The organism is Streptomyces sp. NPDC057249 (assembly GCF_042669245.1).
Classification (GTDB): domain Bacteria; phylum Actinomycetota; class Actinomycetes; order Streptomycetales; family Streptomycetaceae; genus Streptomyces.
The window spans coordinates 620,879-733,012 of the sequence record NZ_JBHUXS010000001.1; the positions used below are offsets into that span (position 1 = coordinate 620,879).

The 112,134-nt window shown below is 71.4% G+C and carries 102 protein-coding genes, 9 tRNA genes, 1 other RNA gene and 2 pseudogenes (2 of these 114 only partly in view); 47 read left to right on the forward strand and 67 right to left on the reverse strand.

Going from position 1 to position 112,134, the window contains the following annotated elements:
* The 5 genes from ACFUJY_RS02945 to ACFUJY_RS02965 all read left to right on the forward strand — a co-directional run.
* Positions 1–194, forward strand: partial view of an ABC transporter ATP-binding protein gene (locus ACFUJY_RS02945; protein ID WP_383293503.1) — the 3' end only. It extends 775 nt beyond the left edge of the window; 194 of the gene's 969 nt are visible here — the last part of the coding sequence; its start codon lies beyond the left edge, outside the window; it ends in the stop codon at positions 192–194.
* A complete protein-coding gene (locus ACFUJY_RS02950) occupies positions 184–1,092 on the forward strand; it encodes an ABC transporter permease (protein ID WP_383293506.1) in 909 nt (302 codons plus the stop codon). Before ACFUJY_RS02945 ends, ACFUJY_RS02950 begins: the two co-directional genes overlap by 11 nt.
* The gene (locus ACFUJY_RS02955) at positions 1,089–2,000 is read left to right on the forward strand and encodes an ABC transporter ATP-binding protein (RefSeq protein ID WP_383293509.1); all 912 of its coding nucleotides are present in this window, start codon (positions 1,089–1,091) and stop codon (positions 1,998–2,000) included. Before ACFUJY_RS02950 ends, ACFUJY_RS02955 begins: the two co-directional genes overlap by 4 nt.
* A gap of 23 nt (positions 2,001–2,023) precedes the next feature.
* Positions 2,024–2,743 (forward strand): ABC transporter permease, encoded by a 720-nt coding sequence (locus tag ACFUJY_RS02960; protein WP_383293512.1) that lies wholly within the window; start codon positions 2,024–2,026, stop codon positions 2,741–2,743.
* 294 nt (positions 2,744–3,037) lie between these two features.
* Positions 3,038–3,730 (forward strand): hypothetical protein, encoded by a 693-nt coding sequence (locus tag ACFUJY_RS02965; RefSeq protein ID WP_383293515.1) that lies wholly within the window; start codon positions 3,038–3,040, stop codon positions 3,728–3,730.
* An 80-nt stretch (positions 3,731–3,810) separates the two neighbouring features.
* Here ACFUJY_RS02965 and ACFUJY_RS02970 read toward each other — a convergent pair whose 3' ends face one another.
* From ACFUJY_RS02970 to ACFUJY_RS03010, 9 genes are all read right to left on the reverse strand, one after another.
* Complete coding sequence (locus ACFUJY_RS02970; protein WP_383293517.1) at positions 3,811–4,617, reverse strand: HAD family hydrolase; 807 nt, start codon at positions 4,615–4,617, stop codon at positions 3,811–3,813.
* Entirely contained in the window at positions 4,614–5,903 is a 1,290-nt protein-coding gene (serS, locus tag ACFUJY_RS02975) for a serine--tRNA ligase (RefSeq protein WP_383293521.1), read from the reverse strand. The genes ACFUJY_RS02970 and serS (ACFUJY_RS02975) overlap by 4 nt, the downstream gene beginning before the upstream one ends.
* A gap of 517 nt (positions 5,904–6,420) precedes the next feature.
* Positions 6,421–7,356, reverse strand: coding sequence for a prephenate dehydratase (gene pheA, locus ACFUJY_RS02980; RefSeq protein WP_383293523.1), 936 nt, complete (start codon positions 7,354–7,356; stop codon positions 6,421–6,423).
* Positions 7,357–7,417: 61 nt separating this feature from the next.
* Complete coding sequence (gene efeB / locus ACFUJY_RS02985) at positions 7,418–8,704, reverse strand: iron uptake transporter deferrochelatase/peroxidase subunit (RefSeq protein ID WP_383293526.1); 1,287 nt, start codon at positions 8,702–8,704, stop codon at positions 7,418–7,420.
* 8 nt (positions 8,705–8,712) lie between these two features.
* Positions 8,713–10,668 carry a copper resistance protein CopC gene (locus ACFUJY_RS02990; RefSeq protein ID WP_383293529.1) on the reverse strand — a complete coding sequence of 652 codons (1,956 nt, stop codon included), beginning with the start codon at positions 10,666–10,668 and terminating at the stop codon, positions 8,713–8,715.
* Between the two features lie 14 nt (positions 10,669–10,682).
* Positions 10,683–11,132 carry a copper chaperone PCu(A)C gene (locus tag ACFUJY_RS02995; protein WP_383293532.1) on the reverse strand — a complete coding sequence of 150 codons (450 nt, stop codon included), beginning with the start codon at positions 11,130–11,132 and terminating at the stop codon, positions 10,683–10,685.
* Entirely contained in the window at positions 11,129–11,782 is a 654-nt protein-coding gene (locus ACFUJY_RS03000; RefSeq protein WP_383293534.1) for an SCO family protein, read from the reverse strand. The genes ACFUJY_RS02995 and ACFUJY_RS03000 overlap by 4 nt, the downstream gene beginning before the upstream one ends.
* A 69-nt stretch (positions 11,783–11,851) precedes the next feature.
* On the reverse strand, positions 11,852–12,592 hold the full coding sequence (locus tag ACFUJY_RS03005; protein ID WP_383293536.1) for a YcnI family protein: 741 nt from the start codon (positions 12,590–12,592) through the stop codon (positions 11,852–11,854).
* A gap of 141 nt (positions 12,593–12,733) precedes the next feature.
* Positions 12,734–13,546 carry a hypothetical protein gene (locus ACFUJY_RS03010; protein ID WP_383293539.1) on the reverse strand — a complete coding sequence of 271 codons (813 nt, stop codon included), beginning with the start codon at positions 13,544–13,546 and terminating at the stop codon, positions 12,734–12,736.
* Positions 13,547–13,816: 270 nt separating this feature from the next.
* Here ACFUJY_RS03010 and ACFUJY_RS03015 point away from each other — a divergent pair, with 270 nt between their 5' ends.
* Complete coding sequence (locus tag ACFUJY_RS03015) at positions 13,817–14,362, forward strand: ATP-binding protein (RefSeq protein ID WP_383293541.1); 546 nt, start codon at positions 13,817–13,819, stop codon at positions 14,360–14,362.
* Positions 14,363–14,398: 36 nt separating this feature from the next.
* Here ACFUJY_RS03015 and ACFUJY_RS03020 read toward each other — a convergent pair whose 3' ends face one another.
* Positions 14,399–15,859, reverse strand: coding sequence for an aminopeptidase P family protein (locus ACFUJY_RS03020; RefSeq protein ID WP_383293544.1), 1,461 nt, complete (start codon positions 15,857–15,859; stop codon positions 14,399–14,401).
* 98 nt (positions 15,860–15,957) lie between these two features.
* Positions 15,958–17,445 carry a PP2C family protein-serine/threonine phosphatase gene (locus ACFUJY_RS03025; RefSeq protein ID WP_383293547.1) on the reverse strand — a complete coding sequence of 496 codons (1,488 nt, stop codon included), beginning with the start codon at positions 17,443–17,445 and terminating at the stop codon, positions 15,958–15,960.
* 478 nt (positions 17,446–17,923) lie between these two features.
* Between ACFUJY_RS03025 and ACFUJY_RS03030 the strand changes: the two genes are divergently transcribed.
* Entirely contained in the window at positions 17,924–18,625 is a 702-nt protein-coding gene (locus ACFUJY_RS03030) for a bifunctional DNA primase/polymerase (protein WP_383293550.1), read from the forward strand.
* A gap of 628 nt (positions 18,626–19,253) precedes the next feature.
* Here the strand turns inward: ACFUJY_RS03030 and ACFUJY_RS03035 are convergent.
* From ACFUJY_RS03035 to ACFUJY_RS03045, 3 genes are all read right to left on the reverse strand, one after another.
* The gene (locus tag ACFUJY_RS03035; protein ID WP_383293553.1) at positions 19,254–20,219 is read right to left on the reverse strand and encodes a DUF5926 family protein; all 966 of its coding nucleotides are present in this window, start codon (positions 20,217–20,219) and stop codon (positions 19,254–19,256) included.
* 132 nt (positions 20,220–20,351) lie between these two features.
* Positions 20,352–20,903 carry an ATP-binding protein gene (locus tag ACFUJY_RS03040; protein WP_383293556.1) on the reverse strand — a complete coding sequence of 184 codons (552 nt, stop codon included), beginning with the start codon at positions 20,901–20,903 and terminating at the stop codon, positions 20,352–20,354.
* Between the two features lie 248 nt (positions 20,904–21,151).
* The gene (locus tag ACFUJY_RS03045; RefSeq protein WP_383293559.1) at positions 21,152–22,000 is read right to left on the reverse strand and encodes a glycerophosphodiester phosphodiesterase family protein; all 849 of its coding nucleotides are present in this window, start codon (positions 21,998–22,000) and stop codon (positions 21,152–21,154) included.
* 190 nt (positions 22,001–22,190) lie between these two features.
* On the opposite strand from ACFUJY_RS03045, the gene ACFUJY_RS03050 reads away from it, so the two are divergent.
* The 3 genes from ACFUJY_RS03050 to ACFUJY_RS03060 all read left to right on the forward strand — a co-directional run bounded on the left by ACFUJY_RS03050 (position 22,191) and on the right by ACFUJY_RS03060 (position 24,886).
* Positions 22,191–23,696, forward strand: coding sequence for a trypsin-like peptidase domain-containing protein (locus ACFUJY_RS03050; RefSeq protein ID WP_383293562.1), 1,506 nt, complete (start codon positions 22,191–22,193; stop codon positions 23,694–23,696).
* Positions 23,697–23,749: 53 nt separating this feature from the next.
* Positions 23,750–23,834: transfer RNA gene (locus ACFUJY_RS03055), tRNA-Ser, on the forward strand.
* A gap of 296 nt (positions 23,835–24,130) precedes the next feature.
* Positions 24,131–24,886, forward strand: a complete 756-nt coding sequence (locus ACFUJY_RS03060) for a DUF6602 domain-containing protein (RefSeq protein ID WP_383293564.1) — start codon at positions 24,131–24,133, stop codon at positions 24,884–24,886.
* Positions 24,887–24,989: 103 nt separating this feature from the next.
* Here ACFUJY_RS03060 and ACFUJY_RS03065 read toward each other — a convergent pair whose 3' ends face one another.
* The 11 genes and pseudogenes from ACFUJY_RS03065 to ACFUJY_RS03115 form a co-directional block, all read right to left on the reverse strand.
* Positions 24,990–25,478, reverse strand: coding sequence for a DUF4411 family protein (locus tag ACFUJY_RS03065; RefSeq protein WP_383293566.1), 489 nt, complete (start codon positions 25,476–25,478; stop codon positions 24,990–24,992).
* Positions 25,478–26,614: an ImmA/IrrE family metallo-endopeptidase gene (locus ACFUJY_RS03070; RefSeq protein ID WP_383293568.1), complete on the reverse strand. Its 1,137-nt coding sequence runs from the start codon at positions 26,612–26,614 to the stop codon at positions 25,478–25,480. Before ACFUJY_RS03070 ends, ACFUJY_RS03065 begins: the two co-directional genes overlap by 1 nt.
* A 34-nt stretch (positions 26,615–26,648) precedes the next feature.
* Entirely contained in the window at positions 26,649–28,151 is a 1,503-nt protein-coding gene (locus ACFUJY_RS03075; protein WP_383293571.1) for a tyrosine-type recombinase/integrase, read from the reverse strand.
* Positions 28,145–28,348, reverse strand: a complete 204-nt coding sequence (locus tag ACFUJY_RS03080) for a helix-turn-helix transcriptional regulator (protein WP_383293573.1) — start codon at positions 28,346–28,348, stop codon at positions 28,145–28,147. The genes ACFUJY_RS03075 and ACFUJY_RS03080 overlap by 7 nt, the downstream gene beginning before the upstream one ends.
* Positions 28,339–28,932 (reverse strand): annotated as a pseudogene (locus ACFUJY_RS03085) (replication initiator); the annotation flags it as partial. The gene ACFUJY_RS03080 and the pseudogene ACFUJY_RS03085, both read right to left, overlap by 10 nt.
* A gap of 378 nt (positions 28,933–29,310) precedes the next feature.
* Complete coding sequence (locus ACFUJY_RS03090; protein ID WP_383293576.1) at positions 29,311–30,177, reverse strand: GNAT family N-acetyltransferase; 867 nt, start codon at positions 30,175–30,177, stop codon at positions 29,311–29,313.
* An 88-nt stretch (positions 30,178–30,265) separates the two neighbouring features.
* On the reverse strand, positions 30,266–30,430 hold the full coding sequence (locus ACFUJY_RS03095; RefSeq protein WP_383293578.1) for a hypothetical protein: 165 nt from the start codon (positions 30,428–30,430) through the stop codon (positions 30,266–30,268).
* The gene (locus ACFUJY_RS03100; protein WP_383293581.1) at positions 30,427–31,551 is read right to left on the reverse strand and encodes a radical SAM protein; all 1,125 of its coding nucleotides are present in this window, start codon (positions 31,549–31,551) and stop codon (positions 30,427–30,429) included. Before ACFUJY_RS03100 ends, ACFUJY_RS03095 begins: the two co-directional genes overlap by 4 nt.
* Complete coding sequence (locus tag ACFUJY_RS03105; RefSeq protein ID WP_383293584.1) at positions 31,536–31,757, reverse strand: hypothetical protein; 222 nt, start codon at positions 31,755–31,757, stop codon at positions 31,536–31,538. The genes ACFUJY_RS03100 and ACFUJY_RS03105 overlap by 16 nt, the downstream gene beginning before the upstream one ends.
* On the reverse strand, positions 31,745–32,074 hold the full coding sequence (locus tag ACFUJY_RS03110; RefSeq protein WP_383293587.1) for a hypothetical protein: 330 nt from the start codon (positions 32,072–32,074) through the stop codon (positions 31,745–31,747). The genes ACFUJY_RS03105 and ACFUJY_RS03110 overlap by 13 nt, the downstream gene beginning before the upstream one ends.
* Complete coding sequence (locus ACFUJY_RS03115; RefSeq protein WP_383293590.1) at positions 32,074–32,274, reverse strand: hypothetical protein; 201 nt, start codon at positions 32,272–32,274, stop codon at positions 32,074–32,076. Before ACFUJY_RS03115 ends, ACFUJY_RS03110 begins: the two co-directional genes overlap by 1 nt.
* 123 nt (positions 32,275–32,397) lie before the next feature.
* Here ACFUJY_RS03115 and ACFUJY_RS03120 point away from each other — a divergent pair, with 123 nt between their 5' ends.
* Positions 32,398–33,744, forward strand: a complete 1,347-nt coding sequence (locus ACFUJY_RS03120; protein ID WP_383293593.1) for a hypothetical protein — start codon at positions 32,398–32,400, stop codon at positions 33,742–33,744.
* Here the strand turns inward: ACFUJY_RS03120 and ACFUJY_RS03125 are convergent.
* Complete coding sequence (locus ACFUJY_RS03125) at positions 33,722–34,255, reverse strand: NUDIX hydrolase (RefSeq protein WP_383293596.1); 534 nt, start codon at positions 34,253–34,255, stop codon at positions 33,722–33,724. The genes ACFUJY_RS03120 and ACFUJY_RS03125 overlap by 23 nt on opposite strands.
* A gap of 979 nt (positions 34,256–35,234) precedes the next feature.
* Here ACFUJY_RS03125 and ACFUJY_RS03130 point away from each other — a divergent pair.
* The 4 genes from ACFUJY_RS03130 (at position 35,235) to ACFUJY_RS03145 (ending at position 39,420) form a co-directional block, all read left to right on the forward strand.
* Positions 35,235–35,804, forward strand: a complete 570-nt coding sequence (locus ACFUJY_RS03130) for a DUF4145 domain-containing protein (protein ID WP_383293599.1) — start codon at positions 35,235–35,237, stop codon at positions 35,802–35,804.
* Positions 35,805–36,365: 561 nt separating this feature from the next.
* Positions 36,366–36,677 carry a hypothetical protein gene (locus tag ACFUJY_RS03135; protein WP_383293602.1) on the forward strand — a complete coding sequence of 104 codons (312 nt, stop codon included), beginning with the start codon at positions 36,366–36,368 and terminating at the stop codon, positions 36,675–36,677.
* Positions 36,678–36,946: 269 nt separating this feature from the next.
* Entirely contained in the window at positions 36,947–37,603 is a 657-nt protein-coding gene (locus tag ACFUJY_RS03140) for a SigE family RNA polymerase sigma factor (protein ID WP_383293605.1), read from the forward strand.
* A 167-nt stretch (positions 37,604–37,770) separates the two neighbouring features.
* Positions 37,771–39,420 (forward strand): long-chain fatty acid--CoA ligase, encoded by a 1,650-nt coding sequence (locus tag ACFUJY_RS03145; protein WP_383293607.1) that lies wholly within the window; start codon positions 37,771–37,773, stop codon positions 39,418–39,420.
* A 123-nt stretch (positions 39,421–39,543) separates the two neighbouring features.
* Here the strand turns inward: ACFUJY_RS03145 and ACFUJY_RS03150 are convergent, their stop codons facing one another.
* Together ACFUJY_RS03150 and ACFUJY_RS03155 are read right to left on the reverse strand one after the other, a co-directional pair.
* Positions 39,544–44,229 carry a PAS domain-containing protein gene (locus tag ACFUJY_RS03150; protein WP_383293610.1) on the reverse strand — a complete coding sequence of 1,562 codons (4,686 nt, stop codon included), beginning with the start codon at positions 44,227–44,229 and terminating at the stop codon, positions 39,544–39,546.
* Positions 44,230–44,440: 211 nt separating this feature from the next.
* Positions 44,441–44,899: an SSI family serine proteinase inhibitor gene (locus tag ACFUJY_RS03155; protein WP_383293613.1), complete on the reverse strand. Its 459-nt coding sequence runs from the start codon at positions 44,897–44,899 to the stop codon at positions 44,441–44,443.
* Between the two features lie 197 nt (positions 44,900–45,096).
* On the opposite strand from ACFUJY_RS03155, the gene ACFUJY_RS03160 reads away from it, so the two are divergent.
* The 5 genes from ACFUJY_RS03160 (at position 45,097) to ACFUJY_RS03180 (ending at position 47,439) form a co-directional block, all read left to right on the forward strand.
* Positions 45,097–45,187: transfer RNA gene (locus tag ACFUJY_RS03160), tRNA-Ser, on the forward strand.
* A 160-nt stretch (positions 45,188–45,347) separates the two neighbouring features.
* Positions 45,348–45,420: transfer RNA gene (locus tag ACFUJY_RS03165), tRNA-Arg, on the forward strand.
* Positions 45,421–45,536: 116 nt separating this feature from the next.
* On the forward strand, positions 45,537–46,751 hold the full coding sequence (locus ACFUJY_RS03170; RefSeq protein WP_383293616.1) for a helix-turn-helix domain-containing protein: 1,215 nt from the start codon (positions 45,537–45,539) through the stop codon (positions 46,749–46,751).
* 125 nt (positions 46,752–46,876) lie between these two features.
* On the forward strand, positions 46,877–47,293 hold the full coding sequence (locus tag ACFUJY_RS03175; protein ID WP_383293619.1) for an ATP-binding protein: 417 nt from the start codon (positions 46,877–46,879) through the stop codon (positions 47,291–47,293).
* Entirely contained in the window at positions 47,290–47,439 is a 150-nt protein-coding gene (locus ACFUJY_RS03180) for a hypothetical protein (RefSeq protein WP_383293622.1), read from the forward strand. The genes ACFUJY_RS03175 and ACFUJY_RS03180 overlap by 4 nt, the downstream gene beginning before the upstream one ends.
* Before the next feature lie 38 nt (positions 47,440–47,477).
* Here the strand turns inward: ACFUJY_RS03180 and ACFUJY_RS03185 are convergent, their stop codons facing one another.
* Together ACFUJY_RS03185 and sigJ are read right to left on the reverse strand one after the other, a co-directional pair.
* Positions 47,478–48,674, reverse strand: a complete 1,197-nt coding sequence (locus ACFUJY_RS03185; RefSeq protein ID WP_383293624.1) for an NAD(P)/FAD-dependent oxidoreductase — start codon at positions 48,672–48,674, stop codon at positions 47,478–47,480.
* Between the two features lie 114 nt (positions 48,675–48,788).
* The gene (sigJ, locus tag ACFUJY_RS03190; protein WP_383293627.1) at positions 48,789–49,730 is read right to left on the reverse strand and encodes an RNA polymerase sigma factor SigJ; all 942 of its coding nucleotides are present in this window, start codon (positions 49,728–49,730) and stop codon (positions 48,789–48,791) included.
* 54 nt (positions 49,731–49,784) lie between these two features.
* Between sigJ and ACFUJY_RS03195 the strand changes: the two genes are divergently transcribed.
* The 6 genes from ACFUJY_RS03195 to ACFUJY_RS03220 all read left to right on the forward strand — a co-directional run bounded on the left by ACFUJY_RS03195 (position 49,785) and on the right by ACFUJY_RS03220 (position 57,648).
* Entirely contained in the window at positions 49,785–50,705 is a 921-nt protein-coding gene (locus ACFUJY_RS03195; protein ID WP_383293630.1) for a DUF2797 domain-containing protein, read from the forward strand.
* A 13-nt stretch (positions 50,706–50,718) separates the two neighbouring features.
* A complete protein-coding gene (locus tag ACFUJY_RS03200; RefSeq protein WP_383293633.1) occupies positions 50,719–51,594 on the forward strand; it encodes an amidohydrolase family protein in 876 nt (291 codons plus the stop codon).
* A gap of 78 nt (positions 51,595–51,672) precedes the next feature.
* Entirely contained in the window at positions 51,673–52,413 is a 741-nt protein-coding gene (locus ACFUJY_RS03205) for a response regulator transcription factor (RefSeq protein WP_383293636.1), read from the forward strand.
* A 4-nt stretch (positions 52,414–52,417) separates the two neighbouring features.
* A complete protein-coding gene (locus tag ACFUJY_RS03210; RefSeq protein ID WP_383293902.1) occupies positions 52,418–53,977 on the forward strand; it encodes an ATP-binding protein in 1,560 nt (519 codons plus the stop codon).
* Between the two features lie 156 nt (positions 53,978–54,133).
* A complete protein-coding gene (locus ACFUJY_RS03215) occupies positions 54,134–55,516 on the forward strand; it encodes a glycosyltransferase (RefSeq protein WP_383293639.1) in 1,383 nt (460 codons plus the stop codon).
* Positions 55,513–57,648, forward strand: a complete 2,136-nt coding sequence (locus ACFUJY_RS03220) for an ArnT family glycosyltransferase (RefSeq protein WP_383293642.1) — start codon at positions 55,513–55,515, stop codon at positions 57,646–57,648. Before ACFUJY_RS03215 ends, ACFUJY_RS03220 begins: the two co-directional genes overlap by 4 nt.
* A 12-nt stretch (positions 57,649–57,660) precedes the next feature.
* Here the strand turns inward: ACFUJY_RS03220 and ACFUJY_RS03225 are convergent, their stop codons facing one another.
* A complete protein-coding gene (locus tag ACFUJY_RS03225) occupies positions 57,661–58,533 on the reverse strand; it encodes an endonuclease/exonuclease/phosphatase family protein (RefSeq protein ID WP_383293645.1) in 873 nt (290 codons plus the stop codon).
* Positions 58,534–58,753: 220 nt separating this feature from the next.
* On the opposite strand from ACFUJY_RS03225, the gene ACFUJY_RS03230 reads away from it, so the two are divergent.
* The gene (locus ACFUJY_RS03230) at positions 58,754–59,518 is read left to right on the forward strand and encodes a TetR/AcrR family transcriptional regulator (RefSeq protein ID WP_383293648.1); all 765 of its coding nucleotides are present in this window, start codon (positions 58,754–58,756) and stop codon (positions 59,516–59,518) included.
* Positions 59,519–59,540: 22 nt separating this feature from the next.
* Here the strand turns inward: ACFUJY_RS03230 and ACFUJY_RS03235 are convergent, their stop codons facing one another.
* The 5 genes from ACFUJY_RS03235 to ACFUJY_RS03255 all read right to left on the reverse strand — a co-directional run bounded on the left by ACFUJY_RS03235 (position 59,541) and on the right by ACFUJY_RS03255 (position 65,028).
* Positions 59,541–60,455, reverse strand: a complete 915-nt coding sequence (locus tag ACFUJY_RS03235; RefSeq protein WP_383293650.1) for an NAD(P)-dependent oxidoreductase — start codon at positions 60,453–60,455, stop codon at positions 59,541–59,543.
* Complete coding sequence (locus tag ACFUJY_RS03240) at positions 60,452–60,916, reverse strand: PPOX class F420-dependent oxidoreductase (RefSeq protein ID WP_383293653.1); 465 nt, start codon at positions 60,914–60,916, stop codon at positions 60,452–60,454. The genes ACFUJY_RS03235 and ACFUJY_RS03240 overlap by 4 nt, the downstream gene beginning before the upstream one ends.
* A 26-nt stretch (positions 60,917–60,942) precedes the next feature.
* Entirely contained in the window at positions 60,943–61,761 is an 819-nt protein-coding gene (locus ACFUJY_RS03245) for a YceI family protein (protein WP_383293656.1), read from the reverse strand.
* A 214-nt stretch (positions 61,762–61,975) separates the two neighbouring features.
* Positions 61,976–64,483: an MFS transporter gene (locus ACFUJY_RS03250; protein ID WP_383293658.1), complete on the reverse strand. Its 2,508-nt coding sequence runs from the start codon at positions 64,481–64,483 to the stop codon at positions 61,976–61,978.
* Between the two features lie 23 nt (positions 64,484–64,506).
* Positions 64,507–65,028, reverse strand: coding sequence for a MarR family winged helix-turn-helix transcriptional regulator (locus tag ACFUJY_RS03255; protein ID WP_383293661.1), 522 nt, complete (start codon positions 65,026–65,028; stop codon positions 64,507–64,509).
* Between the two features lie 248 nt (positions 65,029–65,276).
* On the opposite strand from ACFUJY_RS03255, the gene ACFUJY_RS03260 reads away from it, so the two are divergent.
* Positions 65,277–65,489, forward strand: a complete 213-nt coding sequence (locus ACFUJY_RS03260) for a hypothetical protein (protein ID WP_383293664.1) — start codon at positions 65,277–65,279, stop codon at positions 65,487–65,489.
* A gap of 169 nt (positions 65,490–65,658) precedes the next feature.
* Here the strand turns inward: ACFUJY_RS03260 and ACFUJY_RS03265 are convergent, their stop codons facing one another.
* The 5 genes from ACFUJY_RS03265 to ACFUJY_RS03285 all read right to left on the reverse strand — a co-directional run bounded on the left by ACFUJY_RS03265 (position 65,659) and on the right by ACFUJY_RS03285 (position 69,855).
* On the reverse strand, positions 65,659–66,525 hold the full coding sequence (locus ACFUJY_RS03265; protein WP_383293667.1) for an RNA polymerase sigma factor SigF: 867 nt from the start codon (positions 66,523–66,525) through the stop codon (positions 65,659–65,661).
* Between the two features lie 234 nt (positions 66,526–66,759).
* Entirely contained in the window at positions 66,760–67,647 is an 888-nt protein-coding gene (locus ACFUJY_RS03270) for an RNA polymerase sigma factor SigF (RefSeq protein WP_383293670.1), read from the reverse strand.
* Positions 67,648–67,898: 251 nt separating this feature from the next.
* Positions 67,899–68,192: a Dabb family protein gene (locus ACFUJY_RS03275; protein WP_164400049.1), complete on the reverse strand. Its 294-nt coding sequence runs from the start codon at positions 68,190–68,192 to the stop codon at positions 67,899–67,901.
* A 9-nt stretch (positions 68,193–68,201) separates the two neighbouring features.
* Positions 68,202–68,366 (reverse strand): hypothetical protein, encoded by a 165-nt coding sequence (locus tag ACFUJY_RS03280; RefSeq protein WP_383293673.1) that lies wholly within the window; start codon positions 68,364–68,366, stop codon positions 68,202–68,204.
* Positions 68,367–68,694: 328 nt separating this feature from the next.
* Entirely contained in the window at positions 68,695–69,855 is a 1,161-nt protein-coding gene (locus tag ACFUJY_RS03285) for a DUF371 domain-containing protein (protein WP_383293677.1), read from the reverse strand.
* 100 nt (positions 69,856–69,955) lie between these two features.
* Between ACFUJY_RS03285 and ACFUJY_RS03290 the strand changes: the two genes are divergently transcribed.
* A complete protein-coding gene (locus ACFUJY_RS03290) occupies positions 69,956–70,450 on the forward strand; it encodes a TrmH family RNA methyltransferase (RefSeq protein WP_383293679.1) in 495 nt (164 codons plus the stop codon).
* A gap of 10 nt (positions 70,451–70,460) precedes the next feature.
* On the opposite strand, the gene ACFUJY_RS03295 is transcribed toward ACFUJY_RS03290, so the two are convergent.
* From ACFUJY_RS03295 to ACFUJY_RS03315, 5 genes are all read right to left on the reverse strand, one after another.
* Positions 70,461–71,123 (reverse strand): rRNA methyltransferase, encoded by a 663-nt coding sequence (locus ACFUJY_RS03295; protein WP_383293682.1) that lies wholly within the window; start codon positions 71,121–71,123, stop codon positions 70,461–70,463.
* A 175-nt stretch (positions 71,124–71,298) separates the two neighbouring features.
* Positions 71,299–71,386: transfer RNA gene (locus ACFUJY_RS03300), tRNA-Ser, on the reverse strand.
* Positions 71,387–71,463: 77 nt separating this feature from the next.
* The gene (gene tadA, locus ACFUJY_RS03305; RefSeq protein WP_383293685.1) at positions 71,464–71,967 is read right to left on the reverse strand and encodes a tRNA adenosine(34) deaminase TadA; all 504 of its coding nucleotides are present in this window, start codon (positions 71,965–71,967) and stop codon (positions 71,464–71,466) included.
* A 10-nt stretch (positions 71,968–71,977) separates the two neighbouring features.
* Positions 71,978–72,523, reverse strand: a complete 546-nt coding sequence (locus ACFUJY_RS03310; RefSeq protein WP_383293687.1) for a hypothetical protein — start codon at positions 72,521–72,523, stop codon at positions 71,978–71,980.
* Positions 72,524–72,715: 192 nt separating this feature from the next.
* Positions 72,716–72,961 carry a hypothetical protein gene (locus tag ACFUJY_RS03315; RefSeq protein WP_383293689.1) on the reverse strand — a complete coding sequence of 82 codons (246 nt, stop codon included), beginning with the start codon at positions 72,959–72,961 and terminating at the stop codon, positions 72,716–72,718.
* A gap of 116 nt (positions 72,962–73,077) precedes the next feature.
* On the opposite strand from ACFUJY_RS03315, the gene upp reads away from it, so the two are divergent.
* The gene (gene upp / locus ACFUJY_RS03320; protein ID WP_383293692.1) at positions 73,078–73,713 is read left to right on the forward strand and encodes a uracil phosphoribosyltransferase; all 636 of its coding nucleotides are present in this window, start codon (positions 73,078–73,080) and stop codon (positions 73,711–73,713) included.
* Between the two features lie 44 nt (positions 73,714–73,757).
* Here the strand turns inward: upp and ACFUJY_RS03325 are convergent, their stop codons facing one another.
* The 4 genes from ACFUJY_RS03325 to ACFUJY_RS03340 form a co-directional block, all read right to left on the reverse strand.
* Positions 73,758–74,354 carry a LytR C-terminal domain-containing protein gene (locus tag ACFUJY_RS03325; RefSeq protein ID WP_383293905.1) on the reverse strand — a complete coding sequence of 199 codons (597 nt, stop codon included), beginning with the start codon at positions 74,352–74,354 and terminating at the stop codon, positions 73,758–73,760.
* A 131-nt stretch (positions 74,355–74,485) separates the two neighbouring features.
* On the reverse strand, positions 74,486–74,782 hold the full coding sequence (locus tag ACFUJY_RS03330; RefSeq protein ID WP_003955420.1) for a type II toxin-antitoxin system VapB family antitoxin: 297 nt from the start codon (positions 74,780–74,782) through the stop codon (positions 74,486–74,488).
* Between the two features lie 69 nt (positions 74,783–74,851).
* On the reverse strand, positions 74,852–75,472 hold the full coding sequence (locus ACFUJY_RS03335; protein WP_383293695.1) for an HhH-GPD-type base excision DNA repair protein: 621 nt from the start codon (positions 75,470–75,472) through the stop codon (positions 74,852–74,854).
* Between the two features lie 93 nt (positions 75,473–75,565).
* Entirely contained in the window at positions 75,566–77,656 is a 2,091-nt protein-coding gene (locus ACFUJY_RS03340; RefSeq protein WP_383293698.1) for a TerD family protein, read from the reverse strand.
* Positions 77,657–77,975: 319 nt separating this feature from the next.
* Here ACFUJY_RS03340 and serS (ACFUJY_RS03345) point away from each other — a divergent pair, with 319 nt between their 5' ends.
* On the forward strand, positions 77,976–79,268 hold the full coding sequence (serS, locus tag ACFUJY_RS03345) for a serine--tRNA ligase (RefSeq protein ID WP_383293701.1): 1,293 nt from the start codon (positions 77,976–77,978) through the stop codon (positions 79,266–79,268).
* A 6-nt stretch (positions 79,269–79,274) separates the two neighbouring features.
* Here serS (ACFUJY_RS03345) and ACFUJY_RS03350 read toward each other — a convergent pair whose 3' ends face one another.
* From ACFUJY_RS03350 to ACFUJY_RS03360, 3 genes and pseudogenes are all read right to left on the reverse strand, one after another.
* Complete coding sequence (locus ACFUJY_RS03350; protein WP_383293704.1) at positions 79,275–80,168, reverse strand: phosphorothioated DNA-binding restriction endonuclease; 894 nt, start codon at positions 80,166–80,168, stop codon at positions 79,275–79,277.
* Positions 80,169–80,287: 119 nt separating this feature from the next.
* Positions 80,288–80,410: pseudogene (locus ACFUJY_RS03355) on the reverse strand (VapC toxin family PIN domain ribonuclease); the annotation flags it as partial.
* An 8-nt stretch (positions 80,411–80,418) separates the two neighbouring features.
* Complete coding sequence (locus tag ACFUJY_RS03360; protein WP_383293707.1) at positions 80,419–82,503, reverse strand: helicase-associated domain-containing protein; 2,085 nt, start codon at positions 82,501–82,503, stop codon at positions 80,419–80,421.
* Between the two features lie 565 nt (positions 82,504–83,068).
* Here ACFUJY_RS03360 and ACFUJY_RS03365 point away from each other — a divergent pair.
* Positions 83,069–83,983, forward strand: a complete 915-nt coding sequence (locus ACFUJY_RS03365; protein ID WP_383293709.1) for an FAD-dependent oxidoreductase — start codon at positions 83,069–83,071, stop codon at positions 83,981–83,983.
* A gap of 173 nt (positions 83,984–84,156) precedes the next feature.
* On the opposite strand, the gene ACFUJY_RS03370 is transcribed toward ACFUJY_RS03365, so the two are convergent.
* Positions 84,157–84,244, reverse strand: a tRNA-Ser gene (locus ACFUJY_RS03370).
* A 110-nt stretch (positions 84,245–84,354) separates the two neighbouring features.
* Here ACFUJY_RS03370 and ffs point away from each other — a divergent pair.
* From ffs to ACFUJY_RS03400, 6 genes are all read left to right on the forward strand, one after another.
* An RNA gene (gene ffs / locus ACFUJY_RS03375) (signal recognition particle sRNA small type) lies at positions 84,355–84,451 on the forward strand.
* A 63-nt stretch (positions 84,452–84,514) separates the two neighbouring features.
* The gene (locus ACFUJY_RS03380) at positions 84,515–86,701 is read left to right on the forward strand and encodes a DNA polymerase III subunit gamma and tau (RefSeq protein ID WP_383293712.1); all 2,187 of its coding nucleotides are present in this window, start codon (positions 84,515–84,517) and stop codon (positions 86,699–86,701) included.
* Positions 86,702–86,781: 80 nt separating this feature from the next.
* Complete coding sequence (gene purD, locus ACFUJY_RS03385; RefSeq protein WP_383293715.1) at positions 86,782–88,050, forward strand: phosphoribosylamine--glycine ligase; 1,269 nt, start codon at positions 86,782–86,784, stop codon at positions 88,048–88,050.
* 240 nt (positions 88,051–88,290) lie between these two features.
* Positions 88,291–90,141, forward strand: a complete 1,851-nt coding sequence (locus ACFUJY_RS03390; protein WP_383293718.1) for a hypothetical protein — start codon at positions 88,291–88,293, stop codon at positions 90,139–90,141.
* Between the two features lie 194 nt (positions 90,142–90,335).
* On the forward strand, positions 90,336–91,799 hold the full coding sequence (locus ACFUJY_RS03395; RefSeq protein ID WP_383293908.1) for a N,N-dimethylformamidase beta subunit family domain-containing protein: 1,464 nt from the start codon (positions 90,336–90,338) through the stop codon (positions 91,797–91,799).
* Positions 91,800–91,915: 116 nt separating this feature from the next.
* Positions 91,916–92,830: a phosphoribosylaminoimidazolesuccinocarboxamide synthase gene (locus tag ACFUJY_RS03400; RefSeq protein ID WP_383293721.1), complete on the forward strand. Its 915-nt coding sequence runs from the start codon at positions 91,916–91,918 to the stop codon at positions 92,828–92,830.
* A 60-nt stretch (positions 92,831–92,890) separates the two neighbouring features.
* Here ACFUJY_RS03400 and ACFUJY_RS03405 read toward each other — a convergent pair.
* The 8 genes from ACFUJY_RS03405 to ACFUJY_RS03440 form a co-directional block, all read right to left on the reverse strand.
* A tRNA-Gly gene (locus ACFUJY_RS03405) sits at positions 92,891–92,963 on the reverse strand.
* A 22-nt stretch (positions 92,964–92,985) separates the two neighbouring features.
* Positions 92,986–93,597: a response regulator gene (locus ACFUJY_RS03410; protein WP_383293723.1), complete on the reverse strand. Its 612-nt coding sequence runs from the start codon at positions 93,595–93,597 to the stop codon at positions 92,986–92,988.
* Between the two features lie 2 nt (positions 93,598–93,599).
* Positions 93,600–95,033: a sensor histidine kinase gene (locus ACFUJY_RS03415; protein ID WP_383293726.1), complete on the reverse strand. Its 1,434-nt coding sequence runs from the start codon at positions 95,031–95,033 to the stop codon at positions 93,600–93,602.
* A gap of 18 nt (positions 95,034–95,051) precedes the next feature.
* Positions 95,052–95,852, reverse strand: a complete 801-nt coding sequence (locus ACFUJY_RS03420) for an ABC transporter permease (RefSeq protein WP_383293729.1) — start codon at positions 95,850–95,852, stop codon at positions 95,052–95,054.
* Positions 95,849–96,793 carry an ABC transporter ATP-binding protein gene (locus ACFUJY_RS03425; RefSeq protein WP_383293732.1) on the reverse strand — a complete coding sequence of 315 codons (945 nt, stop codon included), beginning with the start codon at positions 96,791–96,793 and terminating at the stop codon, positions 95,849–95,851. Before ACFUJY_RS03425 ends, ACFUJY_RS03420 begins: the two co-directional genes overlap by 4 nt.
* A 170-nt stretch (positions 96,794–96,963) precedes the next feature.
* Positions 96,964–97,036: transfer RNA gene (locus ACFUJY_RS03430), tRNA-Gly, on the reverse strand.
* A gap of 79 nt (positions 97,037–97,115) precedes the next feature.
* Positions 97,116–97,187: transfer RNA gene (locus ACFUJY_RS03435), tRNA-Gly, on the reverse strand.
* Between the two features lie 133 nt (positions 97,188–97,320).
* Entirely contained in the window at positions 97,321–97,656 is a 336-nt protein-coding gene (locus tag ACFUJY_RS03440; protein ID WP_383293734.1) for an Lsr2 family protein, read from the reverse strand.
* Between the two features lie 386 nt (positions 97,657–98,042).
* On the opposite strand from ACFUJY_RS03440, the gene purS reads away from it, so the two are divergent.
* Genes purS through purL form a run of 3 tightly spaced genes read left to right on the forward strand, consistent with a single transcriptional unit; the run spans position 98,043 to position 101,226 of the window.
* Positions 98,043–98,303, forward strand: a complete 261-nt coding sequence (purS, locus tag ACFUJY_RS03445) for a phosphoribosylformylglycinamidine synthase subunit PurS (RefSeq protein ID WP_018101738.1) — start codon at positions 98,043–98,045, stop codon at positions 98,301–98,303.
* Positions 98,300–98,980, forward strand: coding sequence for a phosphoribosylformylglycinamidine synthase subunit PurQ (purQ, locus tag ACFUJY_RS03450; RefSeq protein WP_164402307.1), 681 nt, complete (start codon positions 98,300–98,302; stop codon positions 98,978–98,980). The genes purS and purQ overlap by 4 nt, the downstream gene beginning before the upstream one ends.
* On the forward strand, positions 98,977–101,226 hold the full coding sequence (gene purL / locus ACFUJY_RS03455; protein WP_265542848.1) for a phosphoribosylformylglycinamidine synthase subunit PurL: 2,250 nt from the start codon (positions 98,977–98,979) through the stop codon (positions 101,224–101,226). Before purQ ends, purL begins: the two co-directional genes overlap by 4 nt.
* A 66-nt stretch (positions 101,227–101,292) precedes the next feature.
* Here purL and ACFUJY_RS03460 read toward each other — a convergent pair whose 3' ends face one another.
* Positions 101,293–102,825, reverse strand: coding sequence for an MFS transporter (locus tag ACFUJY_RS03460; protein ID WP_383293739.1), 1,533 nt, complete (start codon positions 102,823–102,825; stop codon positions 101,293–101,295).
* A gap of 124 nt (positions 102,826–102,949) precedes the next feature.
* On the opposite strand from ACFUJY_RS03460, the gene ACFUJY_RS03465 reads away from it, so the two are divergent.
* From ACFUJY_RS03465 to purM, 4 genes are all read left to right on the forward strand, one after another.
* Positions 102,950–103,588, forward strand: coding sequence for a TetR/AcrR family transcriptional regulator (locus ACFUJY_RS03465; protein WP_383293742.1), 639 nt, complete (start codon positions 102,950–102,952; stop codon positions 103,586–103,588).
* Positions 103,589–103,704: 116 nt separating this feature from the next.
* Positions 103,705–104,505 carry a sterol carrier family protein gene (locus ACFUJY_RS03470; RefSeq protein ID WP_383293744.1) on the forward strand — a complete coding sequence of 267 codons (801 nt, stop codon included), beginning with the start codon at positions 103,705–103,707 and terminating at the stop codon, positions 104,503–104,505.
* A 362-nt stretch (positions 104,506–104,867) separates the two neighbouring features.
* A complete protein-coding gene (gene purF / locus ACFUJY_RS03475; protein ID WP_383293747.1) occupies positions 104,868–106,394 on the forward strand; it encodes an amidophosphoribosyltransferase in 1,527 nt (508 codons plus the stop codon).
* Positions 106,395–106,454: 60 nt separating this feature from the next.
* The gene (gene purM, locus ACFUJY_RS03480; protein WP_383293750.1) at positions 106,455–107,528 is read left to right on the forward strand and encodes a phosphoribosylformylglycinamidine cyclo-ligase; all 1,074 of its coding nucleotides are present in this window, start codon (positions 106,455–106,457) and stop codon (positions 107,526–107,528) included.
* Positions 107,529–107,651: 123 nt separating this feature from the next.
* Here the strand turns inward: purM and ACFUJY_RS03485 are convergent, their stop codons facing one another.
* Positions 107,652–107,909 carry a DUF3073 domain-containing protein gene (locus ACFUJY_RS03485; RefSeq protein ID WP_073966783.1) on the reverse strand — a complete coding sequence of 86 codons (258 nt, stop codon included), beginning with the start codon at positions 107,907–107,909 and terminating at the stop codon, positions 107,652–107,654.
* Between the two features lie 290 nt (positions 107,910–108,199).
* Positions 108,200–109,291, reverse strand: a complete 1,092-nt coding sequence (locus ACFUJY_RS03490) for a Leu/Phe/Val dehydrogenase (RefSeq protein WP_383293753.1) — start codon at positions 109,289–109,291, stop codon at positions 108,200–108,202.
* Between the two features lie 177 nt (positions 109,292–109,468).
* On the opposite strand from ACFUJY_RS03490, the gene ACFUJY_RS03495 reads away from it, so the two are divergent.
* Positions 109,469–110,314: a hypothetical protein gene (locus ACFUJY_RS03495; protein WP_383293756.1), complete on the forward strand. Its 846-nt coding sequence runs from the start codon at positions 109,469–109,471 to the stop codon at positions 110,312–110,314.
* A gap of 534 nt (positions 110,315–110,848) precedes the next feature.
* Positions 110,849–111,055 carry a developmental transcriptional regulator BldC gene (bldC, locus tag ACFUJY_RS03500; RefSeq protein ID WP_003949541.1) on the forward strand — a complete coding sequence of 69 codons (207 nt, stop codon included), beginning with the start codon at positions 110,849–110,851 and terminating at the stop codon, positions 111,053–111,055.
* Between the two features lie 786 nt (positions 111,056–111,841).
* Here bldC and ACFUJY_RS03505 read toward each other — a convergent pair.
* Together ACFUJY_RS03505 and hrpA are read right to left on the reverse strand one after the other, a co-directional pair.
* Positions 111,842–111,916, reverse strand: a tRNA-Asp gene (locus ACFUJY_RS03505).
* A 105-nt stretch (positions 111,917–112,021) separates the two neighbouring features.
* On the reverse strand, positions 112,022–112,134 hold the 3' end of the coding sequence (gene hrpA / locus ACFUJY_RS03510; RefSeq protein WP_383293758.1) for an ATP-dependent RNA helicase HrpA. Its footprint extends 3,808 nt past the window's final position; the window shows 113 of its 3,921 coding nt (coding positions 3,809–3,921); its start codon lies beyond the right edge, outside the window; the stop codon is at positions 112,022–112,024.

Below are 112,134 nucleotides of genomic sequence, written 5' to 3' on the forward strand. Positions count from 1 at the left end.
TGCTGGTCGAGGCGACCGGCGAGGAGACGTACGACCTCGTGCGCGACAGCGTCGCGGGGCTCGGACTCGGCCTGGTCAGGATGGAACAGCGCCGTCACCACATCGCCGAGGTGTTCCGCAGCGACGAGGAGCGGCCCGCGGCCGTGCCGGCCGGAGCCGTACTGCAGAAGGGGAGCGGACGCGATGAGCACTGAGACCGGCGCCGCGACCGGGAACGAGACCTCCCGGATCCACAACATCGGCTACCGCGCCTACGACGGCCCGCGGCTCGGGCGCGCGTACGCCCGCCGCTCGCTGTACTCTCAGACCCTGCGCGGCTCCTTCGGGCTCGGCCGGTCGGCCAAGTCCAAGGTGCTGCCCATGCTGCTGTTCGGCGTGATGTGCATGGTGGCGGCGATCATCGTCGCCGTCGCCATCGCCACCCCGGGGACGACGAAGCTCCCCATCAAGTACACGTCGTTCGCGATCTACCTGCAGCCCGTGATCAGCCTGTTCATCGCCGCGCAGGCTCCGCAGGCGGTCTCCAGGGACCTGCGGTTCAAGACCGTGCCGCTGTACTTCTCACGGCCGATCGAGCACGGCGACTACGTCCTCGCCAAGTTCGCCGCCATGGCCTCCGCGGTCTTCGTGCTCACCGGGGCGCCGGTCGTGATCCTCTACATCGGCGCGCTGCTGGGGAAGTTCGACTTCGGCGACCAGACCGCGTGGTTCGCCCAGGGGATGGTTTCCGTGCTTCTGCTCTCCGTGCTGTTCGCCGGACTCGGCCTCGTGATGGCCGCGCTGACCCCGCGCCGCGGCTTCGGCGTGGCGGCCGTCATCGCGCTGCTGATGATTACCTACGGGGCGGTCTCGACCATCCAGGAGATCGCCTGGTCGACGGGTTCGGACGGCGCGGTGCCGTGGCTGGGGCTGTTCTCCCCGATCACGCTGGTCGACGGGGTGCAGACCGCGTTCCTCGGTGCGACTTCGGCCTTCCCCGGCGGGAACGGTCCGGGCGCCGGCACCGGCGTCCTCTACCTGCTCGTTGTCCTCGCGCTCGTCGCCGGCTCGTACGCCGTACTGATGCGCCGCTACCGGAAGGTCGGCCTGTGACCACCATCGAGATCGACCACACCTCCCGCTGGTTCGGCAACGTGGTCGCCGTCAACGACGTCAGCATGACCGTGGGTCCCGGTGTCACCGGTCTGCTGGGCCCCAACGGCGCGGGCAAGTCGACGCTGATCAACATGATGGCCGGGTTTCTCGCACCGTCCACGGGCACGGTCACGCTGGACGGGAAGGCGATCTGGCGCAACGAGGCCGTGTACCGGGAGATCGGTATCGTCCCGGAGCGCGAGGCGATGTACGACTTCCTGACCGGCCGCGAGTTCGTGGTGGCCAACGCCGAACTGCACGGACTGGGCGCCGCCGAGGCGGCCGCGGCCCTGGCCACGGTCGAGATGGAGTACGCGCAGGACCGCAAGATCGCGACGTACAGCAAGGGCATGCGCCAGCGCGTGAAGATGGCGTCCGCGCTGGTCCACAACCCGTCCGTACTGCTGCTGGACGAGCCGTTCAACGGGATGGACCCGCGCCAGCGGATGCAGCTGATGGACCTGCTGCGGCGGATGGGCGCCGAGGGCCGGACAGTCCTCTTCTCCTCGCACATCCTCGAAGAGGTCGAACAGCTCGCCTCGCACATCGAGGTCGTCGTCGCGGGCCGGCACGCGGCGTCCGGTGACTTCCGCCGCATCCGGCGCCTGATGACGGACCGCCCGCACCGCTATCTCGTACGGTCGAGCGACGACCGGGCCCTGGCCGCCGCGCTCATCGCCGACCCGTCGACGGCAGGGATCGAAGTGGACCTGAGCGAGAACGCCTTGCGTATCCAAGCGATCGATTTCGGTCGCTTCACCACGCTGTTGCCCAAGGTCGCGCGCGAGCAGGGCATCCGTCTGCTGACCGTTTCACCGTCCGACGAGTCCCTCGAATCGGTCTTTTCCTATCTCGTAGCGGCCTGAGGCCGACAAGGAGCTGTGACGTCATGTACGACCCCACAGTCGCCCGGCTCACCTACCGGGCGCTGCTCGGCCGGCGCCGGGCCGCCATCCTCTTCGTACTGCCCGCACTGCTGATCGTCATCGCGGTGGCGGTACGGATGTTCGCGGGGGCCGACGACCAGGTGGCCTCGGACGTTCTGGGCGGGTTCGCCATCGCGACCATGGTGCCGCTGATCGGCGTGATCGCCGGTACGGGCGCCATCGGGCCGGAGATCGACGACGGTTCGATCGTCTACCTGCTGTCCAAGCCGGTGAGCCGGCCGACGATCATCTTCACCAAGCTGATCGTCGCGATCGCGGTGACCATGGTCTTCTCGGCGGTGCCGACGCTGATCGCGGGCCTGATCCTCAACGGCAACGGGCAGCAGATCGCGGTGGCGTACACCATCGCCGCCCTGGTCGCCTCGATCGCCTACAGCGCGCTGTTCCTGCTGCTGGGCACGGTCAGCCGGCACGCGGTCGTGCTGGGACTCGTCTACGCGCTGGTGTGGGAGGCCCTGTTCGGCAGCCTGGTGCCGGGCGCGCGCACGCTCAGCGTGCAGCAGTGGTCGCTGGCGCTGGCGGAGAAGACCGGCGGCGACGGTGCGATCACCTCGGACGTGGGTCTGCCGCTCGCCACGGTCCTGCTGGCCGTGGTCACCGTCGCGGCGACCTGGTACGCGGGGCAGAAGCTGCGCACGCTGAAGCTGGCCGGCGAGGAGTGAGTGGACGGCCGTCCGACATGTGACAACCCCCGGCCCCCGGCCGGGGGTTGTCACATGTCGGACAGTCTTACGCGTAACTGTACGTTTATCGGCGCGTTGTCCTCGGTGCGTGGAGGCAACTGGAATCCGTGGCGTCGTAGCGTTCGTGAAAGTGCAGATGGCCGATGCGGCGGGGGGGAGCGCCCTCGTCGGTCGGTTCCTTGAGTGAGTGGCAACCGTGAGCGTCCTCCGCCCCTGAAGCCCGGGGAGAGGGCTGTCCATTTCCGCGAAGCTTTCATGAACGGAAGGCAGCTCATGCCGACGGAAGTCGCTCTACTTGAATCGCGCGCGCTGCGCGTCGAACAGATGGGGCGTGTCGACGCCCTGGACAAGGTGAAGTGCCTTGTCATGCTCCCGGACGGGATTCACGTTCGCACAGGGGATGTGGCTCGTTACTTCGAAGTATCCACAAGGGCGGTCCGGAGGCTGACCGACCGCCATCAGGGCGAGCTCTCCGAGAACGGGATGCGAGTGCTGCGCGGCTCTGACCTGCGTGACTTCCATAGCGACATGCTGTCGCTATGGGGTGGCCAAGAGGGAGAAAGTTATCCACAGGCGGCCACTCAGCTCCGCCTCTACACCCGTCGGACGGTGCTCAACGTCGCCATGCTTCTTCGCGACAGCGACGTCGCCCGATGCGTGCGTACGTATCTGCTCGACGCCGAGCGGGACCTGCGCGCGGGGTACGCGTCGCTCGAACACCGCGTCACCCGGGTCGAGAGCCACCTGGCCGGCGTGGGCACCGCGCTCCAGGAGCTGGGCCCCGTCCTCAGCCGGATGTCGCACCGGCTGGACAGCCTCGACCGGAGGCTGGAGGCCACGCACCAGGTCGTCGGCGCCATGAGTGTGCGGCTCAGCGGGGTGTCCGAGGACGTCGTCCGGCTCGACGACCGCATGGACGCACTCGCGCGCAATCTGAAGGAGCTGAACCGGCGCAACCAGCGCTGATTCCGCCCCGCAGGCATGGAAAAGGCTCAGGGACCGAGGCGGTGCCCCGGTCCCTGAGCCGCGCGAAGAGGGCGGGAGGTCTACGGCTGCCGCAGCAGCCGCTCCAGCACCACCGCGATCCCGTCGTCCTCGTTCGACGCGGTCGTCTCCTGAGCGACGGCCTTCAGATCGGCGTGGGCGTTGGCCATGGCCACGCCGTGCCGGGCCCACGCGAACATGGGGATGTCGTTGGGCATGTCACCGAAGGCGATCGTGTCCGCGGCCTTCACGCCCAGTCGGCGGGCGGCGAGCGAGAGGCCGGTGGCCTTGCTCAGTCCCAGCGGCAGGATCTCCACGACCCCCGGACCCGCCATGACCACGTCCACCAGATTCCCGACCGCCGCCCGCGCGGCCTTGGCCAGTGCGTCGTCGTCCAGATCCGGGTGCTGTATGTACACCTTGTTCAGCGGCGCGGCCCACATCTCGGCCGGGTCCTGGACGAAGACGGCCGGCCGCGGCCCCTCCTGCACGCGGTAGCCCGGCCCGACCAGCACCTCGCCGTCGAGCCCGTCGCGGCTCGCGGCCAGCGCCAGCGGACCGACCTCGGCCTCGACCTTGGAGAGGGCGAGCCCGGCGAGCTGCCGGTCCAGGGTGAGCGACGTGAACAGCCTGCGCTCACCCGCGTGGTAGACCTGGGCGCCCTGCGCGCAGACGGCCAGCCCCTCGTAGCCGAGGTCGTCCAGGATGTGCCGGGTCCACGGGACGGCGCGGCCGGTGACGACGATGTGCGCCGCGCCGGCATCGGCGGCGGCCTTCAGCGCCTCGCGGGTCCGGGGGGAGACGGTTTCGTCGTCGCGCAGCAGGGTGCCGTCGAGATCGGTCGCGACGAGCTTGTAGGGGAAGGTCACTTGGCGACCGGCTCCAGAATCTCGCGCCCGCCCAGGTAGGGGCGGAGCATCTCGGGCACCCGCACCGAACCGTCCGCCAGCTGGTGGTTCTCCAGGATCGCCACGATGGTGCGGGGGACGGCGCAGAGCGTGCCGTTCAGCGTGGCCAGGGGCCGCATGGCCTTCTTGCCGTCGCGGGTCTCCCGCATCCGGACCGAGAGCCTTCGCGCCTGGAACTCGCCGCAGTTGGACGCCGACGTGAGCTCGCGGTACTTGCCCTGGGTCGGGATCCACGCCTCGCAGTCGTACTTCCTGGTGGCCGAGGCCCCCAGGTCGCCGCTGGCGACGTCGATGACCTGGAAGGGCAGTTCCAGGCCGGTGAGCCACTGCTTCTCCCAGTCCAGGAGGCGCAGGTGCTCGGCCTCCGCGTCCGCCGGGTCGACGTACGAGAACATCTCGACCTTGGTGAACTGGTGCACCCGGAAGATGCCGCGGGTGTCCTTGCCGTACGTCCCCGCCTCGCGGCGGTAGCAGGAGGAGTAGCCGGCGTAACGCAGCGGCAGCTGCTCCGCGTCGATGATCTCGTCCATGTGGTACGCGGCGAGCGGTACCTCGGAGGTGCCGACCAGATACTGGTCGTCCTTGTCCAGGTGGTAGACGTCCTCCGCGGCCTGGCCGAGGAAGCCGGTGCCCTCCATGGCGCGGGGGCGGACCAGGGTGGGGGTCAGCATCGGCGTGAAGCCGGCCTCGGTGGCCTGGGCGATCGCCGCGTTGACGAGGGCGAGCTCCAGCAGCGCGCCGATGCCCGTCAGGTAGTAGAAGCGTGAGCCGGACACCTTGGCGCCGCGCTCCATGTCGATCGCGCCGAGCGCCTCGCCGAGCGCCAAGTGGTCCTTGGGCTCGAATCCCTCGGCTCCGAAGTCGCGGATCGTTCCGTGCGTCTCCAGGACGACGAAGTCCTCCTCGCCGCCGACCGGCACGTCCGGGTGGACGATGTTGCCGAGCCTCAGGAGCAGATTTCTGGTCTCCGCTTCGGCCTCGTCCTGGGCGGCGTCGGCCGCCTTGACGTCGGCCTTGAGCTGCTCGGCGCGGGTCAGGAGTGCGGCGCGCTCCTCGGGCGAGGCCTTGGGAATGAGTTTGCCGAGCGATTTCTGCTCGGAGCGGAGTTCGTCGAAAGCGGTCCCGGACGACCTGCGCCGTTCGTCGGCGGAGAGCAGGGCATCGACGAGTGCGACGTCCTCTCCCCGGTTGCGCTGGGAGGCGCGAACACGGTCGGGGTCCTCACGAATCAGGCGAAGGTCAATCACTCCTCCAGGCTACCGGTGTCGGCTTCGCCCACTTGAACCGATAGGGACAAGCGTGGCGCTTTGCCCGAATTGGCAGTATTTGGCATTGTGAGGCGGGTTGGCCACCGGGCTTGTGCGGCGGGGTAGTTGGGCAGGGCTTTTCCACAGGAGTGGCCGACTCGTCAAAGTTATCCACAGGCTGTGGGGGAAGTCTGTGGACGTGGAAGAGATCATTCCGGGGGCCCGGTGAAAACGCGCGGATTCAAGGTTCAAACCCGTTTCACGCGCTCGTTCGAGTGGGAATTGCTAGCCCTAAAGAGTTGATCGACGGAATTGGGCTGACACGGGGTGAACGAGTGCCCTGTGGATGGGTGCGAGTGACCCGTGTCGGTTTGTCGACCATGTCGGATTGCGGTGTCGACTTGTCCCCAGGTGCAAGCCCTCGCCTGTGGATAACTTTTTCCGGCGCAGACAATCCGCTGATCACACCGACCCTGTGGACAGACGGCGGCCCTGGGCCGGGCGGCCCAGGGCTCGGTCAGGCTCGTCCGTCCTGGTTGCGTGCCAGCCAGTCGGACGCCTCGGTGAACTCCCTGTCGGACGTGCCCGCGCGCAGCGGGCGCACGTCCTCCGGGCTCACACCGGCCCGCGGATAGGAGCCGAGGAAGCGCACCTTGGGGCAGATGCGCTTGAGCCCCATCAGGGCTTCCCCCACGCGGCGATCGGAGATGTGGCCCTCCGCGTCCACCGCGAAGCAGTAGTTGCCGATGCCGGCCCCGGTCGGCCGTGACTGGATCAGCATCAGGTTCACCCCGCGCACCGCGAACTCCTGGAGCAGTTCGAGCAGGGCACCGGGGTGGTCGTCGCCCAGCCAGATCACCACGGAGGTCTTGTCCGCACCCGTCGGCGCGGAGGGCCGGGCCGGCCGGCCCACGAGCACGAAGCGGGTCTGCGCGTTCTCCGCGTCGTGGATCTCGGTGACCAGCGGTTCGAGCCCGTACCTCTCCGCCGCGAACTCCCCCGCGAAGGCCGCGTCACAGCGGCCCTCCTGCACGAGCCGCGCGCCGTCCGCGTTGGACGCCGCCGACTCCCATACGGCCTGCGGGAGATGGGCGGCCATCCAGTTGCGCACCTGCGGCTGCGCGGCCGGGTGAGCGGTGACCGTCTTGATGTCGGACAACTCGGTGCCGGGCCGTACGAGCAGCGCGAAGGTGATGGAGAGCAGCACCTCGCGGTAGATCATCAGCGGCTCGCCGCTGGTGAGCTGGTCGAGGGTGGTGGTGATGCCGCCCTCGACGGAGTTCTCGATCGGTACGAGTGCCGCGGCGGCCGTTCCGTTGCGCACCGCGTCCAGAGCCGCCGGTACGGAGACCATCGGAACGAGTTCGCGGGTGGCAGCTTCCGGAAGCGTACGGAGGGCGACCTCGGTGAAGGTGCCTTCGGGGCCAAGGTAGGCGTAGCGCGTGGCGGACATACCGTCACCCTAATGCGCGGTGCGGGCGTGGAAGGCCCGGAACGGGCGGGCCTTCCACGGCTCAGGACTCCAGAAGCCGCTGCCCCACGTACTCCCCGGCCGCCGCCCCGCCCGGCACCGCGAACAGGCCGCTCGCCTCGTGGCGGATGAAGGGGGAGAGCGCGTCCCCCCGGTCCAGCTTGCGCTGCACCGGGACGAAGCCGCGCAGCGGGTCGGCCTGCCAGCAGATGAACAGCAGCCCGGCGTCCGGGGTGCCGTCCGGGGCGATGCCGTCGTGGTACGAGAACGGCCGGCGCAGCATCGCCGCACCGCTGTTGCGCTCGGGCGACGAGATCCGGGCGTGCGCGTTGTCCGGGATCAGCAGCTTGCCGTCCGGGCCCGCCTTGTCGAGGTCCATCGCGGTGGTCTCGGTGCCGCCGCTGAGTGGGGCGCCGTCCGCCTTGCGGCGGCCGATGACCCGCTCCTGACGCTCCACCGGAAGCTTCTCCCAGTCGTCCAGGAGCATCCGGATGCGCCGGACCACCGCGTAGGAGCCGCCCGCGAGCCAGTCGTACGCCGGGTCCTGGCCGCCGGGGACGAACAGGCGCTTGTCGAAGTCGTCGTCCGTGGGCTTCGGGTTGCCGGTGCCGTCGACCTGGCCCATCAGATTGCGGGCCGTCATCGGCTTGGCGGTCGCTCCGGGCGCGCGGTTGAAGCCGTTCATCTGCCAGCGCACGGTGGCCGTCGAGGCGGCCTCCTTCTGTACGGCCCGCAGCGCGTGGAAGGCGACGAGGGCGTCGTCGGCGCCGATCTGGACCCACAGGTCCCCGTTGGACCGGCCGGCGTCGAGGTGGTCGGAGGAGAACGGCGGCAGCGGGTCGAGCCCCGGCGGGCGGTGCGCGGTGAGGCCCGTGCGTTCGAAGAAGGTGGCGCCGAAGCCGAAGGTGACGGTGAGCGAGGACGGGCCCGCGTCCAGGGCGACACCGGTGTCGTGCGCGGGGCCGTCCGCCGCGCCCGCCACGGGTTCGCCGGCCATCAGCCGCTGCGCCACTGAGGACCACCGGCGCATCAGGGCGGCGGCCTGCTTGCGCCCGGCCCCGGGGGCGAGGTCGAAGGCGATCAGATGGCCGGACGCCTGAAGCGGAGTGGTGATCCCCGGTTGATGTTTCCCGTGAAACATCACCTCGGTGGAGCCGACCGTGGTCAGCGCGGCCGGTGCCTCGTCACGGGTCGCGGCATAGCCGGTGGCGCCGCCGGCCGCTCCGAGGACCAGTCCGGTCGCCCCGGCGGCGCCTGCGGTGCCGAGAAGCCGCCGCCGGGAGAGGGCATGGGCGTTACTGGTGCCGCTGTTCGTGCTTTTTCCGCTCACGGTCCTGCTCAGCCGATCTTCACGTTCTTGTCGACCGTCGTCTGGTCGATGTCGGAGGTACGTACCGTCACCGCGACCTTCCAGTCTCCCGCGATCGGGAGCTGGAGGCCGGTGGCGGTCCAGTGCCCTTCGGTCAGCCGGACCGGGGTGGCCGGCAGGGGGCCGATGTCCTTGGACTCCAGGGTGAAGGCGACCTTCACCTCGGGGACGTCCATGGGCTTCTTGGCGGGGTTCTCGATCCACAGGTGGATCACGTTGGCGCCGGTATGTCCCGGGTCGATGTCCACCCGTACCGTGCCCTTGCCGTTCGCCCCGCCCGTGTCGAAGGGGAGCGTGAGGTTGACGGGACCGCTGTCCACAGGTCCGGCCGCAGCCGAGGAGGAGGGGGAGGAAGAGGAGCGTGCCGCTTCTTCCTGCGTACGGCCCGGCTCGGTCGACGTAAGGATCGTGGTCACCGCCAGCAGGGCCACGGCGACGCCGACCTCGGCCAGCACGGAGCGGCGCAGGCCCGAGCGGCCGGGGTCGGCGTCGCGTATCCGCTTCTTCTCGGCGGTGGCCACGGCGGCCCGCTGCCGGGCGAGCTGCGCGGCCCGGGCGGGGTCCCCGGCGCTCTCCGCTGAGGCCTCAGGCTCCGCCTCCGCCTCGGGCTCCGCCTCCGCCTCGGCTTCGGGCGCCGCCGAGGCATCGCCGCCCTCCGCGAGCTTCCCCGTCCACCGGCGCGACATCGACGCGACCCCCACCAGAACGGCGACGAGCCCCACCTTGACCAGCAGCAGCTGCCCGTAACCCGTACCGGTCAGCGCCGACCACGTGCCGACCTGCCGCCACGACTGGTAGACCCCCGTCGCGACGAGGACGACGACGCTGACGAAGGCGATCGTGGAGAAGCGGCGTACGGCCGCCGAGGTCAGGTCGGGCGTGCGGTACAGCGCGGTCAGCAGCGCCACCAGCCCGCCCAGCCAGGCGGCGACGGCCAGCAGGTGGAGCACGTCCACGGGCATCGCGATGCCGGGCTGGATGCCGGTCGACGCGTGCTCGGCGAGGGCCCAGGTGCCGGCGATACCGGCGGCGATGACCGTGCCGCCGATGGCGAGGCCGAAGGTGAGGTCCCTCTTCTCGCGCGGGTCCTCGCGCTTGGCGTACGTGCCGAAGAGCACGGCGACGAACAGCGCGCCGGCGCCGAGCAGCAGGAGCCGGGAGACCAGCGCGGCACCGGGCTTGGTGTCGAGGACCGCCTTGAGGCCGTCGAGGTCGAGGACGTCCGCCAGTTTTCCGGAGCCGGTGTACGCGCTGCGCAGGAGCAGCATCGCGATGGTCGCCGCGGTGAGCGTGGTCCAGCCGCGGACGACCAGACGTTGCAGCGGACGCGCACCCGCTCCGCGCCGCCAGCAGGCCAGGACGAAGGCGGCGCCGCCCGCGAGGACGATGAACCCGGCGTACGCGGCGTAGCGCGCGATGTCGTAGAGCGTGCCGACGAGCCCGCCCCCGGCCTCGCCGTCGGGGAGGGCGACAGTGGTCTTGGACGGCGCCCCGATCGAGAAGGTGAAAGCGCCGGAGACCGGGTGGCTGTCGGCCGAGACCGCCTGCCAGGCCACCGTGTACGTGCCGTCGCCGAGGCCGCCGCGCAGGGCGACGCCGTACTTCACGGTGGACCCGCTGTGCAGGTCGCGCGGGGCGGCCTTGGTGTCGGCGCGCTCGCCCGAAGGGTCCAGGACGCGGATGGAGTCCGCACCGAGGGCGACCTGCTCGGAGAAGGTGAGGGTGATCTCCGTGGGTGCCGTGGCGACCACCGCCCCGTCCTGCGGATCGCTCCCGGTGAGCGCGGCGTGGGCCGACGCGGGAGCCGCGACGGCCAGCAGCAGACCGAGCACCGTGCCGAGCAGCGCGGTGAGCAGTCCGGCCGCGGCGAGCGGCCGGCGCAGGGCGGACGGGGGCGGCCCGAAGGGCGGGGCGGTGGCTGTCATGGCGTGTCAGTCCCTCACTGCTTCTTCGGGTTGTGGGTGGTCTCCTTCACGGGAAGGTCGACCTCGATCGCGCCGGCCTTCTCGAAGTGCAGTTCCACGGACACCTTCTGGCCCTGCTTGGGCTGCTTCTTGAGCTTCATGAACATGATGTGGTTGCCACCACGTTCGAGATCCAGCTCACCGCCCGCGGGCACGTCGAAGGACGTCACCTTCCGCATGACCTGGTTCTTCGTCTCGTGGATCGTGACGTCGTCCGAGAGCGGGCTGGTGACCGAGGTGAGGCGGTCGTCGCCGGTGCCGTTGTTCTGCACGACGAGGAAGCCGGCCGCCATGTCGTTGACGGGCTGCGGCATGAACCCGCCGACGACCTTCAGTTCCGGCTTGTCCGAGGAGGTCGAGCACCCCGCCAGCGTCAGGCCCGCGGTCACGGCCAGGACGGCGGCGAGGATGGTGCGGTGGTTCACGGGTTCTCCCCCTTGACGATCTTGGGGAGGTCCTTGGTGTAGTCGTCGGGCGTGGTGTCCTCGCTGTACAGCACGTAGCCCTTGTCGGTCTTCGGGGAGAAGGCGATGACCTGTGAGCCGTGCATCGAGACGACCGTGCCGTCCTTCTCCTTCTTCGGCGCGGAGATGCCGATGCCGATCTGGCGGGCGCCCGCCTGGATGGCCTTGAAGTCGCCGGTGAGACCGATGAAGGAGGGGTCCTGCGCCTTGAGCCAGCTGCCGAGGGAGGCCGGGGTGTCGCGCTCCGGGTCGGTGGTGACGAAGACGACCCGGAGGTCGTCCTGGTCGGCCTTGGGCAGGGACTTCTTCGCGATGGCGATGTTGCTCATGATGAGCGGGCAGACGTCGGGGCAGTTGGTGTAGCCGAAGTAGATGAGGGTCGGCTTGCCCTTGGTCTCCTTGCGCAGGTCGTACTTCTTGCCGTGCGTGTCGGTCAGGACGAGGTCCGGCTTGGTGAACGGCTGGTCGAGCACCGTCGCGGCCTGGGTCTTCGTCTGCATCGACACGTCGGCGACGGGCTTCTTGCTGTCGTTGTCACTGCCGCCGCACGCGGACAGGGTGAGCGCGGCCGCGACGGCGAGCGCCGCGGCCGGGACGATCTTCTTAACCATGGAGCACTGTTCCTGAGGGGTCGGTGGAGCGGGTGGGGGCCAGGAAGAGCCTGGCCCCCGGGTGGGCTGTCAGGTCGTACGACGGCGCCCGGCCAGGACGCCGAAGGCCACGCCGGCGGCGCCGATGACGATGCCGACGATGCCGAGCACCCGGGCCGTGTTGTCCGAGGAGTCGGAGGAGGACGACGCGGCGGCGGTGGTCTCGTCGCTCTTCTCGGAGGAGCCCGCGGCGGAGTCCGAGGACTTCGCGTCCGTGCCGGCCGCCCCGTGCGCGTCATCGGCCGGGGCCGTCAGCTTGAGGACGGGGGCGGGGGTCTCCGGCTCGTCGGCGCCTTCCTTGGGCTCCTCGATCCAGCGGACGACCTCCTTGTTGGAGTACGTCTGGATCGCCTTGAAGACCAGCTGGTCGGCGTCCTCGGGGAGCTGGCCGACGGAGAGGGGGAACTGCTGGAAGCGGCCGGGCTCGATCTTGCCGCCGGTCCAGGTGACCTTGGAGACGGCCTCGTTGATCGTCTTTCCGTGCATCTGCAGCGGCTTGGCCAGCTTGCTCGTCGTCACCTCGATGTCCCAGCCGGGCACCGGCTGCGGCATGACGGACGCCAGCGGGTGGTCGGTCGGGAAGCTGACCTCCAGCTTGGTCGTCGAGGCGTTGTCACGCTCGTTGGGCACCTTGAAGTTGATGACGGCGTAACCGCCCTTGGCGGCCTCGCCCTGCGGCTGGACGCTGACGTGGGCGGAGGCGGTGCCGGCGAGCAGCAGCACGGCGGACGCGGCGACGCCGCCGGCGAGGGCGATGCGGGAAACGTTCATGACAGGGATCACTCCACAGGGAACGAAGGGAAGGTGCTCCGGCGCACGGGTGCGCACCGGTATCGCGACGCCACTTCCGTACGGACCGAATGCGCGCGGCTGCCCGAAGGGGCCGGGGCGCATCGCGTGGAGGGCGTCGCGTCAGGCTGCGAGAGCGAGCACGGAGGGCGGTCCGCGCCTGATCACCAGGTGCTGCAACGGGTCCCCGGTGGCCGGGCGCGGTGCGTCCACGGCGGTACGGGGGGTGCGCGGCCCGGTCGCGGGTTCGCCGGCCAGGCCGGCGCGCAGGGCGGCGACGAGGCGGAACGCGTCCCGCAACGCCCTGAACCGGGCCCCGGCCGCGACCTGCTGGGCACCGTGCGCCGACAGCCGGGCGAGCCGGAACAGGGCCACCTCGCCCCGTCGGAGCAGCCAGCCGGTGGCCAGGGCGGCCAGCAGGTGCCCGAGGAGCATGGGCAGGCTGGGAAGCGTGTGCAGGAGGCCGTCCGGGGTGGCCCACGCGGGGCCGGAAGGGGCCGCCGCCAGGTGCTGGTGCGCCTGGGCGGTCACCGCAGCGGGGTCGACGCCCGCGGTGCCGACGATGTGCCGCGCGTCGGCGGCGTCCAGCTGCCGGGGTCCGGCGCCGCAGACGAGGCTCGCCGCGAACCGGATCAGCGCGTCGTCGCCCGTCGTGCCGGGGGCCGTGGTGTGCGTGCCCAGCCCGAACAGGGTGTGCAGGGCGAGCTGTCCGCCGGCCAGGGCCGCGGCGATGGAGGGCAGTGAGCGTTCGCGTCCGGCGAGGGGGACGGCCACCGCGAGGACACCGAGGAAACCGGCGAGCAGCGTCCACCAGGGGACGGTCGCGCAGGCGGCCACCGCGTGTCCGGCCGCGGACAACGCGACGCAGACCGCGGCGAACACCGCGGCCCTCAGTAGCCGTAGACCGGCTCCGGCGCGTCCCACAGGCACAGACATGGCGGGCCCATCATCGCACCCGGCCCCCCGTCCCCGTACGGCAGGTCCGGAAGGTCGTCTTCCGGGCGGATTGGGGGTGAGCAGGGCCGTTCGCACGGGTTCCGGTGGCTCCCGGGACCGGGCGGAAGGGGGCGTATGGGACCGGGATACACCGGTGTGGCGCATCCGGCTATCCGCCGAATGGGCGGCATCAGAGCGCGCACGTGCTTACGACCGCCCCGGTGCGGCAATACGTAGCGGTATGTCTAGCCGCAGCCAGGAGGCCGGAGCATGAGCATCTGGTGGTCACTCCATTTGCGGCGCGACGCTGCGAGCGTCCCGCTCGCCCGTCGGTTCCTGCTCGGCACTATGGAATCCGCGGGCGTGGACCCGGACATCTCCTTCGACCTGTCTCTCGCGCTCAGCGAAGCCTGTGCGAACGCGGTCGAGCACGGCGGGGAGCACGACGGCACCTCCGACGGCACCGGGAACGACCGGGACGCCTGGGAGGATCCGTCGGCCACGGCCAGTGGACAGTACCGGGTCACCGCGTATCTGGACGGCGAGAAGTGCCGCATCGAAGTCGCCGATTCGGGGCCCGGTTTCCCCACCCGGGGCGGGCCGCACACGTCGAAGCGGCAGCCCGGGAGCGGACTGCCCGACCCGCAGTACGCGTCGCATCCGCCCGTCACCGCCGAGGAGGGACGGGGTCTGTGTCTGATCGAACAGCTCGCCGACCACGTCCACTTCGGCAACCGCCCGGGGTGCGCCGGCGCGGTCGTGAGCTTCGACAAGGTCCTGAGACGGCGGAAGGACGCCCTGCTCATGGTGTCCTGAGCGGGGCGCCCCTCCGTCCGTACGGCAGGCGTCGGGTCAGCCCTTGAGCCGGGCCATCCACGCCTCGACCTCGTCGGCCTGCCGGGGCAGCTTGTCCGAGAGGTTCCGGTTGCCGTCCTCGGTGACGAGGATGTCGTCCTCGATCCGGACGCCGATGCCGCGGTACTCCTCGGGCACGGTGAGGTCGTCGGCCTGGAAGTAGAGACCGGGCTCGACGGTGAGGCAGACGCCCGGCTCCAGCGTGCCGTTCACGTACGCCTCGGTGCGCGCGGCGGCGCAGTCGTGGACGTCCATGCCGAGCATGTGGCCGGTGCCGTGCAGGGTCCAGCGGCGCTGGAGGCCCAGCTCCAGGACCTTCTCGACCGACAGGTCGCCGAGCAGGCCCCACTCGACGAGCTTCTCGGTGAGGACCCGCTGGGCGGCGTCGTGGAAGTCGCGGAAGTCGGCGCCGGGCTTGACGGCGGCGATACCCGCCTCCTGCGCCTCGTACACCGCGTCGTAGATCTTGCGCTGGAGCGGTGTGAACGTGCCGCTGATGGGAAGCGTGCGGGTCACGTCGGCCGTGTAGAGGTCGTTGGTCTCCACTCCGGCGTCCAGCAGCAGGAGCTCGCCCGAGCGCACGGCGCCGTCGTTGCGCACCCAGTGCAGGGTGGTCGCGTGCGGTCCCGCGGCGCAGATCGAGCCGTACCCGATGTCGTTGCCCTCGATGCGGGCGCGCAGGAAGAACGTTCCCTCGATGTAGCGCTCGCTGGTGGCCTCGGCCTTGTCGAGGACCTTCACGACGTCCTCGAAGCCGCGTGCGGTGATGTCGCACGCCTTCTCCAGCTCGGCGATCTCGAAGGCGTCCTTCACCAGGCGCGCCTCGGAGAGGTAGACGCGCAGCTCTTCGTCGCGCTCGGCGGTGGCCTTGTCGGTGAGGGCGGCCTCGATGCCGGCGTCGTGACCGCGGACGTTGCGGACGGGGCCGGTGGCCTCGGCCAGCGCGGCGGGCAGCTCGCGCACGTCCTTGGCGGGGATGCCCAGCAGCTGCTCGGCCTCGGTGAGGGAGTGGCGGCGGCCGACCCACAGCTCGCCCTGGCCGTCGAGCCAGAATTCGCCGTTCTCCCGGTTCGAGCGGGGCAGCAGGTAGACGGTCGCCTCGTGGCCGTCGTCCGTCGGCTCCAGGACGAGGACCCCGTCCTGCGTCTGGTCGCCGGTGAGGTACGCGTACTCGGTGGAGGCGCGGAAGGCGTACTCGGTGTCATTGGAACGGGTCTTCAGCCGGCCGGCGGGAATGACCAGCCGCTCGCCGGGGAAGCGCGCGGACAGCGCGGCGCGGCGGTCGGCGGTGTGACCGGCCTGGGCGATCGGCTCCAGGCCGTGCAGCTCGGTGTCGGCCCAGCCGGACTTCATGCTGGCGGCGAGCTCGTCGGACACGCCCGGGTACAGGCCGTTCTTCCGCTGCTTGACCGGCTCTGTCTCTTCGGTCTCCGGGGTCTCCGGGAACTCCTCAGACACGACTGTTCTCCTTGATACGACACTGGACCTTCTCCATCGTACGGGCGTACGGAAGGGGGCCCAGGGCCGGAAGACCTCTTACACAGGAGGGGTCCGGATCAGTCGAAGCGGGCCGCGAGCACGACCACGTCCTCGGCGCCGTCCGCCCGCCCGGCCCCGTCCGGCAGCACGGTGCGCACCACATGGTCGGCCACCGAGGCGGCGTCCCCGCGCAGCGCCCTCGGGACGCTCGCCGCCGCCGATCGGAGGCGCGCGTACGCACGGTCCATCGAGTCCCCGGCGCGGCGCAGCAGCCCGTCGGTGTACAGCAGAACCGTCTCGCCGGGTGCGGGCGCGACGTCCACACTGGGCGCCTCCCAGCAGGACAGCATCCCCAGGGGGGCGGAGAGCGTGGTCTCCACGTACGAGGTGCGGCGCTCGCCGGTGATCAGCGGAGGCGTGTGTCCGGCCCCGGCGAGCAGGAGCTTGCGGCGGGCCGGTTCGCAGTACGCGAAGAGGGCGGTCGCCGAGCGGGCCGGCTCGGTCAGCCGGAGCAGCAGTTCGAGGTCGGAGAGCACGGCGACCGGGTCCTCGCCCTCCATCACCGCGTACGCGCGCAGCCCGGCGCGCAGCCGTCCCGCGGCGGCCAGCGCGCTGGGGCCCGAGCCGCCCACGGAGCCGACGGCGAGACCGAGGGCGCCCTCGGGCAGGGCCAGCGCGTCGTACCAGTCGCCGCCGCCCTGTGGAGCCACCTCGTGGCGTACGGCGAGCTGGACACCGGGGACCCGGGGCAGCCGGGTGGGCAGCAGCTCCTCGGCCACGGTGGCGACATCCGCCCTGGCCCGTTCCAGTTCCAGCAGGCGGGCCAGGTGCTCGGCCGCGTAGCCGGCGTACAGGCCGACGAGGTGGCGCTGGCGCTCGAGGGGTTCCGCGGGTTCGTCGTAGAGCCAGACGGCGGCGCCGAGCCGTCCGGTCGTCGCCGCGGCGAGGGGGAGCGCGTAGCTGGCGGCGTAGCCGAGGCGGGCGGCGACCTCGCGTCTGCGGGGGTCCAGGCCGCTGTCGCCGAGCAGATCGGGGGTGGTCAGCGGGGCGTCCGGATGGGGCAGGCCCTCCAGGACGCGTCCGTACGAGGTGGCGCTGCGCGGCACGGTCTCGATCTCGCCCAGCTCGGCGTGGGCCAGCCCGAGGCCGACGGTGCTGACGGGGCCGCGTCGGTCGGACGGTTCGAAGACGACCAGGCCGCGGCGGGCGCCGACCAGGGCGGCCCCGGCTTCGAGGAACTCGTGCAGGGCGTCGTCCAGGGTGCGGGTTCCGGCCAGGCGCTCGGTGAGTTCGTGGAGCGTGGTGAGGTCGGAGACCCAGCCGGCGAGCCGGTCCTGGATGAAGGCGCCGGGTGGGGCGGGCACCGCCTCGATGGGGCGCGCAGTCTCATCCGAAACCGGAACTGTGGGATCGATTCCAGCCACTTTTGGCAGGTGCGGAGCGCTCATGGTCGCCGGCTTTCCGAGCGGTGTGTTCCGTCGAATAGCATCGCAAACCCCCATGTCATTCTGCGCCGCTACCAGTGCATCCACATGTACACGCACAAGTGAGGCGATGTCCAGCATTGTCCCCCCGGAAAACCCGGTGTCCGTGCCTTAATCAACTTGGCCAAAAAACGCACCTCGCTGTGCGCATGAGAGGTCGACTGGGTCTGCCCGGCAGGGGTGCACCTCCGGGTGAAGTCCCAGGGGCGCGTCATTCCGGGCATGCTGGGTACGTAATTCTTTGGATGGCCAGGGGTGGCCCCGCCCGCCCCCGGAACCCGGCAGCAGGCCCGGACGTCCTCACATGTGACGGCCGCGCCCCACCCCCGAGTGGTGAGGCCGCACGCAACGGACCGCAGGCGCGCCGTGCGCCCCGCACCTCGCCACGATGCCGACCGCAAGCAGCTCGATCCGGCTCAGCACGGCTCACGCTCGGTACCGACGAACGACCCGTACCGCAGGCTCGACGAGCACGTACACCAGAAGATCCGCAGGCATGGTGTGACCACGCACGATGCGAGGCGGACCCTCGGCGTTCAACGGAAAGGAACGAGCGCTCATGCGCGAGATCCTCGGAAGGCGACGCAGGCTCGGCCGCAGGGGCGGCTCCGCCCGGCTCGACGCGGCCCTGACCTGCGCCACGGAGTGGCAGTGGCCCGTGGTCCCCGGAGCGGGGCTGCGCGGGGAGGGGGATCGCGGCCGTCGCTGCGCGTGCCCCGATCCCGAGTGCCCGGTGCCCGGCGCGCACCCCTTCGACCCCGGACTGCTCGCCGCGACCACCGATGCCCGGATGGTGCGCTGGTGGTGGACGAACCGGCCGACCGCGCCGGTGCTGCTGGCCACCGGCGGCCGTGCGCCGTGCGCTCTGAGCCTGCCGGCGCCGGCCGGTGCCCGCGCCCTGGCCGCGCTCGACCGCGCGGGCCTGCGCCTGGGGCCCGTCGTGGCGACGCCCACCCGGTGGGCGCTGCTGGTCGCCCCGTACACCCTGGAACGGCTCGGCGAGCTGCTGTACGCGCAGGGCCGGGTGCCCAGCTCGCTGCGGTTCCACGGGGAGGGCGGTTACGTCGTCCTGCCGCCGTCGGAGATCGGCACGGGGCAGGTCCGCTGGGAGCGCGCGCCGGAGCGCACGCCGGGTTCACGCCCCAAGGGCGCCGCCGCGCCGGGCGTGGCGCCCTGGCTTCCGGATGTCGAGGCCGTACTGGACGCCTTGGTCGCGGCGAGCGTGAGTGCCCCGGACGGCGGTAGCAGACTTACGCACTGAGCGGTTGGGGGCAGGGTTGGCCAGATTCTGATGGGCGGGTGTTCTTTCAGAGGCCATTCATTACGGAGTTCTGTCGCTTCTCTGTCCGGTCTCCGGTGAATCTCTTCCGTTCCTCCGCACCCCCTCCCGCTCCCTCTCACTCCCTCTCACTCCCTTCCGTCTTGCGTCACGATTTCCGGGTAAACGGCGGCGTTCCTTGTGGTGCTTCCATTTGTCCGGTGGTGTCGCCGATGCCGCGGGAATTCGGGCGCGGTAAAACCCGGCGGGGCGTGGCTCTCTGAGGGCGCTTCGGGCGCGGTTCCCGCCGCGGCGCAGGTCCAACCGGTCGCCTGGGCCGCAGGGCTGACGCCGGGCCATCGCGCGGAGGAGCTGGGGAGGGTGAGGGGCGGGACGGTCCGGGCGGGGCCCGTACGCGGGCCTGCGCGCCCCGGTGCGCGGAGCGCGCCGTACCCGGAAATGAGGATGCCCGATCGCTGGCGACGGGGGATGCACCAGCGACCGGGCTTCTTGAACCGTAACAAGAGATCTGCCGTTCGCAAATTCGATCTCGCGTATTCGGACAGCGATTTACCTGCCAGTACGGCGAGTTGTGACGGGAGTCACCGTCCGGGCCGGGCGGCGGTCACGGTCAGCTGAGCGTCACCTGGCGGTTGGTGAGCCCGCCACGGGCCCGCCGCTCCTCGGCGGTGAGCGGCGCGTCCGACGCGAGCGCGGTCGCGAGCCGCTCCGCGAACGCGGCGGCGGGCTTCTCGCAGTCCTCGGCGCCCATCGCGCTCGGCAGGTCCCAGACCGGGACCATCAGCCCGTGCGCCCGGAACGAGCCGACCAGCCGGGTGCCCTCGCCGAGCGAGGACTCGCCCGCGGCATGCAGCCGGGCGAGCGCGTCGAGGAGCTGCTCCTCGGCGTGCGGCATGACCCAGCGCAGGTGGTTCTTCTCCGGAGTCTCGCACCAGTAGGCGGCGTCCACGCCGGACAGCAGGGCGGTCGGGATCGCCGCCTCGTTCGCACGTTCGAGTGACGCGGACACCTCGGCGGTGGCGTTCTCCGAATCCGGCACCCAGAACTCGAAGCCGGAGTGCACCACCGGCTCGAAGGGGGCGTCGCCGTCCAGGAGGTCCTGCAGCCGGGGCCCGTCGGCCGGCACGCGGCGGGCGGCCACGGGCGAACCGGGCTCCGCCTCCAGCGCGCGGCTCAGCGTGTCCGCGAGGTCCCGGCTGAGATCGCCGGAGGAGGTGTCGTTCTGCAGGGCGAGCAGAACGGAGCCGTCGTCGCGGCGCAGCGCGGGCCACGCCATCGGCAGGACCGTCGCGAGCGTCACCGACGGCACGCCCTCGGGCAGGCCGCCCTTGAGCGTCAGATCGGCCGTGGCGGCGGGGACCAGCTCGCGCAGCGCGACCCAGTCGCACTCCCCGGCCAGGCCCTCGAACGGCCGCTGGACCAGCTCGGTCACCGCCTGCGCCGCGGCGCGGCCGTGACACGCCTTGTAGCGGCGGCCCGAACCGCACGGGCAGGGCTCACGAGCCCCGACCACCGGGATCTCGCCGTCCTTGAGCTGCTGCTTCCCGGCCTTGGTCTGAGGGCGCTTCTTCGCCATGGTGGGCTTACTCCCGAGTGCGACAGTGCGGTCTGGCCCGCGAGCCTAGCCGCCCCGCCGCCCGCCGGGGCACCACAGCCGTGCCGACCGGCTCAGCCCGCGTACGCGAACCGCGTGGGCCGGACCGGATGTTCAGCCCGCGTCATCGAACGCGTCGTCGAACGCGCCGGCGAAATCCAGCCCTTCGAGCCCCGGCACGACGGTCGCCCTCGGTGCGCCGGACAGTCCGGCCATCCCGGCCGTCCGCCCGCTGCCCCGGCCGCCCGGCCGGTCGGCACGGCGCCCGCGGCCCCCGTCGACGAGCACCCAGACGGTGACCTCGCCCGGCGCGTCGTCCCGTACGCCCCACTCCTGAGCCAGGGCGCTGATGATGTTGAGCCCCCGGCCGCCGCGCGCGGTCACCGAGGGGGTGGCCGGAACGGGCCGGGTCGGGCCGCCGCCGTCCGTCACCTCGACGGTCAGTCCGCCCGCCCTGTCGACGCGCCAGGCGGCGCGCACGTCGCCGTCCCCCGTCTCGGTCTGCCAGCCCAGCGGCCTGCCGTGCCGGCAGGCATTGCTGAGCAGCTCGGAAAGAATCAGCACCGCATCGTCGACGACCGCATCCGACACCCCGTGGCTGCGCAACTGCTCGCGCATCCGGTGCCGCGCCTGGCCCACGCCCGCAGGGCCATGGGGAACGGCCATGCTCGACGACGTGGGCACCTCCTGTGCCACCACCAACGCCACCCCCGAGACCTCCTTTGCCCCACGCCACGGAGTGGATGCCCTCCTGAGCTGTGCCGGAAACCGGCGAGGGGGCTGTCAGTGACGCACTCGTCACGAACAGGCACAGTCCGAGTGCGCCGGTGTACTCCCTGTAGTTGATCTCCTGATGGGGAGATGGGGTGATGCGTTCATACGCAGATACGCCGAGGCGTGCCCCGGGGCGCCGGTCACGAACGGCCGAGCTGGGCCAGGACCTGCTTGGGGCGGTTGGTGATGATGGCCTCGACACCGAGCCGTACGCAGAGCTCGACGTCCTCCGGCTCGTTGACCGTCCAGACGTGCGCCCGGTGCCCGGCCCGGTGGAGCCGCTCGATGTAGCCGGGATGGCTGCGCACGATCCGGACGCTGGGCCCGGCGACACGCGCCCCCGCGGGCAGCCGTCCGTCGCGCAGCCGAGGCGAGACGAACTGCATCAGGTACACGGTGGGCAGATGGGGCACGGCGGCCCGGACGCGGTGCAGCGAGCGGGCGGAGAAGCTCATGACGCGTACCGGCGAAGGGGTGCCGGCCGGCGGCGGCGCGTCGAGCTCGAAGCGTTTCAGCAGGTGCAGCAGGCGTTCCTCGACCTGGCCCGCCCAGCGGGTGGGGTGCTTGGTCTCGATGGCCAGCTGGAGCGGGCGCCCGGCCGCCCGCGTCTCCACGAGGAGTTCGAGCAGCCGTTCCAGGGTGAGTACGGAGGTGAGCTCGCCGGGCACCGGGTCCCAGTCCGGCGACTCCGTGTCGTCGCGGTCCTTCCAGGAGCCGAAGTCGAGGGCCGCGAGGGCGTTCAGCTCCAGGGCGGAGACCGCGCCGCGGCCGTTGGACGTACGGTTCACCCTGCGGTCGTGCACGCAGACGAGGTGGCCGTCGGCGGTGAGGCGTACGTCGCACTCCAGGGCGTCGGCGCCGTCCTCGATCGCCTTCCGGTAGGCGGCGAGGGTGTGCTCGGGGGCGTCGTCGGACGCGCCCCGGTGGGCGATGACCTGGATGGGATGCTGCATCGGGTGCTGCTGCCGTGCTCGGTTCACCCGGGTCATGGTGTCACCGCGGGAACACGGCCGTGCACACCTTGCGACGCGGGGCCGTTTTGTCCGATGTAAGGGTCGTGCGCAGATGCACAGGTCCTGCTTACAGTGGCCTGACGTGTCGTGGGAAAAGCTGACTGCGGACACGTACACAGCGGATCTCTTGCCGAATGACTGATGTGGAACCGAGGAGTAAAGAGCTGTGAGCACCGAGAACGAGGGCAACGAGGGCAACGCGGCCGAGGCCGCCCCGTCCGTACCTCCCGTGCCGGCCGACGCTCCCCAGGCGCCCCCCGAGGACACGCCCCCCGCCGCCTCCCACCCCGACGAGACGGTCACCAGGCAGCAGCCGGCCGCGCAGGCGCTGGACCAGCCGCCCGCTCCCGTCCCCTCCTCGCCGGACCCCGCGACCGCGCAGACGGCCGCCTACCCGACGAACCCGCAGTACGCGCCGCCGCCCCCGCCGCAGTCCGCGGCCGACGCCGGCTGGCCTCCGCCGCCGCCCGCCGTCCCGGCGTACGCCCAGGGGGCGCACGGCGGTGCCGGCGGCCCGGTGTGGGGCCCGCCCGGCGCGACGCACACCCCCGAGGCGCCGCGCAAGCGCGGTGCGGGCGGTCTGGTGGCCGCCGTGGTGGTGGCGGCGCTCGTGGCGGGCGGCATCGGCGGCGCCCTCGGCTACTGGGCCGCGGACCGCAACGACGACGCCGGCTCCACCACGGTCTCCGCGTCGGCGAACCAGCAGGACCTCAAGCGCGACCCGAACACGGTCGCCGGTGTGGCCGCCAAGGCGCTGCCGAGCGTCGTGACGATCGAGGCGCAGGGCGGCGACGGCGAGGGCGGTACGGGCACCGGCTTCGTGTACGACAAGGAAGGCCACATCCTCACGAACAACCACGTGGTGGCCTCCGCGGCGGACAGCGGCCAGCTCACGGCGACGTTCTCCAACGGCAAGAAGTACGACGCCGAGGTGGTCGGCCGGGCCCAGGGCTACGACGTGGCCGTCATCAAGCTGAAGAACCCGCCGGAGTCCCTGACCCCGCTGCCGCTGGGCAACTCGGACAAGGTGGCGGTCGGTGACTCCACGATCGCGATCGGCGCCCCGTTCGGCCTGTCCAACACGGTCACCACGGGCATCATCAGCGCGAAGAACCGCCCGGTCGCCTCGGGCGACGGCAACGGCGGCAGCAACTCGTACATGAGCGCCCTGCAGACCGACGCCTCGATCAACCCGGGCAACTCCGGCGGCCCGCTGCTCAGCTCGGGCGGCGCGGTCATCGGCATCAACTCGGCGATCCAGTCGACCGGCAGCTCCGGCCAGAGCCAGGCGGGCTCCATCGGCCTCGGCTTCGCGATCCCGATCAACCAGGCGAAGACCGTCGCCCAGCAGCTGATCAAGACCGGCCAGCCGGTCTACCCCGTCATCGGCGCCACGGTGACGATGGACGAGCAGAGCGGCGGCGCCGTCATCGCGGACCGGGGCACGGGTGGCACGGACGCGGTCACGAAGAACGGCCCGGCGGCCAAGGCGGGCCTGCGCGCGGGCGACGTCATCACGAAGTTCAACGACACCGTCATCGACAGCGGTCCCACCCTGATCGGCGAGATCTGGACCCACAAGCCGGGCGACCGCGTCACCCTGACCTACGAGCGCGACGGCAAGACGGCGACGGCCGAAGTCACCCTGGGGGAGCGCAAGGGCGACAGCTGACCGGCTAGGCTGTCCCCGCGCCGGACCGGTCCTCACCGACCGCGCCGGCGCGGGGTGGGTTGCCCGAGCGGCCTAAGGGAACGGTCTTGAAAACCGTCGTGGCGCGAGTCACCGTGGGTTCAAATCCCACACCCACCGCAGCAGGTCAGACGATGTGCTGATCAGAAGGGGTGTCCCGACCAGGGGCACCCCTTCGTCATGGTGCCCTGTCCCACCCTGACCCGCCCATGTACCGCTTTGGATCATGGTGTGTGGACCAGGCGTGGACCAAGGCTGACGGGTCTGGCTGTAAGAGCAGACTGGTTGATGGGCGTTCGTAGCTCGGCACGTAGGACCCCCGGCCGCAAGTAGGTTTTCCTGATCGATTCCGGCATCGGTGATACCGCTCGTAAGATCGCTGCGCAGGAGCCAAGAGTGGGGCAAGGGGTGTACCGATGAGCAAGATTGTGGAGCAGTACTGGTCGGCAGTGGCCCGCCGGCTTCAGGAGGAAGTTGACACCTTCAACAAGCTCATTGGCCACGCCGGGGAGCAGGGGCGGGAGAACGAACTGTCGCTAGTCCGCCTGATGGAAAACTTGCTACCTACCAGCGTTGGCGTGGGCAGTGGCATGATCATTGATTCGTATGGTGGCGTATCAAAGCAGACTGACATTGTCATCTATAATTCTGCGGATCAACCGTCGATTCTCGCGCAGACAACGCAGGCGATTTTTCCGGTTGAGAACGTAATGATGACCATTGAGGTGAAAACAACCCTCGATGAGGACGAAATTGCTGATTGTGTCGCTAAGGGGGAAGCGCAGCGGTCGCTGCGTACGGCAACCGGTAAGCCGGCACCTCCAATGATGGTGCTCGCCTATAATGCTGCAACGATGATTTCCACCGTTGCTAGCCACCTGCGGAAGATTGACAAGTCCCTCCGTCCGGAGGCCATGTGTATCGTAAATCCCGGGGTGCTGGCAGGGGCGGGCAGCCTGATCAAAAAAATGGATCCGATGAGTATTCGATCGGTTTGGCTGCCTTGCATGCGCTGGATTCCTCCGGAGAGCGAATCTCTGAAAACTGGCAAAGGCCGCGATCCGATGAAAAGGGCAAGGTGGCGCTTAGGGCTGGTATTCCCTACCCAGTCGGGAGGACTGGTCCTAGGAACGACACTCGGATCATTGGGGACCCTGGGCGCGCTCTTTTGATTTTCTGTTCAGTCATCCTTGGCTGGCTTAGTGATATGTCTGATCTACCTGAACCCACGCTGGCTCATTACATGCAGGGGACAGCCTTGGAACTCTTCCACCTCTAAAGGTAGGTTTCCATGCCCATTGCGTGAATCATGTCTGCTGTAGACATTGAAGCGAGTCCAAGGGCCTGACAGGCGTCGCCCAGGCACATCCGATTGGGCAGCTCGCGATTGTCTTCTGTCACGACCACGGTCGATCGCCCAGTATCGCTGACCATGAGGGCTAGCGAGGCGACGAGTACAGGGGTCTGTTCGCACTCGTCATCGAAGTCGGCCAGCTCTTCGCAGGTCCCGAGGACGTCCTCCTGCCAACCGTTATCCACTCGGTATTGCTTGCGATGGGCGGAGGCGGCCTTAACCCAAGTGTAAATGAACTCGCCCTCGGCAAATTTTTTACAGTCCTGCATCGCGAGGTTCGGAAACGTGAGATTTCCGGCCGAGATCTCCTCGGTCAGTAGATCAAAGAACGAATACACCCGATCCTCGGACGTGCATAGAGTGGGGAGCGTTAGTAGCGCATGTGTGTCGATGACATACAGCGGAGGCATTACACCTCTTCCGCTATGCGCTGCTGAAGGCTCCTCAGTTGTTCTCCGTTAACGTTCAGGTATTTACGGGCGTCCACGTCGTGGAGCTTTCCGCGATCCCTTGCGGCAAGGAGCAGTCGTGGATAAGTGACGCCATATTCTCTGATCCGGACTAGGTGCGTGGTCTGAGGTTCGCCGCCGAACGCGGGGGCATCAAATTCCAGAGGATTCAATGAAACCGCGCGATATAGAGGTTGCGAGGCGATTCCGAGATGGATCAATCGCAGGGCGACACATTGGAAGCTGGCGCCATAACGGTTCGAAATCCTCCGTACTGACTCCACGTCATCATTTTCCACGCGAGAAATCTTGAGATACTTCTCAAGATATGCGCGCAAATGTGGTTCTGGAATCAGGAATGCCGCTGCGAATCTGTCACACCAGCGCTCTTCGGAATCCTCAGGTTGATCGCAAACTGCTTGTTCGTGCGACAGCAAGTGGCCGAGTTCGTGCAGGATGGTGAAGGTGCGTGCAGCCGACACTTGGGATGTGCTGTTGTAGGCGATCAGCGGGACGGTTCCGCTGTAGATGGAGAAGCCGCGGCAGGCTTCGCTGTTCATCGACAGTTGGATGACCATGATCCCCTGGTCTTCAAGGGATCTGCGAACCATCTTGGTCACGCCTGATTTACTTGCCTTGACTTGGCTCGTGATGTCCCAATGGAGCCATGCTTGCACGCTTTTTGCGGTCGCTTCTGGCGTCTGCATTCGTCCAGGCAAGTCGACTGGCCCATGTTCTTCTACGCGCTCCGCTGCCCAAACTGCGATCTTCTGCCGCCGTTCAGCCAGTCGGAGTTCGGCCCGTTCCTCTGAGGTCAGGCTTCGTGCTCCGTGGGCACCCAACGGGCTACGGAAGGCTGCCTGCAAGGGCTGCTGTGATGGAACACGCGGCGAGAAGAATAGAGAGGTTGGCCGCCGTAGGGCCTTTGAGATCTGACGGAGTTGCGTCAGCCCTGGAGCGTCATCACCAGTTATCCACGAGTCCACCGTGCCGGGGTCTGTGCCTAGATCACCTGCCAGTTGAACCCGCGTGAGGCCAGCCTGTTTCATCGCCCAGACGAGGACGTCTGGGTTGATGCGCTGTTTGATGGCGGCCATGTAGCCAGCGTAGTCACTGAACACTCATAGGTCATCACTTGTGCGTGAGAGGTGGCTGACGCTCCTGATAACACTGTCGGTGAACCGTGACGGGGAGGCTCCGGGTTGCAGGAGTCTCCCCGTCGGTTGCGCTCTGTCGCTGCCGGCTTCCCTCTTGGCCATCGAGGGCTTGCTCGATCTGCTGGTTTGCGTAGTCCTGGTTGCGGCGGATGGCCTTGGCGTAAAAGCGGAACAGCACGGCGATGCTGTGGCCGGCGCGGCGGGCGACCTCGGCCGGGGAGACGCCGGAATCTAGCCAGAGCGAGACACCAGCGGCGCGGAGGCCATACGGCACCTCTGCAAGAGGAGTCTTGAACTCGTGCGGCGTGAGGACGACGCGGCGAGCTGCCTTCCAGATGTCGCCGTACTCCTTGCTCAGGAGGCCGCCGCCACGGGCCGCGCGGAACAGCCGGCCGTCCTCTGCTGTGCCGAACTCCGCGATGTGCTCGCGGATCAGACTGACCAGGACCGGCGGTATTGGTACCTCGCGGGTGGCCTTTCGGGCGCGCTTCTTGAGGCCCCGGGAGTCGTAGGACTCCCCGGAGTCGGTCCAGCCGGAGCCGACGCGAGGGGAGCTGGACGACAGGATGACTTGGCCCCAGCCTTCCTCGGGCAGAGTGAAGTCCGACTCGCGGAGACCCACCGCTTCACCGGGACGGGTGGCCGCGTAATACAGGCACCCGAAGAACGCCTTGAGGTGCCGACCACGGTCGTTCTGCTTGCCCACGGCGTCGATCAGCTTGCGGGCCATGGCAGGGCCGGGGACGTATCGGAAGTCGATCTCTTCGTCCGTCTCGGGCGCCGTCCAGTCCACCTTGGCCAGGGGCAGGGAGGGCAGGCGGTCCAGTTCGACGGCGTAGCGCAGGCAGTTGCTGAACACGGGCACCTTGCGGTTCACCGTGTTGTCCGCCGCGGCGGTCCCGTCCATCTTGCGGGAGAGCGCGTCCAGGGCGGACCTCACGACCGTCGGCGTGTTCAGGGCCGAGATGTCCACGGACTTACGGCCGATCCAGTCGAGGGCGGCCACGATCGCTTCGGGCGCTTCCTCGGCGTCGATGCGGGCCACGAGTTCACCGCTCTGGCTGAGGACGAGGCGGAAGGACCAGGAGTAGAGCGCGGTTCGCAGAACCCGAGGAGCGGGGGCACCACGGTTGTCCTTGACCAGACGCGGTGTGACGGTGGCGAGGGCGTCCGCGATGCTCGCGCGGTGCTTGGCCGAGGCGTTGGGCCATTTCATCGCCGCGTACTCCTGGGCGTGCGTGAACCAGGTGGGGGACTGGGCCGCCTGTACTTCGGAGGCAGGCAAGCCGGTCTCGGTGTCGAACTGTTCGCGCTTGCGCAGCGCGGCCAGCAGTTCGGAGCGTCGGCCGTCCGCCTGGGCCTTGATCTTGTAGCTCTTCGAGAACGGCTGGACGCCGACTCGCCAGCGAAGCTGATAGGCCGCAGCGCGGTCGGGGCGCTTGCGGATACCCCAGATCTGCACGTCGAAGGTCAGCACGCGGGTACCTCGCATCCCTCGAACCAGGCATCGAGGTCGGCCCGGCGGATGCGGATCTGTCCGTTGGGGAGCTTGGGGCAGCGTGGGGCATTCCCGCGAGCGCGGAGCCGGTAGAAGGCGGCCCGCGACATGCGCAGCTCGTCCAGGGCTTCGACCATGGTCAGCATGCGGGTGGTCGGTGCGGCGGTCACTGCCATACCTCCCCTTCGGTCTTGGCGCGTTCCTTGTCGGCGCGGGTCTGGTTGATGTCGTGGCGGGTCTGGTTGGCGAGGAGTTCTTCGCCGGGGCGGTAGCCGGAGGTGAGGTAGGCCCACGAGGACTCGGTGACGAGCACGGTGTCCGGGGCAGGGGCGGGATGGCCGGCGCGGACGCGGGCGGCGTCGGCCTGGGCAAGGCGCCAGGCGCGGCGGACGTTGCGGAGGGCACCGAGGGTCGTGGAGTAGGCGCGGGACTTGGTGGAGAAGTGGCCGCGGAAGCCGAGCATGTGCGCCCACTTGCAGAGCTTGAGATCTGCGAACTCGGGCAGGCCGCCCAGGTCCCAGGCGGTGCGGATCATCTGTCGGACGTGCCGGTGCACGGGCAGTTCCCGCAGGGGTTCGGCCTGGCGGGTGCCTTCGCAGTCGGGGCAGAGTTCCTTCACCCGGCCCCCGACAGCCCCCCGGCCGGAACAGGTCCGGCAGACCAAGGAGCGGTCCACGGTGCCGGAGTCCTCGGCGCTCTTGGTGGCGTACTTGGCGACGTACCCGGCCACGGCTGCGTCGGTGAGTTCGGGCCCCCGCCCACTCGCGCCGCAAAAGCCCGAAGAGCGGGTATCCGCATCCCGGAGGAATCCCGGTAGCTGTCCGGCGGCGAGCACGGCCAGCAGGAGCGGAATGCCTGCCAAGTCCGCACCGGCCGCTGCGGATCGACGTTCAACCAGCCGTGATCCGGTCGGCCGGCCTCCTGCCCACCCGTCAGGCGAGGTCTGCGGCAGCGCTCAGGCTGCAACGTGGCCGAGACCGTGACGGATTGGGGAAGCGTGGTCGGGGCCGGTGGGTGGTTGCTGGAGACACACGTGGCGGGTGGTCGGTCGGGGCACCCACCGTCGTGGCTGGCTTTCTGTGGCTGAGGTCGCAAATGGCGTAAGGCAGCTGACCAGGGAAGGCGGCGCGGTAAGGACCTACGCGGACGTGGTGTGGGTGAAGCCCAGGGAGGCCAGTCCTTCGGACTGACACAGGCGGTCTGAGGGGCCGTCGACCTCGGTCTGGAGGAGCTGGTAGGTGGCGCCATGGGACTGGCCCCAGTGCATCGCGGCCCGCCACAAGACGCGACCTAGTCCGCGGCCCCGGGCCTCGGGCAGGACAGCGAAGTACTGGGGCATCAGCTGGGGGCGACCGATGGCGTCAGGAAGTACGTCCATGGGGCCGATCGCGCCCACGATGCGGTCCTCGATGGCGGCGGCGAGGACCGGGCCGCACTGGCCAGCCTGCATCTGGGTGTGGAGGAAGGCCAGGCCATCGCCTGCCATGGCCTCGGCGAACGGGACGAAGGTCTCCTGCACAGCGGTCGGCCAGGCGGTGACGGGCCGGACCGGACCACCCGGGTCGGGGCAGGGGGCGACGGTGAAGTCCTTCAGCTGGATGCGGGTGCCGCGCGGGTGTGCGGTCTCGGGACCGAGGGGACGTACGACCCGGGCGTTGACCACGTCGTGCGTGGCGGCGAGCTTCGCGGCCAGCTCGGCGGCCTCCTCCACGACACTGTCGCGGAGCCCGTAGGCGAAGACCTTCACAGTGCCGCGTCCGCGCCTGGTCAGCGTGGGAATGAGCGTGTGCTCGGGCTGGTGAACCACATCCTCGCGGAGGACTATCTCATCCTTCTCACCTCCCCAACGCCGGTCCTTGTCGTAGGGCAGGAAGTCCCCGGTGTCGGCCGCTCGCAGGATGTCCTCGAACATGCTGACGGTCAGGGCATCGGGGTGGACGGGCCCGAGGGTCGGCACGATCGGCGCGGTCAGTTGGGGCCGGATCCAGTCCCAGCGGAAGAACATGAGCGGCACCCTAGCGGTGGGACGGGCAGGGCTCAGGCCCCGACGCGAGTACGCCGGGGCCTGAACGGAGTTGACCGGATCGTGTCGGTCAGTGGGGGTTGTCGTCACCGGCATCGCAGGAGCATTCCGCGCTCTCCACGATCACGTCGAGGTCCTGTACGGCGGTGATCGACGCGGTCGCGACGGGCGGGGCCGCGCGACGGGCCGAGGGCGGTGGGCCGGGGAGGATGGTCACTGGTACGGGCGGGTTCATGAGGCGTTCTCCTTGTCTCCGTGCTGGCAGTAGCTGTGCAGCGGCGCCTTGGCCTCCTGGTAGTGCTTGGCCAGGGGGCGGCATACCCGGCAGGTGCCGGACAGGGCGCAGCCCTCGCACCCGCCGGTGCGAAGCATGAGGCGGTCGGCGATGGCGCCGAGCCGGGTGAGGCCGTCGATGCCTTCGGCCATGAGGTCGATCTGGTCGTCGCGGCCGACCTTGCAGATCGAGACCTTGGCGTGCGGGTCGGCGTGGAAGAAGGTGTGTCCCGCGTTGCAGCCGGCGAACGGCTTGCGCTGCCGCAGGTGGGCGGCGGACTGGGCGAGCAGCGGCTCTCCGCCGCCGTAGATCGTGGGCGTCATGTTCGTGTACGCGTGGTTCTCGACGTTCCACTCGTCGGCGAGGGCGGCCATCTCGTCGGCCTCGGAGGCGTTGTCCTCGGTCACCACGACGTTGATGCGCAGCGGAAGACCCGCTTCGCGGGCGGCGTCGATGCCGCGCCGGAACGCCTTCCACGCCCCACGGCGCTGGGTGAGCGTGTCGAAGGATTCCTCGCTCGCCCCGTACATGCTGACCACCAGGCGGTACGGCGGGCAGTCCCGGAAGAGCTTGAGGAGGTCCGGCCGCCAGAGCAGCGAGCCGTTCGTGGAGATGGTGAGCATCATCCCGGCCAGCCAGGCGTACCGGTAGGCACCCTGGAAGTGAGGATCCATGGTGGGCTCGCCGCCGGTGATCTGGAGCCAGAGGACACCGGCCTCACGCATGATGTCCAGCAGTCGCACCTTGTCCTCCCAGCCGAGGCCGGAGAACGGCCGCTCGCCGAGGTAGCAGTGCTTGCAGCCGAAGTTGCAGCCGAGGTTGATCTCCCAGGAGGCGCGGCAATAGCCGTACGAGGACGGCTCGCGTACCAGCACGGTGCCCTGCGCGGTCTGGCCGTCCAGGTCGAGGCCCCACATGTCGGCGGCGGTCTGCACCGCCCAGGTGGGAAGCGACCCACCGTCGGTGGCGGTCTGGCGCAAGCCCTCGTAGTGGTCGGCGGAGATTCGGGCGCCGGCCCGTGCTCCCGGCTTGAGGAGAAGGTGCCCGTCGAGGAACGGGGAGGCGATCAGAGCGTGGGCCATCGGTGGCCCTCCTTCCGGATCACGGAGCGGGACAGCACATGGGACTCCTGGCGGCCGGCGAGGCAGTGGATCTCGCCCAGCCCGTTACAGGTGCCGCAGGTCTTGCCGGACGAGTTGGCGCCGGTGCCACCGCAGTCCCCGCACTGTTCGTTGCGAGGCGAGCGAGGGCGCCGGGGCTTCTGCGGGCTCGCGATCAACTGGTGCACGAGACCTCCTCCATGGCGTCTTCCCAGGTGTGCTGTTTGGCGTGGTCGTCGAACAGACAGCAGCCCTCGCCGTCAGGACCAGGGGCGGTCACCGGGCAGTCCGGCAGCACGACGAGTTCCGTCTCGTTTGTCCCGTGCCAGCGGAGCCACAGCGCGGTTCCGTAGGCGCCGGCGTCGGTGAGGAGACCGAAGTGCTGACCCTCGTCGTGCGCGGACAGCTGGCAATGCACCGCCCTGTCGATGTAGGTGGCGGCCGACTTCTGCCGTGCTTCCCGGGCCAGGTCGAGGGGAACCCGGCGCCAGTGCGCGCACCGCATCACGACACCATCCGGAAGGACGCGACAGCGTTCCGTTCCTGCTGCGAGCACTGAGAGCAGATGCAGGGCGGGTAGCGGCCCGGGTTCTCCGGGACCACCGGGTCCTGGCCCACACGTACCTCCGTGAGAGGCCCCCACGTCTGGCCGGAGTCGCGGGAGACCCGCAACGTCATCCGTACGTCGTCCTGTCCGTTCGCCATGGTCAGGAGCATCGCGATCCGCGGACCCGGCCAGAAAGGCCAAGCGGATTACCCAACTTGGGTAACATCACCCTCGGTTGACCAAGTGCAGCGATCCGTAGTCCTCATGCCGGAGCGTGCCCGATGCCCGAGCCATCTCGCTCGAAGGAACTCCCGGTCAGCCTGCTCACGGACCCAGTGATGATCGAGGCATGCCAGGCCAGAGACTTCGGCCGCATCTTTCAGCTGGTCAAGGCACGAGCAGGCATCTATCCGTCGATGGTCGCGCGTCGCTGCGACCTGACCCCGAGCCGCGTGGGCGAGGTGATCGCCGGACGGCGGCAGTTGCTGCACATGGACGTGATCGAACGGATCTCGGACGGGCTGCGCATCCCCGGACACATGCTCGGCCTTGCCCGCCGTTCCTGGGAGACGCCGCCCAGCATGACGGTCACGCCCCGCGAACCGGCCGAGGTGTCGACCTCAGCCGTCGAGCCGCTTGTCGCCGGACTGCCCAGCGCGGACGTCGACAGCATTCTCGCCCTGGCGGCCGAGCGGGATCTCAGCGCCTCGACGCTGGACGCGCTGCATTCGTCGATCGCGGACTACTGGCGCCGGGACGACGAGCACGGCGGCGAGACCTTACGGCCGGCGGTCGTCGGCCAACTCCGCTACGTCGTTGACCTCCTCAAGGAGCAGCGTCCGGCTCCTTTGCGGGACGGCCTGCACAGCATCGCGGCCGAGCTGGCCCGGCTCACCGGATGGACCTACTTCGACGCCCGCCAGTACAACCAGGCACGCGCCTACTTCACCGAATCCCTCGGACTGGCCAAGGCCATCGACGACCGCCAGTTCATGGCCAACGTCCTCGCTTGCATGAGCCTTCAGGCCACCTACCAGGACAAGCCCGGCGACGCCCTCGCACTCGTCACGGCCGCCCAGGACCAGGCCCGAACGGCCGCGGGGACGACACCGCGCGTGCTGGCCATGCTCGCGATGCGCGAAGCCTTCGCCCACGCCACCCTCGGCAACCACGGCGCGACCCACACTGCGATCTCGGAAGCCCACACCCAGTTCGGACGGATCGGTGCCGGCGATCCGGACCCGGCCTGGGTCGCCTACTTCGACGAACCGAAACTGATCGTGGACACCGGCATCGCACACGGCCGCCTGGGCGAAGCCGCCCTCGCCGAACCCCTCATCGCGGACGCCCTCCGCCGAGAACACCATACGAACCACCGAGGCCGCGCCTTCCACGCCTTCTGGCTTGCCCGCACCCAACTCCAGCGCGGCAAACTCGACGAGGCGTGCCACACGGCCATGGACGCCCTCGCCCCGGCGGCGGCCGTCAGCTCGCAACGAGTCGCCGGCCACCTCCGGGAGTTCTACGAACAGCTGGAACCCTTCCGCCGCGAACCGGCCGCAGTGGCATTCGAGGCCCGGCTCCGGGAAGTGCTGCCCCGTCAGGTCATCGGATTGCCTCGTCCATGAGCACATAGAGCAGCCCGACCAAAGAGCCACTGCTGACGATCTCGCGCCGGTCGATCATGCCCCGCACGTCGGCCAGCGGGATCCACTCGATCCGGTCCGACTCGTTCTTCTCAGTCGGTGGACCCTCGTACGTCGCCGCGTCGGCGCGGAAGACGTGGTGTTGGGAGTCGGTGATGCCGTTCGCCGGCTCGGCGTAGATCAGCGGCTTGATCGGACCGGGGCGCCAGCCGGTTTCCTCCAGCACCTCACGGGCCGCCGCCTCGGCCGGTGTCTCGCCCTCCTCGACCAGACCCATGGGCAGCTCCCACGCCCAGGCGTCCGTGATGAAGCGATGCCGCCACATCATCAGAACCTCGCGGCGCTCATTGACGACGGCGGCCACGGCCAGGTGCCGAAGCTTGACGACGTGGTGCTCCCAGCGGTTCCCGTCCGGCGTCTCGACGTCGGTGAGCCACAGGTTCACCCAGCTGTTCTCGTAGATCGGACGTTCCCCGTGGATCTTCCACTGCATCGCTGCGGCCCCTCTCGATCGACCTCCAGCATCGCAGAGCTACAGCTACAGACTGCCAGGTTCAATCAAATTCACGTCATAGTGACGAATAGGTGGCCGGTCTGAGGAGACGCGGATGGTCGTGATTGGCCCTCGCCCAAGACCGTGAGCGGGGGCCAATCTGTTGTCAGCCAGTTACGAAGCCAGGGCTAGCTGTTGTTGTCTTCCTGACGACTGCGGCGACGCCACCGTGCGAGTGCACTCCGGCCCGCCAATACGCCGATAGTTGTCACAGTGCTTGCCGCCAGATTGGCGAGGATGTCGATGAGGAAGCCCTGCATGTGCTCTCCATGGGCAGCTTGAAGCTACCCACCGGATGAGCGGGCTTGCGGCGAACGTCACGTACGTGACTGGAAAGTGACCCCGTCCTCGCCCAGGGACTGCCCTATCCATACGGCAGCAGGCTCATGGTAGCAACGAGACGTCCAACTCGGTGAAGCCCGCAGCTCGCATCTCGTCTACGAGCTGCCACCACCTTGTTGCTTCAACCTGGGGCGTACGCGGGCATGCTGGGCACCTGAAGATGTATGAACTGCGACCCATCATGGACCCAGGCTCGGCGTCCCGCATGGGTGACGCGAAGTATCTGAAGGCATGGGTCATCCCATGGCTGCCATCAGCTTCGCGTCGGGCCATCGTCAGACGGACTCGCGCGTGCTGGCCCCTATCGGTGCATACGATCCCGACTCGGTACTCCTTGGCCATACCGACAGTCTCCTGTAACTCTCTTAAACCGTATGCCCACGTAACCTTCGGCAGCGATGCTTGAGAGCTCCATCGCTGCAGTCGGAGTGCTGATATGCCCAATCAGGAGCAGGTCCTCTCGTACGCTCGCTCACTGGCCCAGACGTTGCAAGAAGGTCTGGTGTGGAAGCCCGGTCGGAACGGGGACGGTCGGGGCTGGTGGCAGGTATCGGACCATCAGGAGCTTCCTGCTCTGATGGCCAACGCGTTCGCGGGCATGGAGTTTCTGCGCCAGTACGCCGGTGAAAACAGCTTCTGGACCTCCCGTGCTGCTGAGGTGTACCAAAGCAAGGGAGATAACCAGTCCACTGAGTCGGGAGCTCGCGCCGTCGGTGATGTCCTGCTCACCTGGGTTCGCCAGGTGGAAGCAGGCGTCAGCGAAATCGTGGGTGCTCGCGCTTGGTCGGAGGTCGGACTGATCAGCACGGACATGATGGGCCAGGTACGGCGGCTACTGAATGACAAGCAGACCCATCCTGCTGCGGCCATCGTGCTGTGCGGTGCAGCATTGGAGAGCGCACTGCGGGCGCTGATTGAGGCCCGCGGGCTTGAACTGCCCGAGCGCCCCTCGCTCAGCACGTACTCGCAGCTTCTCCGTCGGGAGGAGCTGATCACCAAGCAGGAAGCGAAGGATCTTGAGCAAGTCGGGGGACTCCGGAATGCGGCGGCTCATGGTCAGTTTGAGGAGCTGAGCCGAGAACGCGCCGGCCTCATGGAGCAGCAGACCAACCTCTTGCTCAGCAGGATCTCTGAGCTTCGCCTGTAGGGCTACTGGGGACGGTGCGATCGCGCCCGTGCTGGTCGCAGTGGACCCGGCGTGGACCGCGTGGCCCCACAAGGGCTGGTGGTGGGGTCGAGTATGCACGTCAGGTGCGTTCGAGGGGCTTCCCCCAGCACTCTCTTGAAAACCGTCGTGGCGCGAGTCACCGTGGGTTCAAATCCCACACCCACCGCAGTGAACGGCCCCCGACCGGGCGAACCGGTCGGGGGCCGTTCGTATGGGTGCGGGGGTTCTTAGGATGGGCGGTGGGGGCGGGGTCGTAGCGCAGAGGTCGTCGCGCGCGGTCTCCAAAACCGTGAGGACGCCGGTTCGAATCCGGTCGGGTCCGCCTCCGCCTTTCCCCGTTCGGGCGCTGGGCGCGTGGTTCGCCCCAGGTCAGGGGTTTGGATTCCGTTCCTCACGCTTGCGGGGGAACCGGAAGCTGTGGGTGGTTCGCCGGGGTCGCGGTGGGCAGTTCTGGTCCGCGACGTCGTGATCAGCACCGGGCGGTCGGCCGCCGGCCCGGGTTCAGCCTCAGCCCTACTTCCGGTTCCTGGAGGAACAGACATGGCAAGCATCCGTACCGCTCGTGCCCTCGCCGTCGTTGCCGCGCTGCCTCTGGCCGCCGTTCTCCTCGGTGGAGTGGCCCAGGCGGACAACGGCTCGTTCGCGAGCAGCGGATCGAACGCGGGCGTGGCCACGATCAGCGGCAGCGGGGTCGGCCGGGACAACGCGGGCAACTCCTCGACCTCGCAGCAGCAGGCGACGGGCGCCGGAGCGTCGAACCAGAGCAACTCCGCGCAGGTGAACGGGTCCGGCTTCACCGACATCGACCAGTCCACGCACTACCTGGCGGTGAACTTCACGAACCTCTGGTGAGCCCCGCGCCGTTCGCGGCCCGGTCGGGGGGCCGGGCCGCGACGGACGCATCCGACGGCCTGCCCGTACGCCGCTCCGGCGTACGGGCGGGCCGTCCGCCGTCCGCACCGGGGCGGTGCCCGGGGCCTCGGGGCCGACCCTGAGGACCCGGGTACCGGCTCCTCCACCTACAGGAGGTGGAGGGGGACCCGGTCCTACACCCTGAGGCGGACGCGGTTTCGGGACCTGGGGGCGATTTGGGAGGCGGGCCCCGCTTCTAGCGTGGAGCCATGACCACGCCAGTCCGCTCGGGCACCCACGGGGGAGCCGCACCGGCATGCACGTCGGCCGCGGTACGCACTTACGCGCCGGCGCGCACCGCAGCCCCGGCGCGCACGCCCGGCACCTTCGGCCGCGCCGCGCACGCCGCGCGCGCGTCGGCACCGCACGTCCCGTACCCCTCGTTCACGTCGTTCGTGCAGGCGCGCGGCCCGGTGCTGCTGCGGGCGGCGCGCTCGCTCACCGCCAACCCGAGCGACGCCGAGGACCTGCTGCAGACCGCGCTCACCAAGACCTACGTCGCCTGGGACCGGATCGAGGACCACCGTGCCCTCGACGGTTATGTCCGCCGGGCCCTGCTGAACACCAGGACCTCGCAGTGGCGCAAGCGCAAGGTCGACGAGTTCGCCTGCGACGAGCTGCCCGAGCAGGAGGCCGTCCCCGGCCCCGACCCCGCCGAGCGGCAGTCGCTGCACGACGCGATGTGGCGCGCGGTCCTGAAGCTGCCGGCCCGCCAGCGGGCGATGGTCGTCCTCCGCTACTACGAGGACCTGAGCGAGGCGCAGACCGCCGAGGTGCTCGGGGTGTCCGTCGGCACGGTCAAGAGCGCGGTCTCCCGGGCGCTCGGCAAGCTGCGCCAGGACCCGGAGCTGACGTCGGACCGCTGAGCCGGGTGCGCCACTGAGGCGGAACAGTGCGATCCGGCCCGGTCCCGGGCGGTGTGACATTGCGGGGCGACACCGATTCGTGCTCCCGGAAGTAGTGACATACCAAGCGGTATGTGCGCAGAATCAGCGGAACCCTACTGCCGCGTAGCGCCCACCGGGAGGACGCCGTGCTCAGCACCATGCAGGACGTACCGCTGACTGTCACCCGCATCCTGACGCACGGGATGACGATTCACGGGAAGTCGCAGGTCACGACCTGGACCGGAGAGCCGGAGCCGCACCGGCGCAGCTTCGCGGAGATCGGCCGGCGCGCCACCCAGCTCGCCAACGCCCTGCGCGACGAGCTCGGGATCGACGCCGATCAGCGTGTCGCCACGCTCATGTGGAACAACGCGGAGCACGTGGAGGCGTACCTCGCCATCCCGTCCATGGGCGCCGTTCTCCACACGCTCAACCTCCGACTGCCCGCCGAGCAGCTGGTCTGGGTCGTCAAGCACGCCGACGACAAGGTCGTCATCGTCAACGGCTCCCTGCTGCCGCTCATCGCGCCGCTGCTTCCCCAGCTGACGTCGGTGGAACACGTGATCGTCGCGGGTCCCGGCGACCGTTCCGTCCTGGACGGCGCGACGGTGCGCGTGCACGACTACGAGGAGCTGCTCGCCGGCCGCCCCACCAGCTTCGACTGGCCGGAACTGGACGAGCGCCAGGCCGCCGCGATGTGCTACACCTCCGGTACGACGGGGGACCCGAAGGGCGTCGTCTACTCCCACCGTTCGATCTACCTGCACTCCATGCAGGTCAACTTGTCCGAGTCGATGGGCCTGACCGACAAGGACACCACCCTCGTCGTGGTCCCGCAGTTCCACGTGAACGCCTGGGGGCTGCCGCACGCGACGTTCATGTCCGGCGTCAACATGCTGATGCCGGACCGTTTCCTCCAGCCGGCCCCGCTCGCCGACATGATCGAGCGCGAGCGCCCGACGCACGCCGCCGCCGTCCCCACCATCTGGCAGGGGCTGCTCGCCGAGGTCACCGCCAACCCGCGCGACCTCACCTCCATGGCCAACGTCACGATCGGCGGCGCCGCCTGCCCGCCCTCCCTCATGGAGGCGTACGACAAGCTGGGCGTCCGCCTCTGCCACGCCTGGGGCATGACGGAGACCTCGCCGCTCGGCACCATGGCCAACCCGCCCGCCGGACTGACCCCGGAGGAGGAGTGGCCCTACCGCGTCACCCAGGGTCGCTTCCCGGCCGGTGTCGAGGCGCGCCTCGTCGGCCCGGCCGGTGAGCACCTGCCGTGGGACGGCGAGTCGGCCGGTGAGCTGGAGGTGCGCGGCGCCTGGATCGCCGGTGCCTACTACGGCGGCGCGGACGGCGAGGCGTTGCGGCCCGCGGACAAGTTCAGCGAGGACGGCTGGCTGAAGACCGGTGACGTCGGCGTGATCAGCGCGGACGGCTTCCTCACGCTCACCGACCGGGCCAAGGACGTCATCAAGTCCGGTGGCGAGTGGATCTCCAGCGTCGAGCTGGAGAACGCGCTGATGGCCCACCCGGACGTCGCGGAGGCCGCCGTCGTCGCCGTCCCGGACGAGAAGTGGGGTGAGCGTCCGCTCGCCACCGTCGTCCTCAAGGAGGGCGCCACCGCCGACTACGAGGCGCTGCGGGCGTTCCTCGCCGAGTCCGGCATCGCGAAGTGGCAGCTGCCGGAGCGCTGGTCGGTCATTCCGGCTGTCCCGAAGACGAGCGTCGGCAAGTTCGACAAGAAGGTCATCCGCAAGCAGTACGCGCAGGGCGAGCTGGACATCACGCAGCTCTGATCCGTCGTCCGGTCCACCGTCCGGACAGCACGAGGGCGGTACGGGTGCGTTCCCGTACCGCCCTCGTCGTATGCGTCTGTCTCTGTATCCGGAGCTGTATTCGTATCTGTAGCCGTACGACGGTCAGTTGGTGCCGATCTTCGCGAGCAGGTCGACGATGCGGGACTGCACCTCGTCGCTCGTGGAGCGCTCCGCCAGGAACAGCACGGTCTCGCCCGAGCCGAGGCGCGGCAGCTCCGCCTCGTCGATGCCGGCTGAGGTGTAGACGACCAGCGGGGTGCGGTTCAGCCGGCCGTTCGCACGCAGCCAGTCCACGATGCCGGCCCGGCGGCGGCGTACCTGCATGAGGTCCATCACCACCAGGTTCGGCCGCATGCGGGTCGCCAGCGCGACGGCCTCGCTGTCCGTCGCCGCGCAGGCGACCTGCATGCCCCGCCGTTCCAGCGTCTCCGTCAGCGCGGCGGCGATCTCCTGGTGCTCCTCGGTCAGCAGGACGCGCGGCGGGTGCTGTTCGCTGTCGCGCGGCGCGAGCGCCTTCAGGAGTACGGCCGGGTCGGCACCGTACGCCGCCTCCCGTGACGCCTGCCCCAGTCCCGCGGTCACCAGTACGGGCACCTCGGCGGCGACCGCCGCTTGCCGCAGGGACTGGAGCGCCTTTCGGGTGATCGGCCCGGTCAGCGGGTCTACGAAGAGCGCGGCGGGGAAGGCCGCGATCTGCGCGTCCACCTCCTCGCGCGAGTGCACGATCACCGGCCGGTATCCGCGGTCGCTCAGCGCCTGCTGCGTCGGGACGTCGGGTGCGGGCCAGACGAGCAGTCGGCGCGGGTTGTCGAGCGGCTCGGGGGGCAGTTCGTCGTCGACCGGCTGCGGGGAGGGGCGGTTGGCGACCTCGACCGCGCCACCGGGGCCGTCCAGCGGCTCCGGCCCCTCGGCCGCGTCCTGGTCGGGTGCGCCGATGGCGTACGCGCGCCCTTCGGCCGCGGGTGCGGAGAGCAGCTGCCCCGACCCCTGCCCGTGCACGGTGGGGGCGGGGGGTGCGGTGGCGGACGCCGCGGGCCCGGGCTGCGGGGCCGCGGGGGCCGGGGCGGGCGGCGCGGGGCGTTTGTCCTGCCCGGGCTCGGGCTCCGGCGGCGCGGCCAGCTTCCGGCGCCTGCCGACGCTGCTGCCGCCGCCCAGGGTCTGGTTCTGCTGGTGGGCGACGTGCTGGGCGAACGGCACGCCCTGCCCCAGCGTGCGCACGCTGAACGCACGCCCCTGCGTCGAGTCGGACCCGCCCGGCATCGGCGCCTCGGCGGGCAGCGGCTGCCGCCGCGCGTCGGGTGCGGGCGCCAGCGTGCGGGGGCGGGCCGGGGGACCGGCGGGGGTGGCCGTGCCGGTGGTGTGGGCCGTACGTCCGGTGCTCTGCGTCTCCGGCGCGGCGGGCCCCTGCCCGGAGGCGTCGTCGTCCTCCCAGCCGCCGGGGTGCGCGGGCGGCGCGGGCAGGTCGGCCGGGGCGCCGGGGGCCGGCTGCTCCGGCCGTGCGCCGGGGGCGCCGAGCCCGGGGGCGGCGGGAGCGGGCGGTGCGGCTTCGGCGGCCGGGCCGGGCGGTGCGGGCGGTGCGGGCTGGGCGGGCAGCGCGAACGGTGCGGGCTGTGCGGCCTGGGCGGGCAGCGCGAACGGCGCGGGCCGCGCCTCCTGCGCACCCGTGTCCCCGTGGCGGGCGCGACGCCGGCCGGTGGGGGCGGGCTGGGCCTGCGGCGGTACGGGGGCGTGCTCCGGCGTGCCGGCCGGGGCGCCGGGAGGGGGCGTGGCGGGGGCGCCGACGTTGGCGTCCGGCGCGCCGGGCAGCCCGGCACCGGGCTGGTACGCGGAGGGCCCGGCCGGGCCCGTACCCATGCCGGCACCGTGCGAACCGTCTGCGGGGGTCTCGTCCCTGCCCATGCCGACGTGGGGGGAACCGGGCGCGGGAGCCGCGCCCCTACCCATGCCGGCGTCGTGCGAACCGGATGCGGCAGCCTCGTCCGTACCCATGCCGGCGCCGTGGGAACCGGGCGCGGGGGTCGCGCCCCTACCCATACCGACGTGGTCGGAACCGGGCGCGGAAGCCTCGTCCATACCCACACCGGCGCCATGCGAACCGCCTGCGGCGGCCACCTCCGTACCCACACCGGCGCCGTGCGAACCCGGCGCAGCGTCCTCCGGCGCACCGCCAGGACCAGGACCCGGCACCCCGATCGCGCCCGCGCCCTCCGTGCCCAAGCCCAAGGACCCGTCCGGCGCCCCGGCACCCGGGGCCACCCGGTCCGCGTCGGCGGGCGGGAGGGCGAAGGGGACGCGCGGTCCGGACTCGGCGGCGGCGGCCCGTTCCTGGGCGGCGGCCAACGCGCGGCGGCGGCGCCCGGTCGGCTGCGGTGCCGGCGCGGGCAGCCCCGGCGAGGGCGAGGGCGAAGGGCCGGGGGCCGGGCGGGCGGCGTCGTCGAGGTTCGAGAAGGCGGCGGGGGCGGCGGACTCGACGGCGTTCACGACGGGGGGAAGGGCGAGACGGCCCTCGTCGCCCGGGTTCGCCCGGTGTCCGCCGGCCGGGACCGGGACCTGCGCCCCGGCCGGAACGCCCTGCGGGGGCACCGTGTGCCCGCGCTGCGGCCGGCCGCCCTGCGCGCCCTCGGCGGCGGTCACGACGGACCCCTCCGACGGAGCGGCCGCGGGGAGCGCGAGGGCCGGGCCCGGGGCGGGCTGGGCCGGCTGCGCGCCCGTCTCGGCGGGGCTGGGCCGCCCACGACGGCGCCCGGAGCCCTCGGCCTGCTGGGCGGGGATCAGCTCGTTCGGGCCGGCCGCCTCGGCGGCGGGGGCGGCACGGCGCGCACGCCGGCGCCCGGTCGGGGCGGACGCACCGGTGTCCCCGGGGGCCGCTTCCAGCTCGCCGCTGCCGTCGGAGCCGCCCATGGGGCTGTCCAGGAAGGCGTCGGTGGAAGAGCGCCGCGCACGGCGCCGCCCCCTGCCCGCCTCGGGCGCGTCCGACACCACCGGCGCCGGGCCCGCATGGCCGGTCTCCCCGGCGGGAAGAGGCGCGGGTGCCACCGGCGGAGCCGCCTCCACCTGAGGCACCGGGGGCGGCTCGGGGGGTGTCACGGTCCCCGCACCCGCGCCGATCGGCACCTCCAGCACGTACGCACTGCCACTCATGCCCGGCATCTCGTGCGTCTGGAGCACACCGCCGTGCGCGCCGACGATGCCGCTGACGATGGGCACGTGCACCGGGTCTCCGCCGGCGAACGGTCCGCGCACCTCGATGCGTACGACGTCGCCGCGCTGGGCGGCGGCGACCACGACGGTTGAGTCGACGTAACCGCCACCGGGCACGAGACGGGCCTTGCCGGTCGAATCGACGCCGGCGACGTCCGCGACGAGGTGGGCGAGGGCGGTCACCAGGCGTCCGGCGTCGACCTCGGCCTCGATCGGCGGGGCGTGCACGGCGAACTGGGCGCGGCCGGGCCCGATCAGCTCGACCGCGGCGTCGATGCCGGCCGTGACGACGCCGTCGAGCAGGACACGCGTCTTGACCAGCGCCTCGGCGCCGGCGTCGAGGCGCTGGTAACCCAGCACGTTGTCGATGAGCGTCGTCATGCGCGCGTAGCCCGCGGCCAGGTGGTGCAGGATCTGGTTCGCCTCGGGCCACAGCTGGCCGGCGGGGTCGGCGGCGAGCGTGGAGAGCTCACGGCGCAGCTCCTCCAGGGGGCCGCGCAGCGACTCGCCGAGCACGGCGGTCAGCTGGGTGTGCCGGGCGGTGAGATCGGTCAGCCGTTCGGCCTGCTCCTCCAGCTCGGAGGCGTAACGCTCGGTGCGGTCGGCCAGCTCGGCGGCGTGGGCCTCCTCGGCGGCTGCGAGCTCGGCGGTGTGCCGCTCGGTGAGCTCGGAGACGGTCGCGGTGTGGTTCGCGGTCAGCTCGGCGACGGCGGCGGTGTGGTTCGCGGTCAGCTCCGCGACCTCGTCCTTGCGCCGCTTGTCCAGCTCCTCGTAGGGCCGGCGGTCGGTGAACGTCATCACGGCGCCGACGAGCTGGTCGCCGTCGCGGACGGGGGCGGTGGTCAGGTCGACCGGCACCTGTTCCCCGCTCTTGGACCACAGAACCTGCCCGCGCACCCGGTGTTTGCGTCCCGACTTCAGCGTGTCGGCGAGGGGGGACTCCTCGTACGGGAAGGGCTCGCCCTCCGCGCGCGAGTGCAGGATCAGCGGGTGCAGCTCCTGGCCGCCGAGGTCGCTGGCGCGGAAACCGAGGATCTGCGCGGCGGCGGGGTTGACCAGGACGACCCGGCCGTCGGTGTCCGTACCCACGACACCCTCGGCGGCGGCGCGCAGGATCATCTCGGTCTGGCGCTGCGAGCGGGCCAGTTCGGCCTCGGTGTCGACGGTGCCGGAGAGGTCGCGCACGACGAGCATCAGCAGCTCGTCACCGGTGTAGCTGCCCCCGTACGAGCCCTGGACGTCCTTGTACGCCGCCTGCCCGTCCTCCAGGCTGGCGCTGGTCACCTCGACGGGGTACTCGTTGCCGTCGGTACGGCGCGCGATCATGCGCGTCGGCTTGGTACGGCCTCGCTCGTCCGCAGCCTCGGGCCGGCGCATCGACCCCGGGATCAGCTTGGAGTCGAACTCCGGCAGCAGATCGAGCAGCCCGCGGCCGACGAGCGCGGTGCCCGGCGACTCGAACATTTCGAGGGCGATGGTGTTGGCGTTGACGACCGTACCGTTGCAGTTGACGAGCAGAAGCCCGTCCGGAAGGGCGTCGAGTATGGCTGCGAGGCGAGCAGCGCCTCGGGATGGCCTGCTGCTCACGACGACGCTTCCTCCCTGATTACTGCACCTTGCCGACAGCGGCCCCATCTTGCCCCTCGGGCCTCAGGCTGTCACTGAAGGAGTCTAAAGGCAGGGGCGGGGCGTGGGACTGCGGATGAGGGGGAGCTCTCACCAAGGTTTGGTGCGTACCTTGTACGGCTCCGAGTCGCACCGCACGCCGCGGTGCCCGGCCGACCGGCCTCGGGCCTGCTCACCGCACGTTCGGCAGGACCGGCCGCAGACCGTTCCACCGGGCGATCTCGCACCCGTTGGTCCGCCTGAACGAGGCGTCGACGTGGCGGCCGTGCCAGGTGCCGGTGACCCGGGCGGTGGATTCCCCGCCGTACTGCTGCGTACACATCGCGTCCCCGGGAACCGGCGCGAACGGGTCCGCCCCCTCGCCCTCCAGCTGATCCAGCCGCTCGCACGCCTGCGCCGCGACCGGGTGGCTCCCCCCGGCCGGCGCGCACTCCAGCTCGTACCTGCCGTCGGCCTCCGGGTTCCCCGACCCGGCGACGACCACGGTGAGCCGCGTCCCCGCGCCGTCGTCCTGGAGGAGCGGCAGGGACAGCGGCAGCGGGAGGGGCCCGGACGCGGCGGTGGCGGCGGGCGCGGCGGCGGACAGTGCGGCGAGGGAGGCGACGGCGGTGAGAGCGAGACGGCGCATCATGGCGGACTCCTGTGGCGGAAGAACTGCGGGGGCGGCGCCCCCGCCCTGCCTAACGCGCCACCGGCCCCGGCGTTGCGCACGCCAACCGCTTTGCTCTCGTGGCCGCCCGCCTAGTACCGTAGGCCGCGATTGGTGGCGCAGCGTGCAGCTGTGTCATCATCTGCACGCACCACCCGCGCTCGCGCGGGCGTTGCGCTGGAGGCGTCGCCTAGTCCGGTCTATGGCGCCGCACTGCTAATGCGGTTTGGGGCTTACCCCCCATCGAGGGTTCAAATCCCTCCGCCTCCGCACCACACCGAAGCCCCGGTCCCCAGGACCGGGGCTTCGGCCGTTCCTGGCGTTCACCCAGTTCAGGCGGGGTGCGGGCAATGGATTTCGCGTCCCGGCGCAGGTCATGTAATGTTGTTCTCGCAACGCCGACGGGGCAGAAAAAACCCCGGAAGCACAAGCACTCGTAGCTTAACGGATAGAGCATCTGACTACGGATCAGAAGGTTGCAGGTTCGAATCCTGCCGAGTGCACATAGATAAGAGGCCCGGACGAGAGTCCGGGCCTCTTGCGTTTTGTGCTGGGACGGACGGAGGTCCGTCGCGCTCGTCCTACTGTCCGTGCCGGATCGCAGGCGTACCGTGGCCGCGTGGCGAACGATGATCTGGGGCGGACTCTGCGGCGGTTGCGGCGGTTGGCCTCGCTGACGCAGGAAGAGCTGGCCGAGCGGGCGGGGGTGTCCGTCGATGTGATCAGGCAGCTTGAGCAGGGGCGGAAGCAGTCGGCACGTCTCCCCACGTTGCACGCGCTCGCGAACGGTCTTGGCGTTGAGCTCACCACGCTTCTGGGGGACCCGCCTGCTGTCGCGTCCTCGGGGGAGAACGACGGGCCGCGCTTCGTGGCGGTGCGGCGCGCCATCATGCCCGCGCTCTGGGGGCCGGACCTGGAGCCGCCCGGGGACGGCTTTGCGATGGAGCGGCTGCGTGAACGGATCGCGGAGGGGTGGACGCAGTACCACTCCGCCGAGTTCGATGCGGTGATGACGGCCCTGCCGGAGCTCATTTCGGATGCGCGCGCAGCCACCGCTTCATCCGACGGAGATGTGCAGGGGGCCGGCTTCGGTGCTCTGGGCAAGGCGCTTCAGCTTGCGGGGCATGTCGCCGTGCGGATGGGGAAGACCGATCTCGCTCTCATCAGTCTGGAGCGCGCGATAGCGGCGGCTGGGCAGTCGGCCGATCCGCTGCTCGTGCCGATGATCGTCAACTCCACGGCCTGGACGTACCAGCGGCAGGGCCGTCTGGACGACGCGCTGGGCATCGCGCTGCGTACCGCTGACGAGATGGTCAGCGCGGGGCGCCTCGACACCGTGGACGGGCTGAAGGTGTGGGGAGCGCTGACCATGAGTGCTGCCACGTCCGCCGCTCGGAGCGGGGACTACGAGCGTGCGGCGGCGATGATGGCGGCGGCGGAGAAGGAGGCCGCGCGCGTCGCCACGCTGCCTCACGGCGGTGACAACCGGATGGTCAGCGTCTTCAGCCCGTCCTCTGTGCGGATTGAGCGTGTTCGGCTGGCCGTCCAGTACGGACACCCGCAGGATGCTCTGGCCCTGGCCAAGGGGATGCGGCTGAGCAAGGACACTCCGCCGTCCTGGCGGACGTGGCTGCTTCTGGACGTGGCACGAGCGCACACGGACACCGGGGACGCGGCCGGAGCCGTAAAGACTCTGGAATCGCTACGCCGTGTGGCACCGACGTGGATGCAGCACCACACCTTGGCCGTGGCCATCGTTCGGGATCTTTGGTCCTTGCCCAACCACCCTGTCGGCCTGCGGTCGCTGGCCGAGTTTCTTGGAATCTGCGCTTAGCGTCCTGAAAGTGGGACGCAGCGCCCCTGTAACCCCTTCTCGCAGGTCGCTTACATGAGCGGACAGTGCCCCGGCAGCCGTGCGACCGGCCCCGGGGCTCGGCCGATCTGAGAGAGCAGACCGACATGCCGCAAGCTACAGCGCAGGCCCGCCCCATCGGGCCTCCCGGGTACAGCCAGGCGATGCCGCGCAAGCCGGAGAGCGCCGCTGCCGCCAGACGTTTCACCGATACCGCCCTGGCTTGTTGGGGCCTGGAAGAGCTGGCCGACGACTGCGCCTTGATCGTGAGTGAACTCGTCGCCAACTCCGTGAGGCACGCCCGCCGGGACTCCATCCGCGTAGTCGTGGAGCGCACCGCTCCTCGCGCGGTCCGCGTAGCTGTTACGGACTTCAGCCGTGCGCTGCCCGTTGAACGTCAGGTGGGCGACAGCGACGAAGGTGGGCGGGGCCTGTTACTCGTGGCGGCTGTGGCATCCAACTGGGGCACGGGCGAGCGCCGCTGGGGCAAGATCGTCTGGGCTGAACTGGAGGGGTGCGGATGACCACCAACGACAGCATCGGCCGCAGCGCGGCCCGTGCCCATCTTTCTCTGCTGATCGACATGTTCGGCGTGGACGGGTGCTTGCGGGTCTACGTGCTACCTGAACTTGTACCGCAGGCCGCAAGTGAGGCTGTCGAGGAGGAGTAGTTCTGGGGGCCCGCGAAGGGGGCGATCCGGATGCCCCGTCACCGCTCTGCGGCCTCCACCGGCGAGGACAGGGCGGAGATCGCGACCGGGCGGCGGCGGGTCGGCAGGCCGGTCGTCGGGTTGGCCACGCCCCAGGCGGCGCCCTTGCAGACCAGCTCCTTGTAGACGGCGGCGAGCCGGCCCGTCAGCGCCGCCCTGACCGCGCGGTCGTCGGCGGTGACGTACTGGATGAGGCCGTCCTTGCGGCCCAGGGAGACGCACTGGTTGAAGTAGCGCAGCGGGGTGGACGGGATCTTGGTGCCGGTGAGGCGGGCCGCGAGGGCGTCGGCGGCCTGCCAGGCGGTGGGGACGCCCGAGGCGCAGGACATCCGCAGCGGCTTGCCGCCGGGGCCGGCGACGAGGGCCGCGTCCCCGATCGCGTACACATCGGGGTGCGAGACCGAGCGCATGGTCGCGTCGACCACGATCTGGCCGCTCGTAGAGGTCTCCAGGGCGGTGGCCGCCGCGAGCGGGTGGACCGCGAAGCCGGTCGTCCAGACGGTGACCGCCGCCGGGAACGAGGTGCCCTCGGCCGTGGTGACGTGACCGGCGCCGACCTCCGCGACGGCGGTGTTCTCGTGGACGGTGATCCCGAGCCGGGCGAAGACCTTGCGGACGTGCGCGCGGCCCTTGGGCGAGAGCCAGTCGCCGAGGCCGCCGCGCGCGGCGAGGGCGATGTCGAGATCCGGGCGCGCCTCGGCGAACTCGGTCGCCGCTTCGAGGCCGGTCAGCCCGCCGCCGACGATCAGCACGGGCTGTCCGGGTGCGAGGGCGGCCAGCCGGTCGCGCAGCCGGAGTGCGCCGGGGCGGCTCGCGATCTCGTGGGCGTGCTCGGCGGCCCCGGGGACGCCCTGGGTGTTCCAGGCACTGCCGAGGGCGTAGACGAGGGAGTCGTACGCCAGTTCCTCCTCGCCGTCCGGGCTCTCGACGGTGACCGCCTTGCGGTCGACGTCGACGGCGGTGACCCGGCCGACCTTCAGCTCCACGCCCGTCCCGGCGAACATCTCGGTGAACGGGCGGGGCTTGAGGTCCTGGCCCGCCGCGAGCTGGTGCATGCGGACGCGCTCCACGAAGTCGGGCGCCGCGTTGACGAGGGTGACGGTGACGTCCTCGCGGCGCAGCCGCTTGGCGACGCGCCCCGCCGCGATGGCTCCGGCGTATCCGGCTCCGAGGACGATGATGCGGTGCTGCTGCATGTGCCTGCTCCTGTCTCGCGCGGTCGCGCCCCTGCGGGGTGGTTTCTCGCCCCTTGAACCGGGTAGCCCGCGCTTTCCTGACAGGAGACAGGTGTGACCTGGGTCACCGGGCGCTCAGAAGGCTGTGAGCAGCGGCTTTCCGTGGGCCATGGCCGCCCACTGCCGGGTCGCGCGTTCCAGCTTGTCCGGGTTGACCTGGTTGCGGAACGCGGCGATCCCCTCCGGAGTGACTTCCACGCACATGACGCCGATGACCTGTTCGCCGACGACCGCCAGCACGGCGGTGGAGCCGTTGGCGTGGGTCATGTGCAGCTCGACGGAACCGCCGGTGTACGCGGTCTTCGCCTTGCCCGGCTTGAGCAGGCCGCGCATGAACGTCGCGACGGCCTTCGCGCCCTCGAACGCCTTGGCGCGGGCGGGCACCTTGCCGCCGCCGTCCCCGAGGGAGATCGCGTCGGAGGTCAGCAGCTCCACGAGCGGCTCGGTGCGGCCGCCGGCGGCGGCGAGCAGGAACTCCTCGATGACCCGGCGGGCGGCGGCCTCGTCCACCTCGGTGCGCGTCCGGCCGTCGGCGATGTGCTTCTTCGCCCGGTGGTAGACCTGCTGCACGGCGGACTCGCTCAGCTCCAGGATCTCCGCGATCTCCCGGTGCGGATAGCCGAACGCCTCGCGCAGCACGTACACGGCCCGCTCGCCCGGTGTCAGCCGTTCCATGAGCGTGAGCACGGCGTACGAGACCGACTCGCGCTGCTCCACCGTGTCGGCGGGGCCGAGCATCGGGTCCCCGGCGAGCAGCGGTTCGGGGAGCCAGGCGCCCACGTACGTCTCGCGGCGGGCGCGGGCGGAGGTGAGCTGGTTGAGGCAGAGGTTGGTGAGGACCTTGGTCAGCCACGCCTCGGGGACCTCGATCCGCCCGGTGTCGGCGGCCTGCCAGCGCAGGTAGGTGTCCTGCACGGCGTCCTCGGCCTCGCTCGCCGAGCCCAGGAGGCGGTAGGCGATGGCCTCCAGCCGGGGCCTGGCCGCCTCGAACCGGTCCACGTCCTGCACGGTCGTCATGCCCGGAATCGTAGCCCCGGGCCCGTTGTCAGTGCCCGCCCGTAGGGTGCGGACATGGACTGGCAGTGCACCGGCCTCCGTTGGCCCGAGGGCTCCGACGGCCCCGCGCTGGGCTGGCGCAAGGGGATGCGGACGCGGGCGAGCGTCCTGGCGTACGGCACGGGGTTCGGCTTCCGGGCGTCCGGCGAGCGGCGCTGTTCCGGGGCCCGGGGCAACGCGTGCCCGCTGGGTGCCGTGGTCCCGGCGGGCTCCACGGGCGGGCGCTGCCCGGAGTGCGGGCGGCTCGACCGGGCGCACTCGGTGGCCGCCGACACGATTCCGGACGACCGCCGCACGTACCGGGTGTACCTCGCGTGGTTCGGGCCCGGCATGGTGAAGGTGGGGATCACCGCCGAGGAGCGGGGCGCGGCGCGGCTGCGCGAGCAGGGCGCGGTGGTCTTCAGCTGGCTGGGCCGGGGGCCGCTGATGGCGGCGCGCCGGACCGAGGAGGTGCTGCGGGCGGCCCTCGGGGTCCCGGACCGCATCCCGTACGCCCGTAAGCGGGAGGTGCGGGCGGCCCTCCCGGACCCGGCGGAGCGGGCCGCCGAGGTCGCGGAGCTGTACGGCAGGGCGGCGGCCCTGGAGGGCGCCGGCCGGCCGGAGGCGCTGGAGCGGCTGCCGTTCGCGGCGGTGGACCACGCGCGGGTCTTCGGGCTGGGGGCGGGGTCCGGCGATGTGCCGGGCGCCGGGGGGCCGCCCCGGCCGGTGCCCGTCCGCGCGGTGGCCGGCCTGGTGGACGGCGGCGCGGTGGCGGGCAGGCTCGTCGCGGCGGCCGGACCCGATCTGCACCTGGACACGGGCCCGCAGGGCCTCGTCATCGTGGACACGCGGCTGATGACCGGCTGGACGCTGGCGGCGGCCGGGGCGGACGCGCCCGGGGCGAGCGTGCCGACCGTCGTGGTGGGGGGTGGGGCGGCGCAGGACGGGCTGTTCTGAGATGGTCGGCCGTATGGGTGACGATCACGACGACGTGGTGCGGTTCCGGCAGCGGCTCGGGCTGCCCGGGCTCATCGACGTGCACACGCATTTCATGCCGGAGCGGGTCCTGCGCAAGGTGTGGGCGTACTTCGACTCCGCGGGTCCGCTGACCGGGATGGAGTGGCCGATCGCCTACCGGCACGAGGAGGCGGAACGGCTCGCTCTGCTCCGTTCGTTCGGGGTGCTCCGCTTCACGTCGATGCTGTACCCGCACAAGCCGGGGATGGCGGTCTGGCTGAACGACTGGGCGGCCGGATTCGCCGCCCGGACGCCGGACTGCCTGCACACCGCGACCTTCTTCCCCGAACCGGACGCCGGGCGCTATGTACGGGAGGCCGTCGAGGCAGGGGCCCGGGTCTTCAAGGCGCACCTCCAGGTCGGGGCGTACGACCCGACCGACCCCCTGCTCGACCCGGTGTGGGGCCTGCTCGCGGAGGCGGGCGTCCCGGTCGTGACGCACTGCGGCTCGGGCCCGGCGCCCGGCAGGCACACCGGCCCCGGCCCCATCGGCCGCGTCCTCGCCCGGCACCCCCGGCTGCGGGTGATCGTGGCGCACCTGGGGATGCCGGAGTACGCGGAGTTCCTGACGCTCGCGGAGGCGTACCCCGAGGTCCGGCTCGACACGACGATGGCGTTCACCGATTTCATCGAGGACCTCAGCCCGTTCCCGCCGTCGGAGCACGGCCGCCTCGCCGCCCTCGGCGACCGGGTGCTGCTGGGCACGGACTTCCCCAACATCCCGTACCCGTACGCCCACCAGCTGCACGCCCTGGAACGCCTGGGGCTCGGCGACGACTGGCTCCGGGCGGTCTGCCACGACAACGCGAAGGCGCTGTTCGGCGTCTGAGGACCCCGCTGCGGCTTTCTCAGGGAATTCACAGAAACGGAAAAGAACTCTCTCAGAGCCGTCTCACAGGCTGGCGTCATGACGACGACGACCTCGCCCCAGGGGCGTACCGAACTGCTCAGGCCGGACCGCACCCCCGTGCGGGTGCTGGTCGTGGACGACGAGGCTTCGCTGACGGAGCTGCTGTCGATGGCGCTTCGTTACGAGGGCTGGGAGGTGCGCAGCGCGGGAAACGGCACGGCCGCCGTGCGCACGGCCCGCTCGTTCCGGCCCGACGTGGTGATCCTCGACGTGATGCTGCCCGACATGGACGGGCTCGCCGTCCTCGGCAGGCTGCGGCGGGAACTGTCCGACGTGCCGGTGCTGTTCCTCACCGCGCGGGACTCCGTGGAGGACCGGATCGCCGGGCTCACGGCGGGCGGCGACGACTACGTCACCAAGCCGTTCAGCCTGGAGGAGGTCGTGGCCCGGCTGCGCGGCCTGATCCGGCGGTCGGGTACGGCGGCGGCGCGCGGCGAGTCGCAGCTCGTCGTGGGCGACCTGATGTTGGACGAGGACAGCCACGAGGTGAGCCGGGGCGGGAGGAACATCCACCTGACGGCGACCGAGTTCGAGCTGCTGCGGTTCCTGATGCGCAACCCGCGCCGGGTGCTCAGCAAGGCGCAGATCCTGGACCGGGTCTGGAACTACGACTTCGGCGGCCAGGCCAACGTGGTCGAGCTGTACATCTCCTACCTGCGCAAGAAGATCGACGCGGGCCGCGCGCCCATGATCCACACGCGGCGCGGGGCGGGGTACCTGATCAAGCCCGGTGAGTAGCGGGGTGCGGCGGCCGTGGACTCTGCGCACCCGTCTCGTGGTCTCGGCGGTGACGCTGATCGCCGTCGTCGCCGCCGTGATCGGCTCGGTCACCGCGATCGCGTTCCACAGCTACCTGTACGGCAAACTCGACGACCAGCTGCGGGACATCGCGGTCCGGGCGCAGCGGGTGCCGGGTGTTCCCGCGCCCGGGGGCCCGAAAACGTCCCCGGAGCATGATCCGCTCGGTTTCATCGGCATGGGCGGCCAGCCGCTGGAGACCTTCGGCGCGCTGGTCGAGCGGGGGCAGATCACGGACTCGGCCGTCGTGAAGGACGGCGGGTTCGCCGCCGGTGAGAACACCGAACCGCTGACCGCCGCCCAGCGGGACGCCGTGACGGCGGCCGGTGTGACGGCGGACGACCGCGCGCACGACCTGGAGCTGCCCGGCCTGGGCGGTTACCGGGTGCGGGCGGTGCCGGCGGACGACGGCGCCACGGTGCTCGTCGGCATCCCCACCACCGAGGTGAGCCGTGCGCTGGGCACCCTGATCCTGGTGGAGGTCTGCGTGACCGGCGCGGGGCTCGTCGCGGCGGGGCTCGCGGGCGCGGCGATCGTCGGTGTGGCGCTCCGCCCCCTGCGCCGGGTGGTGGCGACGGCGACCCGCGTCTCCGAACTCCCCCTGCACAGCGGTGAGGTGGACCTCCTCGAACGCGTGCCGGACGCCGAGGCGGACCCGCGCACGGAGGTGGGCCAGGTCGGCGCTGCGCTGAACCGGATGCTGGGGCACGTGGGTTCGGCCCTGGACGCGCGGCAGCGCAGCGAGACGCGGGTGCGCCGGTTCGTCGCGGACGCCAGCCACGAACTGCGGACCCCGCTGGCTTCGATACGCGGATACGCCGAACTCACCCGGCGCGGCGGCGAGGACCCCGGCCCGGACACCCGGCACGCCCTCGGGCGCATCGAGGCGGAGTCCCAGCGGATGACGGGCATGGTCGAGGACCTGCTCCTGCTCGCCCGCCTGGACGCGGGCCGCCCGCTCTCGTACGAGAGCACCGATCTCTCGCCGCTCGTCGTGGACGCGGTGAGCGACGCCCGCGCGGCGGACCGCGCCGGGCCCGCCCGCCACTGGCGGCTGGACCTGCCGGACGCCCCCGCGACGGTCCGCGCCGACCCCGCCCGCGTCCACCAGGTCCTGGTCAACCTCCTGGCCAACGCCCGCACCCACACCCCGCCGGGCACCACGGTCACCGCCCGCGTCCTGGCCGGCCCAGCCGCCCCCTGGGTCACCGTGGAGATCCAGGACGACGGCCCCGGCATCCCCCCGGACCTGCTCCCCCACGTCTTCGAACGCTTCGCCCGGGGCGACGCCTCCCGCTCCCGTCACGCCGGCTCCACGGGCCTCGGCCTGGCGATCGTCCAGGCGGTGGTGACGGCCCACGGCGGCGCGGTGGAGGTGCGGTCGGTCCCGGGCGAGACGGTGTTCGCGGTGCGGCTGCCGGCGGAGCGGGCGGACGCGGAGGGGTCAGCGCCGCCGCCGTGTCCTCCACCGGCGTGCGCCCCGCGCCGACGGGCTCGTCCTTGAGCGGCCGCATCGCCCCGTAGACGTCGTCCGCGGTCACCCCCTGGGATCGCGGCGGCCGCGTCCGCAAGCGCCGCGGCAGCACCCGTCCGCGGGCTCACAGGCCCGCCACAGCCTCAGCACACGCCCGTGACAGCGCCGTTGGCGACGGTCGAAGGCATGCGAACAGAGACTCCTTGGAGCGCCCTGCCGGCCCGGGACCACCTCCTGGCCGGGGTGGGGGGCGCGGCGGGTGCGCCCGTGCTCGACGTGGTGGTACCCGTCTACAACGAGGAGGAGGACCTCGAACCGTGCGTGCTGCGGCTGCACGCGCACCTGCGCCGCACCTTCCCGTACGCGTTCCGGATCACCGTCGCCGACAACGCGAGCACCGACCGGACGCCCGAGGTGGCGGAGCGGCTGGCGCGGTCGCTGCCGGGGGTGCGGTCGGTGCGGCTGGAGGAGAAGGGGCGCGGGCGGGCACTGCGCACCGTATGGACGCACTCGGACGCGCCGGTGCTCGCGTACATGGACGTCGATCTGTCCACCGACCTCAACGCCCTGCTGCCGCTGGTCGCGCCGCTCATCTCCGGGCACTCCGACCTCGCCATCGGGACGCGGCTCACGCGGAGTTCGCGGGTGGTGCGGGGGACGAAGCGGGAGTTCATCTCGCGGGCGTACAACATCATCCTCCGCTCGTCGCTCGCCGCGCGGTTCAGTGACGCGCAGTGCGGGTTCAAGGCGATCCGGCGGGAGGTCGCGCAGCGGCTGCTGCCGATGGTGGAGGACACCGGCTGGTTCTTCGACACCGAGATGCTGGTGCTCGCCGAACGGGCCGGGCTGCGCATCCACGAGGTGCCCGTCGACTGGGTGGACGACCCCGACTCCACGGTCCACATCGTCCGGACCGCCACCGAGGACCTGAAGGGCGTGTGGCGGGTGGGCCGGGCGCTGGCCGTCGGCGCGCTGCCGCTGGACCGGCTGGCGCGGCCCTTCGGGGACGATCCGCGCGACCGGGCGATCGGCGGGGTGCCCGGCGGGCTCGCCCGGCAGCTCGTCGGGTTCTGCGTCGTGGGTGCCCTCTCCACGCTGTTCTACCTGGCGCTGTACTCCCTCTGCCGGCTCGGCACCGGGCCCCAGCTCGCCAACGGGGCCGCGCTGCTGGTCTCGGCCGTCGCGAACACCGCCGCGAACCGGAGGCTCACCTTCGGGGTGCGCGGCCGGGGCGGCGCGGTCCGTCACCAGGCGCAGGGCCTCGTGGTCTTCGCTATCGGGCTCGTCCTCACCAGCGGTTCGCTGGCGGCCCTGGGCGCGGCCTCCGGCTCGCCCTCGCACAGCACCGAACTCGCGGTGCTCGTCGCGGCGAACCTCGCGGCGACGGTGCTGCGGTTCCTGCTGTTCCGCGCCTGGGTCTTCCCGGACCGGGAGCGCGGAAACGCGGGGACGGCCCCCGGCCCGGCCGCGACCTTCCCGGCCGCCGACCCGGCAAACCCCGTGCGTGACGCCGCCGTTCCCGCGCCCGCCGCCACCGAAACCACCCCCGACCCGAGGAACGTCCGATGACCACGCTCGACCCCGCCCACGCCCGGGCAGCCCGGCCGGACACGTCCCCGGGGCACGCACGGGCCGGTGCCTCCCTGCCCCGCCGGATCTGGCGCGGCCGGGCCGAGGACGCGCCCTGGGTGCGTCCCGCCTTCCTGGCGCTGCTGCTCGTCATCACGCTGGCGTACCTCTGGAACCTCAGCGCCTCCGGCTACGCCAACTCCTTCTACTCCGCCGCCGTGCAGGCCGGCAGCCGCAGCTGGAAGGCGTTCTTCTTCGGCTCGCTCGACGCGGCCGGTGCCATCACCGTCGACAAGCCGCCGGCCGCCCTGTGGCCCATGGCCCTGTCGGTGCGGGTCTTCGGGCTCAGCTCCTGGGCGGTCCTCGCTCCGCAGGTGGTGATGGCCGCCGCGACGGCCGGGGTGCTGTACGCGACCGTGCGGCGCCGGTTCAGTGCCGCCGCCGGGCTCATCGCCATGGCGGTGTTCGCGCTGACGCCCGTCGCCGCGCTGATGTTCCGCTTCAACAACCCGGACGCGCTGCTCGCGCTGCTGATGACGGTCACCGTCCACTGCGTGCTCCGCGCGATGGAGAAGGGCCGTACGAAGTGGCTGGTGTGGGCGGGCGTCGCGGTGGGCATCGCGTTCCTGTCGAAGACCCTTCAGGCGTTCCTGATCCTGCCGCCGCTGGCCGTGCTGTACGCGGTGTGCGCGCCGGTCCCGGTACGGAAGAGGTTCGGGCAGCTGGGCCTCTCCGCGCTCGCCGTGGTCGGCGCGGGCGGCTGGTGGGTGGCGGCCGTCGAACTGTGGCCGGCCTCCTCACGCCCGTACATCGGCGGTTCGCAGAACAACTCGTTCCTTGAGCTGACCTTCGGTTACAACGGGCTCGGCCGGATCAACGGCGAGGAGACCGGCAGCGTCGGCGGCGGGGGCGGCCGGGGCGGCGGCGGTCAGTGGGGCGAGACCGGGATCGGCCGGATGTTCAACTCCGAGGTGGGGGGCCAGATCTCCTGGCTGCTGCCCGCCGCCCTGATCCTGCTCGTCGCCGGAATCTGGCTGACCCGGCGCACGAAGCGCACGGACACCGCGCGGGCCGCGTTCCTCGCGTGGGGTGGTGCGCTGCTGATGACGGCCGCCGTGTTCAGCTTCATGGCCGGGATCTTCCACCAGTACTACACGGTGGCCCTGGCGCCCTACCTGGCCGCGCTGATCGGCATGGGCGTCACGGTCCTGTGGGAGGAGCGGGCCCAGGGGTGGGCGGGCGCCGCGCTGGCGGGCACCGTCGCGGCCACGGCGTACTGGGCGTACGTCCTCCTCGGCCGCACCCCGGACTACCAGCCGTGGCTGCGGACGGCCGTCCTCGTCACCGGTCTCGTGGCGGCGCCGGGCCTGCTGCTCGCGGCCCGGCTCGGCCGCCGACTGGCCCTGCTCACCGTGGTGCTGGGCTTCGCCGCGTCGCTCGCCGGGCCGGCCGCGTACACCGTGAGCACCCTGAACACGGGCCACCAGGGCTCCATCGTGACGGCCGGCCCGTCCTCGGGCGGGATGGGCGGACCAGGAGGAGGCGGTGGCCGGGGCGGCGGGCCGGGCGGCGGCGGCACGCAGCCCCCGGGCCAGGACGGCACCGGCCGGCAGACCGGCGCCACGGGGCAGCCCCCCGCCGGCAACCCGCCCGGCCAAGGCCGGAACCAGGGCGGGAACCAGGGCCGGGCCCCCGCCCGGAACGGCCGGCCCGGCACCGCGTCGACCACGGGTGAGCGCGGCGGACCAGGCGGCATGGGCGGCCTCCTCGACGGCGCGTCCGTCGGCTCCGAGGCCGAGGCGCTCCTGGAGAAGAACGCCGACGCATACACCTGGGCCGCCGCGGCCATCGGCTCCCAGAACGCCGCGAGCTACCAACTCGCCACCGAGGAGCCCGTCATGGCGATCGGCGGCTTCAACGGAAGCGACCCGTCCCCGACGCTCGCCCAGTTCAAGGCGTACGTCGAGGACGGCCGCATCCACTACTTCATCTCGGGCGGTGGCATGGGCGGCGGCATGGGCGGCAGTGGCACCGCCGCACAGATCTCCTCCTGGGTGGAGGCGAACTTCACGGAGGTGACGGCGGGCAGCGCCACCTTCTACGACCTCACCCGGCCGAAGACGGACAGCTGACGGCCGGAGGACTCAGCGCCGCAGCAGCAGATCGGCGACGACCGGGCGGTGGTCCGAGGCGAGCGACTCCTCGGCCACCGCCGCGCCGCGCACCCGCACGGCGTCCTTCGAGACGGCCACGTAGTCGATCCGCTGCACCGGGTTCCGCGCCGGGTACGTCGGCCCGCCCGGCTCGGCGTCGGTCAGCTCCTTCCACAGCGGCGCCAGCTCCGGCGCGGTCGGCGGCGCGTTGAAGTCGCCGAGCAGGATCTGCCGGACCGGCCGCCGCTCGTCCGCCCGGTCCTCCGCCATGATCCGCCGGGTGTCCGCGACCTGGGCGACACGGACGGACGGGTCGCCCCGGTAGTCGAGGTGCGTCGCGTACACGTGGACGGGCAGCCCGCGCACCTTCAGCACCACCTCGCCGAAGCCGGGCGCGGGCGCCGGGACCGGGTCCGGGTCCTGCGTGGAGAGCCGGGTCAGATCGTGGTTCTCGGCGCTCACGATCCTGTACCGGGACAGCACGGCGACGCCGAACTCCCGCCGGGGGCCGCCCTCCGACACCGGGTCGAGGCTGTAGATCGGCGCGAAGGAGACATGCATCCCCAGCCGGGCGGCCAGCTCCGCCGCCAGGTCCCGCCCCTCGCTGCGGTCGCCCCAGCGGACGTCCACCTCCTGGAGCCCGATCACATCCGCGTCCAGGGCGCGCAGCGCGGCCACCTGCCGGTCGAGACCGAAGACGTTGTCCATGCCGGCCCCGGCATGGATGTTGTACGTGGCGACCCGCAGCGGGACCGACCGCCCGGGCGCCTGCCCGTGCCCCGCCGCCGTCGCGGGAGGTGCGAGCGCGGCTCCCAGCAACCCCGCGGCCACCAGGACTTCCACCGTACGACGACGCAGTGACATATCACTCCAGCTTCCGGGGCAGGTCGTATCCGACGCGGCGACCGGCACCGTACCCACGAGAGGACACCTGTACGCCCCGACCACCCCGATGCCCGGCCGGCCCGGTCGCGGCAGCGGCATAGCATCGGTCCGGGACCCGCCGGACCGTACGCCTCCGTTTCACGGGCAGGCGGTACGCGGCCGGTCCTTCCGTCCCGCCGGCGAGACGAGGGAGTGCGCCATGGTGTCCGCGGCCGACCGCGTGGAGAACCCTGTCCGGTCCAGCGTGTGGCTGAAGACCCGGCAGCCCGCGCGCTCCCGCCGGACGGACCAGCCGGCCGGGCTCGACCGGGAACGGATCACCGCCGCCTCGGTCCGGCTGCTGGACGCCGAGGGGCTGGCGAAGTTCTCCATGCGCCGGCTGGCCGCCGAGCTGAACGTGACGGCGATGTCCCTGTACTGGTACGTGGACACCAAGGACGACCTGCTGGAACTGGCCCTCGACGCGGTCTACGGCGAGATCGCGCCGCCGCCCGCCGACGCCCCCTGGCAGGACCGGCTGCGCGCGGTGGCCGCGGCGTACCGGGGGCTGCTGGTGCGGCACGTCTGGGTCTCGCCGCTCGCGGGCCGGTTCCTCAACCTCGGCCCGCACGCGCTGCGGGTGACCCGCACCGTGCGGGACGTGATCCGGGCGACCGGGCTGCCGCCGGAGAGCCGGGACGGCGCGCTGGCGGCGGTCTTCCAGTTCGTGTACGGATTCGGCACCGCCGAGGGCCGGTTCGCGCGGCGGAGCGCGGAGGCCGGGCTCACCCAGGACGAGTACGTCCGGCAGGCGAGGGCGGCGATCCAGGAGCAGCCCCGGCTCGACGGCCTCGTGGAGGACTCGCCGGGCCTGACGGCGGCGCGCGGCGGGGCCGGCGTGGAGGAGACCCGCGAGCGCGACTTCGCCTTCGCGCTGGACCTGCTGATCGCGGGGATCGACGCGATGCGGGAGCGCGCCCGGTAAGGGGCCCGGTTCCGGCGGGGGCTCAGTATCCGCGCGCGGTGTCCACGGTGAGCGCCGGGACCCGGCCCGCCGACAGCTCCCGCAGGCACGCCGCGAAGTCCGTGACGACGTCCTCGTCCGCCGTGATCCCCGCGGAGTGCGAGGTGACGACCGTACGCGGCAGCCGCCAGCACGGGTCACCGGGCGCCGCCGGCTCGTCCGCCAGCACATCGAGCACCGCCCGCCCCACCGCCCCGGAGCGCAGCGCCCCCTCCAGCGCCCCCAGGTCCACGGTCGCGCCCCGCCCCACGTTGAGGAACGTCGCCCCGCCCATCGCGGCGAACCGGTCCGTCCCGAAGTAGCCGGTGGTCGCCCCGGTCAGCGGGAGCGCGGCGACCACCCAGCGGGCGGCGACCGGTTCGTCCGCCGGGACCACCGCGTCGAAGCCGGGCGGCACCGGGCGCGGGGTGCGGGCGGCGGCCACGGTCCGGACGCCACAGGCCCGGAGCAGCGTGGCGACGGCGGAGCCGATGCGGCCGGCGCCGTGCACCACGGCGGTCTGTCCGGCGACGAGTTCGGAGTCGATGCGGCGCCACTCGGCGCGGGCGTGCTGGGCGGCGAACTCCGGCACGGACTGGCACTCCGCGAGCACCCAGCCCAGCACGTACTGCGCGATCCGCTCGCCCATCCGGCCCACGGTCCGGGTCAGCGGCACGCCGTCCGGCCAGGGCCCGGAGCGCAGCAGGGCGTCGGTGCCCGCGTTGACGCTGTGGAACCAGACCAGGTCCGCCCCGCGCACCGCGTCGGGCAGCGAGGCGCCCACGTACACGAAGGGGCCCTCACCGAGGGCGCGTTCGACGGGCCGCCCGGTGGCCCGGGAGAGTCCGCGCACGGCGGCCTCGCCGACCTCGGGCCCGGCGACGATCCGGGCCCGGTCGAGCAGGGCGGGGGAGATCACGGGGCGAGGTGGGCCGGGAAGCCGCCGGTGGCGACGGGGCCCCAGCGCTCGGGGGTGATCCGGATGATCGACTTCCCCTGCTTCACCATCGCCGCCCGGTACTCGTCCCAGTCGGGGTGCTCGCCGGAGATGTTCCGGAAGTACTCGACCAGCGGCTCGACCGAGTCCGGCGCGTCGATGACCTCGGCGGACCCGTCGATCTGGACCCAGGGCCCGTTCCAGTCGTCCGAGAGCACGATCACGCTGACCCGCGCGTCGCGCTTGGCGTTGCGGGTCTTGGCGCGCTCGGGGTACGTGGAGACCACGATCCGGCCCGCGTCGTCCACTCCGCAGGTGAGCGGGGAGCCCTGGGGGCGGCCGTCGGCCCGGGTGGTCAGCAGGATCGCCCGGTGCCGGGGCCGTACGAAGTCCAGCAGTGCGTCGAGTTCCACGGCGGTGTTGGTCGCGATGTCGGGTGCCATGGAACCGACCCTACGGCGGCGAGCCGTCAGACGGCGGGCAGGGAATCGCCCTGCACGGCCTGGATGTCGAGCTCGACGCGGAGTGTGGTGCCGATCGCCGCGATGCCCGCCTGGACCACCTGGTTGTAGTTCATGGCGAAGTCCTCGCGGCGCAGTTCGGCGGTCGCGCTGAACGCCGCGCGCACCCCGCCCCACGGGTCGGGGCCGGTGCCGAGGTAGCTCAGGTCGAGGTCGACGGGGCGCGTGACGCCGCGCATGGTCAGCTCGCCGTGCACGGTCCAGCGGTCGGGGCCGGCCGGGGTCAGCCCGCTGGAGCGGTAGGTGATCTCGGGGAACCGGTCGGTGTCCAGGAAGTCGGGGGAGCGCAGGTGCTTGTCCCGCATGCCGTTGCCGGTGTCGATGCTCGCCGCGTCGATGACCGCCTCGACCCGGGAGCTCTGGAGGTCCTCGGAGATCTCGACGCGCCCGCCGAACGCGGTGAACCGGCCGTGCACGCTGGAGATCCCCAGGTGCTGGGCGACCGCGCCCACCGAGGAGTGCGCCGGGTCCAGCGACCAGGTGCCCGGCGGCGGCAGCTCTACCCCGCCCTGGCGGCCCAGCACCACCGTGCCCGCCTCGACCGTGCCGCTGGCCGTGACGAGGGCGGTGGAGGCGGCGGGGGCGTACCCGACCGCCGTCACGATCACCGTGTACGCGCCCGCGGACAGCGGGGTGTCGGCCCGTACCGCCCCGGCCTCGTCGGCGGCGGCGCGCAGCACCTGCGTGCCGGTCATGTCGGTGACCGTCACGATCGCGTGCTGCACGGCCCAGCCGTCCCGCGTCCGTACCTGTGCGCGAAGTCCCATCCCGTTCTCTCTCCTTGCTCATGGCCCGTCCGTCCACCGGACCGGGGCCATTCAATGAGTCGGGCCCCGGGGCGGGGACGGCAGGCCGTCCCCTGCCTGCCGTCCCCGCCACCGGGGCCCATTTCCACCGGCCGGCACGGCGCCTCCGCTCGAAGGACGCCGTCCCCGCCAGGGGTCTCGTACGGGTCCGGGGCCTACCCCCGGACCGCGTGGGTCACTCGCCCGGGTGGACGAGCTCGATGTCGTGGCCGTCGACCCCGTGGCCGGCCACCGTCAGGGCGCCGGCCACCGGCGGGTAGCCGGTCGCGATGACCGTGTACTCGCCCGCGTCCAGGTCGGCGAAGGCGTACGCCCCGTCCTCCCCGGTGGTCGAGGTGGCGATCACGTTGCCGGCCGCGTCGACCAGCGTGACCCGGGCGTCGGGCAGCGGGCGGCGGCTCGCACCGGCCCGCACGACGCCCTGGACCAGCGCACCGGCCCGGAGCGCGGCGTCGACCCGGGTGACCCCCTGGCCGCCGATCTCGACGGGCAGGGCCAGCGGGCGGAAGCCGGCCGCGTTGACCGCGACGGTCACCGCGCCGGGGACCAGCTCGCCGAAGGTGAAGTCGCCCGTCTCGGCGGACTTCCCGGTGGCCAGCACATCGCCGCGCACATCGGTCACGATGACCATGGCGTCCGCGACCGGGGTGCCGCTCTCGGCGGCGCGCACGGTACCGGCCAGGCCGCTCGTACCCGAGAGGAGGATGTCGTACGCCAGCGGCTCGTCGCCGACGACCACGGTGGACGCCTGCGGCTGGAAGCCGTCGGCGGACGCGATCAGGACGTACGAACCGGCGCCCGGGGCGGCCAGCGCGTACCCACCGTCGGCCTGCGCCGCGGCGATGCCCAGCTGCCGGCCGCCGAGCGAGATCAGCGTGACGGCCGCCCGGGCCACGGGCGCGCCCTCGGCGCCCCGGACCACACCGCGGACGGGGGTGCCGCCCTTGGCGAAGTCCACGGGTGCCCCGGCCTCGGCCTCGGCGGCGGGGGCCGGCTCCGCGGTGTCGACGGCGGTGACCCCGGCGGCGCCCTCGGCGACCGCCTCGGTGACGGTGTCGGCGGGTGCCTCGGCGGACGCCTCGGCCTGCGCGGGGGCGTCGCCGCCGGCCCGCGTCTTGAGCGCGACCTCCTTGATGAACAGCGTGATCAGGAAGGCGAGCAGCGCGGCCGGGGCGGCGTACAGGAAGACGTCGCCGACGCCGTGCCCGTAGGCGGTCTCCATGACCGTGCGGAACGGGGCGGGCAGCTTGTCCAGGTCGGGGATGCCCCCGCCGCCGGTGCCGCCGTGGCCCAGGGCCGCGCCCTGCGGGCCGAGGTCCGCGAGGCCGTCCTTGACGTAGTGGGTGACGCGGTTCGCCATGACGGCGCCCAGCGCCGAGACGCCGATCGCACCACCGAGGGAACGGAAGAAGGTGACGACGGAGCTGGCCGAACCGAGGTCCTTCGGGTCCACCTGGTTCTGCGTGGCGAGCACCAGGTTCTGCATCATCATGCCGATGCCGAGCCCCATCACGAACATGTAGACCGCGATGTGCCAGTACGTCGTGTCGTAGCGGATCGTGCCGAGCAGGCCGAGACCGGCGGTGACCAGGAAGCCACCACTGACCAGCCATGCCTTCCAGCGGCCGGTCTTGGTGATGATCTGGCCCGAGACGGTCGAGGAGATGAACAGACCACCGATCATCGGGATCGTCATCACACCGGACATCGTCGGCGACTTGTCGCGCGCCAGCTGGAAGTACTGGCTGAAGAAGACGGTGCCGGCGAACATCGCGATACCGACGAACAGCGAGGCGAGCGAGGCGAGCGTGATGGTCCGGTTGCGGAAGAGCCGCAGCGGGATGATCGGCTCGCTGGCGCGGGACTCGGTGAAGACGAAGAGCAGCGCGAGGACCACGGAGCCCGCGAGCATCACGCCGGTCTGCCAGGACATCCAGTCGTACTTGTCGCCCGCGAACGTCACCCACAGGAGCAGCAGCGAGACGGCGGCGCTGATGAAGAAGGCGCCGGTCCAGTCGACCTTGACGTCCCGCTTGACGACGGGGAGCTTCAGGGTCTTCTGGAGCACGATGAGGGCGATGACCGCGAACGGCACACCCACGTAGAAGCACCAGCGCCAGCCCATCCAGCTGGTGTCGGTGATGACACCGCCGAGCAGCGGGCCGCCGACGGTGGCGACGGCGAAGACCGCGCCGATGTAGCCGCTGTAACGCCCGCGCTCGCGCGGGGCGATCATGGCGGCCATCACGATCTGGGCGAGGGCGGAGAGACCGCCGACGCCGATGCCCTGCACCACGCGGCAGGCGATCAGCATGCCCGAGCTGGTCGAGAGCCCGGCGACGACCGACGCCGCGACGTAGATGATCAGGGCTATCTGGACCAGCAGCTTCTTGCTGAAGAGGTCGGCCAGCTTGCCCCACAGGGGCGTGGTCGCCGTCATCGCCAGCAGCGAGGCGGTGACGACCCAGGTGTAGGCGCTCTGCCCGCCGCCCAGGTCGGAGATGATCTCCGGCAGGGCGTTGGAGACGACGGTCGACGACAGGATCGCGACGAACATGCCGAGCAGCAGCCCGGCCAGTGCCTCCATGATCTGCCGGTGTGACATCGGCGTGCCGTCGGAGGCGTCGTGGCCCCCGTGCTTGGCGTGGCCGCCCCGCACACCGGTTGGTGTGGTCGTAGCCATGTAAGTCCTTGTCTTTGCTTCTGTTACGCGGGTGTACGGGTGTACGAGCCGTCCTGGCTGTCGGCCCGGCGGGAGCGGCAGTCGCCGCTGTGCTTTCCGGAGGCGCACCCTCCGGTTCCGCGACAGGAGAAGCTGTCGCGCAGCCGGGCCAGCAACGTGTTGAGCTGTCCGACGTCGTCGTCGGACCAATCCTGAAGATGGCAGGCGAACATCTCGGTCGACCGGCGGTAGAGGTCCTCCAGCACCCCTTCCCCCGCGGGGGTCAGCCGCAGGATTCGGGAGCGCTTGTCCGCCGGGTCCGGGAACCGTTCGATCCAGCCCCGTTCCGCCACATGGGCGACGTGTCGGCTGGTCACCGACATGTCGACCGCGAGGAGCTCGGCCAGCCGGCTGATCCGCATCTCCCCGTGCCGGCTCAGCAGAGTCAGCACGGCGGCGGAACCGCCGGGGCATTCGGCGGGCAGGATGCGGGCGAGACCCCTCTTGACGGCCCCGATGGCACTCAGCTGCCGGGCCAGTTCTTCGTACTGACTCCGTGCGGCCACGGGACCCCCAGACAATCTCACCGTCATCTTGTTGCTTAGGGCAACCATAGAAGCCATTGGTTGCTACAGGCAAACGAAAAGGGGCTTGCGGGAGTAAAGGAACGCAAAAGGCTGCGCCGGGTCCTGGTCAAACCCGCAGCGTCTGCGGTAGAGGAGGGGGCGGTGTGTTACGCGCCACAGCGGTGGTGGATCGGCGCGCGGCGCCCGGGGGTTGGGCCGTTCGCCCGAGTTCGCTAGGGTCCTGCGACATGGCACACAATCCCCACGCACCGCAGGGCCCCGAGGGCTCCCACGACCCGGCCGGCAGCACCCAGATGTTCCGCGCCTTCGTCGACGAGGGTGAACCGCAGCGCCACCAGCCCGCCGCTGCCGCCTCCTCCGGCCCGAGGACCGGACTGATCGCCGGAATCGTCGCGGTGGTCATCGTGCTCGGCGCGGTCGCCTGGCTCGCGCTGGGCTGACGAACCCGTCACGCGTCCCGACCCCGCCCCGCATCCGTCTCCGCGCCGCCTTCTCGCCGATCCGCGAGGGGGCGGCGCTGTCGTCCGCGGCCCCGGACGCGCGGGAACGCGTACGGCTGCCGGGGGCGGGGCGCCCCGGCGGCCGTACGAGCAGGCCCGCGGGAGGCGCTCAGTCCGCGATGAGCCCTTCCCTGAGCTGGGCGAGCGTACGCGTCAGCAGGCGGGAGACGTGCATCTGCGAGATGCCGACCTCCTCGCCGATCTGCGACTGGGTCATGTTGGCGAAGAACCGCAGCATGATGATCTGCCGCTCGCGCGCCGGGAGCTTGGCCAGCAGCGGCTTGAGCGATTCGCGGTACTCGACGCCTTCCAGCGCCGTGTCCTCGTAACCCAGCCGGTCGGCCAGCGAGCCCTCGCCGCCGTCGTCCTCGGGGGCGGGCGAGTCGAGCGAGGAGGCGGTGTAGGCGTTGCCCACGGCCAGGCCGTCGACCACCTCCTCCTCGGAGACCCCCAGCGCCCGGGCCAGCTCCGGGACGGTCGGTGACCGGTCCAGCTTCTGCGCGAGTTCGTCGCTGGTCCGGGTGAGGGCGAGCCGCAGCTCCTGGAGCCGGCGCGGCACCCGCACCGACCACGAGGTGTCCCGGAAGAACCGCTTGATCTCGCCGACGACGGTCGGCATCGCGAACGTCGGGAACTCCACGCCGCGTTCGCAGTCGAAGCGGTCGATCGCCTTGATCAGGCCGATGGTGCCGACCTGGACGATGTCCTCCATGGGTTCGTTACGGCTCCGGAACCGCGCCGCCGCGTACCGCACGAGGGGCAGGTTGAGCTCGATGAGTGTGTCCCGCACATAGGCACGCTCCGGGCTGTCGGTCCCCCCGGGGCCCGGGGCGGGGCCCAGCGCGGCGAGCCGCAGGAACAGGGAGCGGGAGAGCGTGCGGGTGTCGATGGCTTCCGGCGAGCTGGTGAGCGCAACGGGTGCGGGCTCGCTCTTGTCGAGCGTGAGCACCTTCGAGCTGCCCTGTTCTTCGGACATGCCACCCCCTTGAGGTCGCGGACGGTCGCGGTGGCCACGACCATCGGAGGAACGCAGCCTCCACCTGAATACCGGAGGTGGGGCTGCGGCAAACTCACTTCCCGCAGAATGTCACATGTCGGCAACGCGCTGTAGTGACTTGTCGACAAGTCCAGGGGGAGTCTGCGCAGTTAACAAGGGGTGTGAGGCTTTTGGCCCCGGGGAAACGCCACGGGAACGGTCTACCCGTTTCGGTTACGCCTCGATCCTGTTTGCGGATCGCAGTCTGGCGAAACTCCGGGCCAGGAGCCGTGACACGTGCATCTGGGAGACCCCGAGCTCGGCGCTGATCTGGGACTGCGTCAGGTTGTTGTAGTACCGCAGCAGCAGGATGCGCTGCTCCCGTTCGGGCAGTTGTACGAGGAGGTGCCGGACCAGATCCCGGTGCTCGACGCCCGCGAGGGCCGGGTCCTCGTAGCCGAGCCGGTCGAGGAGGCCGGGGAGCCCGTCGCCCTCCTGGGCGGCCTCCAGCGAGGTCGCGTGGTACGAGCGCCCGGCCTCGATGCAGGCCAGCACCTCGTCCTCGGAGATCTTCAGCCGCTCCGCGATCTCCGCGGTGGTGGGCGAGCGGCCGTGCGCGGTCGTCAGGTCCTCGGTGGCACCGGTGACCTGCACCCAGAGCTCGTGCAGCCGGCGGGGGACGTGGACGGTGCGCACGTTGTCCCGGAAGTACCGCTTGATCTCGCCGACGACGGTGGGCATCGCGAACGTCGGGAACTGCACGCCGCGTTCGGGGTCGAAGCGGTCGATCGCGTTGATGAGCCCGATGGTGCCGACCTGGACGACGTCCTCCATCGGCTCGTTCCGGCTGCGGAACCGCGCGGCGGCGTACCGCACGAGCGGAAGGTTGGCCTCGATCAGCGCGGTGCGCACCCGGTCGTGCTCCGCGGTGCCCGGTTCCAGGTTCTTGAGCTGCCCGAACAGCACCTGGGTGAGCGCCCTGGTGTCGGCGGTCCGGGAGCGGGCGGGGGCGGCCGTCTCGTCGGGGGTCTCGTGGACCGTCGTCCGCACCTGGACCGGCGGCGGGGCGGGCGGCCGGGCGGGCGGGGCGGCCGGTGCCGCCTGGTGGGCCTGGGGAGGCACTTGAGGCGCTGTACTGGCCGGCACGATGACGCCACCCCTTCGCGGTCGACAACTACGGCTTGCGGTCAACTTCGGTCAATCCGTCCGTCAAAAGCGGTCATAGCATCACAAGACATGACCACTATGTGCAAGCACCCCATAGCGCCGTGTTGACCTCGCCCGGGTTTGAAACGTCCGCCGGGCGTCCATCGGGTCCTGGACAAAGAAAAGCCCCTCACCGTCGTGGTGAGGGGCTCGCAGGGCCGAAGGCGTCAGAACGGGTAGTCGGCGATCACCCAGGTGGCGAATGCACGCCACTGACCGGCGGCCGCCTGATGGTCGGGGTGTTCGAGGTAGCGCTTCAGCGCGGCCTCGTCCGCGACCGCGGAGTTGATGGCGAAGTCGTACGCGATCGGCCGGTCGGTGATGTTCCAGGCGCACTCCCAGAACTCCAGCTCCGGGACGGTCCCCTCCAGCGCCCGGAACGCCTCCGCACCCGCGACGACCCTCGGGTCGTCTCGCTCGACGCCGTCGTTCAGCTTGAACAGGACCAGATGGCGGATCACGCGGTTCCCCTAGTTGACGAGCTCGGACATGAAGTCGCCGACGCCCTGCGCGGCGTCCGCGATGCCCTCGAACCCTACTTGCACCAGGTCCGCGGCCCGGGCGGGGGAGTTGATGATCGTGTAGAGCACGAAGACGCCTATCACGTAGAGAGCTATCTTCCTCGCTTGAGCCATCAGCCCCTGACTCCCCTTCGATCCCCTGCGGTTTCGATCCCCTGTGCGGTCGGGCGAGTCTATCCACACACCTGCGCGGATCTGCCTGCTGTTTCCGTCACGTGCCGTCCCAGCCCTCAGGGACCAACGTCCCGCGCATCGGGGTCCTTGGTCCGCCCGCGCACGGGGTCCGGCGAGGCAGGATGGAAGGTGAGCCCCCCGGATTCCGGGGGGCCGGGAACGGGCCCCTGCCGGGGACCCATGCCGTGGCCTCCCCCGACCGCGGCGAGGAGCGGCAGGACCCGTGACCGGGGGAAGCGGCACATCCCCCCGATGCCGCTTCCCCCTCCTACTTCTTCTCGCCGCGTTCCTCGGTGTTCCGCGAGCCCTTGGCCCGGGAAGCCGGCGCATCGCCCAGCGCGTCGTACAGGTCCCGCCGGCTGATCCCGAACGGACGGAGCACCGTGCTGAGGGTGCGCGCGGTGACCCCCTGCTCCACCAGCAGCGGGACCAGGGGCCGCAGGTCGACGTTCCACGCGGCGCGCTGCGGGGGCGCGAGGACGAACACGCCCTCCTCCTCACCCTCGAAGGCCGCCCCCGCCTCGGAGAGCGGCAGCCACCTCACCCCGTGCCCGAGATCGGGATGCCCGTCCGGCACGGCGATCCGGCGGTCCTCCGCGGCCCCGGCCAGCACCTCCGCGAGCACGCCGAGGTCGGCGGCGGGCGCCCGGAACACCACGGGGGCCGGTGCCGTGCGCAGCAGCTCCGCGTGCGGCGGGGCGGCGAGCGCCCGGCGGTCGGCCCGGCCCAGGTGGACTGCCGGCGCGACCGGCAGGCCCGCCGCGAGCAGCGCCGCCACGGTCCCGGCCGCGTCGCCCGTCACCTCGAACCGGGCCCCCCGGGCGGCCGCGTCGGCGAGCCACGCCCCGGCCGCCGGCGAGACGCCCTCCAGCGGGCCGGAGACGGAGGCGGCGATCACCCCGCCGTCCGCGAGGGCCGCGCGCGCCTCGCTCGGGACCCGCGCCGCGTCCAGGTCCACCGAGGCGTCCGCCGTGCGCCACAGCAGCCCCGGGCGCCCTTCCGGTTCCGGCAGGCCGCGGGGGTGGACGAGGACCAGCGGCCGGCGGGGCCCGGTCTCGGTGAGCGTCAGGGTCACCTCGGCCGCCGGGTCTCCCAGTGCCGCCACGAAGTCCGGGTCGAGGTCGCTCGCCACCAGGGTGCTGCGGAAGGCGAAGGTGTCCGGTGAGGCGTGGTCGCTGCGCCGGAGCACCAGGCGGTCGGTCACCTCGTGGTGCGGGTTGACCACGGCGGTGCCGGTCGCGACGTGCGGCCCGGCCGCGAGGCGGACGGCGACGGGGCCGCGCAGGAGGCCCAGAGCCTCCTCGTCGAAGGCGGCGCCCACCCCGACGACGCAGGTCGCCCGGGGCGTGATCTCCCGCTCGCCGGTGAACTCCAAGGTCTTGGCGTGGGTCGCGCGGATGTGCCCGTGGCCCCTGGCGTGGATCTTCATTGCCTTCTCCAGGGCCTAGCGGGTGTCGTGTCCGGACCGGTCATGGTAGTCCGCGCGCAGGCGCGGAGCCGGTCGGCCGGGGCCCAGTAGACTTCCCGGCATGTTCGAACACCTCCGCCACAAGCCGGGCACTCCTTTGCTCCGCGATCGCGAGCTCGTCATCGCGTGCTCGGCGTTCCGCAGCCGCGTGAACCTTTCCAGCGTGGTGCGGACGGCGGGGTGCTGCGGAGTCGAGCGGATCATCGCCTGCGGCAATGTGAAACTCGACCCGAAGATCGCGCGCGACGGTGCCGAGCACGTCGAGATCGAAATGCGCCGGAGCCTTCCGCCGGTGCTGAAGAAGATGCGCGAGGACGGTTACACCATCATCGCGCTCGAACAGGCCACGAATTCCAAGAGCCTGCACGAGATCAGTTTCCCCCGTAAGTCGGTCATCGTCCTCGGGAACGAGCGGACCGGCCTCAAGGAGGACGAGCTCGCGTGCGTGGACGAGTGCGTGGAGATCCCGGTCTGGGGGTCCCCGCACAGCTACAACGTCGCCACGGCCGGCGCCATGGCCATGTACGAGTACTGCAGGCAGTTCCCGACGGGCTGACCCGCCGGGCTCACTCCTCGGGACCGGCCGTGACCGCTGTCAGGGTGGCGATGACCTCGGTGCTGTCGGAGTCCAGCCGGCGCGCCCACGACGAGGAGACGGCCGCGGCCTCCTCGGCCTTCGTGAGCTGGAAACCGGTGACCTTCCAGCCGGCGGCGAGCGCCTTCCCGGTGAGCACCTCTTCGACGTACGGAGGGGTCAGCTCCGGAAGTCCCTGGATGTCCCGTGGCACGGGCTCCCGCCAAATGCTGGTGCCGACCGTCGCGGTGAGCGGTGCGTGCGGCTTGGCGACGGTCCGCAGACCGCCCCAGATGTCCTCGTCGCCGCGCACGAGACCGTGGAGCAATTTCCCCCACGGCATGAGGACCAGCAATTCATCGGCGGCCCCCAGCAGCTCCTCCGGGGCATTCTCGATGGACGCGTTCACGAGCAGCAGATTGGGTACGCCGCCCTTGGCGGGCTTGCGGCGGCTGCGAATGCTCGTCTGCGTCATCCGCTGCCAGGCCGGGTCCACGCCCACGACCAGCCACTCCGGATTCTCCTTGGCGATGCGATAGGACGCCCGGGCGTCTCCGGTACCGACGTCGACGACGACCCGGGAACTCTCCTGGACCAGCCGCTCGAATTCGCCCTCGGCGGCCTTTTCGAGCTTCTTGCCCCGCACGATCTGCATAACGGCCAGTGCTTTCTTCTCTCGGCTGCCCGACCGGCGGTGGCCGGCCCCGGCGGGCGTCCCGCCGCCCCCGGCATGATCCCTCAGCGCGGCGCCCGGTGACCAACCGGCACCGGGCGCGGGCACACGCAGAACCGCCCCCGATCCGTTCACACGGTTCGGGGGCGGTTCTCGCTGGCGGTAGCGGAGGGATTTGAACCCTCGGTGAGTTTCCCCACACTCGCTTTCGAGGCGAGCTCCTTCGGCCGCTCGGACACGCTACCGAGAGAGAGCTTAGACCATGTTGGCCGTACGCCGAAATCCGTTACCGGCCGAGGCCGCGTGCCCCGGCCCCGGCAGGTCAGCGGCCCCGGAAGAAGGCCGTCAGCGGGGCCGCGCACTCGGCTTCCAGGACCCCGGCGACCACCTCGGGGCGGTGGTTGAGGCGGCGGTCGCGCACGACGTCCCAGAGCGAACCGGCGGCACCGGCCTTCTCGTCCCGGGCGCCGTAGACCACCCGGTCCACCCGGGCCTGCACCAGGGCGCCCGCGCACATCGTGCAGGGCTCCAGGGTGACCACCAGGGTGCAGCCGGACAGGCGCCACTCACCGAGCGCGGCCGCGGCCCGGCGCAGCGCCAGGACCTCGGCGTGCGCGGTCGGGTCCCCGGTCGCCTCGCGCTCGTTGTGCCCGGCGGCCAGCGGGGCCCCGTCCGGGCCGAGGACCACGGCGCCGACCGGCACGTCACCGGTCGCCGCCGCACGGTCGGCCTCGGCCAGGGCGCGGCGCATCACCGCCCGCCACGGGTCCCTGACGGGATCGGGCGGGTCCGGGGCCGGGGCGTGCGGACGGGATGCTCGGGTCACCCCGCGGACCCTAGCGGACGGTCTCCAGCACCTCGGCCGCCCCCAGCGCGTCCGCGATCTCCGCGAGCGCGTCCGTCCGCAGCATCAGGAGCTCGGCCTCGGGGAGCCCGAGGTCGGCCAGGACCCCGGAGTCGCCGATCGGGCCGGCCGGGACGACGCCCGCGGAGGGCCCGTCGTCATCGTCGTCGTCGGTGGTGGTCTCGGGCTCGCCGTCCTCCGTGCCGTCGAGGCCGACGAGCTCCTCCAGGGCGGCGATCGTGTCCTCGGCCCCTGGTTCGCGGCCGAGCAGTTCGTCGGTGAGCAGGATCTCCCCGTACGAGGAGCGGGCGGCGGCGGAGGCGTCCGAGACGTAGATCCGGGGGTCCTCCTCACCGTCCACCCGGACGACGCCGAACCAGGCGTCCTCCTGCTCGATGAATACGAGCACCGTGTCCTCGTCAACCGAGGCGTCACGGGCCAGATCCGTCAGGTCGGACAGGGTCTCCACATCGTCGAGCTCCGTGTCGCTCGCTTCCCACCCGTCTTCGGTGCGCGCGAGCAGTGCGGCGAAGTACACCGTGACTCTCCCACTGGTCTCGGGGCCAAGGGCCGGTCCGGGCGGGGAGCAGTCGGTGCTCCGGCTGCCCTGAGTCCCGCCCATTCGGCATCGTGACAGAAACCGGCGCTTCGCGAGAGCAGTTCGGCGGTTGAGTCGGCCATCAGTTCTCTCCACCACCGTCACCAGCGGCTTCTCCGCAGGCCGGAGGGGCTACCAGCGGAACGTACGCATCCGCATGGCCTGGCGCATTCGGGCGGCTTTGACCCGTCGGGGCTGCACCCGGTCGCGCAGCGCCTTCGCCTCGTGGAGCTCACGGAGGAACTGGGCCCGCCGCCGCCGGCGCTGCGCGTCGGTCTCGGGCGCGTCGGGTGAGTCCGGTGCGTCGGGGGAGTCCGGTGTGCTCCGGAGGTTCCGCGCGTTCCCCGGGTTCTCGGCGCTCCGTGCCCCGTCGGCCATCGGCTCTTCACCCCCAAGGCTGGCTGCGTCGCTGGGTCCGTATGCCACCACCTTCCCCCCGAACGCGTGGATGATGCCAGCGCACGGGTGCGGGAGGCGCGGCTACGCTGGGAGTCATGCGGATCCACGTCGTCGACCACCCGCTGGTCGCGCACAAACTCACCACCCTGCGCGACAAGCGCACCGACTCCCCGACCTTCCGGCGCCTCGCCGACGAGCTGGTGACCCTGCTCGCGTACGAGGCGACCCGCGATGTGCGCACCGAACAGGTCGACATCGAGACCCCGGTGACACCCACCACCGGCGTGAAGCTGTCGCACCCCCGCCCCCTGGTCGTCCCGATCCTGCGGGCCGGTCTCGGCATGCTCGACGGCATGGTCCGGCTGCTGCCGACCGCCGAGGTGGGCTTCCTGGGCATGATCCGCGACGAGGAGACGCTCAAGGCGTCCACGTACGCGAGCCGGATGCCCGACGACCTCTCGGGCCGCCAGATCTATGTGCTCGACCCGATGCTGGCCACCGGCGGCACGCTCGTCGCGGCCATCCAGGAGCTGATCAGGCGCGGCGCCGACGACGTCACCGCGGTCGTGCTCCTGGCCGCCCCCGAGGGCGTCGAGGTCATGGAGCGCGAGCTCGCCGGGACGCCGGTCACCGTGGTCACCGCCTCGGTCGACGAACGGCTCAACGAGAACGGCTACATCGTCCCGGGCCTCGGCGACGCGGGCGACCGCATGTACGGCACCGCCGACTAGGCACTACGAGGCGGACGACCCCGCCCCGGCGCCGTCCTCAGCAGTCAGCAGGAGGAGGGCGCCGGGGCGGGCTTCGTCAGCGCGGACAGCGCGGCGGCGACCGTCTGCGGCTTGCTGAACGCCGTGAACTTCTTGCCGATGATCAGATCGACCTCCCCGTTCTTGCGGGCGTCGGTCTTCGTCGTGGCCCCGGGCAGCTGGGCGCCCAGCACCGGAAACGTGCCCTCGGCGGCGGCCGGGGCGCCGAGCAGGATGCCCGTACCCGGAACCTTCTTGTCGTACGCGGCGGTGGCGTTCCCCACCTCGCCGATCTTGAACCCGCGCTTCTTCAGCTCGTCGGCGGCGGCCTTCGCGAGACCGCCGCGCGTGGTCGCGTTGTAGACGTTGACCGTGATCTTCGCGGGCTGCGGCAGCACCTTGGCGGGTTTCGACGCCTTCGGGGACGGGCACCGCTCGCTCCGGTCGGCGGCGCTGGCCGTCTTGTCGCCGCCCGTGAAGACATCGATGAGCTGCAGCGTGCCCCATCCGGCCAGCCCGAGGGCGACCACGGAGGCGATGGCGGCGAGGACCACTTTGCTACGGCGGCGGGGGCGGCGCATGCGGGGGTACTTGTCACCCGTGATGCGGTACTTTCCGCCCATGCCGGGGGGAGTGAGCATGCTCATGGGCGCAGCGTAGTGCGACCCGGTGATGATGCCTACTAAATGATCAATGGATCGCACCCGTCCGGGTGGGAAAACACCCGAACGAACCCCGCACGGCCTCCGAGCCGTCAGCCGAGTTCGAGCACGCGGGCGTGCAGCACCTGGCGCTGCTGGAGCGCGGCACGGACCGCGCGGTGCAGCCCGTCCTCCAGGTAGAGGTCGCCCTGCCACTTCACGACGTGTGCGAACAGGTCGCCGTAGAACGTGGAGTCCTCGGCGAGCAGGGTTTCGAGGTCCAGCTGGCCCTTGGTGGTGACGAGCTGGTCGAGGCGGACCGGGCGCGGCGCGACGTCCGCCCACTGCCGGGTGCTTTCCCGGCCGTGGTCGGGATAAGGCCGCCCATTTCCGATGCGCTTGAAGATCACACGGAAAGCCTACCGGTCACGAGCCACCGGGCGCAGCCACGATTGCCACCATGCCGCGTACGAGAAGGCTCACTTGCCCTTCGCCGCGGCTTTCGCGGCCTTCGCCGCCTGCTTCGCCTCCTGCTTGAACGCGCGCACCTCGGCCAGTGACTCGGGGCCGGTGATGTCCGCGACGGACCGGTGCGAGCCCTCCTCGCCGTACGGCCCCGCCGCCTCCCGCCAGCCCGGCGGCCGGACCCCGAACTGCTTGCCGAGGAGCGCGAGGAAGATCTGCGCCTTCTGCGTCCCGAACCCGGGCAGGGCGTTGAGCCGCCGGCGCAGCTCCGCCCCGGTCGCGGCATCGCTCCACACGGCCGCCGCCTCACCGTCGTACTGCGCCACCAGGAACTGGCACAGCTGCTGCACCCTCTTGGCCATCGAACCCGGGTAGCGGTGCAGCGCGGGCCTGGCGGTGAACAGTCCGGTGAACGCCTCCGGGTCGTACGTGGCGATCTCATGGGCGTCCAGATCGTCCCTGCCCATGCGCTGCGCCAGGGCGTACGGGCCCGCGAAGGCCCACTCCATGGGCACCTGCTGGTCGAGCAGCATGCCCACCAGGGCGGCGAGCGGACTGCGTGCGAGAAGCTCGTCCGCCGCCGGCTCCTGGGCGATCCGGAGGGTGATGTCTCGGCCATCGTCGCTCTTGGTCATGGGCGGCATCATGGCGAGCGCCGGGGGCCACGGCCAGCACAACCACCACCGACCGGGCGGTTTGCAGCCGTTTGCCGGTCAGCGGGGGCCGGCTCAGGCCCCCGCGGGCGCCGGGACCGGGGTGTCCCGGGGCTCCGGGGCCGAGGTGCGGCGGCTGCGGCGCTCGGCCTGCGCGAGGTGGGCGATCACATGCGAGTGAAACCGGTCCACGGCGTTGTCGACGCTGCGGATGAACCCGGTCTCCGCATTGCCCCGGGTGGCGCCCATGCTCTTGAAGAGGGAGAGCCGGAATCCCGTGATCCGGCTGCCGTCGCGGGGAAGGACGTCGCCCGGCTCCGGACGGAGGCGTTCCAGGGTGCCGCGCGGGCCGCTCTGCCCCTCGACCAGCGTTTCGACGTGCAGGTCGGCGGGTGCCTCGGCGAGCTGCCGCATCAGGCGCTTGGCCGACGTCAGCGGGTAGGCCCCCTCCGGCACCGGGATCTCCACCGAGGTGCGCAGCTTCCCGGTCCGCAGGTCGGCGACGATCGTGATGGTGCCGGGCGAGCCGTCCACCCGCAGTTCGGCGGCGAGCCGCCCCTCCTCGCAGAGCCGGTCGGCGTGCGCCGCGCGCCGGGAGAGGGCGGTGGTGCCGCGCTGGGTGCGCTGGACGGGCAGGGCCTTCTGCCCCAGCTCGCCGCCGATCCGCAGGCAGACCTGGCGGATGAGCCGCTCCCAGCTCTCCACGACCTCCACGGCACGCGGGTCGCCCTGGCTGAGCGTCTCCTCGTCGATGCCGTTGCGCACGGGCACCCACGCGGGGCCCATGTTCTGGAAGCCGTGGCAGCCGGAGTTCTCGTGCTGGAGGTAGTGCAGCAGCTCCTGGAGGAGCCACGCGTGGGCGGCGTTCCCCACGCCCTCGTGCCGGATGAGCATCTGGGCCTGGTGCGCCACCTCCGCCCACGACAGGTGCCACAGGGCCACCTTGTGCTTGCGCCGCCCGTCCGTCTTGACCTCGACCAGCGGGCTGCCCTCCAGCGCCACGTCGTTGGACAGGGTGATCACCGCCTCGTAGCCGCGGCGGGCGGCGATGTCCATGTAGTTCTGGACCTGCTCCGACTTCAGCGCGTTCCCGTTGGTCTTCGTCTCCACGAGCGCGGTCCACAGCTTCCCCGCCCGCTCGACCCGGATCACCCCGTCGGGACGCTTGGGGGTCTCGCCGTGCGGGAGGGAGACCTCGGTGAAGGTCTGCATGCGCCCGGCCGGGGCCCCGAAGGCGGCGGTGAGCCGGCGCCCGAACTCCGGCACCTGCGCCATCACGGACAGCAGCACGGAGGTCGCCCGGACCTCGCGCTCCTTGTCGCTCTTGAGGTTCGAGGCGGGGAAGAGCCGTGCGGCCCGCCAGGAGTCGTTCTCGGCGAGCGACTTCGTGGCGACGGCGGGCAGGGTCACCTTCTTCTTCGCCGTACGGGCCCGGGGCCGCTTGGGCGCGGGGGCGGGCGCGGCCGCGGCCGGCTGCTCGGCCGCCACGGTCTGCGGGCCCGGCTGCGCGGGAACGGCGGGGAGCGGCTGAGCGGGACCGGCGGACTCGGCGGCGGGCGCGGCGCCTTCCCCGTCGACCGGGTCCGCAATCGCGTCCGCGTCCGCGGTCTCGTTCTCCCCCTCGTCGTCCACATCGATGCCGAAGTCGGTGGCGAGGCCGGCGAGCCCGGTCTCGTACCCCTGGCCGACGGCCCGGTACTTCCACTCCGTACCGCGCCGGTACAACTCGCCGAAGATGAAGGCGCTCTCCACGGACGCGTCGCCGATCGAGAACCCGAGCAGCACCTCGCCGGACCGGTCGGCGACGGTCATCCGCAGGTCGTCGAGGTCGCCGAAGCGGGAGCCGCCGTACCGGCTCGCGGCGACGACCAGGCGCTCGACGTCCTCGGGGACGGCCGTCAGGTCGAGGCTGATGCGGTCCTCGCTGCCGCCGTCCGTCGGCGTCTTGCCGAGCAGCTGCACGCTGCCGTCGGCCGCGGCGGGGTGGTTGTAGTAGAAGAAGTCGGCGTCGCCGCGGACCTTGCCGCCCGCGTCCAGGAGCAGCACGGACACGTCCGCGTCACCGTCCCCGGTGGGGCTGCTCCAGCTCAGGCTCGCGATGACCGAGCCCGCATCGTCGCTGAGGTCCGCCAGCCCGACGTTGGCACCCTTGGTCATCTCACGCATGCAGTCCCCCCAGGACCATTCGTCTGGATCATGCCGGGCTCGTGGGGGCCTGGCACGCACTCCCCCGAGCTCTCGGCCGCCGCGGGCCGCGCCCTGGCGACGGCAGCAGGCTGTTCCGTGACACAGCGCGACTCGCCGCACACGGGAGAACCGTATCGCCCGCATGGACCAGAGGTGAAGGAATCGTGAAGTCCGATTGCGGCCGGCGCGGGCCGGCGGAACGGGTCCGCCGGTATTGCGGGTCGCACGCGGTGCGCCGATTGCTACCGTCGGTGCGACAACGCACCGTCCCGTTCGCCGGACCAGAAGGATCTTCCTCATGCATGATGCCCGGGCCCTGCTCGACATGGGTGCCGAAGCGGTACGCCGGCTCGCCCGACGCGGTTACACGCTGGACCTCGCCGCACTGGAGGACCTCCAGTCCCGGCGCAACCAGAACATCCGCTCGGCCGACGAGCTGCGCGCGGAGTCCAAGCGGGTGGCGAGCGAGGTCCAGCAGACGGCACGCCAGGGCGGTGACATCACCAAGCTGAAGGAGCGGGCCCGTGAGCTGAAGGACGAGATCCGGGAGATCGACGCGGGCCAGGAGCAGATCCAGGAGCAGCTGCGCGACCTCCTCCTCAGCATCCCCAACCTCCCGGCCGACGAGGCCCCGGACGGCGACAGCGACGCGGACGCGGTCGAGGTCAGGCGCGTGGGCACGCCGCCGGTGTTCTCCTTCGAGCCGAAGGACCACGTCGACCTCGGCGAGGCGACGGGCATCCTCGACTTCGCCCGGGCGACCAAGCTCTCGGGCTCCCGCTTCGCGGTCACGCGCGGCGCGGGCGCGGCCCTGGAGCGCGCCCTGGCGACCCTCTTCCTCGACCTGCACACCCGCCGCCACGGCTACGTCGAGCACACGGTCCCGTACCTGGTCACCCGGAAGACCATGACCGGCACCGGACAGCTCCCGAAGTTCGAGGAGGACCTGTTCAAGACCGGCGTGGCCGACCGCGAGCTGTTCCTCATCCCGACGGCCGAGGTCCCGCTGACCAACCTGTACGCGGACGAGATCATCCCGCCCGCCGAGCTCCCCCTCGCCCTGACCGCCCAGACGCCGTGCTTCCGGTCCGAGGCGGGGTCGTACGGCCGGGACACCCGGGGCCTGATCCGCCAGCACCAGTTCTCCAAGGTCGAGATGGTCCGCATCGTCGACCCGGCGGAGGCCGACGCGGAACTGGAGCGGATGGTCGGCCACGCGGAGGCGTGCCTGAAGGAACTCGGCCTCGCCTACCGCGTCGTCATGCTCGCCGCCGGCGACACGGGCTTCTCGGCGCAGCTCACGTACGACATCGAGGTCTGGATTCCGAGCCAGAACACGTACCGCGAGATCTCCTCGGTCTCCCACTTCGGTACGTTCCAGGCCCGTCGCGCCCAGATCCGCACCCGCGACGAGAACGGCAAGGCCAAGCTGGTCGCCACCCTCAACGGCTCCGGACTCCCCATCGGCCGCACCCTGGCCGCCCTCCTCGAACAGTGCCAGCAGGAGGACGGCTCCCTCGTCCTGCCCGAGGCCCTGACCCCCTACCTGGGCTTCCGCCGGATCGCGGCGGACGGGACGCCGGAGGCGTAGAGGGGCTCAGCCGGCCGCCGCGCGCGGCACGCCGTGGAACACCTCGCGCGCGTGCCACTCGCGGTGCGCCGGGGCGACCGGTTCGGCGGAGCGCTGCGGCCCGATGAGCGGCCGGCCGGCGAGCGCTATGACGTGCGCGCCGGCCGCCGCGCTGTGACCGACGAAGCTCTGCGAGACGAGGATGCGGTCGTCGGCGCCGAGGCCGAGGACGCCCTTGTCGAACAACTTGTGGTGCAGGGAGCAGAGGCAGAGCCCGTTCTCGACGACGTCCGGCCCGTCGAACGCCCACCACCGCACATGCGCGGCCTCCAGCCCGACGGGCACCGCGCCGATCCGCCCGTCGTAGCCGCAGAACGCGCACAGGTACTCGTAGGCCGTCAGCACCCTCTCCCGCATCCGCGGGTCCCGCCCCCGCCGCACGGCCGGGCCCGCCTCGGCGAGCTCGGCCTGCTGGAGCTCCAGCCCGACCGCCTCGCACAGCTCCTCGTGCAGGGAGGGCGGGAAGTTGGCGTCGAGCAGCACCCGGGCCATCCGCCCGAGCAACGACGGCTCCCGCCGCAGCGCGTCCCGCAACTCCGGCACCAGCCGCCCGGTCGCCCCCGTCGCCCGCAACTCCCGTACGCCGGTGCCGGGACTCCCCGGCCCGCGGTCGGTGCGCACCTCCCACACCCCGTCGCTCACGAGGTGGTGGAACGGATACGCGGGCGTCGTCGGGCGCCCCGGCCCGTACTCGTCGAGCAGCCGCATCAGATCCGCCTCCACGGAGCTGTACCGCAACTCGTCCGCGGCGTCCCGCTGGAACCGCGCGAGCGCGTACAACACCAACAGCGGTTTGTGCGGCGCCCGAGCCCCGCTCCGGGTCCACTGCCGCAACTTCCGGGTGCGCTCCAGCCAGTCCATGACCCTGGATCGTAGGCCGCGCCCCGGACGCGGAGGCGGCGGACGGGCGCGGATCGAGGAGGGCCACTTCGGCGCGCACGCGCGGGCTGGGGTCGGGCCGGCCAGGCTTCGACCACGTCTTCTCGGTGGATGAGCGTCAGCCCTTGCAGCTCCGCCATAGCGGCCACGACCAGGTCCACGGCTTCGGCACTGCGGTGTCGTCCTCGCTTGGTGAGCGCTTCCTGTACCTGCCGGGCGCGGTCATCGACCGCTACGCCAGGTCGTCTGCCCACGCCGGCATGACGCCTTGGATGCGGGAGAGGGTGAAGACACGATCGGCGTCTCGAAGGCGGCACCACGCTTCCAGGTAGGGCGGGTCGAGTTCCAGGCGGCTGAGGGTGCGCACGGTGCGGCTGCCCGAGGCGGCGACGTACTCGACGGTGATGGCCGTGCCCGTGTCGATGGCGTGGGCCAGTTGGCGGACGTCGGTGTACGTCAGCTGCTTTGCGTATCCGGCGACGATCTCCTCGGTGTCCGTGCCGAAGGGAACCCCGGTGCCGAATGGATCGGGCTCCGGAACGGTCGGCGGGGTGACCAGCAACCGGACCGCCACTGCGGACGGATCGACTGCGGCAGGCGCCTCCACCGTTCGGTGTGCTGAGCGTCCGGTACCGGCCTTCGCGGTGGCCGTCCGGGGGGCCGGAACGGCGGCGGCCCGTCGAGGCGGCACCTTCTCGATGCGTACGGTTCCGTCCGCGGCCTCGACGACGGGCGCATAGCCCTGGCCCCGGAGCGCGGCGACGGCCTTGTCGGGCGAGCTGCCGCTGACGAGCACCGTCGGGGCGAGCTGCCGCAGCCCGAGTGCGGCGAGTGCCCGGTGGGCGGCGAGCTCGGCCAGGAGCGCGGGTTCGTCGCTGTGGATGACGCAGGCGGCGGGGGCGATGCGCATGCGGCCGTGACGGCGGGCGGCGTCGGCGACGAGATAGGACAAGGGCTGCGGCAGGGGCCCGTCGGCGACGGCGGTCAGCTCGGCCGAGATCTCGTCCGGAGTGCGGCCGGTGTCCAGGGCGCGGCGGATGCTGGCGCCGCTGAACCGCCATACCGAGGCCGTGCCGCTGCTCTCCCGGTCCGCGGTCGAATCCAGGAGCTCGGCCAGGCGCGCGGCGGGCGTGCCGGTGACGACGGCGGTGAGGTCGCCGCCGAACCGGGCTGTCCTCGTGGCCTCCGGCAGCAGCCGCCGACATGCGACGGCCAGCTTCTCCCGGTCACCGGCCACCAGAGCCGCACCGAGCCGGGAGAGAGCGCCTCGGGCGATGACGCCCGTCAGCTCGGCCTCGCGGACCGCTGCGGCGAAGGGCGTCTCGTCGTGGAACGACGGATGAGCGAGCGGACGGTGCCAGGCCACGAGCGGACCCAGATCGGTGCCGACCCGCACACCCTGACCCTCCGGAAGCGCTGCCGCCGCTGCGAGCAGCCCGCGCCGGGCCTGCAGGCAGGCGCCGCAGTGGGCCCCGGCCACGGCGGCAAGCGACTTGTTGTCCTCGTCGCGGGACTCCGAAGGAGTGAACTGCAGGTTCCACCATGCGTGGAGCAGGTCGGCGAACTGCGCTGCAGGTTCCTGCACCGCCCAGGTGTCGTACACCGCGGTGGGTGTGATGCGGTCGCCGTCGTCGCCCAGCAACCCGACCGAGTAGGCGACCTCCAGGGTGATGCGTACCACCGCGTCGTCGGCCTGCGCGGCCTTGCCGATCCGCCCCAGTTCACGAGCGCCGATCCCGCCGGACTTCAGCCGGGCCGGTGGAGCCGCCGAGCAGGCCGACAGGACCGAGGCGGCGTGGATCGCGAAGGCCGTGGCAGTTGCGGTCGCCTTTCGTTCCACCTCCACCGCGGGGACGGGCACCGTCTCCGCCACGGGCGGTACGGGATCGAACGGCGCACTCCAGTCCGACCCGCGCAGCGCGAGTGTCACTTCGGCGGGCATGCGGCCCGGCCCGTATCCGTGGCGGTTGCGGATCAGGAAACCCCTGTCCAGGGCCCATCGCTCACCCGGCGGGACATCGGCCATGGCAGCCCCGAACGCGACGAATTCCGTGTGCTGTGGTTCGGACTTCGCCTGTCGCTCCAGCAGCTGCCGGGCGGCCGAAGGGGCCTTCGCGATCACTTCGGCGACGCGCTGCGGATCGCCATGGTGTTCCAGGACGGCGGCCGTGCGCTGCTGCCTGGTGCCGGGCGGCTTGATGCCCAGAGCCACGAGCATGCCGCGCAGTTCTTCGGAGGTCACGCCTTCCAGTAGCTCCTCCAGCGGTGCGTCCAGCCCGAGGGGCGCGTCCCACGCCTGCCGCAAGGAGGCAACCATGTGGAGGTTCCCGGCGCCGTCCGGCCAGACCAGCGCATGATCAGCCAGAACCTCCAGAACGGCGTCCAGTTCCCGAGAGGCGGTGGGTGCCGTCGCTCCCAGTGCCCTCGCCAGGGCGCCGTGCGACAGGGGAGTTCCCAAGGCGGCCAGGGCCTCGGCCACTTGAAGGCAAGGCAGCGGTAGCTGTGGCAGGACGAGCGCCACCGATCCCGGCCGCAGAAGACGTTCCGTCGACTCCGCCATGGAACGTGGCTCCGGTGGCGCCACGGCGTCCTTCCGAATCCCGAGTACGCGCGACAGCCGTGGCGCGTCAAGGCCGGCCAGCCAGGCCGTCAGCGTGGATCGGGACGTCATGCGGAACACCTCGCGAGGCCGGGGAACACGGCTGGGGCCGGGGCGGCCCCGAGGACAAATAACGGCGACGATAGCGACACCGGCCCCGATGTGCATGACGCCGGACTCGTCGTCGCCCGTCGCCTGATCGGAACCGGCCGGCTTGTCACCACCGAGTACGTGGTCGGCCAACTCGTCGCGTACGCCGGGGCCCCGGTGCTGGAATAGCCCTATGGGCGACACGCTGTACGACACCGATCTGATCATCATCGGCGGCGGACCCGCCGGGTGCGCTGCCGCACGTATGGCTGCCAGCGTCGGCATGGGATCGATTCTGGTCGAGCCGGACCGGCTGTGCCGGAACCTGTACCGGGTCCCGGCCCTGAACAATGTCCTCGGCGGCTACACCGGCGGCCCCGAGCTGGCCGACGCCATTGTCGCCGAGCTGAAGAACACGGAGCTGTGCCGCCTCGAACTCGGTCGTTACGTCACCGAGCTCCGCGCCGACGACGACCAGGTGACCGTCACGTTGGACACGGGCGCCTCCCTCACCGCCCCGTACGCCGTCGTCGCCACGGGCGTCGGCCCTCTCCAGCCCAGCGAAGCGCCCTGGATCACCGCCCCCGCCGGGCTGACCCTGCCTGCGCTCTGGCAGGCGGACGCCGACGACGTCCAAGGCCGGACCCTCCTCGTCCTCGGCGGCGACCGCCCGATCGGCACCTTCCTGCGCGCCCACCCGACCACGGACACGCGCCTCCTCGTGGCGTACCCGGCGGCGGACGCGTACAAGATCGACGAGATTCGCGAGGACCCACGGGTCACGCTGCTCCCCTTCGATCACCTGACGCTGCACGGTGGAGAAGGGGCCCAGCTGTCGGCCGAGGCGGTGGGACAGGACGGTACCCGCCGGACGATCACGGCGGACGCGGCCTTCCTCAGCCTGGGAAGCGCCCCCGCCGCCCCACCCGGAGACCTGATCCGTGGCGCGGACGGATACTGCCCGCCCACCGACCAGCACCCCCGCGTCATCGTGGCCGGCGACCTCCGCTCCGCCCGCTTCCAACGGATCATGACCGCCCTGGGCTCCGGGAGCGAAGCTGCGCTGCACGCGTACTACGCGGCCCGGGACTTGCCCATCAAGGGGTGAGGCCGCGGTGTGGCGCGTCATGGGACGGCTCTTGGAGGGGCCCCTGTGACCAGTAGGCAGCAGAAAGGTCGCACCCGACGAAGCCGCCGCACGTGATACAACCGCGACCACGCACGTCGAAGGGCCCCACCGCGAACGGTGGGGCCCTTCAACGTATTGCCCGGTGAGAGCAATGGCGGAGGATACGAGATTCGAACTCGTGAGGGGTTGCCCCCAACACGCTTTCCAAGCGTGCGCCCTAGGCCACTAGGCGAATCCTCCGCCGCAAACAATACAAGACGTTGAGGAGTGCTCGCGAACCCGTTCCCCGGGGAGGGGTCGGGGCGGTGCCCGAGGTGGACTTGTGGGGGTGGGGATCGGCTAAGGTGGGCGTCAGCCCCTCACGTGGCGCTATCTGACTGAACTCCCCCAGGGCCGGAAGGCAGCAAGGGTAGGTTGGCTCTGGCGGGTGCGTGGGGGGCCCTTGCGTGTGCGGGTGGCGCGGGTCACGGTCGGGGCCGGTTGTCAGTGCGCCCCGATAACCTCGTAGGTGTGTCGTCCCTTGCGCTGTACCGCCGCTACCGCCCCGAGTCGTTCGCCGAGGTCATCGGTCAGGAGCATGTCACTGACCCGCTCCAGCAGGCCCTGCGGAACAACCGGGTCAATCACGCGTACCTGTTCAGCGGCCCGCGGGGCTGCGGCAAGACGACGAGTGCGCGCATCCTGGCCCGCTGTCTGAACTGCGAGCAGGGGCCCACGCCCACGCCCTGCGGGGAGTGCCAGTCCTGCCGTGACCTGGCGCGCAACGGGCCGGGGTCCATCGATGTGATCGAGATCGACGCAGCTTCGCACGGTGGCGTGGACGACGCCCGTGATCTCCGGGAGAAGGCGTTCTTCGGGCCCGCGTCGAGTCGTTACAAGATCTACATCATCGACGAGGCGCACATGGTGACGTCGGCGGGGTTCAACGCCCTGCTGAAGGTGGTGGAGGAGCCGCCGGAGCACCTGAAGTTCATCTTCGCGACCACGGAGCCCGAGAAGGTCATCGGGACCATTCGGTCGCGTACGCACCACTATCCGTTCCGCCTCGTGCCCCCGGGGACCCTGCGCGACTACCTCGCCGAGGTCTGCGGCCGGGAGAACAGCCATGTGGACGAGGGTGTCCTGCCGCTCGTCGTGCGCGCGGGGGCCGGGTCCGTGCGCGACTCGATGTCCGTCATGGACCAGCTCCTCGCCGGTGCGGGCGACGAGGGTGTGACGTACGCCATGGCGACGGCACTGCTCGGTTATACGGACGGCTCGCTGCTCGACTCGATCGTGGACGCCTTCGCGGCGGGCGACGGGGCCGCGGCCTTCGAGGTCGTGGACCGGGTCATCGAGGGCGGCAACGACCCGCGCCGGTTCGTCGCCGACCTGCTGGAACGGCTGCGCGACCTGGTGATCCTGGCCGCCGTGCCGGACGCCGGCGAGAAGGGGCTGATCGACGCGCCCGCCGACGTCGTCGAGCGGATGCAGGCGCAGGCGTCCGTGTTCGGGGCCGCCGAGCTGAGCCGCGCCGCCGACCTGGTTAACGAGGGGCTCACGGAGATGCGCGGCGCCACCTCGCCGCGCCTCCAGGTCGAGCTGATCTGCGCCCGGGTCCTGCTCCCCGCCGCCTTCGACGACGAGCGCTCGATGCAGGCCCGGCTGGACCGGCTGGAGCGGGGCGCCTCCTTCGCCACCACCGGCCCCGGTCCCGCCATGGGGTACGTGCCGGGCCCCGAGGCCCTCGCCCACGCACCGGTCCCGCCCGCCCCCCAGCCGGACGCCGGGCCCGCCGCCGCCCGCGCCGCCTTCCGGGGTGAGGCGCAGCCCCCCGCCCCGGCGCAGACCCCGCCCCCGGCCCCGGCCGCGGTGCCGACCCCGTCCCCCGCCCCCGTACAGGCGCCGCCGCCCGCCGAGGCGCCCGCCGCAGGGCAGCGGCCGGGGGCCTGGCCCGCCGCCGCGTCCGCCCCGGACCAGGGGCGCCGGCCCGGCGGCTGGCCCACCGCCGCCGCGCCCGGCCGGGCCCCCGCCCCGGCTCCGGTCCCGCAGAGCGCCCCCGCCGCGCCCACCGGGCCCGTGGCGTCCGAGCCCGCTCCGGGCATGGCGCAAGGCGCCGGCCAGGTGCGCACCATGTGGCCCGACATCCTGGAGGCGGTGAAGAACCGCCGACGTTTCACGTGGATCCTTCTCAGCCAGAACGCCCAGGTGACCGGGTTCGACGGCAGCACCCTCCAGATCGGCTTCCTCAACGCAGGCGCGCGGGACAACTTCACGAGCAGCGGCAGCGAGGACGTGCTGCGGCAGGCCCTGGCCGAGCAGTTCAACGCCCAGTGGAAGATCGAGGCGATCGTCGACCCCTCGGGCGGCGCCGGACAGCCCCCGCAGCCCCCGTCCGGTGGCCAGCGTCCGTACAGCCCGCCGCCCGCCGCGCCGCGCCCCGCCGCTCCCGCACCGCAGCCGTACGAGCGGCCCGCCGCCCCCGCGCCCGCTCCGGCCCCCGCGCCCGCCCCGCAGCAGCCGGCCCCCGGCCCCGGCCCCTCGGCCGGGCCGCCGCCCGCGCCCTACGCGGCTCCCGAGGCGCCGAAGCCGGTCGCGCCGGAGGACGACATCCCGGAGGCCGACGACCCCGACCTGGTCGACTCGGCGCTCTCCGGGCACGAGCTGATCGTGCGCGAGCTGGGCGCCACGGTGGTCGAGGAGTACACCAACGAGTAGCCGGGCCGGTGCGGGCCGCCCCCTGTCCACGGACCGGCGGCCGTCAAGGGCGCGGCGCCCCGGCGGCTAGGCTGCACCCCGTGAAGGTCCTCGTCATCGGCGGCGGCGCCCGCGAACACGCCCTGTGCCGCTCTCTGTCCCTCGACCCCGACGTCACCGATCTGTACTGCGCCCCCGGCAACGCCGGCATCGCAGAGGTGGCCGAACTGCACCCGGTCGACGCCCTCAACGGCGCCGCCGTCGCGCGCCTCGCCGCCGAGCTGGGCGCCGGGCTGGTGGTCGTCGGCCCGGAGGCGCCGCTCGTCGCCGGCGTCGCCGACTCGGTGCGCGCCGCGGGCATCCCGTGCTTCGGCCCCACCGCCGCCGCCGCGCAGCTGGAGGGCTCGAAGGCGTTCGCCAAGGACGTCATGGCCGGGGCGGGCGTGCCCACCGCCCGCAGCTACGTGTGCACCACGCCCGCCGAGATCGACAGCGCCCTCGACGCGTTCGGCGCCCCCTACGTGGTCAAGGACGACGGTCTGGCCGCGGGCAAGGGCGTCGTCGTGACCGAGGACGTCGAGGTGGCCCGCGCCCACGCACTGGCCTGCGACCGGGTGGTCATCGAGGAGTTCCTCGACGGCCCCGAGGTGAGCCTCTTCGCGATCACCGACGGCACCACCGTGCTGCCGCTCCAGCCCGCCCAGGACTTCAAGCGCGCCCTCGACGGCGACGAGGGCCCGAACACCGGCGGCATGGGCGCGTACTCCCCCCTGCCGTGGGCCGACCCCAAGCTGGTCGACGAGGTCATGGAATCGGTGCTCCAGCCGACCGTGGACGAGCTGCGCCGGCGCGGCACCCCCTTCTCGGGGCTGCTGTACGCGGGTCTCGCGATCACCTCGCGCGGTGTGCGGGTCATCGAGTTCAACGCCCGGTTCGGCGACCCGGAGACCCAGGTCGTCCTGGCACGCCTGCGGACGCCGCTGGCCGGTGTGCTGCTCGGCGCCGCCAACGGCACCCTGGACCAGCTGCCGCCCCTGGCATGGCGCGACGAGGCGGCCGTCACCGTGGTCATCGCCTCGCACAACTACCCGGACACCCCGCGCACCGGTGACCCCATCGAGGGGCTGGACGAGGTCGCGGAGCAGGACGCCCCGCACGCGTACGTGCTGCACGCCGGCACCAAGCGCGACGGTGACGCGATCGTCAGCGCGGGTGGCCGCGTGCTGTCCGTGACGGCGACGGCCGACGACCTGGCGGGTGCCCGCCAGCGTGCCTACGCGGCTGCGGCGCGGATTCGGCTCGACGGCTCCCAGCTCCGTACGGACATCGCGAAGAAGGCCGCTGAGGAAGCGGCGGTCGCCGGAGCCTGAGCGGGACGCGTGGCGGGCCCGGCCCGTACCCCGCTGACCCCTTGCCCCTCAACACCTTTGACCAAAGCCATTCCATCGAGTGACGGCTGAGCCATCCGGATGACGCCCGCCGCACCCCCAACTAGGGTGCGGCGCAAGCGTTCCGGCACTTGGCCCACCGGCATTGCGATGTCAGTGGCGGGTGCCATGGTGGGGGAGTGAGCGACACCGCCGTGGGGGCAGAGGGGGTGAGGACCAGTCGTGTCCGGTACCGGTACGGGTGAGGAGCCGGGTGCGCGGGCTGCGCGGGCCCGGGCGCTCGCCCTGCTGCGCATCCGCGGCAGGGCGACGGCGGTCGCGCTGCTGCCCGCCGCGCTGGCCGTGGTGCTGTTCGCCGCGGGCGCGCGAGGGTTCGCGGACGGCGGCGGCTGGGACGCGGCGCGCTGGGCCGTGGCCGCCTGCGCGGTCGTGGTCCTGCTGATCGCGGGAGCCGTCGCGCTCGCGGTCGTACGGGCGAAGCCGGCGGTCAGCCCGACCGTCCCGCTCAGCGAGACGGCGGCGCCCGACCTCTACCGCCTGGTCCGCGAGCTGGCGGACCGGCTCGATGTGCCCGCGCCCTCGGCCATAGCCCTCACACCCGACTGCGACAGCTGGCTGGAGGACCGCACCCATCCGGCGGCCGGCGGTCCCGACCGGCGGACGGCCGCGGCCCCCGTGCTGGTCATCGGCTCCCCGTTCCTGTGGTGGATGCGGGTCGCCGAGCTGCGCGCGCTCCTCGCCCCGGTGGTCGCGGGCACCAGCGCGTCCGCCCAGCCCGACATAGCCGCCGCCCGGCGCTTCGTCCGGGGCCTGGACGGGGCGGTCGCCGATGGAGCCGCCCCCGCCCGGGGGGCGGCGCGCCGGGCCCTGCGGCTGCCGCGTGCCTTCATCGGGCGGATCGCCCGGATACTGCTGCGCAGCTGCCGCGGTCACGCCGCGGAGATGGAGCGGGGGGTCGCCGCCGCCGCGTCCTCGCGCGCCCGGGAGGTGGACTACGGGCTGCGGATCGTCGCGCAGGAGCAGGTGGGCCTCGCTTACGCCGGCTGGGACCGGCTGCTGACCCGGGTCGCGCTGCCCGCCTGGCGGATGGGCCGCTGGCCCTCGCAGCTGGACGCGGGCGTCGTTGCCGCGCTCACCGAGCTCTCCCGCCGTGACCGGCTGGCCGAGGGGTACGCCTCCCGGCTCGGCGAGCGGCCCGCCTGCGACCTCCTGGAGGAGCCGGGGGCGGCCGACGAGGCGGCATCCCTGCTGGCGGCCCGGCTCTTCCACGGCGGGCCCGCCGAGACCGGTCCCGCCTGGGCCCCGGTGGACTGGCAGCAGTATCCGGACGAGGTGGTGGACCGGAAGTGGCGCTCGGAGGCGGCCCGGCTGCACCGCGTCCTGGACGCCATGGGCGTGCCGCCCGCCGCAGCCGTCGGCGGCGTCCCCACGCTGGCCCGGGTGGTCGAGCACCTGGAGGCGGGGGAGGCCGGTGGCGAGGAGCTGGCGGCCGGAATCATCGCCGCCGTGGCCCGCGAGGAGGCCGAGGCGCAGGAGCGGGTCCGGGATACGGGCCCGGGCGACCAGGCCGGCCCGGGCGCGGGACCTGGCGGCGCGGGCTCGGGTGGACCGGGGGCCTCCGCGGACCTGGGCGGAGCCTCCGCCGGCCTGGGCGGACCAGGGGCCTCCGCGGGCCTGGGCGCCCCCGCCGGGGCCACTTCCGGCGCGGGCGCCCCCGCCGCCCCGGGCCCCGCCGCCCCGGGCCCCGGCGCCGCCCCCGCCGTCGGCGACGACCTCGTCGCCCTCTGGGGTCCCGATCCGCTTCCGCTGTTCCCGCTCCAGCCGCCCCGTACGGGCACCGAACTGCTCGCCGACCACGTCGCGGCCATGGTCTGCTGCGCCGCCGTGGACACGGCGGGCGCGGCGCCCGGCCTCGACTGGCTCGACGGGCCCACGCTGCTGGTCGACGGCGAGCGCCGCGCGGACCTCGGCAGCCCCGTCCTCAGCCTGATCGAGGACGGTGACTCCGGGCCGCTACGGTCCTGGCTCGCTTCGGTCGGCGTCCGCACCGACAAGCCCGTCCGCCTCGTCTGAAACGCGCCCCCGCCGATGCGGGACGCTGCGGACGGGGTGGCCGAGAACAACCGCATAACCGGAGCGGCAGCTTCCGTTCACGTCAATTCACGACGAACGGTGACGGAGTGCGTGCGTTATGTGATGTGCTGGGGAACGGCGCTGACTGACGGCGCACCGCTGTTGATCCGGGGGCCTGAGGGAGGGGGAGCGTGATGGGGGCGGAACAGATCCGTCGGTGGGAATCGGGTGCCCTGGCGCATGCCGTGACCGACCCTTTCGGCCAGGGGCCGCTGCCCTGGCTGCGCGGCAGTGAGAACTACTTCGACGACACCGGCAAGGTCGTGCCCTGGTACGTGGACCCGGCCCTCTCCCGCGGCTCCACCGACGGCGGCACCCGCACCGCCGACGACGTGCGCCGGCAGATCAAGGGCTTCACCTCCACGGGCGCCGCGGCCCCCGGTGAGGCGATCGACTTCCACATCACGGTGGACCCGCCGCAGCAGTTCTCCGTGGACGTCTACCGGATCGGCCACTACGGGGGTGACGGCGCCTCGAAGATCACCACGAGCCCCCGGCTCTCGGGCATCGTCCAGCCGGCCCCCCTCACCGCCGACCGCACGGTCTCCTGCCACCACTGGTGGCTGTCCTGGCGGCTGCAGATCCCCAGCTACTGGTCGATCGGGGCGTATGTCGCCGTGCTCACCACGCTCGACGGCCACCGCTCCCACATCCCGTTCACGATCCGCGACAACCACCCGGCGGACCTGCTGCTCGTCCTCCCGGACGTCACCTGGCAGGCGTACAACCTCTACCCGGAGGACGGCCGGACCGGCGCCAGCCTCTATCACGCCTGGGACGAGGAGGGCCGGCTGCTGGGGGAGGAGGACGCGGCGGTCACCGTCTCCTTCGACCGCCCCTACGCGGGCGCGGGCCTCCCGCTGCACGTCGGGCACGCGTACGACTTCATCCGCTGGGCCGAGCGCTACGGCTACGACCTCGCCTACGCCGACACCCGCGACCTGCACGCGGGCCGGGTCGACCCCACCCGTTACCGGGGCCTGGTCTTCCCCGGCCACGACGAGTACTGGTCGGTGCCGATGCGCCGTGCCGCCGAGCGCGCCCGCGAGCACGGCACCTCCCTGGTCTACCTCTCCGCCAACACCATGTACTGGCAGGTCAGCCTGGGGCCCTCGGCGTCCGGGGTGCCGGACCGGCTGCTCACCTGCCGCAAGCGCCGAGGGCCCGGCAAGCCCGCGCTCTGGCGCGAGATCGACCGCCCGGAGCAGCAGCTGCTCGGCATCCAGTACGCGGGCCGGGTCCCCGAGCCCCACCCGCTGGTCGTGCGGAACGCGGAGCACTGGCTGTGGGACGCGACGGGCGCCGGCGAGGGCGACGAGATCGAGGGCCTGGTGGCGGGCGAGGCCGACCGCTACTTCCCGCGCACCACACTGCCGGAGCACGACAACCGCATCCTGCTCGCCCACTCCCCGTACCAGGACGGCGAGGGCGTGATGCGGCACCAGGAGACCTCGCTGTACCGGGCCCCTTCCGGTGCGCTGGTCTTCGCCTCGGGCACCTTCGCCTGGTCCCCGGCCCTGGACCGCCCCGGCCATGTGGACCCCCGCATCCAGAAGGCCACCGCCAACCTCCTCGACCGGATCTGCAAGCGCGCCTGACCGGAGACGGCCGTCCCGCGCTTCCCCGCCCACCCGGACGGCACCCCTCCGCAGCCGGGCCTTCCCGGATACGGGACAATCGGAACGGTTCTTGGAACAACGTACGCGGAGGCAGCGTGTCCGGATTCGTAGAAAAGCCCGAGCCGGTGCAGGTGCCGGGACTCACCCACCTGCACACCGGCAAGGTGCGCGACCTGTACCGGAACGAGGCCGGTGACCTCGTCATGGTCGCCAGCGACCGGATCTCCGCGTACGACTGGGTGCTGCCGACCGAGATCCCGGACAAGGGCCGTGTCCTGACCCGCCTCTCGATGTGGTGGTTCGACCAGCTCGCCGACCTCGTGCCGAACCACGTCCTGTCGACCGAGGTGCCTGCCGGGGCCCCCGCCGACTGGGAGGGCCGCACGATGATCTGCACGTCGCTGCGGATGGTCCCGGTCGAGTGCGTCGCCCGCGGCTATCTCGCGGGCTCCGGCCTGCTCGAGTACAACGCCTCGCGCACCGTCTGCGGCATCGGGCTCCCCGACGGCCTGGTCGACGGCTCCGAACTCCCGGGCGCGATCTTCACCCCCGCCACCAAGGCCGCCGTCGGCGACCACGACGAGAACGTCAGTTACGAGGAGGTGGCCCGCCAGGTCGGCACGGAGACCGCCGTCGCGCTGCGCCGGACCACCCTGGACGTCTATGGCCGGGCCCGCGACATCGCCCGCGCGCGCGGGATCATCCTCGCGGACACGAAGTTCGAGTTCGGCTACGCGCCCACCGCCGACGGCGGCGAGGAGCTGATCATCGCCGACGAGGTCCTGACCCCGGACTCCTCCCGCTTCTGGCCGGCCGCCACCTGGGAGCCGGGCCACGCCCAGCCGTCGTACGACAAGCAGTTCGTCCGCGACTGGCTGACCTCCCCGGCCTCCGGCTGGGACCGCAAGAGCGAGCAGCCCCCGCCGCCGCTGCCCCAGGAGATCGTGGACGCGACCCGCGCCAAGTACATCGAGGCGTACGAACTCCTCACCGGCACGCCCTGGCAGTAACGCCACAGAAGTCACACGAAGAAGCCCCCGGCCGAAAGGCCGGGGGCTTCTTTTCATCTGAGCGGACGACCAGGTTCGAACTGGCGACCTCAACCTTGGCAAGGTTGCGCTCTACCAACTGAGCTACGTCCGCAAGCGCCGAAGCGCGAGACCTACTATACCCAACCCCGCTCGCGTGCGAGACGCACTGCCGCGTGACGGTTTTCCGCTCCCAGCTTCGAGGCGGCCGACGACAGGTAATTCCGTACGGTCCCCTGCGAGAGCGACGCCCGATCGGCGATCTCCGAGACCGGCGCCCCGTCGACCGCGAGCTCCAGCACCTCGGTCTCCCGGACGGTCAGCGGCGAGTCCCCGGCGGCGATGGCGTCCGCCGCCAACTCCGGGTCCACATAACGGTTCCCGGCCTGCACGGTACGGATGATGCCGGCCAGCTGGCGGGCGCTCACGGTCTTCGGCACGAAGCCCCGGACGCCCGCCGCGAGCGCCCGCTTGAGGTGGCCGGGCCGGCCGTGGCTGGTCACGATCATGGTCCGGCAGTCCGGCAGTTCGGCCCGCAGCGATGTGGCAACGCTCACACCGTCCGCCCCGGGCATCTCCAGGTCGAGCACCGCGACATCCGGGCGGTGGGCCCGGGCCATGGCAAGCGCCTCCGGCCCCGTCGCCGCCTCCGCGACCACCACGAGGTCCTCCTCCAGAGCGAGGAGGGCGGCGAGCGCGCCCCGGATCAGATGCTCGTCATCGGCGAGCAGCACCCGTACCGCGGTCATCGTCATTCCTCCACGAGGCCGGGTCCCGGCCCCACCATCACACCCGGGGCCACCATGGTCCCGGGACGCAAGCTCACGGGCGCACGACGGGCGCCCGGTGTCCGGCGGCGGGGTTCCTCGGCCTTACCGGGCTTCCCCCCGCCCCCGCCCCCGCCCCCTCCCCTTCCCCCTGTCCCCGCCCCGGGCTCCGGGGGGATCGCCGCCAGCGGGATCGTCGCCGTCAGCCGGAACAGGCCGCCCTTCGCCGGGCCGGCCTCCAGCGAGCCGTCCAGCGCGGCGAGCCGTTCCCGCAGGCCGGCCAGCCCGGAGCCCGGCCCGTCGGACGCGGACGTGGGCGAGGGAGCCGTCCCGGCGGGTGTCGCGCCGTCGTTCTCCACCTGAAGCACCACGGTGTCGGCGGTGACCCCGACCCGGATCAGGCAGTGGCGCGGGTCGCCGTGGCGCAGCACGTTGGTGGCCGCCTCGCGGACGACCCAGCCGAGCGCCGACTGCACGGGCGCGGGCAGGTGCTCGCCGCTGTCGCCGGTGACCGTGCACTCGATCCCTGCCGCGCTCAACACGCCCTGCGCCCCGGCCAGTTCCGTGTTCAGGTCCGCCTCGCGGTAACCGCGCACCACATCGCGGACCTCCTGTTGGGAGGCGCGCGCTATCCGCTGCACCTCGACCATCTGGTCCACCGCCTCCGGCCTTCCGCGCTGGGCGAGCTCCACCGCCAGCTCGCTCTTGAGCGCGATCACCGCGAGGTTGCGGCCCAGCACGTCATGCATGTCCCGCCCGAACCGCAGCCGTTCCTCCGCCACGGCGAGCCTGGCCTGTATGTCCCGGGCCTGCTCGGCCTGCCACATCACGCTCATGCTCCAGGCGCTGGGCCGGACCGAGATCAGGACCAGCACACAGCCGAAGAGGCTGCAGGGCACCACGCCTGCCAGGACGCCGTCCCTGACGCCGGCCACCGCGAGTGCGCCGGTGATCAGCGCGGAGAGGCAGAGGGACTCGACCAGGAAGCGCCGGACCGGCACCAGGAGCACCCGCGTGATCACCAGGGCCATCGGTGCGTTCAACGTCATGAGCAGCAGCCCCGACCCCTTGACGCCGTCCACCCCGGCCAGGGCTGCCAGAAGCCCGACGGCCACGACCAGAAGCACGACGGGTGCCAGCAGGCGCCGCCCCGGGAAGACGGAGACGCCCAAGTAGTGCTTGTACGACGCGGTGAGGTTGCGGTTGCTCAGCAGGCACTGCGCGAGGCTCACCAGGAGGAGCGCCACGCCGAGGGCCAGCGGAAGCGGTTCGTGGCGGATGTCCTGGTGGAAGGGCGCCCCCTGCCAGGCCAGGGAGAAGAACCAGGGGATGCAGGAGATGGTGAACCGCGAGTACAGATCGATCCGCTCCATCTTGCTGCGCTCCTGCCAGCTGCGGCGCCATCCCCGTATGCGCATCGCGGCTCAACCTCCATGTCAGCGTCGCGGATCCCAGCGGAACCACCGCTGCACAGCAAACACGGCCAGCGCCGTCCAGACCAGCCCGGTCAGCGCGGCGCCGAGCAGGTCGGTGCCCTCGGGGCCGCCGAACCAGCCGGCCCGGACCAGGGTCATCACACCGGTCAGCGGCAGGTACTCGCAGACCGCCGCGAGCCGGTCCGGGAACACGTCCAGCGGGACGAAGAGCCCCGAGCCCATCAACGAGACGAGGAACAGTGGCAGCGTCGTCAGCTGGGCGGTCTGCACGGTGCGGGTGATCACGGAGGTGACCGCGGCCAGGACGGTCAGCAGCACCACGCCCAGCAGCACTCCCGCGACGAGCAGTTCCGGGCGCTTGGGTGCGCCGAGGCCGAAGAAGGCCGTACCGGCGACGACGATCACCGCGCTCTGCGCCAGGGCGAGGGCGCCGGCCGGAAGGGCCGTCCCGGCCAGGATCTCCCCGTCGGTGACCTCGCCGGTCCGCAGCCGCTTCAGGACCAGCTCCTCGCGCCGGGCGACGTAGGCGGCGACGAGGTTCATGTACACGGCCTGGATGAGCACCGTCCCGACGCCGCCCATGAGGGCCGCTCCGGCGACGGTGAGGCCGGTCCCGTCGAGGTCGATCTTCTCGAACGCCGATCTCATCGCCATGATCATGGCCGCCGGCATGAGGAGCGCGACGAAGATCGCCGTCCTGTTCCGGGCGAGCAGCGACAGCTCGGCCCGCCCGAGGGCCGTCAGCCGGCTCACGGCCGTCGTGCGCGCGGGGCCGGTGGCGGGGGTGGTCGTGATGGTCATGCGACGGGCACCTCTTCGATGTCGGCGGCGGACTTCGCGATGTCGAGGAACGCCTCTTCGAGCGAGGCGGACCGGGCGTCGAGCCCGTGCAGCCGGACGTCCGACTCGGCGGCCCAGCGGAGCAGTTCGGCCAGGGAGTCCTGGAGGTGGTGCGTCCGTATCTCGACCCGGGGGCCCTCGGCGGCGGCGTGGAGCTCCAGGGGCAGCCGGGCCGGCGGGACGCCCTCGGGCAGCTCGAAGCGGATGCGGGCGGGGCGGGCGGCCGTCACCTCCGCCGTGGTGCCGGCGGTGACGATCCGGCCGCGGTGCATGATCGCCAGCCGGTCCGCGAGGGCTTCGGCCTCCTCCAGGTAGTGCGTGGTGAGCAGCACGGTGGTGCCGTCCTCCTGGAGCCGGCGCACCAGCGCCCAGGTGTCGCGGCGGCCCTCCGCGTCGAGACCGGTGGTCGGCTCGTCGAGGAAGAGCACCTCGGGCCGGCCGAGCAGGGCCAGCGCCAGGTCGAGCCGCCGCCGCTCCCCGCCCGAGAGCTGCTTGACCCGGACGCGGGCGCGGTGGCCGAGCCCGACCAGCTCCAGGGCCTCGGCGGTGGGCCGGGCACCGCTGGTGCAGCCCACCCACATCCGTACCGTCTCGGTGACGGACAACTCGGACGGGAAGCCGCCCTCCTGGAGCATCACGCCTATGCGGGGGCGGACCAGCGAGCGCTCGGCGCAGGGGTCGTGGCCCAGCACGCGGACCGTGCCGCCGTCGGGCCGGGCCAGGCCCTCCAGGAGCTCGACGGTGGAGGTCTTGCCGGCGCCGTTCGTGCCGAGGAGGGCGAAGAGCTCGCCGCGTGCCACGGAGAAGGAGACGCCGGACACGGCCTCGAAGCCGCCGACGTAACTGCGCCGGACGTCTTCCGCCTGGATCACGCACTCACGGGACTTGTCTTCGCTGGTCATGTGTTCAGGTTGCCGTCCGCGGCGGGGCGGGGGCAGTGCGGACTGTCACCACCACCCATGACAAACGTCATGGGTGGTGGTGCGCGGGCCGGGGAGACACAGGGAGCCGTCGGAAGAACCGGAACACGACGAAGGCCCCGGTCGTAATTGACCGGGGCCTTCGTATTCTGAGCGGACGACCAGGTTCGAACTGGCGACCTCAACCTTGGCAAGGTTGCGCTCTACCAACTGAGCTACGTCCGCATTGCAGCCACTCGGCTTTCACCGGTGGAGCGAGCACTACTGTACCTGATCCACCGGAGTGGTCCTGCAAGTCGTGCAGAGCGGGTGACAGGAATTGCACACTGCGCCTTCCCCCTGGAAGGGGGATGTTCTGCTACTGAACTACACCCGCACGCTGCGTGGGGTTCGGCCTTTTCGGCCTCGCCCCTCGGCGTGCTCCAGACTCTAGCCGACCTGCGGGGGTGTCGCGCAAGTCGGCTCCCCCGCAGATCCTCCGCCGGTGCCCCGGCGGACCTTTCGCGGAGTCAACTCGCTTCCTGGAACGCCTCGTACACGCGCTTCGGGATGCGGCCGCGGGCGGGCACGTCCATCCGGTGCGAGCGCGCCCAGGCGCGCACCGCCGCGGGGTCGGGTGCCAGCGAGGTGTGCCGGTACGGAACGGGAGCCTTGCCGTGCTTGCCGGCATTTGTCTGCTTACGGCCGGCCGCCATGTACGGGGCCAGGGCGTTCCGCAGTTTCTTTGCGTTGGACGGATTGAGGTCGATCTCGTACGACTTCCCGTCCAGGGCGAAGGTGACCGTTTCCGCCGCTGTTCCCCCGTCGATGTCGTCGGAGAGTGTGACCACTACGCGCTGCGCCACGGATTTCGGTCCTTTCCTACGGCATCGGCGCGTCTGACATGCGCGGATGCCGGCCTTCCGGCTGTGAGCGCGGATGCGGGCCGACTGGTGTCGGTGCTCCGGGGCAATGCTGCATTCCCCGGTAATCATTTGTACAGCGAGTGGTGCCGCATTGTGAAGCCCGTCCAATTACTCCCGCGTGTCCGCCCGCTATGCGTGCCGCTCGTGAGCATTTGTTTCGCGGCTTTTCCGCCGTCCGGTGATCGGCCGATATCCGGGCGTGATCTATCCCGATTGATATCTACCCGCGTAGAATTTCCGGCCAGGTACGCTGAGTGGACCCGCGGGGGTCCGGGGTACCCCCTCCGGAGAAACAGCCGCACCACACCACCACACCGGGAGTGCCAGTGGCACGCGTCGTAGTCGACGTCATGCTCAAGCCCGAGATCCTCGACCCGCAGGGACAGGCGGTGCAGCGCGCACTGCCCCGTCTCGGCTTCGAGGGAATCGCGGACGTACGTCAGGGAAAGCGTTTCGAGCTGCAGGTCGAGGGGCCGGTCGATGACGCCGCCCTCGCCCGTATTCACGAGATGGCGGAGACGTTCCTCGCCAACACCGTGATCGAGGACTTCACCGTGAAGGTGGAGAACGCCGAGGAGTCGAAGTGACCGCTCGTATCGGAGTCGTCACATTTCCGGGCACGCTCGATGACCAGGACGCCCTGCGGGCCGTTCGCGTCGCGGGCGCCGAACCCGTATCGCTGTGGCACCGCGACAAGGACCTGCACCAGGTCGACGCGGTGATCCTGGCGGGCGGTTTCTCGTACGGCGACTATCTGCGCGCCGGAGCCATCTCCCGGTTCTCGCCGGTCATGGAGACGGTGATCGAGCAGGCGAAGGCGGGCATGCCGGTCCTCGGCATCTGCAACGGCTTCCAGATCCTGACCGAGGCGCACCTGCTGCCCGGCGCGATGCTGCGCAACAACCACCTGCACTTCATCTGCCGCGACCAGACCCTGCGGGTCGAGAACGCGGAGACCGCCTGGACCTCGGACTACTCCGCGGGCCAGGAGATCTCCGTACCGCTCAAGAACATGGACGGCCGCTACACCGCCGACGAGCACACGCTCGACGCGCTGGAGGCCGAGGGCCGCGTCGCCTTCCGGTACGTGGGCCACAACCCGAACGGCTCGCTGCGCGACATCGCCGGGATCACCAACGCTGCGGGCAACGTCGTCGGTCTGATGCCGCACCCGGAGCACGCCGTGGAGCCGCTGATCGGCACCGGTCGTACCGACGGTCTCGGTTTCTTCACCTCGATCATCAAGAAGCTGGTCAACGCATGAGCCTGGACACGGTCAAGCACGCGGCCGAAACCCCGGACACCGCGCAGCCCTGGAAGGAACTCGGCCTCAAGGAGGACGAGTACGCCCGCATCCGCGAGATCCTGGGCCGGCGCCCCACCGGTGCCGAGCTCGCCATGTACTCCGTGATGTGGTCCGAGCACTGCTCGTACAAGAGCAGCAAGGTCCACCTCAAGCAGTTCGGCGAGAAGGTCCCCGCCAACGACGCCATGCTCGTCGGCATCGGTGAGAACGCCGGTGTGGTCGACGTCGGCCAGGGGTACGCGGTCACCTTCAAGGTCGAGTCGCACAACCACCCCTCGTACATCGAGCCCTACCAGGGTGCGGCGACCGGCGTCGGCGGCATCGTCCGCGACATCCTCGCCATGGGCGCCCGCCCGGTCGCCGTCGTGGACCCGCTGCGCTTCGGTGCGGCCGACCACCCGGACACCAAGCGGGTCCTGCCGGGTGTCGTCGCGGGCATCGGCGGGTACGGCAACTGCCTCGGCCTGCCGAACATCGGCGGCGAGGTCGTTTTCGACGCCTGCTACCAGGGGAACCCGCTCGTCAACGCCGGCTGCATCGGTGTGATGAAGCACGAGGACATCCACCTCGCCAAGGCCTCCGGCCCCGGCAACAAGGTCATCCTGTATGGCGCCCGCACCGGCGGCGACGGCATCGGCGGCGTCTCCGTGCTGGCCTCGGAGACCTTCGAGTCGACCGGCCCGGCCAAGCGCCCGGCCGTCCAGGTGGGCGACCCGTTCCAGGAGAAGCTCCTGATCGAGTGCACCCTGGAGATCTTCAAGGAGAAGCTCGTCGCGGGCATCCAGGACCTCGGCGGCGCCGGGCTCTCCTGCGCCACGTCCGAGCTGGCCTCCGCGGGCTCCGGCGGCATGCGCGTCGAGCTGGACACCGTGCCGCTGCGCGACTCCTCCCTCTCGCCCGAGGAGATCCTCATGAGCGAGTCGCAGGAGCGCATGTGCGCCATCGTCGAGCCGCAGCACGTCGACCGCTTCCTGGAGATCTGCGAGAAGTGGGACGTCATCGCCACCGTCATCGGTGAGGTGACCGAGGGCTCGCAGCTGGAGATCTTCTGGCACGGCGAGCAGATCGTGGACGTGCCGCCGCGGTCCGTCGCCCACGAGGGCCCGACGTACCACCGCCCCTTCGCCCGCCCGTCCTGGCAGGACGCGCTCCAGGCGGACGACGCGGGCAAGCTGGCCCGCCCGGCGAACGGCGCGGAGCTGCGCGAGCAGGTCCTCAAGCTGGTCGCCTCCCCGAACCAGGCGTCGAAGTCCTGGATCACGGACCAGTACGACCGGTTCGTGCAGGGCAACACCGTGCTCGCGATGCCCGAGGACGCCGGCATGGTCCGCATCGACGAGGAGTCCAACCTCGGCGTGGCCATGGCGACCGACGGCAACGGCCGGTACGCGAAGCTCGACCCGTACACCGGTGCGCAGCTGGCGCTGGCGGAGTCGTACCGGAACGTCGCCGCGACCGGTGCCAAGCCGCTCGCGATCTCGGACTGCCTGAACTTCGGTTCGCCCGAGGACCCGGACGTCATGTGGCAGTTCGCCGAGGCCACCCGTGGTCTCGCGGACGGCTGCCTGGAGCTGGGGACCCCGGTCACCGGCGGCAACGTCTCGCTGTACAACCAGACCGGTGAGACGGCGATCCACCCGACGCCGGTCGTGGCCGTGCTCGGTGTGATCGACGACGTCACGCGGCGTACGCCGGTCGCCTTCGGGGAAGAGGGCCAGCTCCTCTACCTGCTGGGTGACACGCGCGAGGAGTTCGGCGGCTCGGCCTGGTCCGAGGTCGTCCACAACCACCTCGGCGGCATGCCGCCCAAGGTGGACCTGGGCCGCGAGAAGCTGCTCGCCGAGATCCTGATCTCGGCCTCCCGCGACGGCATGATCGACGCGGCGCACGACCTGTCGGACGGCGGCCTGATCCAGGCGGTCACCGAGTCCTGCCTGCGCGGCGGGAAGGGTGCCCGGCTGGTCGTGCCGGACGGCCTCGACGCGTTCACGCTGCTGTTCTCCGAGTCCGCGGGCCGCGCGGTCGTCTCGGTGCCGCGCAGCGAGGAGCTGCGGTTCAACGACATGTGCGGGGCGCGCGGTCTGCCCGTGACCCGCATCGGTGTCGTGGACGGTGACGCGATCGAGATCCAGGGCGAGTTCAGCATCCCGCTGAGCGAGCTGCGCACGGCGCACGAGGAGACGATCCCGGCGCTGCTCGCGTAGTTCCCGGACAGCACACGCCGAAACCCCCGACCGGTTCGTCCGGTCGGGGGTTTCGCGCTGGGTCGGTCAGGCCCTGGTACGGGTGCCGGGCAGCCGGGTCGCCAGGAGCAGGGCGAGGAGCATCGCGCCGGTGGCGCAGGCGAAGACCACGTCCGTCGAGGAGACGAAGGCGTCCAGGGCCCGGTGGCGGGCGGTGCCGGTGAGCCGGCCGATGTCACTGGTCGTTCCGCCGGGGCCCTCGGCGGCGTAGACCCTGCTGAGCACGGCCCCGAAGAGGGAGGCCCCCAGGGCGGTGCCGAGGGTCTGGAAGAACCGGACACCGGTGGTGGCGACGCCCAGCCGGTCCGGCGGGGCGGTGTCCTGGACGAGCTGGATCAGCTGGCCGACGAGCTGGCCGAAGCCGATCCCCATGAGCAGCAGGGCGCCGCGCACGGTCCACAGGCCGGTGTCCGTGTCGAGCGTGGTCAGCAGGGCGAGGGCGGCCGAGGCGAAGACCGTGCCGCTGACGACGAAGGTCTTCTGCGACCAGCCCGCCGCGACCAGGCGCCCTGAGACGAGCCCGACGACGGTCATGCCGATCGCCATCGGGACCAGGAAGAGACCGGCCGAGGTCGCGGCGACCCCGCGGACCACCTGGAGGTAGATCATCACGTAGACGATCGACCCCATCATCGCGACGCCGACGAGCCCCTGGACCGCGAAGCCGTACCGCATGGCCCGCAGGCGGAAGAGGGAGAGCGGCAGGATCGGTTCGGCGGCCGTGGCCTGGCGCCACAGGAACAGGCCGAGCGCGGCGGCGGCGGCGACGGCGAGGCCGACGACGACCGGCGAGGTCCACGCGTACTCCTCGCCGCCCCACTCGGTGACCAGGAGCAGCGCGGTGGAGAAGGCGGCGGCGAGACCGGCGCCGAGGAAGTCGATGCGGTGGCGCGTCGTGCGGACGGGGAGCTTCACCACCAGGGCCGCGGCGATCAGGACGGCGATGCCGACGGGCAGGTTGACGTAGAAGATCCAGCGCCAGCCCGCGTGGTCGGCCAGGGCACCGCCCAGCCAGGGGCCGAGCGCCATGCCCGCACCGGCGATGATCCCGCCGATGTTGCCCTTCCGGTCGCCGCCCTCGGGCTTCTTCCCGCTCCTGCCCGCCTTCGCCCCGGCCGCCGTACCGAGCTGGTGCAGGACGACCATGGTGACGCTCATCAGCCCGCCGCCGCCGATGCCCTGGAAGGCGCGTGCGGCGATCAGCTCGCCCATGGACCGGGCCGTTCCGCACAGCGCGGACCCGGCGAGGAAGGTGGCGAGCGCCCCGATGAAGACCTGCTTTGAGCCGAGGGAGTCGCAGAGCTTGCCGTACAGGGGCAGTGCGGCGGTCGCGGCGAGCTGGTAGGCGGCGATCAGCCACGGGATGCGGTCGACGCCGCTGACCGGGTCCAGGTCGCGGACGATCGGGACGGTCGCCGAGGACACGATGTTCGAGTCCAGCACCGCCAGCAGGATCGTGACGATGCAGAGCGCCACGGCGATCGTGCCGTTCCGGCCGCCGACGGGCCGTCCGGCCGCGGCCGCCCGCCGCGGGTCGGGCGCGATGGCTGTTCCGGACATGACGGGTCCCCCCTCCCGGGCGGCGCCGGGAGGCGCCGCTGTGGTCGCTCCCACTGTCCCCAGAATTCATATACTGAGTCAAGTTTTCGTCCAGGATTAATTTTCATCCTGGTACAGTGAGAACATGACCGAGGGGATGGGCTTGCGCGAGCGCAAGAAGAGGGAAACCCGGCGGCGGCTGCTGGAAACGGCCACCAGGCTCTTCTCCGAGCGCGGGTTCGACCAGGTGTCCGTCGCGGAGATCGCCGACGCGGCCGATGTCTCGAAGATGACCGTCTTCAACTACTTCGACAGCAAGGAAGACCTGGTCTTCGCGCCGATGGAGGAGCATGTCGGCGACGCCGCCAGGATCGTACGGGAGCGCGCGCCGGGGGAATCGGCGGTCGCCGCGTTGCGCCGCCAGTTCGTCGCGGCCGTCGAGCGCCACGACCCGGCGGTGGGGATGGGCGACCAGCCCCTGGCGCTGAACATCGTGCGGCTCGTCCTGGAGACGCCCGCCCTGCTCACGCGCGCCCACTCCTTCTTCGCCCGTACGCAGGAGCAGCTCACCGAGGTCCTGATCGAGGAGGGCGAGGAGCCGGTCATCGCGCGCATCGTCGCCGCCCAGCTCCTCGGTACGCGAAACGCGCTGCTCACCGAGAACCGCCGGCGCCTGCTGGCCGGCGAACCGGCCGCCGCGGTCGTCCCCGACGCCGTCGCCCTCGCCCACCGGGGCTTCGACCTGCTGGAGAAGGGCCTCGGCGACTACGCGCCGCGCGCCTGACCCGGTGCCCCGCCCGCAAGGCGGACCCGCGGCGCCGGGCGGGGACGGCCCCCCTCGCGGTGCTCCGCGCACCCGAGGCGGACGGTCTGTCGGTGCCGCGTCGTAGGCTCCCCGACATGCCGCCCTCGCAGAAGCGCGCCCGTCGCTACGACCCGGCCAGGACCCGCACCGCGGTCCTCGCCCAGTTCGCCCACGTCCGGGACGCCGTGCGCACGCTGACCCCGCAGCAGCTCGCCGCACCGAGCGGACTCGGTGACTGGACGGTGCGCGAGCTCGCCGCGCACATCACCATGGCCCTCTCGCACGTCAGCCGGACGCTGGAGCTTCCCGCACCGGCCCTCGCCAAACCCGAGGTGTCCCTGCTGGAGTGGCCGTTCACCACGGCGGCCCGTGCCCCCAGGATCGCGGACGACACCGCCGAACGGGCCGCCGCCGCCCCCGACCTGGCCGCGCTCTACGCGGAGACCGCCGCCCGCTTCGAGGCCCTGGTCCCCGGCGCCTCCGAGGACCGGCTGCTGGCCACCCGGGTCGGGGCGATGCGCCTCGGCGACTTCCTGGTCACCCGCACCGTGGAGCTGGTCGTCCACACCTGGGACCTCAACGAGGCGACCGGGCTCTCCGTCCCGTACGACCGGCAGGCGCTCGCCGCGTGCAGCCGGCTCCTCGCCGACGCGCTGGCCGAGCGGGCGCCCGGCGGTTCCGTCGAGGTCCGGGTGCCGCCGTTCGCGGTGGTCCAGTGCGTCCAGGGGCCGCGGCACACCCGGGGCACCCCGCCCAACGTGGTGGAGACCGACCCGCTCACCTGGATACGGCTCGCGACCGGGCGTACGGAGTGGGCGCGCGAGGTCGAGGCGGCGAAGGTCGCCGCGAGCGGTGAGCGCGCGGATCTCTCCGCACTGCTCCCGCTGATGGGCTGAGCCCGTCCCGGACGCCCGGCGGACCCCCGAGATGCCGCATACCGGGCACCCGCGGTGTGAGGCTCGCCACGAAACGACCGGTCGGGCTGCTCGCTCCCGGCGCCCGGGAACCGCCTCACGCAGTGCCACGAAGGGCCCGCTCCAGGGCCCTTCCGGGTGGCCGGAACCTATCGGTCGATGGCCGGTGATCCGGGCGTCGCCTGCCCTCCGGCGGTTGCCGCGCGTAGACCGGGGAAGGGCCGCGATGACTGTGCGTGACCGTTCCGGGGGGTCCGAAGGCGTGCCTCCGAGGCGCTTCGCCGGTGGTGGGGCGGGGCATCCCCAATTCGGACCAGTGGTCGATCTCCCCTACACTCGATGGCGTGCCTCGTGGTGATGGACGACTCAACCACGACCTGCTCCCCGGAGAGAAGGGCCCCCAGGACGCTTGCGGCGTCTTCGGTGTCTGGGCTCCGGGCGAAGAGGTCGCCAAGCTCACCTATTTCGGACTGTATGCCCTGCAGCACCGTGGACAGGAGTCCGCGGGCATCGCAGTGAGCAACGGGTCCCAGATCCTGGTCTTCAAGGACATGGGACTGGTCTCGCAGGTCTTCGACGAAACCTCCCTGGGATCGCTCCAGGGCCATATCGCGGTCGGTCATGCCCGCTACTCCACCACCGGTGCCTCGGTGTGGGAGAACGCGCAGCCGACGTTCCGTGCCACCGCGCACGGCTCGATCGCCCTCGGTCACAACGGGAACCTGGTCAACACGGCCCAGCTCGCGGAGATGGTCGCCGACCTCCCGCGCAAGGACGGCCGCGCCACCCAGGTCGCGGCGACCAACGACACCGACCTGGTGACCGCGCTGCTCGCCGGCCAGACCGACGACGACGGCAAGCCGCTGACCATCGAGGAGGCGGCCGCCAAGATCCTTCCCGAGGTCCGGGGCGCCTTCTCCCTGGTCTTCATGGACGAACACACGCTCTATGCCGCCCGTGACCCGCAGGGCATCCGCCCGCTGGTCCTCGGCCGCCTGGAGCGCGGCTGGGTCGTCGCGTCGGAGTCCGCCGCCCTCGACATCTGCGGCGCCAGCTTCGTGCGCGAGATCGAGCCGGGCGAGATGGTCGCCATCGACGAGAACGGTCTGCGCACCTCGCGATTCGCGGAAGCGAAGCCCAAGGGCTGTGTCTTCGAGTACGTCTACCTGGCCCGCCCCGACACCGACATCGCGGGACGCAACGTCTACCTCTCCCGGGTGGAGATGGGCCGCAGGCTGGCCGCCGAGGCGCCCGTCGACGCGGATCTGGTCATAGCGACGCCGGAGTCCGGCACCCCGGCCGCCATCGGTTACGCGGAGGCCAGCGGAATTCCGTTCGGCAACGGCCTGGTGAAGAACGCCTATGTCGGCCGGACCTTCATCCAGCCCTCCCAGACGATCCGCCAGCTGGGCATCCGCCTCAAGCTGAACCCGCTCAAGGAAGTCATCAAGGGCAAGCGCCTGGTGGTCGTGGACGACTCGATCGTCCGCGGCAACACCCAGCGCGCACTGGTCCGGATGCTCCGCGAGGCCGGCGCCGCCGAGATCCACATCCGGATCTCGTCCCCGCCGGTGAAGTGGCCCTGCTTCTTCGGCATCGACTTCGCGACCCGCGCCGAGCTGATCGCCAACGGCATGTCCGTCGAGGAGATCGGCACCTCGATGGGCGCCGACTCGCTCGCGTACATCTCGATCGACGCGATGATCGAGGCGACGACGATCGACAAGCCGAACCTCTGCCGCGCCTGCTTCGACGGCGAGTACCCGATGGAGCTCCCGGACCCGGAGCTGCTCGGCAAGCAGCTGCTGGAGACCGAGCTGGCGGCGGGCCCCGCGGCGACCGCGGCGTCCGACGCGCTGCGGCGTCCGTGACCCGGACCGTCCGGCGGCCCTTCCCCCAGCCCCGTATCTCCACACGAAAGATCCCAGGCAATGTCTGAGACAACAGGTGCTTCCTACGCGGCAGCGGGCGTCGACATCGAGGCCGGCGACCGCGCCGTCGAGCTGATGAAGGAGTGGGTGAAGAAGACGCAGCGCCCCGAGGTCGCGGGTCTCGGTGGCCTCGGCGGCTTCGCCGGCCTCTTCGACGCCTCGGCGCTCAAGCGCTACGAGCGTCCGCTCCTGGCCTCCGCCACGGACGGCGTCGGCACCAAGGTCGACCTCGCGCGCCAGATGGGCGTGTACGACACGATCGGTCACGACCTCGTCGGCATGGTCGTGGACGACCTCGTCGTCTGCGGCGCCGAGCCGCTGTTCATGACCGACTACATCTGCGTCGGCAAGGTGCACCCCGAGCGTGTCGCGGCCATCGTGAAGGGCATCGCCGAGGGCTGTGTGCTGGCCGGCTGCGCGCTGGTCGGCGGCGAGACCGCCGAGCACCCCGGCCTGCTGGGCGCGGACGATTTCGACGTGGCCGGAGCGGGTACGGGCGTGGTCGAGGCCGACCGCCTGCTGGGCCCCGACCGCATCCGCGAGGGCGACGCCGTGATCGCCATGGCGTCCTCCGGGCTTCACTCGAACGGGTACTCGCTCGTCCGCCACGTGGTGTTCGACCGTGCCGGCTGGGCGCTGGACCGCCAGGTCGAGGAGTTCGGCCGGACCCTGGGCGAGGAGCTGCTGGAGCCGACCCGGATCTACTCGCTGGACTGCCTGGCCCTCACCCGTACGACCGAGGTGCACGGGTTCAGCCACGTCACCGGCGGCGGCCTGGCCAACAACCTGGCCCGGGTCATCCCGGACGACCTGCACGCGACCGTGGACCGCTCCACATGGACGCCGGGCGCGGTGTTCGACCTCGTGGGCAAGGCCGGCCAGGTCGAGCAGCTGGAGCTGGAGAAGACGCTCAACATGGGCGTCGGCATGATCGCGGTCGTCCCCGCCGAGTCCGTGGACGTGGCCCTGACGACGCTGGCCGACCGGGGCGTCGACTCCTGGGTCGCCGGGGAGATCACCGCCCGGGACGACCACGCGACCGGCGCCGAGCTGGTGGGTTCGTACGCACGCTGAGCGGGAACACCGGTCGGGCCGACGGGCCCGGCCGGTCACCGGCAGCCTCGCCCTTCCCGCACGCAGGCAGCACAAAACCCGGTCCGGAGGAGCTCCGAACCGGGGTGATGTGTCAGCGCGAGGTCAAGCGCCGCGGCGCTTGGACGACGGACCGGACTGGTCGTTCTCGTCCTCGTCCTCGTCGTTGTTGTACAGATCCGCGTACTGTGCGTACGGGTCATCTTCCTCGTCGTCATCCTCGAACGGTTCCGCGTTCGGTGGCTGACTCGAAGTCGATGCGCCCAGCTCACTGGCCAGACGCGACAGGTCCGTCCCGCCGGTGCTGTATTTCAGCTGGCGGGCGACCTTGGTCTGCTTGGCCTTTGCCCGGCCGCGCCCCATGGCTCGACCCCCTCGGTGACGGGGCTCGACGGCCCCAGAGTCTTGACACGCGTTCATGTTTCAGGACGGACTCTCGGCAGAGAGACCGTGCCTGTAGTGCTTTAACGGTACCTGCTTCCGCGGCCATACGGTACGCCGCCCGCATCACGCGCCCCGGAAGAGGACCCTCGAGACGCCCCGTCCTCGCTGGTCAACTGCGATTTTAACCTCTTATCGGCAGGCGACCCGCCGACCGGCGTGAGTCTTGTCTCGCCGATCGGCGGGTCGCGGCCGTACGGAGGGGTGCCGGGTCAGCGGCGGCGGGCCTCCGCCATCCGCTGTTCGGCGATCCGGTCGGCCGCGGCGGCCGGCGGAATGCCGTCTTCCTTCGCACGTGCGAATATGGCCAGCGTGGTGTCGAAGATCTTGGTGGCCTTCGCCTTGCACCGGTCGAAGTCGAAGCCGTGCAGCTCGTCGGCGACCTGGATGACTCCGCCCGCGTTCACCACGTAGTCGGGCGCGTACAGGATGGCCCGGTCGGCCAGGTCCTTCTCGACGCCCGGGTGCGCGAGCTGGTTGTTGGCCGCGCCGCACACCACCTTCGCGGTGAGCACCGGCACGGTGTCGTCGTCGAGGGCGCCGCCCAGCGCGCACGGGGCGTAGATGTCCAGGCCCTCGGTACGGATCAGCGCCGCGGTGTCGGCCGCGACGGCGACCTCGGGGTGCTGGTCGGTGATCCGGCGCACGGACTCCTCGCGCACATCGGTGATCACGACTTCGGCGCCGTCCGCGAGCAGGTGCTCGACCAGGTAGTGACCGACCTTGCCGACGCCGGCGACCCCCACTTTCCGGCCACGCAGCGTCGGGTCGCCCCACAGGTGCTGGGCCGAGGCCCGCATGCCCTGGAAGACACCGAACGCGGTGAGCACCGACGAGTCGCCGGCGCCGCCGTTCTCGGGGGAGCGGCCGGTGGTCCAGCGGCATTCGCGGGCCACGACGTCCATGTCGGCGACGTAGGTGCCGACGTCGCAGGCCGTCACGTACCGGCCGCCGAGCGAGGCGACGAACCGGCCGTAGGCCAGCAGCAGTTCCTCGCTCTTGATCTGCTCGGGGTCGCCGATGATGACGGCCTTGCCGCCACCGTGGTCGAGCCCGGCCAGGGCGTTCTTGTACGACATGCCGCGCGCGAGGTTCAGCGCGTCGGCGACGGCCTCGGCCTCGGAGGCGTACGGGTAGAAGCGGGTGCCGCCGAGGGCGGGGCCCAGGGCGGTGGAGTGGAGGGCGATGACGGCCTTGAGGCCGCTGGCCCGGTCCTGGCAGAGGACGACTTGTTCGTGTCCGCCCTGGTCCGAGTGGAACAGGGTGTGCAGGACATCGACAGGCGCGCCGGTCACATCGGTCACTGTGGTGACTCCCAAGTACGAAGCGGCGGAAAGACCCTCCTGAAGGTGGGGAGGGCCCGCCGGACCGGCCGTACGGACGGCCCGGCTGGGCAAGAGCGTAAGTCCTACCCCCACGTAGATCTGTTCCAGTGCCAAGGATCACCCCCCACCGGGGGACAGGCGTGACACGATCACCGCATGTCGGTGGTGTCTTCGGTGCTGGTTCCCTACGCGTCCTACCTCCGGGTGTACGAGCCACTGGCGGCCTTCCCGGAGGGCGAGCGCGCCCACTGGGCCCGCTATGCGGCCCGCGAGCGGATGCCCACGGCACAGGACGAACTCAGGCGCTCGCTGGCCGACTTGGCGGCCACCCCGCCCGCGGGGGTGCCGGCGCACGAGAGCGCCGACGCGTTCGTGGCCGAGGTGGACGGGGTGGTGTGCGTCTGCCCGTGGCGGACCCGGCTGCGCGGCTGGCTGGCGCTGGACGGGCTGGCGGAGCTGTTCCCCGGGCCGGTGCTCGACGCGGTGCTGCCGCCGGTGGTGCGCGGCCAGGCGCTGGCCGACCACGAGCGGTGGGCGGAGCGCAATCCGGACGCCCGGCCGTGGATCAGGACGGCGGTGTGGCAGGTTCCGGTGCGCTGGTTCGTGCTCTTCGCGGACGAGGAGCGGGAGCATGTGGTCGCCGGGCCGGACGGAAAGCCTCCGGTCTTCCGGTACCGGACGCCGATGGTCGAGGCGCGGCGCCGGCTGGCCAGGTCGCTGCGGACCTTGCGGGAGACCATGGACGAGGGGCCGCTGACCACGGGGCTCGTCGACGTCGGGCGGTGGCTGGAGGAGTTCCACCCGCGCTCGCTCGTGGAGCTGGACTACGGCGGGCTGGTGCACGCGCTGCCGGAGCGGGAGCTCAGCGTCGACCGGAGCGCCGCCGATGTGGCGGAGGGGATCGCTGCGCTGCGGGCGGGCGACGCGGAGCGGGCGGCCGAGGCGTACGCGCGTCTCGCGGAGCGCTGGCGGGCCGTAAGGGATCGTCAGTTCGCCAACTGACCGCCGGGACACCTCGCACGGACGGTTCGTGAACCGGTGTCGGATGTGACACGTGTGGGTGAAGGGGCGGAAGGTTCGCGAGGGGCGGCGGGACCTACGTCCCGAACCGGGCCTTTGCCTCAACCGTGATGGATAGCACTTACGGGGCCCTTGCGCCCTTCCCTACCCCTCGTGCCAAAATAGGACAAGGAGTCCGGTGAGGACTCCATCCGTCCATGTATGGGCGGATCGCTCAGCATTGCACGCTATGGGGGGTCTGATGACTCCTGATCGCTCTGTGACTGATCGTCACGGTGGTGTGACTGTCCGCTATGGCATGGTCCATCGGCTTTCCGTCGCTGATGAACACCTGGGAGGGCAATTCCATCGGTTTGGCCGACGTGGCTGGACGGATGGTGTAGTTGTAGTGCCGAGGACAAGCCGTTCGTCCTATAACCGACTCGGCCCGCGTCCGCCATTTCGGGCAACGTGGGTCAAGGTGCAGAATTTAGAGGAAAGAACCGAGATGGTTCGGTTCTCCCGAGGAGGCCGCTCATGACCGCTCGCACCCCTGATGCCGAGCCGCTGCTGACCCCGGCTGAGGTTGCCACGATGTTCCGCGTGGACCCGAAGACGGTTACCCGTTGGGCGAAGGCAGGCAAGCTCACGTCCATCCGCACGCTCGGTGGGCATCGCCGGTACCGCGAGGCAGAGGTCCGCGCACTGCTTGCGGGCATTCCGCAGCAGCGCAGCGAGGCCTGACAAACCCCCCGTCACCCCGTCACACCTGGGCTTTTGGGTCCCCCAACCCACTTGCTCACCCATAGCTCCATATGACGGGCGCCCGCCCCAACGGGCGCCATACCTGTGCCGTACGGGTCATGTCATCCGATCGCGCTGGACTCCGCCGGGTCCAGCGCGATTTTTTTGCGCCCGCACCGGTTCCGCCCGGCGCGCGCTCCCGCCGGCCCGCCATGCCCTTCGCGCAGCCGGGCCCGGTGTTCGGGGGGCCCGAAGGAGGTGTCGGCGGGCGGTCCGGGGGTAACCGGAAGTCACCCTTCCGGGAGGTGCAATTGCACATATTAAATTCGCTAGTTGTAGGAAGGGTGTAAAGACCCCCCTTCTCCAAACTGATTCAGTGACACCCGTCACACTGCACGAGTGTTGCCAACTACGAGCCTGCCACTGTGAGGAAGTCGATGGTCGCGCCGAAGGTCATGTCGCGGGAGGACTTACGTCCTCGCTTCACCAAGGCCGTACGGGGGCCTGTCGGCGCCTCGTGGGCGGCTCGGGCGGTCCGGCGACACCGATCCGGTGTCCGGGCGGTCTGTGGGGCCCTCACGGGCTTCGCGGCGCTCCGCAGCCGGCGGGCGCCCGCCCGCGGTGACCGGTGACCCCGGCTGCCGCCCATCGCGCCACCTCCCGGTGGATGCGCGCCGCCCGTTCCGGGATTCCGGGGGCGGCGCCAGGTTTCTGCGTACTCGTCGGCGGGGACAGCAGTCAAGACGCGCGAAAGCCCGGATCGATGCGATCCGGGCTTTCGTTCTGCGGTCCTGACGGGATTTGAACCCGCGGCCTCCACCTTGACAGGGTGGCGAGCACTCCTAACTGCTCCACAGGACCAGGTTTCGCTGCCTTCCTCGCGTCCGGCTGCGAAAACAGACTGTACAGGAGTTCAGCGGGTGCGGTCGAACTCACTGTGGGTGGCGGTCCCGTTACGGACGTGTGCTAGGGCGCGGCGGCGTCGATCGCCTTCACGATGCGCTTGTCCGAGACGGGGAACGCGGTGCCGAGGGCGTGCGCGAAGTAGCTCACCCGCAGCTCCTCGATCATCCACCGGA

Excerpts from the sequence above, each read along its gene's own strand:
- ACFUJY_RS02950 (WP_383293506.1), top strand. The coding sequence starts at position 184 with ATGAGCACTGAGACCGGCGCCGCGACCGGGAACGAGACCTCCCGGATC.
- ACFUJY_RS02960 (WP_383293512.1), top strand. The coding sequence starts at position 2,024 with ATGTACGACCCCACAGTCGCCCGGCTCACCTACCGGGCGCTGCTCGGC.
- ACFUJY_RS02965 (WP_383293515.1), top strand. The coding sequence starts at position 3,038 with ATGCCGACGGAAGTCGCTCTACTTGAATCGCGCGCGCTGCGCGTCGAA.
- pheA (WP_383293523.1), bottom strand. The coding sequence starts at position 7,356 with ATGTCCGCCACGCGCTACGCCTACCTTGGCCCCGAAGGCACCTTCACC.
- ACFUJY_RS02990 (WP_383293529.1), bottom strand. The coding sequence starts at position 10,668 with ATGACAGCCACCGCCCCGCCCTTCGGGCCGCCCCCGTCCGCCCTGCGC.
- ACFUJY_RS03000 (WP_383293534.1), bottom strand. The coding sequence starts at position 11,782 with ATGGTTAAGAAGATCGTCCCGGCCGCGGCGCTCGCCGTCGCGGCCGCG.
- ACFUJY_RS03005 (WP_383293536.1), bottom strand. The coding sequence starts at position 12,592 with ATGAACGTTTCCCGCATCGCCCTCGCCGGCGGCGTCGCCGCGTCCGCC.
- ACFUJY_RS03010 (WP_383293539.1), bottom strand. The coding sequence starts at position 13,546 with ATGTCTGTGCCTGTGGGACGCGCCGGAGCCGGTCTACGGCTACTGAGG.
- ACFUJY_RS03015 (WP_383293541.1), top strand. The coding sequence starts at position 13,817 with ATGAGCATCTGGTGGTCACTCCATTTGCGGCGCGACGCTGCGAGCGTC.
- ACFUJY_RS03025 (WP_383293547.1), bottom strand. The coding sequence starts at position 17,445 with ATGCTGGACATCGCCTCACTTGTGCGTGTACATGTGGATGCACTGGTA.
- ACFUJY_RS03030 (WP_383293550.1), top strand. The coding sequence starts at position 17,924 with ATGCGCGAGATCCTCGGAAGGCGACGCAGGCTCGGCCGCAGGGGCGGC.
- ACFUJY_RS03035 (WP_383293553.1), bottom strand. The coding sequence starts at position 20,219 with ATGGCGAAGAAGCGCCCTCAGACCAAGGCCGGGAAGCAGCAGCTCAAG.
- ACFUJY_RS03040 (WP_383293556.1), bottom strand. The coding sequence starts at position 20,903 with ATGGCCGTTCCCCATGGCCCTGCGGGCGTGGGCCAGGCGCGGCACCGG.
- ACFUJY_RS03045 (WP_383293559.1), bottom strand. The coding sequence starts at position 22,000 with ATGACCCGGGTGAACCGAGCACGGCAGCAGCACCCGATGCAGCATCCC.
- ACFUJY_RS03060 (WP_383293564.1), top strand. The coding sequence starts at position 24,131 with ATGAGCAAGATTGTGGAGCAGTACTGGTCGGCAGTGGCCCGCCGGCTT.
- ACFUJY_RS03065 (WP_383293566.1), bottom strand. The coding sequence starts at position 25,478 with ATGCCTCCGCTGTATGTCATCGACACACATGCGCTACTAACGCTCCCC.
- ACFUJY_RS03070 (WP_383293568.1), bottom strand. The coding sequence starts at position 26,614 with ATGGCCGCCATCAAACAGCGCATCAACCCAGACGTCCTCGTCTGGGCG.
- ACFUJY_RS03080 (WP_383293573.1), bottom strand. The coding sequence starts at position 28,348 with ATGGCAGTGACCGCCGCACCGACCACCCGCATGCTGACCATGGTCGAA.
- ACFUJY_RS03090 (WP_383293576.1), bottom strand. The coding sequence starts at position 30,177 with ATGTTCTTCCGCTGGGACTGGATCCGGCCCCAACTGACCGCGCCGATC.
- ACFUJY_RS03095 (WP_383293578.1), bottom strand. The coding sequence starts at position 30,430 with ATGAACCCGCCCGTACCAGTGACCATCCTCCCCGGCCCACCGCCCTCG.
- ACFUJY_RS03100 (WP_383293581.1), bottom strand. The coding sequence starts at position 31,551 with ATGGCCCACGCTCTGATCGCCTCCCCGTTCCTCGACGGGCACCTTCTC.
- ACFUJY_RS03110 (WP_383293587.1), bottom strand. The coding sequence starts at position 32,074 with ATGCGGTGCGCGCACTGGCGCCGGGTTCCCCTCGACCTGGCCCGGGAA.
- ACFUJY_RS03115 (WP_383293590.1), bottom strand. The coding sequence starts at position 32,274 with ATGGCGAACGGACAGGACGACGTACGGATGACGTTGCGGGTCTCCCGC.
- ACFUJY_RS03120 (WP_383293593.1), top strand. The coding sequence starts at position 32,398 with ATGCCCGAGCCATCTCGCTCGAAGGAACTCCCGGTCAGCCTGCTCACG.
- ACFUJY_RS03125 (WP_383293596.1), bottom strand. The coding sequence starts at position 34,255 with ATGCAGTGGAAGATCCACGGGGAACGTCCGATCTACGAGAACAGCTGG.
- ACFUJY_RS03130 (WP_383293599.1), top strand. The coding sequence starts at position 35,235 with ATGGCCAACGCGTTCGCGGGCATGGAGTTTCTGCGCCAGTACGCCGGT.
- ACFUJY_RS03135 (WP_383293602.1), top strand. The coding sequence starts at position 36,366 with ATGGCAAGCATCCGTACCGCTCGTGCCCTCGCCGTCGTTGCCGCGCTG.
- ACFUJY_RS03140 (WP_383293605.1), top strand. The coding sequence starts at position 36,947 with ATGACCACGCCAGTCCGCTCGGGCACCCACGGGGGAGCCGCACCGGCA.
- ACFUJY_RS03155 (WP_383293613.1), bottom strand. The coding sequence starts at position 44,899 with ATGATGCGCCGTCTCGCTCTCACCGCCGTCGCCTCCCTCGCCGCACTG.
- ACFUJY_RS03175 (WP_383293619.1), top strand. The coding sequence starts at position 46,877 with ATGCCGCAAGCTACAGCGCAGGCCCGCCCCATCGGGCCTCCCGGGTAC.
- ACFUJY_RS03180 (WP_383293622.1), top strand. The coding sequence starts at position 47,290 with ATGACCACCAACGACAGCATCGGCCGCAGCGCGGCCCGTGCCCATCTT.
- ACFUJY_RS03185 (WP_383293624.1), bottom strand. The coding sequence starts at position 48,674 with ATGCAGCAGCACCGCATCATCGTCCTCGGAGCCGGATACGCCGGAGCC.
- sigJ (WP_383293627.1), bottom strand. The coding sequence starts at position 49,730 with ATGACGACCGTGCAGGACGTGGACCGGTTCGAGGCGGCCAGGCCCCGG.
- ACFUJY_RS03195 (WP_383293630.1), top strand. The coding sequence starts at position 49,785 with ATGGACTGGCAGTGCACCGGCCTCCGTTGGCCCGAGGGCTCCGACGGC.
- ACFUJY_RS03200 (WP_383293633.1), top strand. The coding sequence starts at position 50,719 with ATGGGTGACGATCACGACGACGTGGTGCGGTTCCGGCAGCGGCTCGGG.
- ACFUJY_RS03205 (WP_383293636.1), top strand. The coding sequence starts at position 51,673 with ATGACGACGACGACCTCGCCCCAGGGGCGTACCGAACTGCTCAGGCCG.
- ACFUJY_RS03215 (WP_383293639.1), top strand. The coding sequence starts at position 54,134 with ATGCGAACAGAGACTCCTTGGAGCGCCCTGCCGGCCCGGGACCACCTC.
- ACFUJY_RS03220 (WP_383293642.1), top strand. The coding sequence starts at position 55,513 with ATGACCACGCTCGACCCCGCCCACGCCCGGGCAGCCCGGCCGGACACG.
- ACFUJY_RS03225 (WP_383293645.1), bottom strand. The coding sequence starts at position 58,533 with ATGTCACTGCGTCGTCGTACGGTGGAAGTCCTGGTGGCCGCGGGGTTG.
- ACFUJY_RS03230 (WP_383293648.1), top strand. The coding sequence starts at position 58,754 with ATGGTGTCCGCGGCCGACCGCGTGGAGAACCCTGTCCGGTCCAGCGTG.
- ACFUJY_RS03240 (WP_383293653.1), bottom strand. The coding sequence starts at position 60,916 with ATGGCACCCGACATCGCGACCAACACCGCCGTGGAACTCGACGCACTG.
- ACFUJY_RS03245 (WP_383293656.1), bottom strand. The coding sequence starts at position 61,761 with ATGGGACTTCGCGCACAGGTACGGACGCGGGACGGCTGGGCCGTGCAG.
- ACFUJY_RS03250 (WP_383293658.1), bottom strand. The coding sequence starts at position 64,483 with ATGGCTACGACCACACCAACCGGTGTGCGGGGCGGCCACGCCAAGCAC.
- ACFUJY_RS03260 (WP_383293664.1), top strand. The coding sequence starts at position 65,277 with ATGGCACACAATCCCCACGCACCGCAGGGCCCCGAGGGCTCCCACGAC.
- ACFUJY_RS03265 (WP_383293667.1), bottom strand. The coding sequence starts at position 66,525 with ATGTCCGAAGAACAGGGCAGCTCGAAGGTGCTCACGCTCGACAAGAGC.
- ACFUJY_RS03280 (WP_383293673.1), bottom strand. The coding sequence starts at position 68,366 with ATGGCTCAAGCGAGGAAGATAGCTCTCTACGTGATAGGCGTCTTCGTG.
- ACFUJY_RS03285 (WP_383293677.1), bottom strand. The coding sequence starts at position 69,855 with ATGAAGATCCACGCCAGGGGCCACGGGCACATCCGCGCGACCCACGCC.
- ACFUJY_RS03290 (WP_383293679.1), top strand. The coding sequence starts at position 69,956 with ATGTTCGAACACCTCCGCCACAAGCCGGGCACTCCTTTGCTCCGCGAT.
- ACFUJY_RS03295 (WP_383293682.1), bottom strand. The coding sequence starts at position 71,123 with ATGCAGATCGTGCGGGGCAAGAAGCTCGAAAAGGCCGCCGAGGGCGAA.
- ACFUJY_RS03315 (WP_383293689.1), bottom strand. The coding sequence starts at position 72,961 with ATGGCCGACGGGGCACGGAGCGCCGAGAACCCGGGGAACGCGCGGAAC.
- upp (WP_383293692.1), top strand. The coding sequence starts at position 73,078 with ATGCGGATCCACGTCGTCGACCACCCGCTGGTCGCGCACAAACTCACC.
- ACFUJY_RS03325 (WP_383293905.1), bottom strand. The coding sequence starts at position 74,354 with ATGGGCGGAAAGTACCGCATCACGGGTGACAAGTACCCCCGCATGCGC.
- ACFUJY_RS03335 (WP_383293695.1), bottom strand. The coding sequence starts at position 75,472 with ATGACCAAGAGCGACGATGGCCGAGACATCACCCTCCGGATCGCCCAG.
- ACFUJY_RS03340 (WP_383293698.1), bottom strand. The coding sequence starts at position 77,656 with ATGCGTGAGATGACCAAGGGTGCCAACGTCGGGCTGGCGGACCTCAGC.
- serS (WP_383293701.1), top strand. The coding sequence starts at position 77,976 with ATGCATGATGCCCGGGCCCTGCTCGACATGGGTGCCGAAGCGGTACGC.
- ACFUJY_RS03350 (WP_383293704.1), bottom strand. The coding sequence starts at position 80,168 with ATGGACTGGCTGGAGCGCACCCGGAAGTTGCGGCAGTGGACCCGGAGC.
- ACFUJY_RS03360 (WP_383293707.1), bottom strand. The coding sequence starts at position 82,503 with ATGGTTGCCTCCTTGCGGCAGGCGTGGGACGCGCCCCTCGGGCTGGAC.
- ACFUJY_RS03365 (WP_383293709.1), top strand. The coding sequence starts at position 83,069 with ATGGGCGACACGCTGTACGACACCGATCTGATCATCATCGGCGGCGGA.
- ACFUJY_RS03395 (WP_383293908.1), top strand. The coding sequence starts at position 90,336 with ATGGGGGCGGAACAGATCCGTCGGTGGGAATCGGGTGCCCTGGCGCAT.
- ACFUJY_RS03410 (WP_383293723.1), bottom strand. The coding sequence starts at position 93,597 with ATGACCGCGGTACGGGTGCTGCTCGCCGATGACGAGCATCTGATCCGG.
- ACFUJY_RS03415 (WP_383293726.1), bottom strand. The coding sequence starts at position 95,033 with ATGCGCATACGGGGATGGCGCCGCAGCTGGCAGGAGCGCAGCAAGATG.
- ACFUJY_RS03420 (WP_383293729.1), bottom strand. The coding sequence starts at position 95,852 with ATGACCATCACGACCACCCCCGCCACCGGCCCCGCGCGCACGACGGCC.
- ACFUJY_RS03425 (WP_383293732.1), bottom strand. The coding sequence starts at position 96,793 with ATGACCAGCGAAGACAAGTCCCGTGAGTGCGTGATCCAGGCGGAAGAC.
- purL (WP_265542848.1), top strand. The coding sequence starts at position 98,977 with ATGAGCCTGGACACGGTCAAGCACGCGGCCGAAACCCCGGACACCGCG.
- ACFUJY_RS03460 (WP_383293739.1), bottom strand. The coding sequence starts at position 102,825 with ATGTCCGGAACAGCCATCGCGCCCGACCCGCGGCGGGCGGCCGCGGCC.
- ACFUJY_RS03465 (WP_383293742.1), top strand. The coding sequence starts at position 102,950 with ATGACCGAGGGGATGGGCTTGCGCGAGCGCAAGAAGAGGGAAACCCGG.
- ACFUJY_RS03470 (WP_383293744.1), top strand. The coding sequence starts at position 103,705 with ATGCCGCCCTCGCAGAAGCGCGCCCGTCGCTACGACCCGGCCAGGACC.
- purM (WP_383293750.1), top strand. The coding sequence starts at position 106,455 with ATGTCTGAGACAACAGGTGCTTCCTACGCGGCAGCGGGCGTCGACATC.
- ACFUJY_RS03485 (WP_073966783.1), bottom strand. The coding sequence starts at position 107,909 with ATGGGGCGCGGCCGGGCAAAGGCCAAGCAGACCAAGGTCGCCCGCCAG.
- ACFUJY_RS03495 (WP_383293756.1), top strand. The coding sequence starts at position 109,469 with ATGTCGGTGGTGTCTTCGGTGCTGGTTCCCTACGCGTCCTACCTCCGG.
- bldC (WP_003949541.1), top strand. The coding sequence starts at position 110,849 with ATGACCGCTCGCACCCCTGATGCCGAGCCGCTGCTGACCCCGGCTGAG.